At 39.6% G+C, this 115343-nt stretch carries 90 protein-coding genes, 4 pseudogenes, 1 CRISPR repeat array and 1 riboswitch (1 of these 96 running past the window's edge); of the genes and pseudogenes, 36 read left to right on the top strand and 58 right to left on the bottom strand.

What is annotated here, in order from left to right:
* Together VB733_RS13185 and ribD are read left to right on the top strand one after the other, a co-directional pair.
* On the top strand, positions 1-1491 hold the 3' portion of the coding sequence (locus tag VB733_RS13185) for a GTPase family protein (protein WP_323340516.1). It extends 435 nt beyond the left edge of the window; only the last 1491 of its 1926 coding nucleotides appear in the window; its start codon lies off the left edge, out of view; it ends in the stop codon at positions 1489-1491.
* Between the two features lie 200 nt (positions 1492-1691).
* Positions 1692-2840, top strand: a complete 1149-nt coding sequence (gene ribD / locus VB733_RS13180; RefSeq protein ID WP_323340543.1) for a bifunctional diaminohydroxyphosphoribosylaminopyrimidine deaminase/5-amino-6-(5-phosphoribosylamino)uracil reductase RibD — start codon at positions 1692-1694, stop codon at positions 2838-2840.
* Between the two features lie 133 nt (positions 2841-2973).
* Here ribD and VB733_RS13175 read toward each other — a convergent pair whose 3' ends face one another.
* Positions 2974-3111, bottom strand: coding sequence for a hypothetical protein (locus tag VB733_RS13175; protein WP_323340515.1), 138 nt, complete (start codon positions 3109-3111; stop codon positions 2974-2976).
* 14 nt (positions 3112-3125) lie between these two features.
* Positions 3126-3344 carry a hypothetical protein gene (locus VB733_RS13170; RefSeq protein ID WP_323340514.1) on the bottom strand — a complete coding sequence of 73 codons (219 nt, stop codon included), beginning with the start codon at positions 3342-3344 and terminating at the stop codon, positions 3126-3128.
* A 315-nt stretch (positions 3345-3659) separates the two neighbouring features.
* Between VB733_RS13170 and VB733_RS13165 the strand changes: the two genes are divergently transcribed.
* Together VB733_RS13165 and VB733_RS13160 are read left to right on the top strand one after the other, a co-directional pair.
* Positions 3660-4448 (top strand): hypothetical protein, encoded by a 789-nt coding sequence (locus VB733_RS13165; protein ID WP_323340513.1) that lies wholly within the window; start codon positions 3660-3662, stop codon positions 4446-4448.
* A 339-nt stretch (positions 4449-4787) separates the two neighbouring features.
* Positions 4788-6785, top strand: coding sequence for a S8 family serine peptidase (locus VB733_RS13160; RefSeq protein WP_323340512.1), 1998 nt, complete (start codon positions 4788-4790; stop codon positions 6783-6785).
* 15 nt (positions 6786-6800) lie between these two features.
* Here VB733_RS13160 and mrdA read toward each other — a convergent pair whose 3' ends face one another.
* The 3 genes from mrdA to VB733_RS13145 form a co-directional block, all read right to left on the bottom strand.
* Entirely contained in the window at positions 6801-8633 is a 1833-nt protein-coding gene (mrdA, locus tag VB733_RS13155) for a penicillin-binding protein 2 (protein WP_323340511.1), read from the bottom strand.
* 597 nt (positions 8634-9230) lie between these two features.
* Positions 9231-10913: a bifunctional pantoate--beta-alanine ligase/(d)CMP kinase gene (locus tag VB733_RS13150; RefSeq protein WP_323340510.1), complete on the bottom strand. Its 1683-nt coding sequence runs from the start codon at positions 10911-10913 to the stop codon at positions 9231-9233.
* Between the two features lie 286 nt (positions 10914-11199).
* Positions 11200-12336, bottom strand: coding sequence for a septal ring lytic transglycosylase RlpA family protein (locus tag VB733_RS13145; RefSeq protein ID WP_323340509.1), 1137 nt, complete (start codon positions 12334-12336; stop codon positions 11200-11202).
* 1081 nt (positions 12337-13417) lie between these two features.
* On the opposite strand from VB733_RS13145, the gene glsA reads away from it, so the two are divergent.
* On the top strand, positions 13418-14437 hold the full coding sequence (gene glsA, locus VB733_RS13140) for a glutaminase A (protein ID WP_323340508.1): 1020 nt from the start codon (positions 13418-13420) through the stop codon (positions 14435-14437).
* A gap of 57 nt (positions 14438-14494) precedes the next feature.
* Here glsA and VB733_RS13135 read toward each other — a convergent pair whose 3' ends face one another.
* The 6 genes from VB733_RS13135 to VB733_RS13110 form a co-directional block, all read right to left on the bottom strand.
* Positions 14495-15991 carry an aldehyde dehydrogenase family protein gene (locus VB733_RS13135; RefSeq protein WP_323340507.1) on the bottom strand — a complete coding sequence of 499 codons (1497 nt, stop codon included), beginning with the start codon at positions 15989-15991 and terminating at the stop codon, positions 14495-14497.
* 200 nt (positions 15992-16191) lie between these two features.
* Positions 16192-18006: a cyclase family protein gene (locus VB733_RS13130; protein WP_323340506.1), complete on the bottom strand. Its 1815-nt coding sequence runs from the start codon at positions 18004-18006 to the stop codon at positions 16192-16194.
* A gap of 550 nt (positions 18007-18556) precedes the next feature.
* Positions 18557-19186: a hypothetical protein gene (locus VB733_RS13125; protein ID WP_323340505.1), complete on the bottom strand. Its 630-nt coding sequence runs from the start codon at positions 19184-19186 to the stop codon at positions 18557-18559.
* Between the two features lie 12 nt (positions 19187-19198).
* Positions 19199-21655, bottom strand: a complete 2457-nt coding sequence (locus VB733_RS13120) for an HAD-IC family P-type ATPase (protein ID WP_323340504.1) — start codon at positions 21653-21655, stop codon at positions 19199-19201.
* Positions 21656-22110: 455 nt separating this feature from the next.
* The gene (locus VB733_RS13115) at positions 22111-22608 is read right to left on the bottom strand and encodes a DUF2085 domain-containing protein (protein WP_323340503.1); all 498 of its coding nucleotides are present in this window, start codon (positions 22606-22608) and stop codon (positions 22111-22113) included.
* A 164-nt stretch (positions 22609-22772) separates the two neighbouring features.
* On the bottom strand, positions 22773-24884 hold the full coding sequence (locus VB733_RS13110; protein WP_323340502.1) for a TIGR00300 family protein: 2112 nt from the start codon (positions 24882-24884) through the stop codon (positions 22773-22775).
* Positions 24885-25045: 161 nt separating this feature from the next.
* On the opposite strand from VB733_RS13110, the gene VB733_RS13105 reads away from it, so the two are divergent.
* The gene (locus tag VB733_RS13105) at positions 25046-26653 is read left to right on the top strand and encodes an Hsp70 family protein (protein WP_323340501.1); all 1608 of its coding nucleotides are present in this window, start codon (positions 25046-25048) and stop codon (positions 26651-26653) included.
* A 228-nt stretch (positions 26654-26881) separates the two neighbouring features.
* On the opposite strand, the gene VB733_RS13100 is transcribed toward VB733_RS13105, so the two are convergent.
* From VB733_RS13100 to VB733_RS13075, 6 genes are all read right to left on the bottom strand, one after another.
* Complete coding sequence (locus tag VB733_RS13100) at positions 26882-28204, bottom strand: ATP-binding protein (protein WP_323340500.1); 1323 nt, start codon at positions 28202-28204, stop codon at positions 26882-26884.
* Positions 28201-30051 (bottom strand): CheR family methyltransferase, encoded by a 1851-nt coding sequence (locus VB733_RS13095; protein ID WP_323340499.1) that lies wholly within the window; start codon positions 30049-30051, stop codon positions 28201-28203. The genes VB733_RS13100 and VB733_RS13095 overlap by 4 nt, the downstream gene beginning before the upstream one ends.
* Positions 30041-30679, bottom strand: a complete 639-nt coding sequence (locus tag VB733_RS13090) for a chemotaxis protein CheB (protein WP_323340498.1) — start codon at positions 30677-30679, stop codon at positions 30041-30043. The genes VB733_RS13095 and VB733_RS13090 overlap by 11 nt, the downstream gene beginning before the upstream one ends.
* A gap of 124 nt (positions 30680-30803) precedes the next feature.
* Positions 30804-31019 carry a hypothetical protein gene (locus tag VB733_RS13085; protein ID WP_323340497.1) on the bottom strand — a complete coding sequence of 72 codons (216 nt, stop codon included), beginning with the start codon at positions 31017-31019 and terminating at the stop codon, positions 30804-30806.
* Between the two features lie 257 nt (positions 31020-31276).
* Positions 31277-31681, bottom strand: coding sequence for a type II toxin-antitoxin system VapC family toxin (locus VB733_RS13080; RefSeq protein WP_323340496.1), 405 nt, complete (start codon positions 31679-31681; stop codon positions 31277-31279).
* Positions 31666-31896 carry a type II toxin-antitoxin system prevent-host-death family antitoxin gene (locus VB733_RS13075; RefSeq protein WP_323340495.1) on the bottom strand — a complete coding sequence of 77 codons (231 nt, stop codon included), beginning with the start codon at positions 31894-31896 and terminating at the stop codon, positions 31666-31668. Before VB733_RS13075 ends, VB733_RS13080 begins: the two co-directional genes overlap by 16 nt.
* A 199-nt stretch (positions 31897-32095) precedes the next feature.
* On the opposite strand from VB733_RS13075, the gene VB733_RS13070 reads away from it, so the two are divergent.
* Entirely contained in the window at positions 32096-32998 is a 903-nt protein-coding gene (locus VB733_RS13070; protein WP_323340494.1) for an ADP-ribosylglycohydrolase family protein, read from the top strand.
* Positions 32999-33015: 17 nt separating this feature from the next.
* On the opposite strand, the gene mutS is transcribed toward VB733_RS13070, so the two are convergent.
* Positions 33016-35586 carry a DNA mismatch repair protein MutS gene (gene mutS / locus VB733_RS13065; protein WP_323340493.1) on the bottom strand — a complete coding sequence of 857 codons (2571 nt, stop codon included), beginning with the start codon at positions 35584-35586 and terminating at the stop codon, positions 33016-33018.
* A gap of 321 nt (positions 35587-35907) precedes the next feature.
* On the opposite strand from mutS, the gene VB733_RS13060 reads away from it, so the two are divergent.
* Both VB733_RS13060 and VB733_RS13055 read left to right on the top strand, forming a co-directional pair.
* Positions 35908-37008 carry a HindVP family restriction endonuclease gene (locus VB733_RS13060; protein WP_323340492.1) on the top strand — a complete coding sequence of 367 codons (1101 nt, stop codon included), beginning with the start codon at positions 35908-35910 and terminating at the stop codon, positions 37006-37008.
* Positions 37009-37031: 23 nt separating this feature from the next.
* The gene (locus VB733_RS13055; RefSeq protein WP_416336315.1) at positions 37032-38024 is read left to right on the top strand and encodes a DNA cytosine methyltransferase; all 993 of its coding nucleotides are present in this window, start codon (positions 37032-37034) and stop codon (positions 38022-38024) included.
* 105 nt (positions 38025-38129) lie between these two features.
* On the opposite strand, the gene VB733_RS13050 is transcribed toward VB733_RS13055, so the two are convergent.
* From VB733_RS13050 to VB733_RS13020, 7 genes are all read right to left on the bottom strand, one after another.
* Complete coding sequence (locus tag VB733_RS13050) at positions 38130-38951, bottom strand: NAD-dependent epimerase/dehydratase family protein (RefSeq protein ID WP_323340491.1); 822 nt, start codon at positions 38949-38951, stop codon at positions 38130-38132.
* 44 nt (positions 38952-38995) lie between these two features.
* Positions 38996-39625: a Holliday junction branch migration protein RuvA gene (gene ruvA / locus VB733_RS13045; protein WP_323340490.1), complete on the bottom strand. Its 630-nt coding sequence runs from the start codon at positions 39623-39625 to the stop codon at positions 38996-38998.
* Positions 39622-40437, bottom strand: a complete 816-nt coding sequence (locus VB733_RS13040; protein ID WP_323340489.1) for a sucrose-phosphate phosphatase — start codon at positions 40435-40437, stop codon at positions 39622-39624. Before VB733_RS13040 ends, ruvA begins: the two co-directional genes overlap by 4 nt.
* A 238-nt stretch (positions 40438-40675) precedes the next feature.
* Complete coding sequence (locus VB733_RS13035) at positions 40676-41245, bottom strand: Uma2 family endonuclease (protein WP_323340488.1); 570 nt, start codon at positions 41243-41245, stop codon at positions 40676-40678.
* A 169-nt stretch (positions 41246-41414) separates the two neighbouring features.
* Complete coding sequence (gene xseB, locus VB733_RS13030) at positions 41415-41639, bottom strand: exodeoxyribonuclease VII small subunit (protein WP_323340487.1); 225 nt, start codon at positions 41637-41639, stop codon at positions 41415-41417.
* A 20-nt stretch (positions 41640-41659) separates the two neighbouring features.
* Positions 41660-42883: an exodeoxyribonuclease VII large subunit gene (xseA, locus tag VB733_RS13025; protein ID WP_323340486.1), complete on the bottom strand. Its 1224-nt coding sequence runs from the start codon at positions 42881-42883 to the stop codon at positions 41660-41662.
* 75 nt (positions 42884-42958) lie between these two features.
* Positions 42959-43822: a helix-turn-helix transcriptional regulator gene (locus VB733_RS13020; RefSeq protein WP_323340485.1), complete on the bottom strand. Its 864-nt coding sequence runs from the start codon at positions 43820-43822 to the stop codon at positions 42959-42961.
* Positions 43823-44020: 198 nt separating this feature from the next.
* Between VB733_RS13020 and VB733_RS13015 the strand changes: the two genes are divergently transcribed.
* From VB733_RS13015 to cas3, 7 genes and pseudogenes are all read left to right on the top strand, one after another.
* Positions 44021-44284: a DUF433 domain-containing protein gene (locus VB733_RS13015; RefSeq protein WP_323340484.1), complete on the top strand. Its 264-nt coding sequence runs from the start codon at positions 44021-44023 to the stop codon at positions 44282-44284.
* Positions 44281-44385: a DUF5615 family PIN-like protein gene (locus VB733_RS13010; RefSeq protein ID WP_323340483.1), complete on the top strand. Its 105-nt coding sequence runs from the start codon at positions 44281-44283 to the stop codon at positions 44383-44385. The genes VB733_RS13015 and VB733_RS13010 overlap by 4 nt, the downstream gene beginning before the upstream one ends.
* Positions 44386-44400: 15 nt before the next feature.
* Positions 44401-44658, top strand: a pseudogene (locus VB733_RS13005) (DUF5615 family PIN-like protein); the annotation flags it as partial.
* A gap of 4 nt (positions 44659-44662) precedes the next feature.
* Positions 44663-47131, top strand: a complete 2469-nt coding sequence (locus VB733_RS13000; RefSeq protein ID WP_323340482.1) for a hypothetical protein — start codon at positions 44663-44665, stop codon at positions 47129-47131.
* A gap of 2 nt (positions 47132-47133) precedes the next feature.
* Positions 47134-48033, top strand: a complete 900-nt coding sequence (locus tag VB733_RS12995) for a hypothetical protein (protein ID WP_323340481.1) — start codon at positions 47134-47136, stop codon at positions 48031-48033.
* A gap of 3 nt (positions 48034-48036) precedes the next feature.
* Positions 48037-48864: a hypothetical protein gene (locus VB733_RS12990; protein ID WP_323340480.1), complete on the top strand. Its 828-nt coding sequence runs from the start codon at positions 48037-48039 to the stop codon at positions 48862-48864.
* A complete protein-coding gene (cas3, locus tag VB733_RS12985; protein WP_323340479.1) occupies positions 48857-51526 on the top strand; it encodes a CRISPR-associated helicase Cas3' in 2670 nt (889 codons plus the stop codon). The genes VB733_RS12990 and cas3 overlap by 8 nt, the downstream gene beginning before the upstream one ends.
* A 47-nt stretch (positions 51527-51573) precedes the next feature.
* On the opposite strand, the gene VB733_RS12980 is transcribed toward cas3, so the two are convergent.
* Entirely contained in the window at positions 51574-51978 is a 405-nt protein-coding gene (locus VB733_RS12980) for a hypothetical protein (RefSeq protein ID WP_323340478.1), read from the bottom strand.
* A gap of 57 nt (positions 51979-52035) precedes the next feature.
* Here VB733_RS12980 and cas6 point away from each other — a divergent pair, with 57 nt between their 5' ends.
* The 4 genes from cas6 to cas2 all read left to right on the top strand — a co-directional run bounded on the left by cas6 (position 52036) and on the right by cas2 (position 55509).
* Positions 52036-52875 (top strand): CRISPR-associated endoribonuclease Cas6, encoded by an 840-nt coding sequence (cas6, locus tag VB733_RS12975; RefSeq protein ID WP_323340477.1) that lies wholly within the window; start codon positions 52036-52038, stop codon positions 52873-52875.
* 102 nt (positions 52876-52977) lie between these two features.
* Positions 52978-53565: a CRISPR-associated protein Cas4 gene (gene cas4 / locus VB733_RS12970; RefSeq protein ID WP_323340476.1), complete on the top strand. Its 588-nt coding sequence runs from the start codon at positions 52978-52980 to the stop codon at positions 53563-53565.
* 87 nt (positions 53566-53652) lie between these two features.
* Positions 53653-54657 carry a type I-D CRISPR-associated endonuclease Cas1d gene (gene cas1d / locus VB733_RS12965; protein WP_323340475.1) on the top strand — a complete coding sequence of 335 codons (1005 nt, stop codon included), beginning with the start codon at positions 53653-53655 and terminating at the stop codon, positions 54655-54657.
* Between the two features lie 579 nt (positions 54658-55236).
* Positions 55237-55509, top strand: coding sequence for a CRISPR-associated endonuclease Cas2 (gene cas2, locus VB733_RS12960; RefSeq protein ID WP_323340541.1), 273 nt, complete (start codon positions 55237-55239; stop codon positions 55507-55509).
* Positions 55510-55774: 265 nt separating this feature from the next.
* Positions 55775-57968: direct repeats of the CRISPR family, unit length 37 nt; unit sequence ATCGCAATCAAAAATAATCCCTATCAGGGATTGAAAC.
* A gap of 208 nt (positions 57969-58176) precedes the next feature.
* On the opposite strand, the gene VB733_RS12955 is transcribed toward cas2, so the two are convergent.
* From VB733_RS12955 to VB733_RS12925, 7 genes are all read right to left on the bottom strand, one after another.
* Complete coding sequence (locus tag VB733_RS12955; RefSeq protein WP_323340474.1) at positions 58177-61314, bottom strand: MFS transporter; 3138 nt, start codon at positions 61312-61314, stop codon at positions 58177-58179.
* A gap of 240 nt (positions 61315-61554) precedes the next feature.
* Complete coding sequence (locus VB733_RS12950) at positions 61555-62673, bottom strand: HAMP domain-containing sensor histidine kinase (protein WP_323340473.1); 1119 nt, start codon at positions 62671-62673, stop codon at positions 61555-61557.
* A gap of 55 nt (positions 62674-62728) precedes the next feature.
* On the bottom strand, positions 62729-63133 hold the full coding sequence (locus tag VB733_RS12945) for a hypothetical protein (RefSeq protein WP_323340472.1): 405 nt from the start codon (positions 63131-63133) through the stop codon (positions 62729-62731).
* Positions 63134-63631 (bottom strand): Rab family GTPase, encoded by a 498-nt coding sequence (locus VB733_RS12940; protein WP_323340471.1) that lies wholly within the window; start codon positions 63629-63631, stop codon positions 63134-63136.
* A 19-nt stretch (positions 63632-63650) separates the two neighbouring features.
* Positions 63651-65438, bottom strand: coding sequence for an OmpA family protein (locus VB733_RS12935; RefSeq protein WP_323340470.1), 1788 nt, complete (start codon positions 65436-65438; stop codon positions 63651-63653).
* Positions 65439-65578: 140 nt separating this feature from the next.
* Positions 65579-66181, bottom strand: a complete 603-nt coding sequence (locus VB733_RS12930; RefSeq protein ID WP_323340469.1) for a hypothetical protein — start codon at positions 66179-66181, stop codon at positions 65579-65581.
* 464 nt (positions 66182-66645) lie between these two features.
* Positions 66646-67983, bottom strand: coding sequence for an ArsB/NhaD family transporter (locus VB733_RS12925; protein ID WP_323340468.1), 1338 nt, complete (start codon positions 67981-67983; stop codon positions 66646-66648).
* A 491-nt stretch (positions 67984-68474) separates the two neighbouring features.
* On the opposite strand from VB733_RS12925, the gene VB733_RS12920 reads away from it, so the two are divergent.
* Complete coding sequence (locus tag VB733_RS12920; RefSeq protein ID WP_323340467.1) at positions 68475-68603, top strand: hypothetical protein; 129 nt, start codon at positions 68475-68477, stop codon at positions 68601-68603.
* Positions 68573-68763, bottom strand: a riboswitch (cyclic di-AMP (ydaO/yuaA leader). It overlaps the preceding gene by 31 nt.
* A gap of 210 nt (positions 68764-68973) precedes the next feature.
* Here VB733_RS12920 and rnc read toward each other — a convergent pair.
* The 3 genes and pseudogenes from rnc to VB733_RS12905 all read right to left on the bottom strand — a co-directional run bounded on the left by rnc (position 68974) and on the right by VB733_RS12905 (position 70825).
* Positions 68974-69651 carry a ribonuclease III gene (gene rnc / locus VB733_RS12915; protein ID WP_323340540.1) on the bottom strand — a complete coding sequence of 226 codons (678 nt, stop codon included), beginning with the start codon at positions 69649-69651 and terminating at the stop codon, positions 68974-68976.
* Positions 69652-69768: 117 nt separating this feature from the next.
* Positions 69769-70098: pseudogene (locus VB733_RS12910) on the bottom strand (Swt1 family HEPN domain-containing protein); the annotation flags it as partial.
* A 130-nt stretch (positions 70099-70228) separates the two neighbouring features.
* Positions 70229-70825 carry a Uma2 family endonuclease gene (locus VB733_RS12905; RefSeq protein ID WP_323340466.1) on the bottom strand — a complete coding sequence of 199 codons (597 nt, stop codon included), beginning with the start codon at positions 70823-70825 and terminating at the stop codon, positions 70229-70231.
* A gap of 182 nt (positions 70826-71007) precedes the next feature.
* Between VB733_RS12905 and bchD the strand changes: the two genes are divergently transcribed.
* Together bchD and VB733_RS12895 are read left to right on the top strand one after the other, a co-directional pair.
* Entirely contained in the window at positions 71008-73062 is a 2055-nt protein-coding gene (gene bchD / locus VB733_RS12900; protein WP_323340465.1) for a magnesium chelatase ATPase subunit D, read from the top strand.
* Between the two features lie 597 nt (positions 73063-73659).
* Positions 73660-75201: an iron uptake porin gene (locus VB733_RS12895; RefSeq protein WP_323340464.1), complete on the top strand. Its 1542-nt coding sequence runs from the start codon at positions 73660-73662 to the stop codon at positions 75199-75201.
* Between the two features lie 176 nt (positions 75202-75377).
* Here VB733_RS12895 and VB733_RS12890 read toward each other — a convergent pair whose 3' ends face one another.
* A complete protein-coding gene (locus VB733_RS12890; protein WP_323340463.1) occupies positions 75378-75587 on the bottom strand; it encodes a molybdopterin-binding protein in 210 nt (69 codons plus the stop codon).
* Positions 75588-75949: 362 nt separating this feature from the next.
* Here VB733_RS12890 and VB733_RS12885 point away from each other — a divergent pair, with 362 nt between their 5' ends.
* On the top strand, positions 75950-76363 hold the full coding sequence (locus tag VB733_RS12885; RefSeq protein WP_323340462.1) for an Hsp20/alpha crystallin family protein: 414 nt from the start codon (positions 75950-75952) through the stop codon (positions 76361-76363).
* Between the two features lie 107 nt (positions 76364-76470).
* Here the strand turns inward: VB733_RS12885 and VB733_RS12880 are convergent, their stop codons facing one another.
* The gene (locus VB733_RS12880; protein ID WP_323340461.1) at positions 76471-76641 is read right to left on the bottom strand and encodes a hypothetical protein; all 171 of its coding nucleotides are present in this window, start codon (positions 76639-76641) and stop codon (positions 76471-76473) included.
* A 175-nt stretch (positions 76642-76816) separates the two neighbouring features.
* Entirely contained in the window at positions 76817-79651 is a 2835-nt protein-coding gene (locus tag VB733_RS12875; protein ID WP_323340460.1) for a TIGR02921 family PEP-CTERM protein, read from the bottom strand.
* 223 nt (positions 79652-79874) lie between these two features.
* Between VB733_RS12875 and VB733_RS12870 the strand changes: the two genes are divergently transcribed.
* Positions 79875-80051: a hypothetical protein gene (locus VB733_RS12870; RefSeq protein ID WP_323340459.1), complete on the top strand. Its 177-nt coding sequence runs from the start codon at positions 79875-79877 to the stop codon at positions 80049-80051.
* 58 nt (positions 80052-80109) lie between these two features.
* Here VB733_RS12870 and xisF read toward each other — a convergent pair whose 3' ends face one another.
* Both xisF and VB733_RS12860 read right to left on the bottom strand, forming a co-directional pair.
* The gene (gene xisF / locus VB733_RS12865; RefSeq protein WP_323340458.1) at positions 80110-81648 is read right to left on the bottom strand and encodes a fdxN element excision recombinase XisF; all 1539 of its coding nucleotides are present in this window, start codon (positions 81646-81648) and stop codon (positions 80110-80112) included.
* Between the two features lie 127 nt (positions 81649-81775).
* The gene (locus tag VB733_RS12860; RefSeq protein WP_323340457.1) at positions 81776-83185 is read right to left on the bottom strand and encodes a sugar porter family MFS transporter; all 1410 of its coding nucleotides are present in this window, start codon (positions 83183-83185) and stop codon (positions 81776-81778) included.
* Positions 83186-83994: 809 nt separating this feature from the next.
* Here VB733_RS12860 and VB733_RS12855 point away from each other — a divergent pair.
* On the top strand, positions 83995-87012 hold the full coding sequence (locus VB733_RS12855) for a TIM-barrel domain-containing protein (protein ID WP_323340456.1): 3018 nt from the start codon (positions 83995-83997) through the stop codon (positions 87010-87012).
* A gap of 292 nt (positions 87013-87304) precedes the next feature.
* On the opposite strand, the pseudogene VB733_RS12850 reads toward VB733_RS12855, so the two are convergent.
* The 5 genes and pseudogenes from VB733_RS12850 to VB733_RS12830 all read right to left on the bottom strand — a co-directional run.
* A pseudogene (locus VB733_RS12850) lies at positions 87305-88006 on the bottom strand (acylphosphatase); the annotation flags it as partial.
* A gap of 152 nt (positions 88007-88158) precedes the next feature.
* The gene (locus VB733_RS12845; protein WP_323340455.1) at positions 88159-89376 is read right to left on the bottom strand and encodes a hypothetical protein; all 1218 of its coding nucleotides are present in this window, start codon (positions 89374-89376) and stop codon (positions 88159-88161) included.
* Between the two features lie 160 nt (positions 89377-89536).
* Complete coding sequence (locus VB733_RS12840) at positions 89537-90013, bottom strand: NifU family protein (protein WP_323340454.1); 477 nt, start codon at positions 90011-90013, stop codon at positions 89537-89539.
* A gap of 360 nt (positions 90014-90373) precedes the next feature.
* Entirely contained in the window at positions 90374-90598 is a 225-nt protein-coding gene (locus tag VB733_RS12835) for a hypothetical protein (protein WP_096618039.1), read from the bottom strand.
* Positions 90599-90609: 11 nt separating this feature from the next.
* Positions 90610-90846, bottom strand: a complete 237-nt coding sequence (locus tag VB733_RS12830; RefSeq protein WP_323340453.1) for a hypothetical protein — start codon at positions 90844-90846, stop codon at positions 90610-90612.
* Positions 90847-91569: 723 nt separating this feature from the next.
* Between VB733_RS12830 and VB733_RS12825 the strand changes: the two genes are divergently transcribed.
* Together VB733_RS12825 and VB733_RS12820 are read left to right on the top strand one after the other, a co-directional pair.
* Positions 91570-92532: a hydrogenase small subunit gene (locus VB733_RS12825; RefSeq protein ID WP_323340452.1), complete on the top strand. Its 963-nt coding sequence runs from the start codon at positions 91570-91572 to the stop codon at positions 92530-92532.
* Positions 92533-92674: 142 nt separating this feature from the next.
* Positions 92675-94270: a nickel-dependent hydrogenase large subunit gene (locus VB733_RS12820; protein WP_323340451.1), complete on the top strand. Its 1596-nt coding sequence runs from the start codon at positions 92675-92677 to the stop codon at positions 94268-94270.
* Between the two features lie 231 nt (positions 94271-94501).
* Here the strand turns inward: VB733_RS12820 and VB733_RS27505 are convergent, their stop codons facing one another.
* Positions 94502-94723, bottom strand: a complete 222-nt coding sequence (locus VB733_RS27505) for a hypothetical protein (RefSeq protein ID WP_416336314.1) — start codon at positions 94721-94723, stop codon at positions 94502-94504.
* 455 nt (positions 94724-95178) lie between these two features.
* On the opposite strand from VB733_RS27505, the gene VB733_RS12810 reads away from it, so the two are divergent.
* Positions 95179-95634, top strand: coding sequence for a peptidoglycan-binding protein (locus tag VB733_RS12810; protein WP_323340450.1), 456 nt, complete (start codon positions 95179-95181; stop codon positions 95632-95634).
* A 544-nt stretch (positions 95635-96178) separates the two neighbouring features.
* Here the strand turns inward: VB733_RS12810 and VB733_RS12805 are convergent.
* The 6 genes from VB733_RS12805 to VB733_RS12780 form a co-directional block, all read right to left on the bottom strand.
* On the bottom strand, positions 96179-96598 hold the full coding sequence (locus VB733_RS12805) for an SH3 domain-containing protein (protein ID WP_323340449.1): 420 nt from the start codon (positions 96596-96598) through the stop codon (positions 96179-96181).
* 624 nt (positions 96599-97222) lie between these two features.
* A complete protein-coding gene (locus VB733_RS12800) occupies positions 97223-98017 on the bottom strand; it encodes a CPBP family intramembrane glutamic endopeptidase (RefSeq protein WP_323340448.1) in 795 nt (264 codons plus the stop codon).
* A 90-nt stretch (positions 98018-98107) separates the two neighbouring features.
* Positions 98108-100078, bottom strand: a complete 1971-nt coding sequence (locus VB733_RS12795) for an alpha/beta fold hydrolase (RefSeq protein ID WP_323340447.1) — start codon at positions 100076-100078, stop codon at positions 98108-98110.
* Between the two features lie 11 nt (positions 100079-100089).
* Positions 100090-100224 carry a hypothetical protein gene (locus tag VB733_RS12790; protein ID WP_323340446.1) on the bottom strand — a complete coding sequence of 45 codons (135 nt, stop codon included), beginning with the start codon at positions 100222-100224 and terminating at the stop codon, positions 100090-100092.
* A gap of 496 nt (positions 100225-100720) precedes the next feature.
* A complete protein-coding gene (locus VB733_RS12785; protein ID WP_323340445.1) occupies positions 100721-104668 on the bottom strand; it encodes an AAA-like domain-containing protein in 3948 nt (1315 codons plus the stop codon).
* A gap of 393 nt (positions 104669-105061) precedes the next feature.
* The gene (locus VB733_RS12780; RefSeq protein ID WP_323340444.1) at positions 105062-106618 is read right to left on the bottom strand and encodes an AAA-like domain-containing protein; all 1557 of its coding nucleotides are present in this window, start codon (positions 106616-106618) and stop codon (positions 105062-105064) included.
* A gap of 373 nt (positions 106619-106991) precedes the next feature.
* Between VB733_RS12780 and VB733_RS12775 the strand changes: the two genes are divergently transcribed.
* The 5 genes from VB733_RS12775 (at position 106992) to VB733_RS12755 (ending at position 110522) form a co-directional block, all read left to right on the top strand.
* The gene (locus VB733_RS12775; RefSeq protein WP_323340443.1) at positions 106992-107570 is read left to right on the top strand and encodes a hypothetical protein; all 579 of its coding nucleotides are present in this window, start codon (positions 106992-106994) and stop codon (positions 107568-107570) included.
* A 156-nt stretch (positions 107571-107726) separates the two neighbouring features.
* A complete protein-coding gene (locus VB733_RS12770) occupies positions 107727-108188 on the top strand; it encodes a hypothetical protein (protein WP_323340442.1) in 462 nt (153 codons plus the stop codon).
* 195 nt (positions 108189-108383) lie between these two features.
* Positions 108384-109154 carry a hypothetical protein gene (locus VB733_RS12765; RefSeq protein WP_323340441.1) on the top strand — a complete coding sequence of 257 codons (771 nt, stop codon included), beginning with the start codon at positions 108384-108386 and terminating at the stop codon, positions 109152-109154.
* A 153-nt stretch (positions 109155-109307) separates the two neighbouring features.
* The gene (locus VB733_RS12760) at positions 109308-109664 is read left to right on the top strand and encodes a hypothetical protein (RefSeq protein ID WP_323340440.1); all 357 of its coding nucleotides are present in this window, start codon (positions 109308-109310) and stop codon (positions 109662-109664) included.
* Between the two features lie 279 nt (positions 109665-109943).
* Positions 109944-110522, top strand: a complete 579-nt coding sequence (locus VB733_RS12755) for a Uma2 family endonuclease (protein ID WP_323340439.1) — start codon at positions 109944-109946, stop codon at positions 110520-110522.
* Between the two features lie 133 nt (positions 110523-110655).
* Here VB733_RS12755 and VB733_RS12750 read toward each other — a convergent pair whose 3' ends face one another.
* The 3 genes from VB733_RS12750 to VB733_RS12740 form a co-directional block, all read right to left on the bottom strand.
* Positions 110656-110880 carry a hypothetical protein gene (locus tag VB733_RS12750; protein WP_323340438.1) on the bottom strand — a complete coding sequence of 75 codons (225 nt, stop codon included), beginning with the start codon at positions 110878-110880 and terminating at the stop codon, positions 110656-110658.
* 12 nt (positions 110881-110892) lie between these two features.
* Positions 110893-111156 carry a hypothetical protein gene (locus tag VB733_RS12745; RefSeq protein ID WP_323340437.1) on the bottom strand — a complete coding sequence of 88 codons (264 nt, stop codon included), beginning with the start codon at positions 111154-111156 and terminating at the stop codon, positions 110893-110895.
* Between the two features lie 84 nt (positions 111157-111240).
* Positions 111241-112206: a hypothetical protein gene (locus tag VB733_RS12740; RefSeq protein WP_323340436.1), complete on the bottom strand. Its 966-nt coding sequence runs from the start codon at positions 112204-112206 to the stop codon at positions 111241-111243.
* A gap of 738 nt (positions 112207-112944) precedes the next feature.
* Between VB733_RS12740 and VB733_RS12735 the strand changes: the two genes are divergently transcribed.
* Positions 112945-113877 carry a hydrogenase small subunit gene (locus tag VB733_RS12735; RefSeq protein WP_323340435.1) on the top strand — a complete coding sequence of 311 codons (933 nt, stop codon included), beginning with the start codon at positions 112945-112947 and terminating at the stop codon, positions 113875-113877.
* A 393-nt stretch (positions 113878-114270) separates the two neighbouring features.
* Here the strand turns inward: VB733_RS12735 and VB733_RS12730 are convergent, their stop codons facing one another.
* Together VB733_RS12730 and VB733_RS12725 are read right to left on the bottom strand one after the other, a co-directional pair.
* Positions 114271-114843, bottom strand: coding sequence for an ISAs1 family transposase (locus tag VB733_RS12730; RefSeq protein ID WP_323340434.1), 573 nt, complete (start codon positions 114841-114843; stop codon positions 114271-114273).
* Positions 114803-114979: a hypothetical protein gene (locus VB733_RS12725; RefSeq protein ID WP_323340433.1), complete on the bottom strand. Its 177-nt coding sequence runs from the start codon at positions 114977-114979 to the stop codon at positions 114803-114805. Before VB733_RS12725 ends, VB733_RS12730 begins: the two co-directional genes overlap by 41 nt.
* 170 nt (positions 114980-115149) lie before the next feature.
* On the opposite strand from VB733_RS12725, the pseudogene VB733_RS12720 reads away from it, so the two are divergent.
* Positions 115150-115343 (top strand): annotated as a pseudogene (locus VB733_RS12720) (ISKra4 family transposase); the annotation flags it as partial.

Raw genomic sequence — 115343 nt, 5'->3', positions numbered from 1 at the left:
CCACTGCTAAATATATACGTTCCCCAAGCATACGGATTAATTCGGGGAACAGTGGATGATATGGATAGCTGGATGCAGAAGTTATCACCAGCTTTGAATCAAGTTAGTATTGGGCAAGCCTACGAAGCATACGAAGTTTATCAAAAACTGGAACCATCGGCGCGGAAGTTCTTGAAGGCTTGGAATTTGGCGCAATGGTTATTGAATCCAGTCGCCGCAGTTGCCAAACGTGCGAGTCAGCGTTATACCAATCAAGCTAACCAGCAATTATTGGGCAATTTGAATCAATTGTTGCGGGAAGTGGCTTTGCGGAATTTATGTAAGCAAGCGGCAGCGCTCTATGGTAGCGATTTATTACCTATTTCTGTGAATGTCACCACCACAAAAATTGCACCCGAAAAAACTCAAACTCTCCGCGATATTTTATCACAAACCGAACCGGTTGAAGCGATCGCCCAAAAACCTGTGAGCATTTTGTTGATTGGGCGCACTGGGGCAGGTAAAAGTAGTCTAATTAATAGTTTATTTCCATCGGAGCAGGCGGAAGTTGATGTTTTACCCAGTACAGATAAAATCCAAAGTTATCACTGGCAAACAACGGATGGAGAAGCACTAACATTGTGGGATACTCCTGGTTACGAACAAGTTAATCAGGGTGGATTACGGGATACGGTTTTAGAATATACCAACGAAGCTGATTTACTATTATTAGTAACACCTGCACTTGATCCCTCCCTGCAAATGGATGCCGATTTTTTGCGGGATGTAAAAGCGGCAGTCCCTGATTTACCAATGATTACAATTGTGACGCAAGTCGATAAATTGCGTCCATTGCGGGAATGGCAACCCCCCTACGATTGGGAATGGGGAGAGAAGCCCAAAGAAGTGGCAATTCGCGAAGCTAGCAAATATCGGGCGGAATTACTGGGGGATTTTTGTGATTTGGTGTTACCCATCGTCACTGGCGATACCAAAACAGGACGTGTTGCTTGGGGCATTGATGCATTATCCTTGGCTTTAGTTGCCGCAATAAATCCAGCCAAGCAGCAACGACTAGCTCGATTTTTGCGTGATTTGGATGCTCGGACTGTGGCTGCTGCCAAAATTATCGACCATTACACCTTCCAAATGACGACAACCCAAGGACTAACAGCACTATTAAAAAGTCCGGTACTACAATTTATTTCCACCGTCTCCACAGGCTCCCCAGCCCTAGCATATTTACTTGCTGAGAAAATCCCCGCCGAACAGTTACCGTTAGTTATTGGTAAATTGCAAATGGCATATGAACTATTTGGGCTATTGAATCCCGATAGTAACAATCCTCTAAAGTTTGATTTGCGATCGCTTTGGTCATTGCTTCTAGACAATAGTAACTCACCAGAGCGTAATGCTTGGGCTTTTGGTCAGACTTTGCTGGAATACTGGACACAAAATTTAACTGTAGAACAAATGCGATCGCGATTTGAACATTATTTACAGCAGCCTTAATGTACAACAAGTAAATTATTGTTACGTCACCCAGCCGATAAGTTTTGCGTGCCAGTGGTAATCCCAATTCTCCCAAAGCAGGCAACAGATGATGACGCGGAGATACATATGTCGCCAGAGTTGAGAGAAACGGCAGATTCCAACTACATAAGGCTGGCTGTAATTTGCAAATTAATTAAAATTCTATGGAAAACTCCTCAATGCTTACCGAACCAAATTCTCATTCACCATCACTTGTCTCTTCAGCCATATCCCTCAAATCTGACTTTGACTCGCGGATGATGCAGAAATGTTTGCAACTAGCCCGTCGAGCATTGGGGAAAACCTCCCCTAATCCCCTAGTTGGGGCGGTAATAGTCAAAGATGGGGAAATTATTGGAGAGGGGTTTCATCCCCGCGCCGGAGAACCCCATGCGGAAGTTTTCGCGTTACGGGCTGCTGGGGACAATGCAGTTGGGGCTACCGCTTATGTCAGTCTCGAACCTTGCAATCACTATGGACGTACTCCACCATGTAGTGAAGCTTTAATTAGGGCTGGAGTTTCCAAAGTTGTTGTGGGTATGATTGATCCTAATCCCTTGGTTGCTGGTGGTGGTATTGCTCGTTTGCGAGATGCTGGGATTGAAGTTGTTGTCGGAGTCGAGGAAGCCGCTTGTCGGAAATTAAATGAAGGCTTTATCTATCGGATTCTTCACCAGCGTCCTTTGGGAATTTTTAAGTATGCCATGACTCTAGATGGAAAAATTGCTACAAATACAGGTCATAGCGCTTGGGTGACAAGTCAAGAGTCTCGACAGATGGTATACCAATTTCGCATGGCAACTGATGCCATTGTAGTCGGTGGAAATACGGTGAGAAAAGATAATCCCTATTTAACCAGTCACCAGGAAGGAGCCAACAATCCTTTACGGGTAGTGATGAGTCGTACCCTCGATTTACCAATGGCGGCTCGACTGTGGCAAACTGAAACAGCCCCAACCCTAGTTTTGACAGAAACAGGGGCAAATCCAGAGTTTCAAGTCATGTTGCAAAATCAAGGTGTGGAAGTAGTAGAGATGGATATGTTGACACCCGATCGCGTCATGGACTATTTTTATCAACGTGGCTTCTGTAACGTTTTGTGGGAATGTGGCGGTACATTAGCTGCAAGTGCGATCGCATCTGGTGCAATTCAAAAAGTTTTGGCGTTTATTGCTCCTAAAATCATCGGTGGTGATAATGCGCCTACACCTGTAGGAAGTTTGGGTTTTACCAGGATGACTGAAGCTTTATCTTTAGAAAATATCGAAATTAGTGTAGTTGGTACAGATTGCTTAATTACAGGATATCTACCTCAAAAAAGAGACTAGTACGAGAATGCTGCACTCAGAATATAAAATACTCAGCTTGGGAAGAAATATGCTTCTGCCAGTTTTTTGTCAAGATAAATAATCAGTTGTATAGCAGTTTGTCATTAAAACTGCTCTTTATATCAAGTCAGGCTCAATTATCATTAATTTTTCTCCGTGTCTCCCCATCTCCCCATCTCCGCGTCTCCCAATCTCCCCATCTCCCCATCTCCGCGTCGGTTTTATCGTCATTATTTAGGCGCAGCCAATATGACTTCTGCTGTATTTCCATGCCTTTGTACGAACTTAAAAATACAACCTGTCCTGGGCAACATTGCGAATCAAGGCTAACCGTGATTCGACATAATTCTTTAAGTAATTTGTCTCGTTACCATCCAAAGATACCTCCGTCTTCGTTTGTTTGACTAACAGTTGTACCAGACTCGCATCGTCCATGTTTAACAGAGTCTTAGAATGGGTATTTTCAACTACAGACCAAAGTTGACGCATAATACTCGGAGTCATTAGACCTCCATTTTCCTGTCATGAATTGAATTTTTTCAGGATACACAATTACAACTCAAATATCCGGTAACATTCGATCACTTGAAATAACTATTTGGGAAAATGTAATATATCAAATTATCTGTTTATACTGCTTAACTAAAAACTCAGGAACTTGTTCTAAATGTGAAAATATCTGAGAATCGCTTAACTTTTGTATCTTAAGTTTTGTGTATTAACTTTTGTTAATTAATTTACAATAGTTAAATCAAAAATAAGTGAATTACTTATCATGTTACAACTTCTCAATCATTAGAGAAAGAGAATATTAATTTCATGAAATTTAGCATTATCGAGCAAACACCAAAGTTATTGAAACTACAACTCAAACCACAAGCTTTCTTATACTGGCTATTTGGGGGATTATTTGTTGCCGGAGGCATTTTTTTAATGCTTGCATTGGGTAAAGTTACGACTTTTAGTTGTAGCAGAATTGCACCTGAGCCAAACAGTTGTCAACTAATGACTAAAAGTCTTTCAGGCACACAAATTCACAGATGGAATATCAAAGATATACAGAAAGCAAAAACAGATACTAGCACTCTGAATCAATGGTATTCCTATCCTCTGATAATTCAGACAAGTCGTGGTTATATTGCGATCGATTTGATAAATGCGGATTTTACTGAAAAAGAAGCTAGAGCCGCACAAATAAATACTTTTCTCAAGACACCACAAGAACCACAACTCATAGTTTATGAAGATAGTCGTCTCTGGAGTTACCCTTTGGGCTTATTCTTAATCGCGAGTGGTGCTGTTATTATTATTTACAGAATGAGGAATGGGATAATCATTTGTGTTATTGATAAAAGTTTTGGGAAAATCACTATCAACCGTAAATCCTGCTTTGGAAATGAAGCATTAGAAGTAAAACTTGCGGATGTAGTTGGAATTAAGCTTGATACATTTCAAGTCAAGAATTCAAAAAGCTATAATGTCTCCTTTAAATTAGCGTCCGATAAGTATATTTACATAGCAGTAGACCCAATGTTTACAGCTAAAAGTGCCAACAAAATCATTGAGAATATCGCTAGTTTTACTAATATTCAATTCCTGGAATCATAAATAGGTGACTCCCTACAGTGCTTAATTTTTTTCATCAATCAAAAGAAATTAATTAAATCAGTAATTCTGAGAAATCACCAGATTGCAAATATAACATAGGTGACATAGTGATTCTGCGATGATATCAAGTCTGCCAACATAACCAAAAATAAAATTTCTTCGCGTCTCCCAATGTTTGCCAGAAAGAAAATTTTCCCCGGCAAGTTGTCTCTGTGTCTCTACGCAAGCTTTATTCAGGTTAACGAGCAGACATAATTGACTTGCAAACATTTATACCATAACGAGGCACTTTGCTCTCACTACAGAGTACCCTCACCTTCCCATCAACAGCATAAAATTATGGCGAAAATTACCATCAATGGCGTATCTATAGATACAGATTCCCAGAGAACTTTGATTGCATCCGATCGCTCTGATTCTGAGTATATTCTCATTCACGTTAATCAACCACTCAATCGCGAACAAAAAAGTCAGTTGGCAAATTTAGGTATCGAAATTTTAGAATACGTACCAGAAAATACTTATATTTGCCACAACGAAAATGTAAATTCAGCCTCCATCATGAATCTACCCTTCATTGAGTGGACGAATACATATCTGGAAGGGTTTAAAATATCACCTCAATTGCTTGGCGCTCCAGATAAACAACAGAGTACAAACATCCAAAATTTGCCCGCCATCGATAAGTTATCACGCCAACCGCAACCAGTGACAGTTGTCTTTCACAATAGCGTTGTTGTTGATGACAACTTAAGAAATCGTCTGGCGACTGCGGCAAGACTCAATCCCCAAGAACTAGAATTTACAGCCAATTCAGTAAGATTAAATATACAACATCAGTATCTCGAAGATGTAACTGCCATTGCAGAGGTGCGACATATTGAAGAATATGTAGCCCCGCAGCTATTCAATAACCTCGCCTTAGGGGTAATTAATGCCGACAAAACCCACAGCATTGGCAATTTCCAAGGTGAAGGTGAAATAATTGCGATCGCAGATAGTGGGTTTGATAGGGGTTCGACAGAAGATGTCCATCCAGCCTTTACAGGGAGAGTTTTGAAGTTGTATCCTTTAGGACAAGCTCGTGCCGCAGACCCGGATGGGCATGGAACTCACGTTGCGGGTTCAGTTTTGGGGGATGGCTTTTCGGAAAAAATGGGGGGTGCGATTCGTGGTGCTGCTCCCAAAGCGAAACTGGTGTTGCAATCCGTTCTCGATGTTCGCGGTGGTTTAGGGGGAATTCCGAATGACCTGAACGACTTATTCAAAGTCCCCTACAATGATGATCATGCCCGTGTGCATACCAATTCCTGGGGTGCTTCCAAAGCAGGAAAATACGACCTCAATTGTCAGCAAGTAGACAAATTTGTGTGGGAAAACCGAGATATTGTCATTTGTTTTGCGGCTGGTAACGATGGGCGCGATCGCGATAATAATGGTATTGTTGATAATGGTTCCATTAGTTCCCCTGGTAGCGCCAAAAACTGTATTACGGTTGGGGCAACAGAAAATAATCGACCGGATTTAGCGAAACCCTACAAGAATTTATTTCGCTACCAAACTGAACCAATTGCTTCTGATGGCTGGTCTGATAATCCCGAAGGAATGGCAGCTTTTAGTAGTCGTGGACCAACTATGAATGAACGCATTAAGCCTGATGTTGTTGCCCCAGGCAGTGTAGTTCTCTCAACTTGTTCGCGGAATGCCCAAATCGATGCATTTTACGGCAAATCTGAAGACCAATTGTATGCTTTTCTATCGGGCACGAGTATGGCGACACCCTTAGTTGCAGGTTGTGCAGCTGTGGTTAGGGAGTATTTGCAAAAACAATATAACCACCAACCAAGTGCAGCCCTGGTTAAGGCAATGTTAATTAATGGAGCCAAGGATATTGTCGGTCAATATGTACCCTCTGAAGCTGGGGAAATCCCCAATTATGCTGAAGGCTTTGGCAGAGTTGATTTAGCCGCAACAGTCGCACCCAGAGGAGATACGGAACGGGTAACTTTCCAGGATGAAAAGACAACTTTAGAGACAGGGGAAGAGGAAAAAACCGAAGTCGAAATTGCTGAAACTGATTCTCTGTTGAAAGTAACCTTGGTGTGGACTGATTTTCCTGGTGAAGCACTTCAGAATGACTTAGATTTGATTTTGCGGACAGCAGACGGACAAGAACGTCATGGGAATATGCCAGCCACCTCAACGGAATTTGACCGGAAAAATAATATTGAGCAGGTTATTTGGACAGATGTACCCGCAGGGAAAGCGGAAGCTATTGTACGGGCTTTTCGCATTGTTCAAGAACAATCCTATGCTTTGGTAGTGCGGGTAACTTGAGTAAACTCTGGAAAATTAATTTTTTTTCTCTTCTTTAGATTCCACTTTCTTGTATTTATTCGGATACTTCTTATGGAAGTAATGTTCCATAACTTCTAACGCCATCGGTGCCGCAACACTACCGCCACCACCATCGGAGTGTTCAGCAAACGCAAGCACAAGAATTTCTGGTTTATTGGCGGGGGCATAACCACCAAACCAAGTATGGTTTCTTTTGATACCATTTTTCCATGCTTCTGCTGTCCCCGTTTTCCCCGCAATTGGCGGAACTGTGGGGGAATTAAGCTTTTTAGCCGTGCCTTCACTAATTACTTTCCGCAGTCCATCCTGTAAAATTTTGATAGTTTCTGGCTTCATACCAATTGGTTCACGCCAGCTTTTGGCATCTTCGTTATCTTTAATTAAATGGGGTTGGACACGATAACCACCATTAGCAGGGACAGCAAACATGACAGCCACCTGTAAAGGTGTAGTCAACAACGCCCCTTGCCCAATGGACATGTTTACCGAATCCCCTACCGTCCAATCCCGCTTCATAGTTTTTCTTTTGTAGTCGTTATCAGGTACAAATCCCGGTATTTCTTCCGTTTGGAAATCAAATCCTGTTTTCGCACCAAATCCGAATTTGCGTGTCCAGGAAATTAGAGTTTCACCCCCAACACGCGCCCCAACTTGATAGAAAAAGGTATCGCTACTATTTGCCATTGCTCCTGTCCATCCCAAGGGACCAAAACCAGCATGATTCCATTCACCAAAACGAGTACCACCAAAAGTGAGAGAACCGTAAGTTGGTAAAACCGTACTAGCAGAAAACTTTCCCGACTCCAGTCCAGCCGCAGTCGTTACAATTTTGAAGGTACTTGCAGGTGGATATTGGCGTAAAGCGCGGTTGAGTAGGGGGTGATTAACACCGAGAAGAATTTTTTCCAATTCCTTCGATGAAGGACGTTGTTTTGAGAAAACATTCGGGTCAAATGTGGGATGGGAAACCATCGTCAAAATCGCACCATTTTGGGGATTCATCGCAATAATTGTACCATCGCGATCGCCTAGGGCTTTTTCGGCAACTTTTTGCAATTCTAAATCAATCGTCAGGCGAATATCTTTACCTGCTTTGGCTTGCTTTTCACCAATAACTCGCAATGGACGACCTCTACCATTAACTTCCACCTCTCTGCCGCCCCATTCACCCCGTAAATCCTTTTCGTAGGCTCTTTCAATCCCCATCTGCCCAATGACATCACCCAGTCGATAGCCCTGTTCTTTTCTTTTCTTCAACTGTTCGGCGGTCAATTCGCGAGTATAACCTGTAACATGAGCGGTTGTGGCTCCATAAGGGTAGAAACGTACAGCCTCGGCGTGAATTTCCACATTTGGTAATTGATTTTCGTATTCCTTTAAAGCCGTAATTTGCGCTTCTGTGATATCACGGGCAATCCGCACTAGCGAGGATGAATTTGGACCTGCCTCTTCCAGTTGCGTTTGGAGTTCCTCCACAGACAAATCAAGTATTTTTGCCAAACGTGGAGCCACAGTTTCATGCCAGCCAGCTTTGGTATGTGCCATCGGCCAAAGATAGACTGAGTGAGGATAGCGGGTTGTGGCAATAATTTTACCATTACGATCAAAGACATTACCGCGTTCGGGTAGTTTGGGAATTATTCGCACCCGATTCGCTTGGGCTTTTTGACTATATTTTTTACCCTCTATCACTTGTAAGTGCGCTAATTTTGCACTCATCACACTAATCGCTGTTAATGTAAATAAGATGAGAAATATTGATTGAATCCCGTTGCCAACTGTGCGAGCATTCTTGTTTTGACCGATTTCAGACTTTAATAAGGTCATAACTATAAAGTTACTAGTAATACTATTTTAATTTGTATACAATGATATAAAGATATTGTCAGTATCAATAGGGCAAAAATATCAAGTTAAACATTAACTTCAACATTTCAGTTCAACGTTGCTAGGGTAAATGCCCCACATCTTAAAATAGTGTAATTTGTGGATATTTGACTACTTTGGCAACTACTATTAGAAGTATTTTATATTTCTGTTTCTAATGGTATCTATAAGTTTTTATCTATATATCTCGATATACTAATTCAGTCGGCGGCAATACATGTTTCCATGTACCCACCTCTAGTCAAGTCTTGGTATTTAGCTAGTAGAGTGCTTCAATATTTTATAGATGCGACTCTACCCTAGCACAAATACAAACAACCGCTAATTTTTCTGTTACTTACACCTGCGTGAAAAAGCGATGCAGCGCGTTGGGGAGACACTGCGTTTTACGAGTTCCCCGGATTATCGCGACTGCCGGGGCTTCTGGAGAATGATAAATCAGAAAAACCTTGATTTTGCGGGAGAAGCCCGTTGTGAAGGTTTTCTAAGAACCTGACAAATGTGCAGTTAACCGAATGGATGGTATGAAAATACCATTTACAACTGCGATAAACGCTGCTGATAATAGTCAACAATTTTCGCAGTCACATCAGTGATATGTAAACCATCAGTTGTAATTTCCACTGCATCGGCGGCTTTTTGTAGTGGAGAAACCTTGCGGGTGCTGTCTTTCCAATCGCGTTCAGCAATGTCTTTTTCCAGTTGTTCTAAATCAACTTCTGGTAAACCTTGGTTTTTAAAGTCCTGTAAACGACGACGTGCCCGTTCCGTCACCGATGCTGTTAAGTAAACTTTTACTTCGGCATCAGGGAAAACATGAGTCCCGATATCACGTCCCTCTGCAACTAAACCCCCTTTCTTGCCCCAGCTTTGCTGTTGCTTAACTAGGGCTTCGCGAACTGCACTTTGTGCTGCTATCGCCGATACTTTTGATGTCACCTCCGGGGTGCGAATCTGAGCCGTCACATCATGGCGATTAATACATACTTGAACAGGAAAGTCAAGACTTTGACTGGGTGCAAGTTCAATTACGCATCGAGCCGCGAGTTCTGCGATCGCGCATTCATCATCGAGGGCAATACCTTCATGCTGTACCAACCATGTCATGGCTCGATACATAGCACCAGTATCTAAATAGACTAGTCCGATATTTCCGGCGACGAGGCGGGCAACAGTTGATTTTCCAGCGCCAGCAGGACCGTCAATAGCGATAATGGGCTTGCGATCGCGAAGCAAGGTGTTATCAATAAGACGTGTAGAACCAAGGCGAGCGGCGATCGCGAGCATTCCTTCCTCCTGAATAGTTTTCAATGGCATTAGAGTAGTCGGTTCAACCAATTCAATATATTCCACTAAGACAGTACTAACCATCGCCACTTCTTGCTGCACAAGCTCAATAAGCTTGTCGGTGTTACGAACACCTGCTTTAAATGCTACCATCGCCCGTTGCAAACCTCGGTATAATACCGCAGCATCTTCCTTTTCGCTAGCGCTCAAATATTGGTTGCGCGAACTTAAAGCAAGACCAGACGCTTCTCGTACCGTTGGACAAGCAACAATTTCGATGGGCAGGTTCAGGTCACACACTAGCTTTTTAATCACAGCTAACTGCTGACCATCTTTTTGACCGAAATAAGCTCGATCAGGTTGTACCAAGTTGAAAAGTTTGGTAACAATCGTAGTCACACCCTGGAAGTGACCTAGCCGAGAACGACCACACAAGCCAGATATCATAGCAGATGGAGGGATAACCTGTGTTAGTTTTGACTCTTCTATATTCTTCGCAGTCATTCCCTTCAGTTCCGGAGTTTGTTGGGAAGAGCATCTCCCCAACAACTCCTCAGAAGTTTGCTGGGAAGAACATCCCCCCAACAATTCCTCAGGAGTTGGTGCAAAAATAGCATCCACTCCAGCCTGCTCACATATCTGGCGATCGCCGTCTAGTGTCCGAGGATAATGCTGAAAATCCTCATTTTGACCAAATTGTAGGGGGTTGACGAAAATGCTCACAATGACGGTGTCATTTTCAGTTCGCGCCCGTTGAATCAAGCTGAGATGCCCGTGATGTAAAGCTCCCATTGTTGGCACTAAACCAACTGCTGTTTGATGAGAAGCTGTTACTTCAAATTGTAGCGGCTCAAGGAAGTTTAAATCTCGCGTTTCTAAGGCGCGTTTGCCTAAAAAACAACGTAAAGCTGCAACTGTAGTTAGCAGGCGCACAAAATACCCCTATTATATCGATCCCTCCCCCGTTAGTTTATCGAAATTCAGCCAGGGAAAAATCGGCAAAGGGAAAGGGGTAAAAAAAACTGACAAAAACAAGCCCATAAATTAAAAAGTAGAGACGTTAGATCAAACGCCTCTACTAATCATGAAAATTGGGAAATTGGTTAAGTTCAAGAACAGACAGAGGAGGAAAGACTTTTCTATTTTTGATAGTCTCCGTCTCCCCGGAAATTGCCTGGAAGAATAAATTTCCCTACAACTTCTCCCTCTGTGGTTCTCTTTACCGCCCTAATACTTCGACTTTCACTGGTGCAAGACCTCTACCAATCATCCCGATAACGCGGGCTGCGCCGTAGGATAAATCGATAATGCGACCGCGAATAAATGGTCCTCGGTCGTTGATACGCACGATTACCGAACGACCATTACGGATGTTGGTGACACGAACTCTTGTACCAAAAGGTAAGTGGCGATGGGCAGCTGTCATTCCTTCGGGATTGAAGCGTTCGCCTGTCGCTGTTTTGTTTCCCGAACCGTCATAGCCATAGAAAGAGGCTATACCGTTAAGGGTTTGTTTCACAGGTGCGATCGCAATTTGATCGGGGGATCTGGGTATCGAGATTGCTGGTACATTCACAGGTAAATTGGCAATCTCGGTGAGCGGGGATGCATTCCCAATCAGCCTGCGGAGGCGATTGGTGGCTTGCAATGCGTCCTGCGCTTGATTGTTGGTTGAGTCGCTTAAGCTGGTATTGCTATCTATCGCTACGATTTCTTGACCATCAACTTTGATTACGTAGCGAGCTTCAGACTCTTGGTTGGATAAATTCTTGTTACCGGCTTGGTTAGCGGTTGCTACTTCACCACCGCGCCGCCAACTAACCGTAATTTTGTTGGCATCTACTTTTTGACGAACTAGGTCGTTGATGCGAGCTGCTACTATACTCGCTTTCTGAACTGGATCGTCGTTGCTTAAATTATCCTGATTAGCTAAACCCGCATTTTCCCCAACAGTTGCCACCTTCACAGAAGATGAATTGCTAGCATTAGGGGCGTACTGTTGCACGCCCCCATTTTCACCACCTACATTCCCAATTGCACCAACTTTGGTTTCGGTTTTGAAATCTGTGCTTGCTACCTGTTGTTTGCCCACAAAAGTGAGAACCGGAATATTACGGATGTAAAGTGTAGCTGCTTGACGACCTGCTTTGTTGTGCGTGTGGATTTGCGTGACTGCATTGTTTGCAGCAGGAGTATTTATTTTGGTTTGATACTCCCCTACCTTCACCACATCCCCGGATGGCGATGAAGGTAATGTCGAATTTGATTGCTCGGTTGTTTGACTCCGTGCGATCGATGGGCTGCCCACAAATGCACTTAGCAGGGCGAAAACAGTTAAGAAATATCTATGATTCATGTGTCCGAATTTAAAGTAACACGAGAACTAAAGCTCGGATTTGGTCTGCTATTACGCACTTAATTCAGCGCGATTATTTAGCAGAATCTCAAACTCGTTCCGCTTTCACTTTTTGTTTGTGACTGCAACAGACTAACACGAAGTTTCATGCTTGGGGATCGGGGATTTAGCGTAAACTTTGGTAAACTTCGCCATCTGAAAAATAAGTTACAAGGTTATAACCTAGACACAAGAAGCTTTTTAGCTATGTAACAATTTTTTGGGAAAAAGCAGAAAAAAATTTTTGAAACTTAATATTTTTTTGGAACTAAATCTATTGAGATATACGTCTCTATAATTTCACCTCATAAAGCCGCAAATCCTTTTCCGAACTCATCTTCGATACGTAATCTACTAGTGGCAATTTTAGCCAAATCTGCCAATTTTTACCCCAGTTTTCAGTGACCTCAGTAAGTAAGTATTAGACTACCTAAAAGCAAACAATTAGGAAATTCAAGATAAATAAACGTTATTATTCATACACTTAAATTTTAAGTATTTATGCTTACGCATCAGTAAAAATACGAACAATAATTGGAATAAATTTGATACTTCCGTTTAATTTATATAAATAATTATAATCATTGATTAGATGTTAGTTTGTCAATGGGAATTTTTGAGTCTGTGAATGTATAACCAAAACAGCTTTCAAGGATATTTCCAAATTTACTTTGAGTCTCCAAGCTCCGTTAAAGCAAGTTAAGTTTAACTAATGAATTGTCACAAAATATCTATACCTATGCGTGTTGCAAAACAAAGCGAATATTTGCCGTAGGTATTGTTAAAGTTTCTAATTCCCAAGTCCTAGATGATGGGAAAATCAAACAAGCAGGAACAATAGCAAGGTATTGTATTGGTGTGGATGAGGTCTAAATTTGGTGATTTAGACTTAGGGGCAAAGCTTTCTCATCCTTCTTAATCCTTTTTTCACAGCAGAGGAAGTGTTGCTATTTTCTCTTGAACAGGATTTAGATGAACTGATGCTCAACATTAAAAGACTTGAAATACTTGTAATTTTACCAAAGGTAAAGCTATTAGCTGTATGGTACACTCAGAAAATCGAGAATCAGAAAATATAGAATCAAAAAAAATAGAGAGTGTTGCACCATCATTGCAATTGTTTTTGGATGATTTGCATTGTAAATACAAATCCTTGGGGGATGGTGCAGTTGCCAATTACATCCCAGAGTTATCGAAAGTGAATCCCGATTTATTTAGTATTTGCGTTGCGACAGTGGATGGTGAAGTTTATCAAGTTGGCGATTTTAACCCTCTATTTACAATTCAATCAATATCGAAGGTGTTTGCCTACGGGCTAGCGTTAGAAGATTGTGGGCGAGATTATGTATTGACGCGGATAGGAGTTGAGCCAACAGGAGATGCATTTAACGCAATTATTTTGGATGAGCAATCGAAACGACCTTATAATCCAATGGTAAATGCAGGAGCGATCGCAACTACTAGTTTGATTAAAGGGAAAAATGCAACTGAACGTCTGAATCGGTTGCTGGATATGTATCGTCGCTATATTGGGCGTGATGTATTTGTGGATATATCTGTGTTTACATCCGAGCGTAGCACTGGACATCGCAACCGCGCCATGGCGCATCTAATGCTGAATTTTGGCATGATTGATGGACATATTGAGGAAGCCTTGGATTTATACTTTCAGCAATGTGCTGTGATGGTGAATTGTCGGGATTTAGCGGTAATGGCAGCAGCATTGGCAAATAAGGGAGTGAATCCAGTTACGGGTGAACAAGCTGTTGATAGTCGTTATATTAAAGATATCCTCAGCGTTATGTACACCTGTGGGATGTACAACTTTGCTGGTGAATGGGCATATAAAATTGGCATCCCGGCAAAAAGTGGTGTGAGTGGGGGAATTATTGCTGTGGTTCCTGGGAAAATGGGGATAGCTGTATTTTCGCCGTTATTAGATTCCCGTGGAAATAGTGTGCGTGGGGTGAAAGTTTGCGAGGAATTGTCGCAGAAATTTGGGTTACATATGTTTGATTGTGCGGGTGGTAGTTTAAATTTGACGAAAAATGGATTTAATTAGGATGGCTGAAATCAGAGGATGATTGAAACTGACTTGGAGACGGTGAAGAAAATAATACTAATCACGGTTATCAATTTGCGCCCTTTGTAAACTACCGGAAAAATCGACATAAACGGTTTTCCACTCGGTAAAAGTATCAATAGCCGCACTTCCAGCTTCCCGATGTCCATTACCTGTTTGTTTGACACCCCCAAAAGGTAGATGTACCTCTGCGCCAATTGTCGGACCATTTATGTAGGTGATACCTGCTTCAATATCGCGCATAGCGGCAAAAGCACGGTTAATATCACGAGTGTAAATAGAAGAAGACAGCCCATAGTTGGTATCGTTAAGAATTGCGATCGCATCTTCAAAACTACTTACTTCCATTAAGGCTACCACAGGACCGAAGATTTCTTCACGGGCAACGCGCATCTGGGGTGTGACATTATCTAAAATAGTCGGTTTGAAAAAATAACCTTCTTTTAACGCACCTTCCACAGCCACTTCCCCACCAATTAATATATTGGCTCCTTCCTCACGGGCAATATCCATATATTCAGAAACCCGTTGTAGTTGTCTTTCATTAATGATTGCAGCAATTTCTGTATCGGCATCGTAACCAGCGCCCAAACGTAATTTTTTTGTCCGTTCCCACAACATTGCTGTAAATTGAGCTTTAATATCACGATGTAAAATTAATCGACTGGTTGCGGTACATCTTTGCCCGGTTGTGCCAAATGCGCCCCAAATTGCCCCATCCAGGGCTAATTCTAAATCTGCATCTTCCATGACTATCTGGGCATTTTTACCACCCATTTCCAAACATACACGTTTGTGGGTGCGCCCGCAGATTTCCCCGACTTGGGAACCTGTTGCCGATGAACCAGTGAAGGATACCAAATTCACGTCGGCATGTTCGACTAAGGCTTTGCCAACTTCTTCGCCAACCCCATGTAGTAAATTAACTACACCTGGAGGAAAACCGGCGGCGGCAAATATTTCAATTAACTTTGTCGCACAAGCTGGGGTATCTTCGGCTGGTTTGAGGATGATTGTGTTGCCACATACCAGTGCTGGCATGGCTTTCCAGCAGGGAATAGCGATTGGAAAATTCCAGGGTGTAATTAAAGCACATACCCCAATTGGTGTTCTCACTGTCATTGCGAATTTGTTGGGCATTTCCGAAGGAGTTGTTTGTCCAAACAACCGTCTTCCTTCCCCAGCACTATAGAATGCACAATCAATTCCTTCTTGAATATCTCCGCGTGCTTCGGTGAGAGGTTTACCCATTTCCCGACTAATTAATTGCGCGAGTTCTTCTTTATGCTGGATTAATAACTCACCGACGAGAAAAACGTATTCAGCACGGGCAGGTGCGGGAACTTTTCGCCATGTTTTGTAAGCTTGGCGAGCAGATTCTACCGCTTGGTTAACATCTGCAATTGTTGAGCGGGGGAAAGTGGCGACAATTTCGCTTTTATATGCAGGATTGCGACTTTCAAGAGTGGTTTTTCCAGTGCTATCCCACCATTTACCATCGATAAAATTACGACAAGTGAAGCTATTAGTCATAATTTACTTACTCCTAGTAGTAATGCACTGGAATCTTTGTAATCAGTGTCGCTTGGTTTTGAGGTTTAGTCAAGCGTTGTGGTAGCGATAAGTAAGTATTTAGAGTAGTTCAAATATTTGCAATGTCAGAGTTATTTGTTTTCATTTTTCTCTGAAATATACTGGATAATTTTCAGATAAAAATTTGAGTTAAAACTAATTCAAAATAGTGCTAAAACTCCTACAGGAGAACCCGAACCATCGCGCAGTCTTAGAGGTGCGATCGCAATTATAATTCCTTTGGCTGGTAGTTTATGTAAGTTTGTTAAATTCTCTAGGACAATACGCGGTTTTTCTAAGACTAAACGGTTTACAGAAAATTCTGTATTTATCCCCGCATCAACACCATGTGTATCAATCCCTACACCTGCTATTTGACGTTCTTTTAATAAGAATTTGGTGACATCGCTACTAAAACCGGGAAAATGAACATTTCCGGCTGTATCTTCAGGGATAAATTTATCTGTATCACCCCATTTTTGTGCCCATCCTGTATTTAATAATACTAAATTTCCTGGTGGAATTTCACCATGTTGCTGTTCCCATCTCATCACATCGGCAATAGTCAAAGTATAGTCATAATTAGTTTTTGAATTAACCTCAACTTGCTTGCGGATATCAATTACCACCGCAGGTATCAATAACTTATCCGTAGTGTATTGGTCAATTCCTATACCGTTATCTTCAAAGCTAATTGGCGCATTCATGTGAGTGGCGCTATGCTCGCCCATTGTAAATTTTCGTAAGTAATAACCCTGCTTTCCCCTCTGCGAGACAGTAATAAATTCAACAGACGGGTCGCCTTGCCACTGAGGAATATTGGTGTCAATTACATGACTCAGATGAATTACATGGGAATAAGTAATGGTTTTTGAGGGGAAAGATGAGGAGATGCTGGCACTTTGAACCGTCAATTTCTCCAATGTTGCAGCCATAACATCGCGAGTTTGTCCAGTCACAGTATAAACTAAAACTTCGCGATAGATACGCTGGGCGTGATGATGTTTATAATTAGCAGCACCGCCGGAGACTACAATGGTAGCATGGGAAATACGGGTTGCAAGTGCGATCGCCCAGGCGCGTAAATGTAGTTTTTCTGGAAATCCAATATTGTTATGTTGTTGCGCTTCTCGAATTGCGCTGCGACAATGATTCAATTCTTGCTGTAGTAAAACGAAAGCATCATCAATAAATGATAAATTTTTGGTTCGTGAAACATCGTGAATAATATCTAAACCTGCCAAACCACAACCTGTTGCCAAAAAAGTTGATTTCAAAACATTCTTCTTATCTTGTTCGTGAATCCATCCTGGTTGTTTAATAAAAACTACGGAATTATCAGCCAAAAACCAATTATTGAAAGTTGCTGTGACTGTATTTGTTGATGGCATCGCCACTAAGTCTGCGACTTCGCTAAAACTAATCAATCCTTTGAAACTTTCTTTTTCGGCTTCTCTTCCTCTTGCCAACGGTGCTATTCCAAACACCGCACTACCATCAGGTAGGGTTGCTGCGACAATAAACTCGTGAAAAATACCCCACCCTGTCACCCAAGGCACTACACCATTTAATAAATACCCACCATCTACAGGTATTGCATTCGTTAGGGGTTCACCTTCCCGCCGCAGTTGCGAAAACCCCACGCCCAACAATACTTCGCCACTTCCCATTAAAGGTAGATATTTCTCTTGTAATGTGCTGTTGCTGCTGGCAGCTAACATTCCCGCCGCACTCTGATGTTGGGTTTGCAGAAATGCTAAAGCACCCGAATATCGAGCTAAAAGTTCTTGAAATTCACCAAAAAATGCCTCGCTAGTTTCCTTTCCACCCCATTTTTGGGGAACTCGCAAAGCTAGTAAGTTTAATTTGCCTAAACCCTGCAATGCACAAAATAATGCATTGGCATCACTATCAATCGTATTGCTCTTTGGTGCGACTTCTGCTTGTAAAAAAGATTGGATAGTATCTAGGTTCATGATATTGAGGAATGGGCATTGGGCATATCTAAAATATTAATTATTAATAAGCACTTGCTGATTACCTCTTACTTCATTTCACTTTTTGTTGCCCTTGCCCAAAAAATAATCCCCCTCGAAAACCCGTGAATTTCGGGAGTGAGGAGGTTCAAATGTTGCAGCAAAAAGTGAATTATTAATAAGTTAGCAGGTTTGAGGTTAAAATCCCAGTAAAGATAGGTTAAGATTTGGTAAAGCAGGTCGAAAAAGGATACTAGATTGCAGTTGGAGGTGAGCTTAGTATCCCAGGCTTACTGATATAACTTGGTTTTGTGTTTCTACCTGAAGATTTATCTCAATTGCCTGCGCTAGTTATTTTCAAATAGCAATTAATTCCTAGGTAGACTCATAATCTTACGTGCTGAATTCGACAAAGGGGAAGAGGGTAGATACCCCTCATGGGAATAGGGAATGATATCGGGTTTGCCTAACGCGGTGATGGGGAATGGGGGTTTTGCCGGGGAGAACTAATGATTCAGGCGAACCTGATATGACACACTAATTACGAAATTTAAGATTCAAATCTACATTCTAGGGAATGAAATACTTTTGCTGCTTTCTCTTGAGCGTTTTCCCCATTAGTAATTATATTTACCTTTCTTTCGACACCATTATCTGTGATTTTTGCCATATATCGAATTCCATCAATTGGTTGAGATGGCTCACCAAGTAGGTGTTTTCCCACTTGAATGGAAACGGGTACTGATTTACCGCATAATTCTTGGTTTTCTATCTTTGTAGAGGTAACGATAAAGCTACCTTGGTATACTTCTTGAAGTGTAATATCTAAGTTTAATGAGTCTTCTTCTTTGATTTGTTCAATTGGGGCTTTACTGACAAACAGAGTAATATCAGGTGGATTATTTTGACTACTAATAATCGCTATTTTCTTTGCACCAAAGTTTACGCCAACTACCCCTTGGGCACTACCAGGTATTTGATAATCAAACAGGCTTTGAGCAATTGCTTCTGCTCTGGCTGGGGTAAACATATTTTTGATAACTTTACTACCTAAGCCAATTACTGCACTACCTAATAATCCGAATGCTCCCATGATAATTAATATAATTTCCCAAAATCTTACAGGATATTCTGGGATGGAATTAGTCAAATTATCTTCTGGAATAGTATTTTTTTTCATACTCAATAATCATTAATTTAAATCGACTCCTAAGAAGCGATTAAAAAACCGAGTTCGCCAAACAACTCGCAAAATTAAACACCACTCTAATGCAACTAAAACTAAAAATAAACAATCCTGCCAAGTTAATGGTGCTAATTCAAAGAATTGACGTAATGGGGGAATCGCCAGAGTCAGCATAAATATAACGAATAATACTAACATTGCTATTGTATATCGCCAATCTTTACTTAGGGGTTCTGCTCCAACCCAAAATCTTGTTGGTGGTTTGAGAAAAGGGAGTAAAAATAGATGACATAAAACTAAAATTGTCACTAAAGCTGTGCGCGGAAGGGTGTAATCAAGTTCGGTAAATTCTCTACCTGGTGGCAAATCTAAAATTGCTCTGACTAAATAAAGTAAATACACCAACAGCGCCACTAATGTCATGGTTAATGTTGCTGGCACTGTAAAATGTAACAAAGAACGTACCATGTTTTTATGCTTTTGGACTTCTCCAGCTTTTGCCCAAATTGGAAAGATTGCGGTGGGTAATCCAACACCGAACATTGCTAGTAATGCACTATGTTTATTAATTAAGGGAAAGCTATCAGCAACCATTCCGGTAGAAAAAATTAATAAGGCGACACAAAATACTCTCACAATAAATAATGCCAGGGAATCTCTAATTCCATTCCGAATTCTTTGCCCTTCTAAAAATGCAAATGGGAGTGCGCCAAAAGAATCTTTTAATAAGATAATATCGGCAACACCTCTAGTTGCTTTACTACCACTTTCCATGGCAATTCCCAGACAGGCTTGTTTGAGAGAAAGAATATCATTTACCCCATCACCAATCATGGCAACATAATTACCTTGTTGGCGTAATATTTTGACTAATCTTGCTTTTTGTTCGGGTGTAATGCGTCCAAAAATATTACAAGCATCCGCAGCTTGGGCAAACTGCACATCATCCATAATTGCTAATTCTAAACCAGAAATTAATTGAATATCATCGCTTAAACCTGCTTGTTTAGCTAATGCTGCTACCGTATCTGGATTGTCTCCAGAAATAATTTTCAGGTTAATTCCAGCTTTGGCAAATGTGCGTAATGTATCAGTTACATTTGGGCGTAATTCGTCGCTGAAATAGATGATTCCTAAGGGAATGAGAAAATCTGGTAAAACCTCATTTTCCGATTGATAACTAATTGCATCAATATTTTCTGTATAAGCAAATAATAAAACCCGCAATCCTTGTTTAAAACCTTCGTCAATCAATACTTGTACTTCTGGCGCAAGCAATACAGACTTTGCTAATATTTCCGGTGCCCCCAATACAAAAACACCCGGATTGGGAAAATCAGAAAAACTGATAGCACTCCATTTACGGGCAGAGGAAAAGGGAATTTCAGCTTTGACAGTACGAGTTTTACCACTACATGCAGATGCGATCGCATCACTGGTACGATTAGGTGCAGTAGTATTAGCAACATAATCACCCAATTTTTGCCTGAGTTCAATTTCCGTCATCCCAATTGGATAAAGTCTCTCTAGAATCATGTGATTACTAGTTAATGTCCCTGTTTTATCCAAACAAAGAATATTCACATGGCTCAGTGATTCTACTGCATTTGCCTGCTGTATTAGTACATCTTTTCCCAGCATTCTCACTGCTGCGGTTCCATATGCCAAAGTAATCGCAATCAATAATCCACTGGGAACTAAACCCGCCACTACTGCGGCATGTTGCACCACATCTGCCAAGGTATAGGAACGACTAGTAAAGCTAATGCCCACTAAAATCCACAAAAAACAAGCCAGCAACAGTAAAATCCGAATTACCAAGTTAATTTCTTTTTGCAAGGGTGTATATACATGGCGAAAAGCCCTAGCATCAGAGGTTAACTTATAAGCAATGGTTTCTGTGCCCACCTTAGTCGCCTGAAAACAGGCACTTCCCGTCACGCAAACAGTCCCCGAATAGACAGTATCTTCTGCTACCTTGTGGATTAAATCAGATTCCCCAGTTAGCAAAGACTCATCAACATCAATTTGCCCATCACCAACGACAACACCATCAACTAAAATTTGATCACCAGCAGTCGCGACAAGAATATCTCCTTGGACAATTTCACTGGGGTCAATGTCAATCTTTTTACCTTCACGAATTACAGTAGCGTGGGGACGATTGAGTAAAGCGATTTCGTCGAGCTTGCGTTTGGCGGAAATTTCTTGGAGAACAGCAATGATGACACCGCTAAGAATAATCACTATGACTAGGAATGCATCGCCATAACGACGTAGCAGAATCATGACAGCGCTAATCGTGAAGAAAACTATATTAATAAAATTGAAGATATTTTCGTTGATAATTTGGCGATAGGAACGACTTGTTTGTAGACAGACATCATTGCCTAAACCTTCTGCACGCCGTCTTTGTACTTCTTCCTCGCTTAATCCTGGCTCGTTGAAAATATGGCACTCCATAGTCATTCAAGTGTAAATTGGAAGTCTCGACTTGCCTAATATACAGCCTACATTCCCTAAGTTAGTTATTATTGTTCCTCAATTCATGTTATTAGTGATTCCCAAAGTATAAATTCTATCGATTTTTTTCTGCTTCAATTCCTGAATTGGATTATTTCGTGTTGCTGAATAATGGAATTTTAGTAGAGAAGTGATGATTATTTTTGAGGACATTTAGCAGATAATTTATGTCTTCAATATTGGAGTATGTTCGCAACAACAAACAGGACATACAATGTTTATATATGTATGGAATATAAGTAATTAGAAAAACTGCGAAAAAGGGAAAAAGTTACTAATCTGATACCATTTTCATGTGCAACTTGCTTGTGGATGAGAAACCTGGTTTCTGGTTGCGTGACTATGGCTGAATATTCCTTGATAAATCCTCTCTCATACCTCCTCAGCAATAATTATCAATGTTTATTGTGGAATATTGGCATTGTCAATAAACCCCATGCGAAACCAGTCACTAAACCAAATGGCGTAACCAAATAATTATTAAAATCCCACCATCCCAACACCTGCGCCGCTAATTCCAACGGATAAGCCATCATCAATACTGCGGCAATGGCAACTCCACTCCATCCATACTGACTCAGCCAGTAAAACTCTTTGCCACTATTGACAGCGTACAATATACGTGTTATGAGCAATCCTGTAACTGTGCCGTAGCAACGCATACATACAGCCATAATAAAAGGTGGTGCTAACTCCAAACCCATACTTGGCTGTGGACATACATGATGCCCCATAAAATAAATGATATTGGCAATAATTGGTAGTATTGGTAAACCCGATGCAGCTAGAAAAGGAGCAATTAGGGGACCAATTACCATACCAGAAAGGAGAAAATCTGTAATTAGACTCAACCAGCGAATTTGAGATGGTATTTTAAAAATTACCCCTTGCATTTTCCTTTGCTTCCTTATCTGAGATATTTGATGGGAGTTTTTACATTTCTTAAACGTAGCTGAAAATGTGAAGGGCAGGCAAGATGCCCACCCCAGAATCTTTACTCCATTGGATTTCTTGAGTTATTTGCTGGTTATTGACTAGATATTAACTAGATATTAACCTAACCAACTTTCTCAACATAGGGACTTGTTAACTTATCAAGTTGCTGCACTAAGAGGCTGAGGAATAAACCCACATCTGTAACTACACCAACCGATTCTATCGAACCGCGATCGCTCAATTTTGTCACAACGGCGGGGTTGATATCAACGCAAACCATTCTCACACCCGCAGGTGTCATATTGCCCACGCCAATTGAGTGCAACATTGATGACAGCATCAAAATCATTTCTGCACCCTTAATTTGTTCAGCATATTTGACTTGTGCTTTAATCAAATCCATCTCGGTATCAGGCAAAGGTCCATCGTCACGAATCGAACCAGCCAGCACAAAAGGTACATTATTTTTGACGCATTCGTACATGATACCGCTTTTAATGACACCGGCTTCTACGGCTTGTTTAATACTACCATGGTGACGAATAGTGTTAATTACCTTGAGGTGATGTCTGTGTCCTCCCCGTACTGCCACACCTCGCTTCATATCCACACCCAAGGATGTACCCAGGATCGACTGTTCCATATCATGAACTGCGATCGCATTTCCTCCTAGTAGTGATTGTACATAGCCTTCACGAACTAAGCGTGATAAATGTTCGCCGCCACCTGTATGTATAACCACAGGACCAGCACTAACAACAACTTTACCACCAGCATCCCTGATTTTACGTAATTCCCAGGCAACCTGTTCCACAACTAATTCAACTCGGCGTTCGCTGGAAACACCAGCAGACATAAAGCTAAATTCTTCAGAATTCCGTTTTTCCCGTGATTCAGTTTTGCGGATGGTGCGAATACCCAATACATCAACAACAACACTTTCGCTAGTTTCCAAGTCACGCAATAACTTACATTTAGCTACCACACCTTCAGGAGTATGGGAAATTGCGATCGCGCCATCCATGCGTTGATTCTGCACTTTTATCCATTCACCGTTGATTCTGACTTCGGTGGGGTAAATAGTGCTGACATAAAAATCATCGGGAGCGACACCATTTTTGGGCACAGCTTCCAGTTTGGCATCACGTTCATCTTCGGGTAAGTCCACTGCCCCCAAATCGATGAGGTAGGAGATAATGCTTTCCATCACCTCGTGGGATGGTGCAGATACCTTCACTTCTGCGGCGGAGGTACTTTGACGTTGTTCTCCCAAGTTGAAATTGAGAACTTGGAAACTACCGCCATTATCAACAATTAAATCTAACGCTTGGTTAATTAAACCAGAATCTAGTAAGTGTCCTTGAATGCTAATAATGCGACTTTCGACGTGAACATTGGCGTGAACATCCGCAAGTACAGGTTCAGTAACACGCAATGTCAAACACTTAGCTGCACCACCAGCTTTGAGAAATTCCGTCAGGGGGGTTTCAATTACCTGGAAACCAACTGCGTTGAGTCGCGCTTTCAAGCCATCGGAGGCTTTATTCATGACGACAATCTGCTCTAAATTGACGGTATTGCAGGCAAAGTTGACTGCATCAGTTTCTTCAATGGCAATGCGTTTTTCGGGAGCAACCCGCATTTCAATCAAGCGATTGGAATAGGAATCAAATGCACCTGGGTAATAAAGTAAATAACCGTTAGCCAGAGGACAAAAACAGGTATCAAGATGGTAAAATCGCTCATCGATCAGTCGTAGCGATAGCACTTCAATATCCAGCCATTTTGCCAGGTATGGGTGGGAATCCAACTCGGAACGGAAACCATAACCAGCCCACAGCCAACGCCCTTCCCGATCTAAAAGTGCATCTCCTGCACCTTCAAATGGTAAATCCTTGGGCAGTTCATAAACTTTATAACCATTCTGTTCAAACCATTCTTTGAAAAACGGTTCTTCTCCCTGGCGTTCTTTGTGTAAAAAACGACTTAAGACTACATTTTCGCCCAGTACCAACCCAGCATTGGCGGTGAAAACCATATCTGGCACACCTTTTTGGGGTGTAACTAAATCAACCGTTGCATGTTGCTTTAAAATTTGATACAGCCCTTGCCACTGTTCCACCGCCCGATCGCGTGACGATTTGTGGATATTACCCTCCATCCAAGGGTTAATTACATAGTCTACATCGTAATGGTCGGGGGCACACATCAAGATTCTAATGTGAGAAGTCATAAAAAATCACCAGCGAGATGCTATTAACCTGTTTAGAATATAACAAGCGCGATTCTATCCAAATTTTTGCGCGATCGCCTGCTTTTTAACTTTAACTTTCACACAGTTGTGTAACATTACTATTGTAGTTCGCTACTTTACAAGAAATTTATTGATAACTAATGGCAATTGCAATTGATTTCGGTACTAGTAACACTGTAATTGCTCGCTGGAATCCTGTCACCCAGCAGCCTGAGACATTGAGTCTGTCGGGTTTATCGATTCAACAAAGTTTGAATCCACCGCTCATTCCCAGCTTGGTATATGTGGAAGATGCCCGCCAGGGAAAGATTTTAGCCGGACAACAGGTGCGGGATCGAGGTTTAGATTTAGTTAATGAACCGCGATTTTTTCGGAGTTTCAAGCGGGGAATTGGTGCTGATATTCAAGGGTTTTTGCCGGAAATTGACGGGAAGAACGTGACGTTTGAGGATGCGGGAAAGTGGTTTTTAACGCAAGTGATTTCTCAACTTAGTCTCTCTACCCCGGAGGTTGTCGATTCGTTGGTGTTGACAGTTCCCGTCGATAGCTTTGAAACCTATCGCTACTGGTTAGGTGGGGTTTGTGAAGATTTAGCTGTGCAAGAAGTACGAATGCTAGACGAACCTACTGCCGCTGCTTTAGGCTATGGAATGAGCGATCGCGAAATTCTCTTGGTGATCGATTTTGGTGGCGGTACCCTGGATTTGTCTTTGGTAAGGTTGGATCAAACTGTTCAGCAAGCAGCAAGTAGTAAACCTTTGGGGTTTTTGTTGAAATTTGGCAACAAGTCGCTAGCAGAAGACTCGAAGCAGAAAGTGAAAACAGCGCGGGTGTTGGCAAAAGCGGGTCAAAATTTGGGTGGAACTGACATCGATAATTGGATTGTTGATCATTTTGCCAAAACTCAAGGTTTGGTGACAACTCCCCTGACAACACGTTTAGCCGAAAAAGTCAAAATTCAACTTTCCACCCAAACTCAAGCTGGTGAGGTTTATTTCAACGAAGAGACTTTTGAAAGCTATGAAATCGACCTGAACCGCGATACATTTACAGAAATCCTCAAAAATAATGGGTTTTTTCAACGTCTTGACGATGCGATGACGAGTTTGTTGCAGCAAGCCAGACGACAAGGGATCGAAGTTGCAGATATTAATGCAGTTTTGTTGGTGGGGGGAACTTCCCAACTTCCCGCAGTTCAAGAATGGGTGAAAAATTACTTTGACGCAGGTATCATTAAGTGCGATCGCCCATTTGAAGCGATCGCTCAAGGTGCATTACAATTAACTCAGGGCTTGGAAATTAAGGATTTTCTTTATCACAGCTACGGCATTCGTTATTGGGATCGACGTAATAATCGTCACAGTTGGCATCCCATTGTCAAATCTGGACAACCCTACCCCATGAGTCAACCTGTGGAGTTGGTTTTGGGTGCATCGATGGAAAATCAACCCAGTATTGAGCTAATTATGGGTGAATTGGGGGCAGAAAGCGGGGGAACTGAGGTTTACTTTGATGGGGATAGGTTGATTACCCGTCGTCTTGATGGTGGTGTTACTAGTGTGAAACCCCTTAATGATAAAGATGGGGCGAGGAGTATTGCAAATTTAACCCCACCAGGTTTTCCCGGAAGCGATCGCGTGAAAATTATGTTTTTGGTTGATGGGCAAAGATTTTTAAGAATTACTGTTGAGGATTTATTGACAAATGAAACTCTGTTAGAAAATCAATTAGTTGCCCAGTTAAGTTGATAAGTTGATGTTTTTTATGTTAGCGATCGTCTTATGTTTTGAGCAGAGCTTGGGGAGCATTCTAGGGTGTGTAAATTGTTTTTTTGTAGTGCGGGCTTCTAGCCCGCTTCCTGGTAGGCTGTTGACTAATCAGTCAATTACAATTGCTGGTTTTGATGATATTTGTTTGGATTTGAGTCTAATTTTCCCTTAGTTTTGATTTTTTGATTTGACGATACTGTATTTTCTTCAATCTGGATTTGCAGTAGGTAAAGTTGCTACCAAAGGCAGAGTAATAGTTACAGTAGTACCAATACCAAGTTGACTATTAATCACGATCGCACCTTCTAATAAATCTACTATTTTTTTGACAATTGCTAAACCGAAACCAATTCCCGGCAAGAAATTAACCACATTCTTGGCTCGGTGGAATGGTTCGTAGAGTTTGGGTAAGTCTTCGGTGGGAATACCAATACCTTGGTCTTTGATTTCCAGAATCAGATACTGATCTTCTTGACGTAGATTCAATTCGATTTCACCACCTTGGGGTGAGTATTTGATGGCATTATTAAGCAAATTATCTAAAATTATTTGCAGCATTGTTGCATCTAAATAAACCCAAGGTTCGCGAAGATGACAATTACATTGGAAGCTGTGTAAATAGGCTGTCTGGGATTGATGGAGGGTGATACTCTCTTTGAGACTGGCTTTTGCCATCACAGTCTCACAAATTTGCTCTACATTAATTCGGCTGAGATTGGCTTTGAGTTCACTTAATTCGGCTTTGTACAGTGATACTTGTTCCAACAAACGCAACATTGATTGAATTGCTGTATTGATAATTTGGAAACACCTACTCTTTGTCTCTTGGCTAATTGCCTCGTTGTAACGTTGGAGCAGTTCGACTGAGGTTTGGACGACAGTCATTGGTGTGCGGAATTCGTGGGAAATTGTCTGAATGTAGCGCGATCGCAATTCTTGGAGTTCCTGCGGTGATTCTAAAGTATTGACAAATGTTCTTGATTGGGGAACTAAAGTGAGGTCACGCAATAGCCAGCGCCAACCGATAATTTGTCTTTGAATATCATAAACGGCAGTAACCGCGATCGCAGCTGGAAATGCTTCTCCACGACGGGGTGTAATTTCAACTTGCCAATGCCGATGTTGGAGTAATTCTGCTGTATGGTTAAGTTTGTCATGAAAGGCTTTGCGTTCGGCTTTGCTAATAAAGACAACCAATGGTTTACCCACCAAAAATTCTTTTCGTATTCCGAAAAAACCGGCAGTAAATTGGTTAGCTTGTTGAATTACACCTGCCGTATCAGTAACTATGTAGGCATCGGGAGCAAATTCAAACAATTCCCAATAGCGTTGGCGTTCTAATTCTAATTCCTGCCGGGTTTGTACTAGTTCTTCATATTGGACGTTAAGTTCTTCTAATATTACTGTCAATTCTTCTAAGGCAGATGAGAGTAATTCCGGCTCTAGGAGCAGTTCATTGCTATGCTGCGATAAAATACTTACTTTCAACTGGGCGTTTTGGAGCCTTTTTTCCACGAGACTCATAGTCATACTTCCACCTCCTCCATTACGAGGATAACCCCATCTCGCTTGCCTGCGATGCCAATTAGGGGGTTACAGGTGACTCGACAGCGAAAACTTCTACCCCGACGGTTTGTTGCATCTATAACTAATTCTATCTGATTTTCCCCGGCAATACAAGCGCGGATGGCTTCCCGTAGCTCGCTTACAGGTAAACCAATATCCAAATTAAAAAACGACTGCCCTTTGACTTCTTCGGTTCGCAATCCCCAGAGGTTTTCAGTTTCTTTATTCCAACTGAGAATATGAAATTGCAAGTCAATTACTACCACCCCAGCCTGAATGCTTGTGAGGATAGATTGGAGGAAAGCATTGAGTTGGTTGAGTTCGTGGGTACGTTGGCGCAACTCATCATTAATTGTTTGCAATTCTTCGTTGGTGGATTGCAATTCCTCGTTCATCGTCTCCAATTCTTCGTTAGTGGATTGTAATTCCTCGTTGGTGGTTTCCAATTCTTCATTGGTGGATTGTAATTCCTCGTTGGTGGTTTCCAGTTCTTCGTTACTCGATTGCAGTTCTTCGTTGGCGGTTTCTAGTTCTTGATTTGCCCGTTGCAGTTCTGTTTGCAGATTGTGGTGACTACTTACATCTGTGAAAGTAATCGCAATTCCCAGTAAGTCACTGCCATTTTCTTGGAGGGGCGTGAGTTGCACGTCCAAATATTGGATGTTGCCATCAGGGAGATTACGAACTACGTCGGAAATTACCAGGGGATGACGATCGTTGTATACTTGCTCAATTGGCGATCGCAATTCGACGGGACGGTAGGAAATTTCTAAATCTCGGAGGGGACAGCCAATATTTTGCAAACTAATGCCAAACATCGCCCTGGCAGACTGATTTGCCATCACCAAATTCCCCCCACAGTCTACTACCAATTGCGCTAGAGGTATGGCATTCAAAGCTGCTTCCCGCAACTGCACATGGACTGCTAGACGTTTGCTACTTTCCTCATCACCAGTTTGTGACAAAACTAAGAGGCGATCGCGTATATTTACCTTAGCGACTTTCGTAAATATGCGATGTTGTAAACTTAAGGGGGTAAATAGGTTGGTGTGGGTGAGCAACATCTCGGCTTTCCCCAGAAATAACACACCTGTGGGATTGAGGGCAAAATGTAACCGTGCCAAAATTCTCGCTTGGGCATCAGCATTAAAATACATGAGTGTATTCCGACAGACTAATATATCCAAGCGGGAAATGGGAGCATCCTGTAGCAAGTCATGACGACCAAAAATCACAGTTCGCCGCAAATCTGCCCGAAAGACTTGGCTATTTCCCACTGCTTCAAAATACTTCTCTCGTAGTTCCAGAGGAACCGAGTGAATTGCTTGCTGGGTATAACTAGCCTGACGAGCGTGGGTGAGAGCCTCTTCATCCACATCAGTCGCATATATTTTGACTCGTTGACGAAATTCCGTCGCTCCCAAAGTTTCCGCCAAAATCATGGCGAGGGTATAAGCTTCTTCTCCCGAAGCACAACCAGCACTCCACACCCGAATTGGCTCCTCTGCTGTTTTATGACTGAGGATTTGTGGCAAAACTTGCTGCTGTAAATAATCCCAAGCGGCAGCATCGCGAAAAAAGGCAGTAACATTAATTAAAATCGTATTCAGCAGTTCCACAAACTCATCGGGGTGAACTTCCAAATAGTCCAAATAGTCACCAAAAGACTCTATTTCCCGCGATTGCATGTGTTTGCGGATACGTCGCTGCAAACTGGAGTGTTTATAACCAGTAAAGTCAAAACCCCTTGTGCGTTTCAAATAATCCAGCAGAGTTGCAAATACCTTATCCTCTTCATTTTCATTGCTCATCAGCATTACCTGCCATTACCAAAGCAATTAAGGCTCTAGCAATTTCCGAGAGCGGTAAAATTTGATCAACTACCCCCGTTCTAATTGCCGCATTTGGCATCCCATCAAACTCACAGGTATTGTTATCTTCCACAATCACAGTTCCCCCATGTTGCTTAATTTCCCGCACACCAATTGCACCATCCACACCTGTCCCTGTAAGTACAACTGCGATCGCTTGTGATTTATAATTTTCTGCAACCGACTGAAACAGCACATCAGCAGAGGGACGGACAAAATGTATCACCTCCGATTGTGTCAATTCCACATAACCCTGACTCGTTACCAGTAAGTGATAATTGGGTGGGGCAATATAAACAATTCCCGCCTCCATCAACTCTCCCTGTTGTGCCTGCTTCACCTGTAACTTGGTGCGTCGGCTCAAAATATCTGCCATCAGCGAACGATGTTTCGGGTCAAGGTGCTGTACGATCGCAATGGGCACCGCAAAATTTGCAGGTAACGCCGATAGTAACTGACTCAGTGCTTTTAGCCCTCCCGCAGAAGCTGCGATCGCAACAATGCTGAAGTTAACATGAGCCGGATGAGTTGGGCAAATTTGTTCGGCATCTGAAGGTGATTTTTCCACAGTGTTTGAGTCTACTATGGTGCTGAGGTGACACCACTTTGTACCTGATATTTTACAAGGGGAAGGACTGAGAGTTGAACTTCATCGACAAATAGTACATTTGTTAAAGTCAATGTGGTTGATGTTACAGAAACCAATGATATATTTTTGTCCAAAAGTGATCGCCAAAAATTGCTGATAATACTCCAAACAGCAGCGAAAATAGAACCCAACCCCAAAATAACCCCAGCATCGTTTGGGCACCAAGTATAAAGTAACAACTAGTGGCAGCGAAAAGTCCAAATATGAAACCACAGCCAAATCTAGCTGTAAATTGGTAAAAGTCAGGCTTTTTCTTCATGGGATACTGTCTACTGAGTCAGGATTATTGCTGACATTAGAGTTCCCAATTGTGAACCAAAAGTATCAACCTGGGAAGGTATTAGTTTAGTTGCGATTGTACATCTGTAGAGTTTTTACATGTTTGCAACTGGTTCGTTTGGCGGTAACGGCTACGGCTTCTAGTTGAGTACGTGTTGTCGCATTGCAGTATTTTTTGCTACTTGTCGTTTTATTGTGCCCTAATTTTCGTTTTACCTTCCCATCTCACACCGAATATTACCAAATCACATTTGAGTAAAAACTTCTTATTTCCCTGTCTGCTGTGATGATTGAAGCTTGATTACTAATAGCTAAGGCAACAACGACTCGATCAACTGGGTCTCGATGACTCCATTCTAGCCTGACACTTCCTAACCACACATCTTCATCAATCGGGACAATGCGGACAACATTGGACTTTTTCAAAGAAGCGATATACTGGTTAATGTCAACTCCTAAATCTAGTTTTTTATTTTTGATTTTAATGGCAATTTCCCAGATAGCAGTGGATGGAACAAGACCATTTTTTTCCTTTTCCATTTGCTTGCAAACTTCTGTCGCAGATTGAGAAAGTTGATCTGGGTCTAGACTCCACCAAATCAGAGCGCAAGTATCGAGGACAATTTTCACACTTCTGTCCATTCTTCCGTTGTGGGAGTTGTTAAATCCTCAAAATACCTGACTTTACCGCGCATTTGCCCAAATAACTCTGCTGTTAGGGGTGAATCGCCATATTTAGAAATTTTCACCACTGGCTTTCCTCGATCTGTAACTACAATTTCTTCTCCTTCTGACTCTACAAGCCGCAAGAATTCCAGTAGTTTGCTTTTAAGTTTACTTTTTGAAATACTTTTCATTTTTTACTGAAACTGGTACTAGTCATGACTATGGTCATATTTTGAAATTATCACATTTTCTAGAATATTTATGCATATTTTTAAGTTAGTTTTCTGACCCGATTAATTGAACTTAATTATACCATCCATAACTACATGTTCTCCGCATACAAATTTCAGAGGTTAAGTCTAGAATTAGACTAAATAAAACGATAATTCTATGAATTCATTAGAGCGATTTCGAGGGTGTTTGTTAGGTCTGGCGACAGGGGATGCTGTAGGTACAACAGTCGAATTTCAGGGTCGTGGTTCATTCCCACCTGTAGTAGATATGCTGGGTGGAGGTCCATTTAACTTGAAGCCAGGGCAATGGACAGATGATACATCAATGGCATTGTGTTTAGCTACTAGCTTGGTGAAAGTTGGTGGGTTTGATGCCGTTGATCAAATGGATCGCTACTACAATTGGTATGAACACGGTTATCTAAGCAGTACAGGGGAATGTTTTGATATTGGGAATACAGTCAGTCAAGCCTTGTCTGAATACAAAATCTCTGGCAACCCATTCAGTGGCTCTACTAATCCCAGGACTGCCGGAAATGGTTGCTTGATGAGGCTGGCACCTGTTCCCATGTTTTATTTTCCAGACCTCGATCGCATTTTACACTTTTCTGGCGAGAGTTCTCGAACAACACATGGTGCGGCAGAATGTATAGATGCAAGTTGTCTTTTTGGAAAACTTCTCTTTCGCGCCCTATCGGGAGCCAGCAAAGACGAAATTCTCTTTGAGAATAATCCAGAGATAGTCGCATCACCATCAATTCAATCGATTGCGAGTGGAGAGTATCGAAATAAAACGATCAACGACATTCGTGGTACGGGATATGTAGTGGAGAGTTTAGAAGCAGCACTTTGGTGTTTCTGGACGACGGAAAATTATGAGCAAGCAATTCTTACGGCTACCAACCTGGGTGATGATGCAGACACAACAGCCGCGATTTGTGGTCAGATTGCTGGAGCATATTATGGTGAATTAGGCATACCGAATCATTGGCTGAGAAAACTGACATTCAAAGATGAGATTACTGAACTTGCTAATCAATTGTATGCGGCTGGTGTATGACAACCCTCTGCTACTACCTATTCCAAATTTTGCAAGCCCATGGAAATTTTACTGTGCTGTTCAATTTGTCCCATCACTTGCTTTGCCCGTTTAATGACTACAGGAGGTAAACCTGCTAATCTTCCTGCTTCAATCCCATAGGATTTCTGCGCTCCACCGGGTTGAACTTGGTGCAAAAAGATAATTTGGTCGGACATTTCCTTGACTGTCACCTGGTAATTCGCCACATTTTCCAAAATGCTTGACAATTCATTCAATTCATGATAGTGAGTCGCAAAAATAGTTCTCGCGGTAATATCCGTTGCTAAATATTCCGCCACAGCCCAAGCAATGGAAAGCCCGTCAAAAGTTGCCGTACCCCGTCCAATCTCATCTAATAATACCAGCGATCGCTTGGTGGCATGGTTGAGAATATTTGCGGTTTCGTTCATTTCCACCATAAAGGTAGATTGTCCTGTAGCCAAATCATCGACAGCACCAACACGGGTAAAAATGCGATCGCATATACCCAATTTTGCATACTTGGCAGGCACAAAGCTACCAATTTGCGCCATTAACTGAATTAAACCCACCTGCCTTAAATAACAACTTTTACCACTTGCATTTGGACCTGTCAAAATAACTAAGTCGGGGGAAGAATCTTGTTTTTGCTCGTTACCCAAATTAGTGGAATTGGGGACAAAGAAACCCGCAGGCAGCGACTGCTCTACCACCGGATGTCTGCCATCAACTATATATATTTCCCTACCCTCAACCATCTGCGGACGACAGTAACCCTGAATTACCGACAACTCAGCTAAACCACACAACACATCAGCAGCAGCAATCGCCCGCGAAAGGTTGCGAATCGTCTCTGCATGAAGGGCAACTTCTTCCCGCAATGCCACAAATATCTCATATTCCAACTTAAATAAATCATCTTGAGCATTGAGAATCCGTGTTTCCCGCTCCTTCAACTCTGCGGTAATATACCGTTCCTCATTTGTTAGGGTTTGTTTACGGATGTAATTCGTGGGCACTTGGTCGGCTTTGGCACGGGAAATGCTAATGTAATAGCCAAAGGTCTTATTAAAACCTACTTTCAAAGTTGGAACACCCGTTCTTGCCCGTTCCTCAACCTCCAAATTCGCAATCCATTTTTGATCTTCCTCAACCAAAGCTTTGCGTTCATCCAAGTGGGGATTGACACCACTACGAATTAAACCACCTTCCTTAATTTGAATTGGGGGAGACTCAACAACATGGGCACTAATTTTCCGTCCCAAAACTTCGAGTTCTGGAGGAACCTTCTGTAATGCTTTCAGGAAAGGTGAATTTGCTGTCGCTACCAAGTAAGCTAATTCTGGCAACTTCGATAAAGAATCCGCCAAAGCCTTCAAATCGCGAGCATTTGCCGTTCCCGAACCCGCCCTTCCCGTCAACCTTTCCAAGTCATATATTTGTTTCAATAACTGCCGAATATCGTGACGCAAAGCAGTATTTTCCACTAATTCTTGAATGGTATCCTGCCGCGCCCCAATCCCCTTAAGATCAAGTAGTGGTTGTAACAACCATCTCCTTAATGCCCTGCCTCCCATTGCTGTGGAAGTCCTATCCAGCGCCCAGAGCAAAGAACCATGATAAATCCCATCGCGTACCGTCTGGGTAATTTCCAGGTTGCGCCGAGTTTGACTATCGACAACTAAAAAATCCGTCAGCGTATAACTGCGAAGCGGTTGCAGATATATTTTACTTTCCTTCTGCGTTTCCTCCAAATATTCCAGCAAACCACCCGCCGCACGTACCGCCAGGGGAAGGTGTTCACAACCAATACCCTCCAAAGATCGTAACTTAAACTTTTGTAGTAGGCGACTGCGAGCTTCACCTTGAGAAAAAGGAATTTGCGATCGCATACAATAACAAAAACTCGGTGGTAAGCATTCCGGTAAACTTGCAGATTTTTCACCGGGACGCAATAATGCTCCTAAATCTGGTGCATTGGTGGGAATTAACACCTCCGCAGGTTGTAGCCGCATCATTTCCTGGGTAAGATGCTCCAAATTTGTACTTTGGGTGGTGACAAATTCCCCCGTAGAGATATCTGCATAAGCCAATCCCCAATTATCGCCAACAATGACCACAGCTGCGAGATAATTATTTTTGCTCGCCTTGAGCATCCCATCTTCTAGGAGTGTACCAGGGGTAATAATTCGCGTGACTTCTCGACGTACCAATCTACCTGTTGCTGCTGCCGCATCTTCAACTTGATCGCAAATAACAACAGCATAGCCCTTCGCCACCAAATCTGTCGCATGACGTTCCCAAGCATGATGGGGGACACCCGACATTGCCACCCGCCCTTGTTCTCCTGCTTGCTTGCTAGTCAGAACGAGTTCCAACTCCTGCGCTAGCGTTACTGCATCAGCAAAATAACACTCAAAAAAATCACCTACACGATAAAAGAGTACCGCATGGGGGTACTTTTCCTTGACTTCGACATAGTGCTGGTACATCTGACTCAGCTTGCTGACATCTACCTGGCGATGGTCTGTAATGTAAGCATTTGCTTTGTTAGCAGTCGATTGGGATGCGGAGTAAGATGCAGTCATGGGTATCAAGAGTGAAGAAGTCAACCTGACAATACCCGATCATAGCGTGTAGCGAGGGTTCCTTGGAAGTGGCTTTAAGGTTTATTTATTTTTCAGATTATTTTGCTGAAAGCAATGTCAAGGATTACGTATCATCTGCTGATAAGCTAATGAGCATTTCAGTTGCATAAAACCAGGATTGTTCGCGGAGCATTCCCGTAGAGTAGTCCATACTACCAGCGAATCAGTCTGAAAATAATGAATGGCGATTAGCTTACACAGCATCGGGCAACAGTAATAGTTGAGTTATAAAAAACACAAGAAAATACAAAAAACAAGTAAATGTCGCAAGAAACTTCTAAACCAGAATTATTCGGAATCAAAAATTCTAACAGAGATTTTTCACAACAAGAAAGTTGGGGTAAAAATCAATTTAATAATTCTTTTCCTGCATCACTAGCATGTTATATGGATTCAATTGGATTACAACCAGTTTATTTAACCTTAGATCAAGGACTTAAAGTTACACAGGAAAAAATAGAAGTAAGCGAAATTTTTGGCATTAAACCTCTCTCTCCTAATTTATTCTTCGCATTTGAGAGTGATTATGTACCATATCTTAAGATAGTTACAGGAAAGTTACCGAGACTTGATTTAGTTACACTCGATACTACATCTGATGCATCTTGCTTGCGAGGAATAGAAATTAAGTTAACAGCATTACCTGATAATTCTACTTACAAGTTGAGCGATGATAAATATGGTTGCGAGATAGTTACTAGACCGGACACGATAGTCTACCTAGCATTAACTATAGTTGATAAATTTCAAAATCATAGAGATATATTACTTAACTATCTTGATCCAGTATTGAGCAAAGTTCAAGATTGGGCAAGTATACGAAGTATATTACCTCATATAGTAGATATTGCTGATTGTCTAGATAATTTACTGATCAATTATATTAATATTCAGACACCTTTTGTGATGCAGCCTGTATGGAAAACAGTAGGAAAAACATCAAAGCTATATAAACAATGTTTGGATATATTTATCTGGAGTAATTTTGCGTTTACACGATTGTTTTTTGATGTGACCAAGAGGTGTATTCAAAAAGAAGAAACAATACAAAGACCTATGCGCTCCGTAATTTGGCTGGGAAGGATGCTATATGATTTTGCACAAACTGGAAAAATTCACCATAAGCTAATTATTGATACTCTGACATACAATACAAAAAACGATAAAGCTTTTGCTTTAAATGGTTTAAACACCTTTCATTATATGAAATGTCAAGAACTAATATCGCCAAGAGTTACAAAAGATGAAGTCAGAAGTATTATTCTAGGTGGAGGGCAAAACTTTTTAAGTCCCGAAAGGCGCTTTGATGCTATTATCTTGAGTAATCCAGAGATTTTTGACGAAAATCTAAAGCAAATTTGATTACAGCAATGATAGTGACAAATATCAGTAATAATTTAATAACTATTGACTTATTCGCTGGATGTGGAGGGTTTTCTCTAGGCTTCAAAAATGCAGGTTTTAATATAATTGCCGCCTTTGATAATTGGGAGCCGGCAATCAAAGTTTATAGGAAAAATTTTCATCATCCAATTTATAATTGTGACCTGGGGAATTTAGACAATTACTCAATTTTACAACAACTCAATCCAGAGATTATTATTGGTGGCGCACCATGTCAAGATTTTTCAAGTGCTGGTAAACGCAATGAAGATTTAGGCAGAGGTGATTTAAGTATATCTTTTGCTGAAATTATTGCCGCAACTAAGCCAAATTACTTTGTCATGGAAAATGTTGAACTATATACTAAATCTAAAAAATATACTCAAGTTCATAATATCTTAAAAATGAGTAATTATGGATTAACTGAAACTGTAATTAATGCAAGTTTATGCGGTGTACCTCAAAATAGAAAAAGGTACTTCTGTATTGGTGAATTATATGGAGAGGATAATAGTTTAACTACATATTTGAAGGAAAACTTTACAAAAAAGCCAATTACTGTTAGGGAATATTTAGGAAATAGTTTAGGAATACAATTTTATTATAGACATCCAAGAAGCTATAAAAGAAGAGCAATTTTTAGCATAGATGAGCCAAGTCCAACAATTAGAGGAGTAAATAGACCAATTCCCAAAACTTATCAACAGCATCATAAAGATGCAGCACCCATAACCCAAGAAATTCGTCCATTAACTACCATTGAGAGAAGTTATATACAAACTTTCCCTGATGATTTTATATTTGATGAATTGAATCATTCTAAAACCGACTTAGAACAAATGATTGGGAATGCAGTACCTGTAAAGCTGGCAGAGTATGTGGGAAAATGTTTGTTGAGTTATATTAACGATAAAAATACTTATAAAAATCAAACCACAAGTAACCCAGATAAAAATAAATTCCCACCAAAACAACTGTGCTTACCGTTCCCCTAATTTATTTTTAACCACTGGAAAAATGTTCAGTTTAGTGCGATCGCATTTTTTTACAAAAACCTAAAAGCAAAATTATTCTCACTCCTCACTTCTACAATCTTTTGATTAAAAAATCATCTCTGGATGAATCAACTTATAACCTGCATCTTTAATTTTTTGATTGGATATCTTAGCATTATAATTTCGATTACTTGGTTGCGAATTATCCCAAGTTACTTGAGGTAAATTATGAGTTTCGCAAACACGAGCAATCACCTCACGATTTAATAAATTTGCATCATCTACCAAATTATAAATCCCTTGCAAATGATAGTGTCGCGCAAATTCGATCGCGCCAACAATATCATCTAAATGTATCCAATTTGAAGGTTCACTACCATCCCCAGGACGAGTCTGTCCGGCAACTCGACTGTAAATTTTGGCGAGTTCACGATTTTCACCATAAATTCCCCCCAATCGCAAAATACAAACACGCAATTTATCTGTTAATTCTGTGAGTAAAACTTGTTCAGTTTTCTGGAGAATTTTTTGATTTTCATTGCGTGGTTCTGTTGCTGTTGCTTCGTCAACCAATGCACCATTTTTATCACCATATACAGAGCAGCTACTCGTATAGATAATTTGCTTCACCGATGATTTTTTTAAGATTTCGGCGACAGTTTCAGCAGTTTTTAAATAAGTATCTGTATAGGAAATACCACGGTTAGGTGAAATACTCAATAAAACGCAATCTTGACCATGCAAAACTGCTTCTAAAGCGGCGCGATCGCTTCCTTGTAAAACAACTACTTTTTCCGCAATATTTTCTAATTCTAAAACTCGTTCCGGTGTTGTAGTAGTTACTGTAATTACCAAAGTCATTTTTTGTTGCCAATATTTAGCAACCGCAGAACCGACATAACCACAACCAATAATTAAAACATTCATAAATAAATGCACTCTGGGTTAAAAATAATCCCAAATCCACAATCCTAGACTTCCGTACTGCTCAAATGAGCGATCGCTTGACGTATCCAATCCTCAACAAAGGCATCTTTAGGCAGCCCAATATCTTCGCTGACGTAGTGCAAAGCATGACTCACTTCGCTAGCTGTGTAACCAAGTGCTAACAGAGTGCTTTGTACCTCTTCCAAGATACTCGGTGCAGGTCCTTGAGTAGCAACGAAGAAACCTGCTGTTTTCCGCCATTCGATTAATTTACTCTTGAGTTCCAAACAGATGCGTTCTGCGGTTTTCTTACCCACACCCGGAGCCTGGATAATTAACTGGACATTGGTGGTGACAATCGCCTGCACTAACTCAGGTACTTCCAGTGTATCCAGTAATGCGATCGCTAATGCCGCACCAATTCCACTAACACTTAACAAATGTTTAAATAAGTCCCGTTCTGATGGTGAGCCAAAGCCATATAGCAACGGTACTTCTTCGCGGATTTGGTAATGGGTGAAAATTTGCACAGTATCACCCATACTCGGTAATTGTTTTGCCAACCTCCCCGGAATCAACAAATCATAGCCCATACCATTTACCTCTAGGGTAAGCGTATGACGACTACCACTACTTTGAACACCAGCAACAATTCCTTTGAGATAACTAATCATTCTAAGAAACCAAAATGTTTCAAACCTTCTAAAATTCCACCTGCACAAATATTCTTTGCCAGGTAGCGATTATCAGCAGGATTTTCGCTATGCCATTGAATTAACTCTGGACGAGCATTCCCTACTATAATTCCTCTTTCTTCCCCTGCGGCAAATAAAGCAATATCATTGCCGGAATCGCCACAAGCAACAGTTTGTTCGGCTACAAATCCCCACTTTTGACGCAGAAACCGCATTGCCTGACCTTTATCACTGTTCTTGGGCACAATGTCAAGGTCAATTCCGCTACTGTAGATTAACTTTATATTTAAACCACATTTTTGCAATTCTGTCTCAAGTTTTTGCAAAATTCTTTCGGAAGCTGATTCTTCAAGGAAAAAACTGACCTTATAAGGTCGCTGTTCAGTATCGGGTTGTGATTTTAGTTCATCAAACTTATCAGTAATTGATACCACAGTATTGCGGTTCCATCCGGTCGCAATTTGTGCTGACCAATCGCGATCGAAATTATCACCCTTCGGGTTTGTCAGTTTACCAGAAAGGATATCTTCCCCGGTAATTGACTCACTACTATTTATGTAAATTTCTGTACCAACTGCAACAACTAATGCATCTGGTTCAATCAGTTTTTTCTCTACTGCTAATTGACGATACAGCACAGATGAGCGCCCAGTCGCATAAACGATTTTCGAGCCATGCTCTTGGCGATGTTGACTTAATCTATAGTTGAGTTCTTGTAATGCTTTGTCGTCTTCAGTATCGTGATTAACAAGAGTATTGTCCAAATCGGTTACGAACATAAACTGAGACATAGGAACCTCGCATGATAGTTTTCACCATCACAAAGTTTAGGTTGTTTTGTGACTATTTGTTAACCGGGCTGAAAAATTAACATTCCCAACTTATTAAAAAAGCCGAGAATCGAAAGCTGCTTAATTTTTATATATAGCAGTGTACGTTTTCATTGAATACAGAGAGAGGCGTGACTGCATTTACATGAAACCATCTGTATAAATTTATGTATTTTCACAAATTCATAATCTTTAGATGCTAAACAAAACTCAACCAATTAAACACATCTTCCACTGTTAATTGCCAATTTTGTAAAACATCCAAAACAGGTAAAATATCTTGCTTATCCTTTACTTCTGGTAATTGATTCGGTTGAAAAACAGTAATTGATTCATCATCAGGGTCAAGAAAATAACCTAACTTTGTCCCATTTTGCAGGCAAAATAGAATTTTACGAATCACTTTGTTAGCAGATTGTTCAGGTGACAGAATTTCAATAACCCAATCTGGAGCAATTTCAAATTTATTCGCAATTCTGCCTTTCTCATCAAGAGGAATTTTTTGCCATTCAAATACAGCAATATCTGGCACTATCGATTTACCAGCAAAAGTACAGCGTAATTCTGTAAATGCATAAACTAACTTTTTTGCTTTTCCTACTTGATTTACAGTAGAAGCGAATTCAACTTGTAAAGTACTATGTTGTCCTTGTGGCATAGGTTTCTGGTAGATTCCCCCATCAAAATATTCGCTAGCAGGTTTTGTTTCCGGCAACTTTAAAAACTCATCTAAACTTAGTGTTGATGTTGGTTCAATAGATAAAGTCATAAATAATAATTCCTGATTCTCTCAAAATTTAGATGTTGTTAGTCAGCAATCATTAATAAAGAGCAAAATTAATTAAATAATAATTCAACTGTAATTGATTGTTCTCCAAGTCACCCTATCTCCCCATCTCCGCGTCAGTTTTATCCTAATTATTGAGACAGACTTGATATCATTCATCTTGGAGAGTTTCAATCAATAAATCCACTTGCTGTTGACGTTCCTGCAAAAAACGATCGCATTCTTTCAAACCCTCCACCGCAGTGGCAAATTGCTCAAATACGTCCGCCAAATCCAAATCACCACCCTCAATCTTGGCGATAATCTCCTCAATTTCCCTCACCTTGCCCTCATAACTCCAAGTTTCTTCTTTCTTCCCAGCCTTACCCTTAACCATCTCTTCCCTTTCCCCAACATTTACTCAATTACCTTTACCTTCACATTACCTTCCCCCAATAGCACAGACAACTCCTCCCCTATAGATAATTGTGACTGCGATCGCACAATTTCTCCATTTTCCTTTCTTACCACCGCATACCCCCGCAACAAAACCGCCTTAGGGTCGAGAGTTACTAACTTCTGTCGCAACATTTCCACATGTTGTCGAGACTGCTGCAACTTCCCTGCTGTCGCTTGCAATAACCTCTGACGCTTCCAAGCTAACTTCTGTACCTCCTGGGAAAGCTGTTTATTTAACCCCACCCTCTGCAAACGATTTCTTAAATCCTGTAATCTATCCTCGGCATCCCCCAACAAAAAACGTACCGTATCAAACAAACCATCAATCCGATTTAAATGCTGATTATACAAATCCGTCAGTGCTGGAATTACCCGCTCCGCAGCCGCAGTTGGTGTATGCACACATATATCAGCCGCTAAATCAGCCAAAGACTCATCCCGTTGATGTCCAATACCCGTAATCACCGGAATTTTACAACTCGCAACAGCCCGCACCACCCGTTCATCGTTAAAACAAGCCAATTCCTCAACTGCACCTCCACCACGCGATAAAATTAACACCTCCGCACGTCCATCTTTTTCCACCCTTTGAATTGCTTTGACAATAGAATTGGGTGCTTCCTCCCCCTGAACCACTGCCGGGGAAAACAACACATATAACCCTGGATACCTTCCCCGTAAAGTCCTTTGAATGTCGCCCCAAGCCGCCGCCGTCGGAGAAGTAACCACAGCAATTGTGTGGGGATGTAGGGGAATATTGCGCTTTCTCTCTTCAGCAAATAACCCTTCTGACTCCAAGCGACTTTTGAGTTGCTTATATTGCAGAGCTTGCAAACCTTCCCCCGCAGGTAAAACTTGCCACACCTGAAGTTGGTATTCTCCACGAGAAGGATACAACCTAATGCTGCCCAAAATAATTACCTGTTCCCCCTGATTAGGCATTTGCATCAATTTGGGAACTTGGCTTTTCCAAGTAACACATTTAATTGATGCACCACCACCTGGGTCTTGGAGTGTAAAAAATAACCCCACACGGTGATTATTTGCACTAGAAACTTCACCAATTACCCAGATGTGGCGGAGAATTTCATTTTCTTCCAGAAGCAACTGAATATATTCAGTTAAACCAGCAACGGAAACGGCAGTATCAGGGATAGATGTACTTAGAAAGTCAAGATTCATGGAGATAGTAGGTATTTTGCGGACATCAATATTATTGATTGTTGCAAATCTCCAGCATCTTGATTCAGTTACTTGCTAATCCCTGGTTTCAATATCGTACAAATCGCACAAAGTCAGGATTTTTTGCTTAATGAGCGATCGCACATTCTCTGGTGATACTACTACACAATCCTCACCATACCGCAACACTTCCCGAATCAACCAAAAGGGATTGGATACTTTCCTTTCAACTTGACGCACATCTCCAATGACTCGATTGTCAATATCTTCGCTGCGGGGTTCATAAGCTTTTGCTAGTCCCTTTGAAAAGTGCAAGTACACTTTAATAAAATCTAATCCTTCACCGCGCCATTGACCTTGCACTTCCTCCATATGAGTAATTCGATCCATTCGCAAACAGCGATTGTGGATGAGTTCGGGAAAATCGGGATTTTTGATATCTTCTGTCTCATTACACCAAATAGTAAGGTAAAATCGCTTTTCTTGGAAAGACACCTCTGCATAGCGGGCTGTAAATTCTAAAATCTCTCCTTGAGCATTACGATAGCCGATTTTAAAGGGTTGCTTACGTTGTTGAAAGTCATCGATTTGCGATCGCCAATTCACTCCTTGATGGCTAATTAGCTGGGTTAATGCTTGATATAGTGGTGTTTCCAGGTTTCCCTGTGCCAATAACAAGCTTAAAAGGGTTTGTGCTTCAATCACATAGCCAGTATCGACGAGAATTCGCGATGCTTGTTGTAGTGCTGCTACCTGCTCGGAAGTTAAGGTAAACAGCTTGTTAACCTCTGGCTTTTGTTGTGCGATCGCCACTAACAATCCAGAGATACTAGGAGTTGTTTTACCCCAGAAAATACCCAAACTACGGGCAATTTCTTCCAGTTGCTCCTTAGTACCATCTGGGATTGACAGTGTAATTGTAGTTTTTTTCCTTGGCATCGATTTTTTGTAATTACACTATTGACATATTTTGTTCTATAGAGTTATTGTAACTGTATACAAGATTAATAACCTTTCTGGAAAAATTTACCCAGAGGAAAACCCTCCTCGCAGCTTTTCGCTGTGGGAAGTAGAAACTCAAAAATAGAAACTCAAAAATCAAGATAGATTAGAGAAAACCATGACAGGCAAAAGGTTATGACTAGCGATAATTTACTTGCTCGAATTTCCATCAATCCCAACATTTGCTTTGGTAAACCTTGCATTAAGGGACATCGAATTTGGGTATCGATGATTTTGGATTATTTAGCGGGGGGGGTAAGTATTGAGGAGCTTTTGGAAGAATACCCAGGTATTGAGCGAGAAGATATTTTAGCTTGTATTGCCTATGGTGCAGAGATGAGTAAAGGCTATTTTGTTGAGATTCCCATAGGGACAAATAAGGAAACAACAAAAAAGTGAAAATCAAACTGGATGAGCATCTTGGTAGTGTGCGGGTTGTTACGTGGTTACGTTTTGCAGGACATGATGTAGCAACAGTTAAAGAACAGGGTTTAACTTAAACTCCTGACGAGGAATTAATCAATATTTGTACTTCTGAGCGTAGGTGTTTAGTAACTAACGATAGAGGTTTTGGCAATCGTCTTAAATATAATCCTGCTAACTATGCTGGAATTATCGTGATTCGTTTACCATCTCACCATAATTTTGATGATTTACGAGTAGCGATAGACACTTTAATTATGGGAGTAGAGGAAGCGGAAGTTATAGGCAAATTGTGGGTAATTCAAAGTGGCAGTATTCAGGAATATCAACCAATTGAGCCAGATATCTAATCAAATGACTACTAATAAACAACGTATTCAGATATTGACCAGTGCTTTAGTCGCTGATGTCATATCTGCAAACAGATTGCAACTAATCGCAATCTTAGCAATTCAACCGGAAGCGATCGCAGTTATCGAACAATTTGATTCTCCGAAATTAAAGCGGGAGTTCAGACTAACAAAGTGCGATCGCGATTCAGAAACTACCTTATTACTTGAATATCAGGGAAATAAAGTCATCTACCAGGGTAAAGAAATCGGTAAAATCCAGATTCTCTATAAATCTCCCTTGCCAGGTGAGTTACAAGCAAGGTTGTCTACTGAAAGTACAATTGACCGATTTTTAGAATATCTACAAAAAGAGTACAAAATTACCGTACTTGATGAAAGCGATCGCCATGTGAGAATTTTCATCCCAAATAAGCCAATAGCAAGCTTTACAGAACTTTGGGAAGAGTTTCTCAAAAAAGTTGCTTTTTCTGCTTATGGCTACCCTAAATATCAGCTATCGGGTTTAGTCCAGACATTTATTCAAATGTTAAACTCTGTAACTCTTTCTGGACGAGGTTTTAGCACCTTGGATGTACCAGTTTTAACTCAAGAACAATCAAATGTATTAGCAGCTTGCTACTTTGCAGTGATAAGAGATGTTGGAAAGCGTCAGGAAGTTAGACAAGTACAGATAGACAAGTTACAAGAGGAGTTGGGAAAAAATGACTTAGATGAAAAAACACAAAAATCTAAAACCAAAGAACTGCAAGATAAGCAAGCAATGCAGAATAAAGAAGCTCAAAAATATAATGAATATTTCCGAAAGTCATTTATTAAAAGCCTAGAAGAACAAAATACTGCTTGGCAAGAGTTGATTCAATTAGAAACTCAATTTGCACAGGGGAATTTATCTAAAGCTGAACAGCGTAAATTAGAAAAACAGCAAGAAAAGCTCAAAGAAAAACTGATTTTTTCTCAAGAATTCATTCGAGATAAGTTACAATTATTTCAACAATCTGGAGACAGCCCATTCGATTTTATTCAGATAGATGAGCAAAATCATCCAGAGAACTTTCAAGATATCCGCAAAATTTCCAAAAACTTTACCAAAACGGCAACAGACCAAATAAATTCGACTCGTGGCGATATTTTTACCCAATGTATCTCAGAAATGTATCGCCTAGTCGAAAATAAACCTAACGACCCATTACCACCACCATTATTGACCGAACAGGTAGTTTTTGGAGAAGCGCGATCGCCTGGAGATGAGAGTAAGGAATTTTGTTATTCTTGTGGTGTTAAACTCGACCCTAAAACTGCACGTTGGCAAGTTCTCAGATTTATGTTTGAGCGTCCTTCTCAACGTCGTCAATCATCATCAAGTGAAGGTAGACCACATATTTGTGCTTCTTGTTCTGCATTAGCTTTTGCATCACCATTAAAGGTTACAGATGAAAGTATTATTTTGCAGCTTCAATCTGCGGATAATAGTAACACTTCTGAACTAAAAATTAAAGACTATCTGCGAATGCTAACAAATAAAGAAATGCATTTAAGCGCTGGTCGTTATTTAATTCTGGCTTCTGATAAAACAAATACAGGAGATTTAGCATCCCAAAAAATGGGTCAAATTCAGTATGCACTAGTAAAAGCTGCTTCAATTTTTCCTGTGGAGGTATTGACTGATTTCAAATTTTCACTAATTACTCAAGGTTCTCAAAATATTGTTATTGAAAGTAGGCATCTAATATTTATTAAAGGTTTGATGGAAAGTTATGGTCAACAAATTATTAATGCTGGCAAAGAAGTTAATCTGACTTTAGGTGATGCAATTCGCTATATACAGAAAGATTTACCTTATTTAGCAGACTATACACTTACTAAAGTTGCTAGCATCTCTAATAAATACCAGCTAGAAGCAATTCGTGAAATGTATTGGCAGACAATACAAAATGATTTAAAAGTAAAAGGAGTAAATATGGATTCAGATAATCAATTAGCCAAAAAAGCCAAATTATATAATGATGTTGCTGCATTAACTGGTATTACGTATGCATTTGCTTATTCATTAGAAAAAACGGCAGAAAAAGCTAATAAGGGGAATGATTATGTAAAAAGGGAGGTAAGTAAACTAATCGAAAAGGTTGATGATGCTATTGCTTTTTGTTATTACGCTACGTTAGGAGATGAAAATAAAAAAACTGTTCAAGGAATTTTATATAAAGATGGAGATAAATATTTCATTTACGAAAAAGCTAAGAAATTACTACAAGATTTAGAAATATTGGATAGAGAAAAACAAAGTGACAAAGGTCAATATTATCTAAATATATATGCTGATGATATTTTAATGATTTATCAGCATTTTGCATCTACCAGTGAATATTCTCAAGAAAAAGGCTGGAAGGATTTGACCTATAATCTTAAACTTTCTCTTTACACACGCTTTCCCGAACTAGTTCGCGAGCAAAAATCTACCAAGGAACAATAATCATGGCAACTGGATTACCTAAAACTGACGCTAAAAACCCTCGCTTACACTTTGATATTTACGCAATTCTTGAAGGTTCTCAAGAACTTTATTTTGGTCATGAAGTACAGGTAAATGTCAACTTAGTCGAGACAGTAAAACTCAAAATCAAAGATGAAATATCAACAGAACCTCGTTCAATTGAAAAATGCTATCTTTCCCCTACTAAAAGACGAGGAGTTGAGCGACGCTGTTTGATTTGGGCACCAGTGACAACAGGTCAATTATTAGGTGATAAACAGGACTGTGGTATTCCTAATACCTGTGCTAAACCTGATTGTCCTATCTGTGCTGTATATGGTGGTTTAATAGCAGGAAAGAAAACATTAATTGGTCGTGTAACACATGGTGGTGGTGTTGCAGTACAGGAAATATATCCAGTAGAAAAACAACGTGCAATGCATCCTGCAATTATTTCTAATGACTTATCTAAAAAGGAAGAGAAACCAATTCCTTTTAAGCGAGAATATAACCAACCAGGAATTCTTTACCCCGTGTCAAATCATGCTTTGAGCATAACCGATAAAGAGTTTGCTGCTGTTGCTTATGCTTTTCTAGATGCTTTACCCCGGATTGGTTCTGGGAATCCCAAAGGAATTGCGATCGCTGAATCTACCAACCATCAACCATTATTAATTGTAGATAGATATCTTGTACCCAAACGCAAACGTCCTGTAATATCCCCTACAATTACAAATCCAGAATTAGCAGTTGAAGAATTTATGCGACTTGCAAAAAAACCTGAAGACACAAACACTTATATTCAAGAATCCCACTTTGAGCGCTGGATTGGTGATACTGCTTTAGAAAAATTGCAGGAATATTCCAGTCAGTTTGTTGATGAAATTTTGCAGCACGAATAACTTATGTACTGCCTCCAATTTACTATTCAACCTACGGCAGCGATGACATTTCGTATCCTGCCGGGGTCAATTCTTAACATTTCAACCTATCCCTTTGTGCCTCCAACAACTCTATCAGGGTTTTTACGACGACTTGTAATGATGAGTGTTGGTTTAGATATTCCTGAAACTCGTGTTAATAACGAAAATCCACCAACTTATGCTTTACCACCTAATTATTTAGCATTAGGTGCATATCCAGTTAAAGGAAAACTTAGTGGAGTTCATCGTACTTTTCGTAAAGGGATGCGAGAATTCAACCATGACATATTTTCACGGTTGTATATAGATGAAGAGAAAGCTAATTTTCAATTACATACCTGGGAATATTTCATTGCCGAAGAATTAGTTGGTTATGTAGTTGCTGATTCATCCAATGGATTAGAGCATTTTCAGCGACTACAAGGTTATGGTTGCAAACTAGGTAAAGAAGGTTTTGCAATCGTCACAGAGGTGTCGGAAATAATTGAATTACACCAAGAAACATCTCCAAAGTTTCCTTCAACAATTGTGCCAATGGAAAACTTCTTACAAAGTAACCAATTTGTTGGTGGATGTGATATCTACAACCTTTATCGTCACAAATGGTCAGGTGATGTAAATACTCAATCAGAACCAGAAGGATTTCTAGATAATCAACCTACAAAAGTCGATGATTTTATTCCATTTGTTACAGCATATTTTGCATCAGAAAGTAATTATATTCCGATTCTTGATTTCTATACAGATGGCAATGAAATAAACATTCCTGTGTCTCTGATTAATTTGCTCAAAGGAGAAGTTTATGCTTAAAAATCAACGTCAATATTCTTTTAATTTTGGTAGAGTTTTCTTTCCTAATGATGAAAAAAATCAAATTCCAGAAAAGATATTATTTCAACCTCTAGGCAATCATGTTGGTAATACTGTAAGATTAGCCAAAAAGTGGAAAAAAGAAGGTTTTTCAGATAAGTCTGAGAAAAGAGTTGTAGAAGCAGCGAAAATTCATGATATGGGTAAACCTCAAAAGTTTGAAATTAGAGGAGAAACGAAAGCAGGAAAATTTCAAAAATATATTTACTCTTTTAGAGGACATCGTTTTCTAGCTCAAAGTAATGATAAATGGGCAGAAAAATTAGCTATTGGACATCATGATTTTTCAGTTCATGATATTTGTACTGCTACTTATGAACTGAAGAAAGATGAGAAATATAAAGATATTCTCACTAATGAACCACTAGCTTATGCTCGTGAATTATATATCTTAGAAATGTGCGACCAAATAGAAGCTGAGTTGGCTTGTCGAATTTTTGAAGATGAAAAGCAAGCAGAGTCTCGTACTTTCATGGATTTTACAATAGAGAAGTCTAGCGAAACAACATACTTTATTGACCCTTGGGTATTTGAGAGTATAGAACCAATTGAACTGACTTTTAAATCTTGGGTAATGCAACCCAGTGAAGATGATAAATCTCAACTAGATAAATGCATTAAAGATAATCGAGAAGAAGCACTGGGGAAAACATGCGATCGCATTGTCAAAACATGGTGGCAAGATAAGGAAGGTAAACCGGAAGAATCTATTATTAAAACTATCGAACTCAAACCATATCCTTCCAGAATGGAAAATAAAAATTGGAATGCTCAAGATTTCTATTGTGAACTAGGAGGTTTTACTCCCAATCCAATGCAGGTTGAAATGTTTGATGCTATTTACAGCCAAGATTTAGATAAACATCCAGCTATTTTACTTAAATCTTCTACTGGTTCGGGGAAATTTGAGTCTGTAGTATTTCCAGCATTAGCATCAAATTATCGTCTTATTTTACCTTTACCAGCACGTAGTTTATTAGAAGACCAAAAGCAAAGGATAGAAAAGTATTTAAAGGAATTCTCCAGGCTTTATAGAGATAGAGAAGTCTCTCTTGTGGAAGATACGGGTTCAAAAATGTATCGTTGGGTTTATAAAAAGGGGGAAGAAATTAAACCCCGGACAAAAAATGTAAGACGACACTTGTATAAAGGAGATATTATACTCACAACAATTGATAAATTTCTCTACCGATACTTTGCATTTGGTGATAAACAAAAATCATTTACCTTCCCATTGAGAATTAATCAAGAAAAAACACTTATTTGCTTCGATGAAGCTCATAGTTATGATGAAATCTCATTTACTAATTTTCACAGTCTGGTAAAGTCACTTTACGAAGCAGGACGTTCCATCGTTTTAATGACTGCGACAATGCCTGAAGAATATTTACAGAGATTAGATTATCTAGAAATAATAGATTATATAGATAATCCTGAAAAATATCAATCTCTTAATCAATTCCAGCAAGCTACCTTAAAGCAAGAATATCCTAATCAAAAGAGTTTTGAATGGATAAATAATATTGAACGCGATTCAGAAAATCCAGAATCATTTCAAAATTATTTTTCTCAACTAGTTTTAGCAAAATGGAAAAAAAAGCCAAATTGTAAATTAATTGTAGTAGTCGAAAGAGTCGGTGATGCAGTAGAAATTTATCGACAAGTTAAAAGTTATTTAGGTGCGAATACTGATGAATTAGGGCGTTTTTTATTCCTTTATCATGGTCGTATTGCTGACCAAATTAGACCAAGAATATATCAAGAACTACAAAAACGCGATACCGATAACTTACCTTATATTCTCATCACAACTAGAGCCATAGAAGTTGGTTGTGATTTGAATAGTGAAATTCTAATTACGGAAATTTGCCCTCCAGAAAACTTAATCCAACGTGCAGGACGTTGTAATCGCAAAGGTAATATTGATAATGCGGAGGTAATTGTTATAGGAAACTCTATTCCTGAATTTGCTAACAGTTTAGATGAACTTGGATGGCAGAATTATCAAGAAACTCTTCAATCCTTGAAAGAGTTTGATACTCAGAAAATTGCTGAATGTATTTCTGTTTCACAACAAGTTGATGATTATCGCGTAGTTGAGCTTTTCTCAATGCTACATGATTATGTTTATAATGCCGACTTAACCTGTAAACATGCACACGAAAAAGGTTTAATAATTACTCGAAGTTGGACACCTTCAGCTTCCCTAATTTACAAAGAAGGTAGTAAAGAATCTCATACAATTACAGTACCATTAGACCGATTAATCAAACATGAGGAAAATGACTTTTCAAATACTTACATCTATGAAATCTGCTACAACCCAGAAACTACACGTTGGGATTTACAGCGAGATTTAGGCTGGGGTTGTGCATACTCTAAAGATATCGTAGTGGAAATTCACAAAAATATTGATGGTGCTTGTATATATGATGGAAAACAGGAGTACGATTATGATGAAGAATTGGGTTTTGTTAAGCTTCCTGGTATATTTATCAAGTTAAAATCCCATGATTTTGATGAGAAATTACTATGTAAGCAAAGTGATAAAAAATCAGCAATTATCACTTATACTAAATCGGTGAAAAATGAGACTGATTAATCTGTTTCATCTATGTACTCAGCAAACAATACCATTTTCGTAATTAACTACTTTCCAAAACCAGAACTACGTTTTTTAGATTTCACAGATTGATTTGCTAGAAATTCCTTTGCGAAACCACCTTTATCTTGTAAAAATAACTTGCGAGTACGCTGCTTTTGATATTCTTTTAATTCTGCTGCCAGGGGATGATTAGAATCGATTTCTAAGTGAGTTATGGAAACAACATAAGCTGTAGTATCTGTTGCATCGGATTTTAAAGCACAGGAAATTCCACCATCATCACCACTATAAAGAACAGAGTTAACTTCATATTCTTTGTCAGGATTGGCAATTTCTCCTTTTTCTTTTAACATTCGCAAAAATTGCTTTCCGGGACGTACTTTCATTGGTAAGCTGGCTTTTAATTTCTCGGTTAGTGCGATCGCAACACTACGATCATCAATTTTCATCAGTTTTTCTCCTAATTTTTAGCTTTTTCCAGGTTTTTATCTAATTTTTTAAAATTTATGCCCCACAGTCTCATCCTCAACCTCATTCCCCAATCACCCATCTACCCCAACTATCTTACAGGGAGACATTACCACGCCTTATTCCTCAATCTTATCAGTTCAGTCGATCGCACTCTCGGTGATAAGTTACATGATTCTACAGCAGATAAGCCTTTTACTCTGTCTCCTTTGCAAGTCAAGATGGATGAGGGAATGCGACAACGCAGAGAAGCTGGAAAAAGTCATGTTTTACAATATCAGCAGCAAAAACCTATTCCCCCTGGTACTCCTTGTTGGTGGAGAATATCATTACTCGATGACACCTTATTTAGCAAACTAACGCAACTATGGTTGAATATGAACCCCGAACAACCTTGGCATCTTGGTTCTGCGGATTTATTTATTACTAGCATTCTTGGTACTCCACAGTCTACGCAACCTTGGGCAAATGCTTGTTCCTATGCTCAATTATACGATCGCGCCAGTGAAAGCGAAAAAACGATTAATTTTACTTTGGCGACACCTACTGCTTTTCGTCAAGGGAGTTACGATACTGCTTTACCTAGTAGGGATTCGGTGTTTAAGAGTTTGTTGCAACGCTGGAATAAATATAGTGGGATGGAGTTTAAGTCTGATTGGATTGAGTCAATTTTTCCGAGTTTTTTTAACATCAATACTGAAATTGCTAGCGATTCTCGCAGTAAATTTATTGGCTGTGTTGGTGAGATTAGTTATCGGATTATGGGTGATGTGGAAGTTGAATTAATTAAACAAGTTAATGCTCTTGCTGATTTCGCTTTGTATGCAGGAGTGGGGCGAAAAACACCGATGGGGATGGGAATGTTGAGGAGGATTTAGAAGAAATATTCAGTCAAATGCGGAAGATTTAACTAATAGTCAATCAGCAATAACCAATAAATAATTCACTAATAAATAATCACAACTAGCAATAATTAACCCATGACAGAATATATTTCCATTGCGGCATTAAATCAATATGCCTATTGTTCCCATCGCTGTTGGCGGATGTTTTGTATCGGTGAGTTTACTGATAATCAATATACGATTGAAGGAACAAGTTTACATGACAGGGTACATACAACAGGTGAAGGAAACAGAGAGGAAACTTGGCAAGTGACAGCGATTTGGTTGAAGTCGGAGAAATATCAATTAATTGGAAAATCGGATTTGATTGAGTTAGAAAATGGCGAATGGATACCAGTTGAATATAAGCGAGGAAATAAAGGTGAATGGGATAATGATGAATTACAAGTTTGCGCTCAAGCTTTGTGCTTGGAGGAAATGACGGGAAAAGTCATCAAAAATGGGTATGTTTATTATGCTCAGACTCATCAACGAAAATTGGTAGAAATTTCTGATGAGTTGCGACGGGAAACTATTAACACGATTGCGGATGTGACAAGATTAATTGAGACTGGAGCAATGCCAAAAGCGGTTTATAGTCCAAGGTGTCGTGGTTGTAGTTTGTATGAGCAATGCTTGCCCAAGTTGGCAGAAAAGGTTAGCAAATATTGTGAGGTTGGTTGAGATAATTTTTAACGCAATTTTTTGCTAATTTTTAACTTGATTTTTACTACGTTTTACTTACTTTTTCATAAAATTTGGAGATGATTTATGGGTACTGTTTACATTACTCAAGAAGATGCTTTTATTGCCAAGGTTGATGAAAGATTGAATGTAAAATTTGATAAAAAGACGATTTTAGATATCCCTTTGTTGAAAATTGATGGTGTGGTTGTGATGGGACGTGCAAGTATTTCACCAGCCGCGATCGCAGAACTTATTCAAAACAAAATTTCTCTAACTTTTCTCACTGTTAATGGTAAATATATAGCCCGTTTGGAACCAGAAATGAGTAAGAATATCTTCCTTCGTTCGGCTCAGTGGAAAGCTGCTGGTGAGTCAATTCAAGCTATTCATGTAGCGAAAGGTTTTGTTAGGGGTAAGTTGAAAAATTATCGTAATTCACTGTTAAAAACTCAACGTAATTATCCCGATATTGATACTAGTAAAGGGATTAATCAAATTGAAAGTTCTTTAGTTTCTTTAGAAAAATCAACTACAATTGATTCAATCCGGGGCTGTGAAGGCGCTGGTAGTGCAGCATATTTCGGCTATTTTAATGATTTCATTCGCGTTGATTATTTTAGTTTCAATAATCGCAATCGCCGTCCACCAATAGACCCCGTAAATTCTCTTTTGAGTTTAGGATATTCATTGCTGCGTCACGATATTCAAGGTGCATTAAATATTGTTGGTTTCGACCCATATTTGGGATATTTACATACCGAACGTTACGGTAGACCATCTTTAGCTTTAGATTTGATGGAAGAATTTCGTCCTTTGATTGTTGATTCTTTAGTGCTTGGGGCAATTAATCGGAAAGTTTTTAAGCCATCTGATTTTGTTACAGAACCTGTTAGCAATGCTGTTTCTTTGACGAAGGAAAAATTACATGAATTTCTGAAGTTGTATCAAGAAAAAAAGTTATCAAAGTTTAAGCATCCTGTCTTGGGAATTCAAAAAAATTACCAAGAGACTTTTGAGATACAAGCACGTTTGCTAGGTAAATATCTCATGGGAGAAACTGATAAATATCCACCTTTGGTTATGAAGTAATAGTCAGTTTTTTTCATAAGCTTTACTAACCTTTAGGTTTGGGACTGTGCAAAGCCGCCGCCATTAAATCCACGTCAGTTTTTTTCATAAGCTTTACTAACCTTTAGGTGATTTGAGAAAATTACCCATCTTGTTGTTGGTGTAGCGGGCAAGATGCCTGCACTACAAGAATTTTCGGGAAATCGCCGCTTTTTCTGTAAATTCAACCGTTTGTAGCGGGCAAGATGCCCGCACTACAAGAATTTTATCTTAAAGCTGGAAAATTAATCCAATTCTTTGCGTTTGTAGCGGGCAAGATGCCCGCACTACAAGAATTTTATCTTAAAGCTGGAAAATTAATCCAATTCTTTGCGTTTGTAGCGGGCAAGATGCCCGCACTACAAGAATTTTCGGTACATTATTTCCTGGAAATATCCTTAGAGGTTATGTATAAAGTAAACCTTAAGACTAAAGAAACCCGGTTTCTTGGATTTAAGTATCGAACATCATCTAACTTTTTGATGAGAAACCGGGTTTCTCCCTGCGCGACTATTTCTCATAAGCTTTACTACCCTTTATCCCTCATATCCTTCATTTATGATGTTTGTTGTTGTTTCCTACGATATTCCTGAAGATAAACGTCGTACTAAAATTCATAAGATTCTTAAGTCCTATGGGCAGTGGATGCAGTATTCTGTTTTTGAGTGTGATTTGACCGATACTCAGTATGCTAAACTACGATCGCGCCTTTCTAAAGTGATAAAACCCAAGGAAGATAGCATTCGTTTTTATTCCCTCTGTGCTTGCTGCCAACCAAAGGTTGAGCGTATTGGCGGTGAAATGCCACGGGATAATACAATATTTTTTGCTTGATATTTGCTAGCTGTTTGCGCTAACCTGTGGGTGTTGGAAATTGTCTGCCAAATTTAGTACCTGAATTGTTGATTCTGTCTTGGTTTGAGCTATTTCTCCCTATTTTGAGGTTGGCGCAATTCTTGAAAGCTTTTCTATAATATGGGTTTCAGTTTTTTGTTCTTGGGGTTGCTCTTGACAAGCGATCGCTTGAAACAGTATTTTGAATAGAGTTAGCGCAACTGCACCTTGAAAACTAAATACAGTAAATGTTCTGTGGCGAGCCATCGCAATCAAAAATAATCCCTATCAGGGATTGAAACCAATTTTTGGACAGGTGTCTATATCTACAGAAGTATCGCAATCAAAAATAATCCCTATCAGGGATTGAAACACCACAACTGACATGCCCAGTAAAGATGGAATTGTATATCGCAATCAAAAATAATCCCTATCAGGGATTGAAACATAATATGGTCTAACAATGTACTCTTACCAGTAAATCGCAATCAAAAATAATCCCTATCAGGGATTGAAACAACACCTTCTACATCAAATTGTGATAATTGACGGACTGCATCGCAATCAAAAATAATCCCTATCAGGGATTGAAACAAATTTGAATTTTAGATCAGAAAAAATTAATGCATCGCAATCAAAAATAATCCCTATCAGGGATTGAAACCTGCGGGGAAAGTGCCGTTGCTAGCTATGGTTTTGAATCGCAATCAAAAATAATCCCTATCAGGGATTGAAACCCGCTCCAAATCCTTTTAATGGTGTATCTTTAGTTGCATCGCAATCAAAAATAATCCCTATCAGGGATTGAAACCCCAGTCTTTTTCTATGTAATTAGCAGCCCATTCTATCGCAATCAAAAATAATCCCTATCAGGGATTGAAACGAATACTTCTTGTAATTTTTCAACTCCCCATTTATAAATCGCAATCAAAAATAATCCCTATCAGGGATTGAAACTGAGTATTTATACTTAGTGAGGACTTGACTCGCATCGCAATCAAAAATAATCCCTATCAGGGATTGAAACCTAAAATTTCTTCACTTTCATCCAAAGGTAAAGAGTAATCGCAATCAAAAATAATCCCTATCAGGGATTGAAACCCATTCCATAGAAGTCATAGTATGCAAATTGTCACCAGGTTATCGCAATCAAAAATAATCCCTATCAGGGATTGAAACAGGGTACTCATTAATACCAAATAGATGTTTGAATCGCAATCAAAAATAATCCCTATCAGGGATTGAAACGCGGTAGGTTTGCCCCGATACTGCGGGCTTTTTCTATCGCAATCAAAAATAATCCCTATCAGGGATTGAAACGCGATCATCCCATACACCCAACGCCACGCGGGATGATCGCAATCAAAAATAATCCCTATCAGGGATTGAAACGAAACAAGGTTCGCCAGCGCATGAGAAGCCACAATCGCAATCAAAAATAATCCCTATCAGGGATTGAAACAAAGATGGATTCAGAGCAAACAAGCAGCATCAAATCGCAATCAAAAATAATCCCTATCAGGGATTGAAACGGAAAAGCTTGCGGCTGAAATTAAAGCTGATGCTAGGATCGCAATCAAAAATAATCCCTATCAGGGATTGAAACGTGCTGATAACTTAGCTAACTGTGCATCTAACTCTGATCGCAATCAAAAATAATCCCTATCAGGGATTGAAACCCAATTACTGCGTAGATGCTCTGCTTTTTCACAAATCGCAATCAAAAATAATCCCTATCAGGGATTGAAACCTTCCTCTTTAAGAGAAGTTGGAGTTTTGGTTTCATCGCAATCAAAAATAATCCCTATCAGGGATTGAAACAGGCAAGAAATTAAAGATGCGATCGCGGCATTTGAATCGCAATCAAAAATAATCCCTATCAGGGATTGAAACGCAATGTAGGCAACATGGTCGCCCCCGTATTTCTATCGCAATCAAAAATAATCCCTATCAGGGATTGAAACAAAAAGACATCATTGCAATCAAGTCGGGACTAGGATCGCAATCAAAAATAATCCCTATCAGGGATTGAAACAAACCCCGAAAAATCCCTGAAGACATTGATATAGCATCGCAATCAAAAATAATCCCTATCAGGGATTGAAACCCCAAAAAAGTAACCAACCGCATAATACTTTTTACATCGCAATCAAAAATAATCCCTATCAGGGATTGAAACAATATAAGCAAACGGTTGCCGAGTTTAGTTGTTATCGCAATCAAAAATAATCCCTATCAGGGATTGAAACCTCTATTTTTTTGTCAATAGTTTGTAACAATTATCGCAATCAAAAATAATCCCTATCAGGGATTGAAACAAGTTTATAACTATGATCTATTGGCTCAAAATAATCGCAATCAAAAATAATCCCTATCAGGGATTGAAACCCGCTAGACAAACTATAATGAGTGCTGCTGGTGCATCGCAATCAAAAATAATCCCTATCAGGGATTGAAACGCCTTTTGTATAATCTGATATTATATCTTCTGATATCGCAATCAAAAATAATCCCTAGACAAATCAATTACCCAAAACAAAACAGATCAACTTTTTTGGAGGGGGCTTGGGGGACGCAACCGTCCCCCAATCGGGGGTTTGGGGGAGAATCCCCCAAGTCTTGGTTCTCGACAAATCAATTCATGAACACTTTACGAGAAACCGCTAGCTATACAAACATAACCGCAACAGCACCACCGATCGCCGAAAATATCGCCGAAACCACAGCCGTCACAAATAACCACCAAGCAGCACTAGCTACAGCTTTGCGCGTTTCTTCAGCTTGACGCTGTGCCTGATGTTTTACTTCTTCTAAACGTCGCTGCGCTTCATTTTGAATCCGTTCGGCTCTTTGCAACACATTGTTACGTGCCCGTTCAATCTGATCAATAATTTGGTTGGCATCATCGGGAGAAATATCCTCACGAGAACTCATAATCGCCACCAGGGTATCGCGATTAAAAGAGTGCAATCTGTCCCGTAAAGCGTCAAAACCTGCTTGGGGATCATCTAATAACTGCCGCACATCCCGGCGAATGCTATCGTAGTTCAATTCAGGACGATCTAAAGAATTTAAGTAATTGCGGATGCGGGCAAAAATACCATCAATCACATCTTGCATCCGTCGCTGAATGTTGCGAACTTGCTCAACAAACTGCTCCCGTACCGAGATAATATTATCAGCGATTTGCTCAGCTTCAGTATCAGTAATATCTTCGCGAATCTTGAGTAAGGCAATAATTGTACCGCGATCGAAATGGGAAAGTCGTTCGGAAAAACTTTCGATTCCCACTCTAGGATCATGCAACAACAAATTAATGTCGCGTTTAATACTTTCTGGATTTAACTCTTCCTTCCCAGTTCCCCGTAAATATTCTTCCAAATATGCTTGGAATGTTTGCGCTCGTTCCTGTGTTCGAGCGGCTAATCTCCGAGGGGCGCGGATAATATCTTGAATCGAGGTTTGTATCGAATTAATAATTTGGTTAACTTGTTCCTCACTTAAATCCTGACGCTGACTCAGTAATTGTACTAATGTATCTCTATCAAATTGTGATAAACGATAGCGCAGAGAAATTAAACCTTGCTGAGGATTTTGCAGCAGTCGATTTAAATCTCTTTGAATGCCTTCGGGATTCAATTCATCCTTGCCAGTATTGCGTAAATAATCAGCAATTGTGGTGCTAACTGTATCATATTGTTCCTTAGCTCGATCAATTACAGCTTTAGGTGCATGTTGAACGTCGTGCCAGGTATGCTCCACATTATCAATAATTTGATTTGCTTCAGCTTCACTTAAATCTTGGCGTTGGCTAAGTAACTTCACTAAAGTATCGCGGTCAAAACGAGAGAGTCTGGCACGAATTGCAGCCATTCCCGCCTGTGGGTCATCAACTAAGCGTCTGATATCAGCACGAATCCCATCGGGGTTGAGTTCGGCTTTCCCCGTATTCCGCAGGTAAGACTCTAAATTCAGCCACAGCGTCTCTGCTTCATATTGAGCTTGTTCCGCCAGCCCTTTCGACTCAATTAAAACGCGATCGCGTTGTTTTTCTAACTGGTCGAGAATTGGTTCTACTTCCGGGAACTGAATGTCGTTGCGTTGGAGTAAAATCTCGCGCATTTGTTGACGTTCAACTAAACTTAACCTGCGTGAGAGGGTTTCGTAATCGGCATCTGCGTCTGTCAACAACGGCTTAAAGTTTTGCTCGATTTCTTCGGGAGTCAAACTTGATGGGGGAGTGACTAACAAATAGCTTTCGACTCGACGCTGTAAAGCATAGCTAATTTCCCGTTCTTCAGCAGCGATCGCACTAAGTAAAACTTCCTGGCGAATGGCTTCGAGGTGGTCGCTAACACGCTGAATTTCGCTCTGAGTCAACAATCCTCGTTGGTGTAAAATATTGGCAAAATCGTTGCGAGACAGAAGTTGTAGCTCTTGGCGCACCTGGGCGGGGTCAGCTGCGGGGTCATAAATAATATCACGAAATTCCCGATCAATTTTTTCGCGACTTAACTGCCAAGCGTAAGTATTGAGCAGATAATTTTCGACATCAGCCCGAATTAAGCTATAGGGTTGTTTTGGAGTAGGAATACCTAACTTATCGGCTTGTTCTGTAACTTTATTTTTCGCCTGATTTAAAGTTTCCAGAATTTTTTCGACATCAAAGTCTGATAAATCCGTTCTTCCCAACACAATCCCCGTCAGTGCCGAGATTCCCTGTTGCAACGTGCTTTGAATTGGACTTTTTTCTGCTGCTTTGTGGTCAGTTTTTTGTTGCGATCGCATTTCCGCAATCAAACTATCCAATTTGGCATTGAGTTCGTCAGTTTTACTCTGTCCCGGTTTGAGATTTTTGAGATAATCAACCAACTCACCCATCCGGTCTTGTCCCCCTTGATTGCGAGATTGTTGACTGACAACCTGCTGCCACACAGTATATAAAGTATCAGCAATCCGGTTCACATCCCGTTTCGATAAATCGGTGCGATCGCTCACCAAACTCACCAGGCGATCGCGACTGACGTGGCTACTGAGATCAGCAGTGCTGGTGACAGCTTTCAGTTCCGGGTCACTGAGTATATTCTCAAACTCACTCCTAATTTTGTTGACATCTAATTCTTGTGGGCGAACCTTTTCCAAGTAATCCTCAATATTCTCCCGGATACTCATCGGGTCAAGGGCGCTACCAAATTCTTTACGTAATGCCGCCGCCGCCGCCTCCGCAGTTGCAACAACTTGATTATTTACAGCCTTTGCACCCATTGCGGCAGTAGCTGTTCCCATAATTGCCTGGAAACCAGAAGTCGCAGTATTGATCACATTTCCAATTAAGGAACCGACTGTAGTCGAACTTACCCACACTAACAACAAGAAATAAGCACCCCAGATGACTAAACCCAGAATTGCCCCCAAACTAGGGCTAAGTATGAGCAAGCTGAGTTTGACAGCCAAAAAAGAAGCGATCGCCAGGGCAATAGTGACGGTGATTACAGTCCACAAGCCCACAGCAGTACCGATTTTACGGATTGTACCGCCAAAACTGCCAGTTTCCCCATGACCCGAATCAGCATCGGCAGTATGTCCTAAATAGGAAATCCCCGCCGCAACTGAGAGATTAGTTAAAACGAACTGAATTGCAAAAGCGAGAATAACACCAGCGATTAAAGCCACAAAAAAACGAGGTCCCGAAGTAAATATTGAAGTTTGTGCTGGTGAAATTTGTGTAGTGTCTACCGAAGTTTGCAAAAACCACATTATTGGTGGCTTTACTAATCCCCATGTGATTGTGATACTTTGAAACATCGTATTTTTTTCCTCTATTCCTTAAACTTGGTGGGATAAAATTACACGAAGCTATAATTTTTTATCTATAGGAATACAAAACTCCTAAGTCTTAAGAATCTTGTAAATTGCCTATCTTCGGCATCCCTCCTTGGGTTTAAGCCTCTCTCCAACGACAGGTAGAAGTTTTTTTAATTTGAGGTATCTGAAGAGTGCGATCGCTCTATCGATAGATATTTACATGTAAAGATTTATTAAAAATTAACCAATTTTCACCTTTGGCAAACGGAACCAGAAGCGAGAACCGCCATCAGGTAAAGGAGAGTAACCAATTTCACCTCCCCAACGTTCAATAGTAATCCGACAAAAATATAGTCCAAGACCAATACGACCTGTTTTTTCTTTTCCTTGAGAGAACTTTTGAAATAAACTTGCGATCATTTCTGGTGGTACTCCACTACCTTGATCATTAATATGCACAAGAATAAAATCATCATCCTGATGCAAGTCAATCACCACAGCAGACTCGCTGGGACTATAGCGAAAAGCATTTTCAGCTAAATTGGAAATCACTCTTTCTAAACGTGATTTATCAGCAATTACTCTCCAATCTGCATTGACATCAACATTATCAGCTAGTTGCAGTTGCATGTGATTCAGCGCAAAAGTTGGTGTTAATATTGCGATTACCTCTTGAATAACGTTCAAAATATTCGGTGCATTTTTAATATCGACATCAAAAGATTCAAACGATCGCACTTCCGCAGAAAATGCATCCAATACTTCTCTAATTAGCATTTCTTGCTTAATTGATTGTTTACGACCTATTTCTAATCTCTCCTTGCCTTTGGGGGTTAAATTTTCTAATTCTAATAGGGCTAAACAGCAATTTATGCCACTGAGTTGACCGGCAATATCATGAATAATACAATGAATGAGAATTTCTTTTTTTTGATTTTCTTTCAATATTTGATAATAATTTAAATTGTTGACACGAGCTTGTTGAATTATTGAAAACTTTTCGATATAATCTTCATCTAATAATTTAATAACTAATATTTTCTGATTATTAACACAAATGGCTGATGCTTCAAAATAACATTCTTTACCCCCTAAGTTCTGTTCTACCCATATTCCCGACTTCATCGGAAAATTCTCATTTCGCTGCCAAAATTCCTCTGCATCAACCAAGAAATTTTCTAAGAACGGAAATTGCTCCTGGGGAATTAAGACTTCCATCCCTAATGTGATTTTACTCTTACAAATATCTTTTACCCAAGCAGGGATACTAGCACTTACACGGAAACGACCTATATTAATATATTCTAAAACCAAAACATTTAAAGCTGCAAATAGGTCTGCGGTAATATAGTTGTTCATAATGTCAACATGCCGCTAATAATTTTACTGAAATTAGAAGATTGATTAAAATTGATTAAGATTGATTGAGTATTCGAGTTATTTTTTCATCTCTGAGAACAGATTCATTTGCATATTGTTGAATTAATGATAATTGTATTTCATCAATTGTGGCATCCAGCAGTAATACCCAATCACCTTCTTCGGAGGGGAAAATATGAATATCTGCACAAATACCTTCTTCTGTTTTCAAGCAGGGTAGAAATAAAGGAAAATCATCTAAGGGTAGGAGTCCTTCTAAAAAGAAAATTTGCTGTTCAATCCTCTCTCCTTTGTGTAAGTTCCTAACTCCGTAATCTGCCAATTTACCTCCCCAAGATGATAGGCATCCATCTTTTGTGACGAGAAGATAAGCTAGCGAACGACTTTCGAGCATGAGATTCATAAGATAAGTAATTACAGATATGGGGACATCTAACATTTACCCCTCCAAGATTTTTTGAGCAATAGTTTCAAAAACTTCTTCCACTCCTTTACCTGTTTTTGCGCTAGTTTGAATAATAATCCAGCCTTTTTGTGCTAATTTCTCTATTTCTGCTTTATCAATTTCCCATTCATCCATTAAATCAGATTTGTTAATAACGAGAATAAAGGGAACCTTACCAATAGTCTCTTCGACTCGCGCTTGTAAGCTGAAGGCTTTTTCCAGGGTATTGTAACGAGTAACATCCACTACTAGTAAATAAGCAGATGAACCTCGTAGATAGGACATACGTACTTTTTGAAATTCATCTTCACCATATAAATCCCAAAGAATGAGATTGAGTTCTTTGCCATGATAATTAATAGTTTTTTTATCTATTTTGACACCTACCGTTGTTTGATAATTCTCCGAAAATATACTATGAACATATCTCGCCACTAAACTGGTTTTCCCAGTTGCAAAAGCACCCACCATACAAACTTTTTTCTGAAGCATATAATATATTAGTAATAAATTATTTATTTATGTTTGTGATACTAAGCTTAAAACTAACTCGACGATTGATATCTATATCTTGATTTTCTCTTGTTGTGGATGAACTCAGCGATTGATTTGCGCCTAATCCCTCTGTGGTAATTTTGTTTTGCTCCAATCCTCGCGCTATTAAGTAATATTTTATTTGCTCTGCACGCGCTTGACTTAACTGCAAGTTGTATTGTTCACTTCCCGTAATACTTGTATGTCCGATAATATGAATATTGATGTTTTTCTGCAAATATTTTGCTATTAAGATACTTTTCTGTAAGTTAGCAGCAATTGTTTCCAATTTAGGTTTCTCGCTGGCAATTAACTCTGTTTTACCTTCCTGAAATAAAAGTTTCTCGCGTTCTATTTCTGTTTGATACTTTTCCAATTGACTAATATCTAGATTAGTCAGTTGACTCTCTTGAAATTGATTGATTCCGGGAATAAAACGCCACATATTGCGCGCTTCTAATATCCATTTTTGAGGCGCTGAACCAGTAGCATAGAGAATACCAGTATTTTCTACTTTGAGGGAGACTGTTGGAGGTGGTTGCAGTAATGCTTCGGCACGTTTAGTAATAAATTCAGGTTGTAATGAGAGATAAGGTTCCAATTGAGGATTAACTATTTCTGGATTTATATTATGTTGTTTGAGGATTTTGCTGACATCTACAGCCAAAGGGTCACGCATTCCAGTAATGATGTATTTGCCACTTTCTTTATGAACTTTAGTAATTGTTATTCCTGATTCGGAATTGAGTTGTTTCACAAAAGTATTCCACTGCTGCTGTTCGCGAATTGTTAAAGCAGTCCAAACACAGAAGCCAAAGGTAATTAATCCAATTAATGTATATGCATATGTATAGTTTCTTTTTGGGGGAATTTTATAGCGAACTTCCAGGCAATTTTCCAAGTAGGATTGGCTGAGGTTAAATGGTTCTGTTTCGCCTTGAAAATTGTAAAGTTCGTTGTCGAATCGGAGATGAATTTTTTCTATAGCATCTTGAAATACTAATCTTAGTTCTTGAGGCGCATTACCGCGAATAATGCCCGCAATTACTGCTGCTGGTCCTTCTTCTATCCAAATTGTGAGTTCGCCAAAATTTAGGGTTTGTAATCGATCGCCATTTTTGACATTAAACGAGTCGCGCACAAAGTCTTGAATAGCTGTTAGCATTGCTGAGACTAAATCGGGGTCTTGTGCAGCTACTTGAGGTGCGACAATATGCTGAAGTAATAGTCCTGTATTTTTGTGGATGAGAAATACTTGTTCGACTCGGTAAACAAGGGTGCGAAGCATGACAACTTCTGCGAAGCTTTTTCCTGTTTGTCGGGCTTCGAGTCGCCATTTAAAGCTTTGAATTGATAAACTATGCTCTAGAGTTTGATTCAATGATTGAATCATTTCTTCTAATGCAGTAGCGATCGCTCTTCTTGTGGATGGTCCCATTATGGGGAAAATCGCGTCGGAAAGCACGTTTAAGTCTTTTTTGACGGATGCTTCTACGGCTTGCTCAATAGTGGGCACCATTGCTTCAACTAACTGCTGATCTTGGAGCGATCGCAATATTACTGCTTCTGGAAGGACGCGACTAATATCTTCTGGTTTAATTTGCTGATTTTCAAGATATTCGTATATTTGATGGAGCTTATTTGGTTCTACCCCCAATAACAAAGCGCGAAGTTCGTCAAGTTCGTCTTTGATTTGTTCTTTTGATTCTCGATAATCTGCTTTTGGGGATTCTGTGGAAAATCCATTTGTGGAAAATTTAGTCATTTACGAAATCCCCCAGTCTGCGAGTGAGAATTAAAGCCCATTTGATTTGATACAAAGTGTGAAACAACGACTAGTTACTCACAGCATTGTCGCACAAGGAATCTGTATAGAACACTACTTCTTGCTAGTTATTATAAAAATTACTGGGAATTTAAACGAATTGCTAACTCGCTTAATAAGTTTGCGAGAGTCGAACGGTCTGTTTTTGTAGTCCGTAGTTCTGTGGCTTCACGGCGTAATATTTCTAATATTTCCTCATATTTCTGTAATACATCATCCTGTAAACTCTTCGATTGATTGAGAATTTGCTCGCGAATTTCACGCTGGCTATTACTTACCTGTTCATCAAATTGAGTCAGTCTCTTTTCTAAAGCTGTAGTAATTTTTTTATTTTCTTCTGCTAGATTTTGCAAACTCTCATCGCGATTACTTTGTTCTTGTTTCATGCGTTCGGATAGCAATTCTAATTCTTGCTTAATATAGCTTTCGATATTATCCAAACGTTTTTTATTATCTTCACGTAGGTTAACTAATTCCTTTGACAAGCGTTCTTCTAAACGGGCAAACTTCTTTTCCACATCCCGTAATTGATTGCCAAAGAGAATGTCTCTAACCTTGTCTAAATTATTGATTCCACCTACTTCATAACCGTTGTTTGCTAATTTACCACTGTGAACTGAACTTATCTGTGTAGAATCCATAACATTGCGATCGTTGTTCTGTTCCATTTCAGGCGACTGCATAATCTAATCCTAATATTTGCGAGATAGGCTTTATTTCCCAAGCAAATTTTAGCACTTGACAAAAGCGGAGTATTTTTCTACACAAAATTTTTACACATCAATACAAATCAGGACTTCTACCAGGGCTATAAATTTACATGATGAGTACGTAAGTCAGACAATTATTCAGTTTTAGTATTTGCATAAAAATAAATTGAACAAGTAGTGTGGAGAGGAGTTTCCGGGGAGACGTTCTTCACGAAAAACTCCGGGGACGGAAAGCCTACCTTTGGAAAATAGCAAGCGAGAAGCTGGCACTACTTATTCTTACATGACTTCTTAGTAGAAGAATACAGTTGTTTAGAATCCCAATGAAAATTCCAGGATTTTCGTCAAAAGAAGTAATTACTTTATTTATCTCCTGCTATTTATCTGCCACTGACTTATCATTAATATTAATAATAATCATCTTACTAAAGTAATAATTAAAGCAGAAATCGGAACAATATGTACAAAGCAGATGTAGTGAGTTGTAGCAACATTAGGGGGATGCCGTAATGTAAGAAGGTTTTGAATGATATCCGTCGTCCATGCTGTTCCGAGACACCGGCAGCAACAATATTTGAGGATGCCCCCACTAATGTGCCATTACCTCCTAATGTTGCACCAAACATCATTGCATAAAATAAAGGTAAAACCTGAATAGGTAACTGCCCATCAAAATTCGGTTGAAGAATATCTGCTGAGACAAATCCAACATTAACAAGATACTGTTTGAGCAGGGGTACCATTGCGACTACCAAAGGAATATTGGGAATGACACTTGATAATATTCCAATAAAAAATACTAAAAATATCGAACCGAAGACAATATTTTTGCCTAAAAATACCGATAGAATCCCAGATAAACTATTAATAACGCCCGTTTTTTCTAATCCTCCAATTAAGACAAAGATACTCATGAAAAAGATGAGGGTACTCCAGTCAACATCGCGAAGAATATTATTCACGGAATCGATACGGCTGTGATGTGCAAGCAGCATTGCTAAACCCGCACCTAAAAGAGCAACAGCAGCAGGTGAAACCTTTACTGGTAATTGTTCACCAATCACAAAAAATAACAAAACTAAACCAACAATGACAGCACCTAATGTTAAAACTCGCGGATGATTAATTTGGGGATGGGGTAATTCTTCCAGGTTTGCAAGTTTTGTCTGCCAAATTTTCCGAAATAAAATCGGTAAGATAGCAACAACTACAATTACTGAAATTACACCACCTAAACTCAAGCGGACTAGATAATCGGTAAAACTTAAATTAATGGCATCTCCAACAATAAAAGTTGCAGGATCGCCAACAATTGTCAATAACCCTGAACTATTGGCAACAAAGACTAACAAGATTAATAACGGGACAAAATTTACCCCTAATTCTTCCGCCATTGGAGGGATAAGAGGAGCGATTAACATTACTGTTGTAGCATTTGGTAAAACAGCACAAATCGGAGTTGTAATTGCCACAATCCCTAATAACAAACGCTTGCCTTCACCTTTAGCGATAATTACTAATTGTGTGGCTAAATAATCAAAAATTTTAGTCGGTTCAAATGCTCTTACCAGAACCATGACTCCAAAAAATAATGCCAAAGTACCATGGCTTTTGCCAATATAACCCACAGCATCCTGCAAAGTCATGACATTAGTAAATACAAGCAACAATGCACCTAATAAAGCGGTAATTGTTAGGTGTATCCATTCAGTCATGATTAGAAATATGACGCAAGTAAACGTAATAATGCTAACTAGTGCTTGCCAATTTTCCACTGAAAACCCCTAATAAAAAATCTGAAATTTGTACTTAATGAAATGATAAATTTAGAACAGAATATAGAAAGACCAGAATACAGAATATATAGCAATTATCAGGGTAATTACGATAACCGCAAAAACTCAGATAATTCTTGAATTAAGTAAGCATGAAGATGACTGCTATATAATTACATCTACAGGACTGCCAGTTATGTAAAAGCTCTACAATTCAATGCATCCAAATAAATTTTCGGCAAATTATTAAAGTACAAGTAACTCTTACACTTTGCATCATTCAACCTAATATTTCATTGCAAAATTCATCAGCAATAATTAAACTCGCCATTGCGAAATACTTGCTAAAAATAATAATTTTTGCAGCATAATTTGCTGTTTAAAACTGAATTTCCTACCTGTGATTTGCGATCGCAATTAGCCCTAGCGCTAAATATCTTCACCAGCGACTGTTATTACATACAGCCGCCAAATTCCATTGAAATATCATTATGCAACCTCAGCAGTGTTTAATTGCAGGTAAAAAAATTGGAGCAGTACCAGCCAAGGATACCGACAAGATTGCAACATCAAAAATGCTATCTTTTCAGTTTCCTCTCAATGCCGACGAAGTTAGCTGACGGGCTAGGGCTGAGAGATGCCCCTCTCTAGAAAGTTATGAGTCCTGGTAATTGAGTGCTGAGTGCATCAGTCCAACAATATTCACAACTCCTAACTGTTCAAGAGATACGCCCCAAAAATTGGTTCCTCCGTTCCAGTAACTTAAAACTTATTTCACGCTGATTAAAGGATGAAAAGCTACTGAATTAGGCTGACTTACTCTGACCTGAACCATCACTCTACCATTACTTGATGATTAATTTCATCTAATCGTCTATAAGTATTTCCTATAATTATTCTTTTTAGTAATTAATAATTTTTTTGAAAATCTATTACTTTAGATAGATGAAATGTATTTTTGCTGAAAATTAAAGGTTGCAGGAATTACATTTACTCATCACAATTTACTCTTTTAAGTGCATCTTCTGCGGCTGCTTTCTCAGCCTCTTTCTTATTCTTTCCTTTCCCAGTTCCGTATGATTTTTCACCAACATATACTGTCGCTAAAAATTCTGGTGCGTGTAAAGAACCTCCAGTTTGAACTGTTACATATTTAGGGGGATTTGGAGTGATGTTACGTTGCACCCATTCTTGAAAGCGATTTTTGGAATCGACGGTAGAACGTGATACAACTACACTTTCGGGGACTGAATCAAACAATGGCTCAATAATTTTTCTGACTGCTTCTATATCTGAATTATGATCCAGGTAGTAAGCAGCGACTACTGCTTCAAATGTACTACTAAGAAGGTTTTCATTTTGAAAACCACCTTCACGAATTGCACCTTTACCAAGGCGCATTCTAAAATCTAAGCCAACTTCTATAGCGAATTTGGCAAGTTGTTTCTCATCAACTAATGCCGAACGTCTGCGGGTTAATTCATCTTCACTTTTTTCTGGATAGCGGTGAAACAAATAATGTCCACTCAAGTAATTTAATAGTGCATCACCAAGAAATTCTAAACGTTCGTTATGTTCACCTGCACTTGGATTTTCATGGACGTAGGAACGATGGGTGCAGGCTTGGCGTAAATATTGTTCATTTTTGAAATGTAAAAGCTGATGCATTTTATTATAATCAGTCTTAGATGTAAGTTCTTCAGATTGCAGTGGTGCTAACATTTGTAAAACTTCTTGTTTATGCTTTTCAATAATCTCAACTTCAGATGCAGCAATAGCTTTGAGTAGTCTAGAAACACTATCTAAAGAACGATAAGTATCATCTGTTGAAAAACGAGTTTGATGTGCCCATTTATTACGCACTTCGAGCAGTTCACTAGCTAATGCACGTACACCAAGAGTGAATCTCTTTTTAAATACAGGCTCCCATTGCTTTATGATTAGCTTTAATAAAGCAGAGATATCTTCTTGTAAAATTTCTTGTGAGTGCCGTTTTAAGGTCTGATCATCTAATAGATTTGACATCGTACATTTTAACCAATTTCCTCCATAAACCTTTTTCATTTCCTTTTCTACATAAGGATACAACGCTTGTAATAGAATAAGCAGAGCCATCCTGACTCTTTCATGATTACTAATCGACATATTAGTATCTTAGTTGTGTAGTAATATACATATCACTTATTATCTGATAATAATATTTTAGTCGCCATAGTTTCGGCGAAAATCATTGAATTTGCCGACATCAAGCATCATATATATTTGTTTGGGGTGGAAATATTGTGCTTAAATCCAGGGATAAATCAGGGAAGCAAGGTAAATTTACAGTTTGATTATATAAAATAATTTGTTTTTTCAAGTAACCATATCTATCTTGATTATGTTGATAAGGTTCACTATATTCCTCAAGATGACTCTCAACTAAATTAAATATCCAATAATTAGAAATTCCAGCTTCAGCATAAAGCGCTAATTTGACATTTTTGTCATAGTCGAAAGCAGAATCTGACACCTCTATGACTAATAAAATATCCGTCGCTAAAGGATGTGTCGCCAGATAATCATCATCTCGATTATTAACAATCGCAAAGTCTGGTTCTGGTTCGCTATTTGACAATAGAGTAATTGGCGCTTGTGATTGTAAAGTCGCTTTATCTCCTACTAATTTGGGTAATTCTTTCCATAATCTTCTTAAACATGTTTCGTGTGCTTTTCCTTTCGCAGCCATCTGGATAATTTCCCCGCGAATTAATTCAATATGGTCATCTTCGTGGAAAAATCCCATGTCAGTTAATTTGTGGTACTCAGCAAGTGTAAAACGTTTAGTTTGTACGGTAGCCATAATTTTCTCAATTAGTGCCTAAAAAGTTGCTGCGGCAGAGGTTGCCTTAACTGCTATTCTAAAGATGAAGTTCTCAAGATTAAAGCCCGATCGCGTTTACTAAACCCCTGGGTACAGTATCGCCCTGCTGACAATCAATAAAATAACCGTTTAATTTTGTTTGATTAAAATTTCCCTACAAAATGCCCGCATCCCCTACTAACCCTACAATTACAGCCTTCCCCCTGACAGCCGTTGTCGGTCAGGAAGCGATTAAATTAGCTTTATTATTAGCAGCAGTTGACCCCGGTTTAGGTGGAGTTGCGATCGCAGGTCGTCGGGGTACGGCAAAATCTGTCATGGCTCGTGCTATCCATGCTCTGTTGCCACCTATCGAAGTTGTTAAAGGTGGTGTTAGTAATTGTGATCCCAACCACCCGGAAGATTGGGATGATATTCTCCTGGCGGACTCCACCCTCAGTCTTTCCCCTAGCGAGGAGGAGGGAAAGACAGAAATTATTCCTGCGCCGTTTATCCAAATTCCCCTTGGTGTCACTGAAGACAGACTTTTAGGTTCCGTTGATGTGGAAGAATCGGTCAAACAAGGCGATACTATCTTTCAACCCGGATTACTAGCTGCTGCTAATCGAGGTGTGTTGTATGTCGATGAAATCAACCTTCTCGACGACCAAATTAGTAACCAGCTATTAACTGTACTCTCGGAAGGACGCAACCAAATTGAGCGGGAGGGAATTAGCTTCCAACATCCCTGTAAAGCCCTATTTATTGCCACATACAACCCCGAAGAAGGGGGATTAAGGGAACATTTATTAGATCGGATTGCGATCGCCCTCTCGGCTGATGGCACACTGGGATTAGACCAGCGCGTTGAAGCCGTAGAACAAGCAATATCATACTCGCGATCGCCCCAAGAATTTCTCCAACAATATAGCGAAGATATTGACTCCCTCAAAACCCAAATTATCCTCGCACGGGAATGGCTCAAGGAAGTTACTATTACCCCCGAACAAATAGCTTATCTTGTCAATGAAGCTATCCGTGGACAGGTTCAGGGACACCGTGCCGAATTATTTGCCGTCCGAGTCGCAAAAGCCGCCGCCGCTTTGGAGGGACGCAATCAAGTTACGGCTGAAGACTTGAAGCGGGCAGTGGAATTAGTAATTGTACCGAGAGCAACTGTAATTCAAACACCACCAGAAGAAACACCGCCTCCACCTCCGCCACCGCCACCACCACAAAATCAAGAAGAACCAGAAGATAATAGTGAACAGGAGCAGGAAGAAGAGGAAGAGCAGGAAAACGAAGACCAGGAACAGCCGGAACAAGAACCACCTGGTATTCCCGAAGAATTTATTTTTGACCCCGAAGGTGTAATTCTCGACCCCAGCGTCTTGTATTTTGCCCAAATGGCACAGCGTCAAGGAAAATCGGGAAGTCGCAGTTTGATTTTATCGGAAGATCGGGGACGCTACATCAAGCCGATGATACCCAAGGGTAAGGTGAAACGTATTGCCGTGGATGCCACCTTACGGGCTGCTGCACCATATCAAAAATCACGCCGAGCCAGACAACCAAATAAGAAAGTGATTGTCGAACAGGGTGATATGCGTTCCAAGCGCTTAGTTCGCAAAGCCGGAGCATTAGTGATTTTCGTCGTTGATGCCTCCGGTTCCATGGCACTCAACCGAATGCAATCGGCAAAAGGTGCAGTCATGCAATTACTGACGGAAGCATATCAAAGTCGCGACCAAGTCGCATTAATTCCCTTCCGTGGCGAACAGGCTGAGGTGTTGTTACCTCCGACTCGTTCCATCGCCTTAGCCAAAAATCGCTTAGAAAGATTACCTTGCGGTGGTGGTTCCCCCCTGGCACATGGTTTAACCCAAGCCGTGCGGGTTGGTGTCAATGCCCAAATGAGTGGCGATGTCGGGCAGGTGGTAATTGTGGCAATTACTGATGGTCGTGGTAATATTCCCCTCTCACGTTCCCTAGGTGAACCCCAAGACCCTGAGCAAAAACCAGATATCAAAGCCGAATTATTGGAGATTGCCGGGAGAATTAGGGCAATGGGAATGCAGCTTTTGGTGATTGATACCGAAAGTAAGTTTGTTTCCACGGGTTTTGCAAAAGAACTCGCGAAAACATCAGCAGGTAAATATTATCACCTACCCAAAGCCACCGACCAAGCGATCGCCGCCATGACTAGAGGTGCGATCGCAGATATGAAAGGAAGATAGAATGGGAGATGCTACAGGCATGTTAGCGAAGTTGCTGTTCAATGCGATCGCTAAAATTATGACTAAGTGTGCAATGTTACCACAATAGACATCTCCAGAAATTAATTATTCTTTGTCTGAAACCCTTGTAGAGAGGTAGCACTGCTACCTCTCTACATCCATTTTCGGAGATGTCTAATAATATTTCTCCGCGTCAATTTTATCGCAACTTTTTAGGCTAACCTGATATCACCTCAAGTTCCCCAGCTTATATGAAAAATTTCTCATGTTTTCCTCATGTTTTTTCATAAAACTTTTGGTTAGATTTAAGTAGAACGGTGCAAAGAACCGTAGATGCAGTAGTATGTAACAGAAAGTAAAGTTGTTCAAAACTCTCTTTCCTTCTACCCTCTACCTCCTGCCTTACCATAACGATAATTTTTTATAAACGATAAATTCCGCGCTGCAATTACAGCTTGTATGACCCTAACATTAGTACGACATATTCATATCAGCATTCAATTTCCAGAACGCCATTCTTTTACCTAAGTATTATTAAATTTATGTGAATATCGCTTGCAATCATAATTTCTAATTTCTCACTTTCAGGAGATAAGAATGCCTACAGTTTGTTGGCGAAAAATTCGCTTGATGATTTTCATTAGTTCATTAATACTAAGCAGCATCCATAAAGCCGATGCAACAACTAATCCAGTAGTAATAGATGATCACAAATTAAATCAAATTCCGTCTGTTTCTCAATTGTCAGATGTGGATGCTGATAGTTGGGCATTGCAAACACTACAAGCATTGAATGAGAAATATAACTGTGTGAGTGAGGATATTGAACTCGGTAATCAAACGCTAAATCGATATGATTTTGCCGCCAAACTCAATGCTTGCCTTATACACATTAATAAGATAATTGATAATAGTAATAACCAGATTGAGCCAGAAATATTAACTGCGCTTCAGAAATTACAAACAGAATTTTCGTCAGAATTATTCAATTTTAAAAAACGTGCTGATTTATTAGAAATGAAGGTTGCTACATTAGAAACACAACAGTTTTCACCGCACGTGCAATTGAAGGGAAAAGTTATTTTTGCGATGACAGGATTGGCTGGAGGAAATAAAATTGGCACTCGGAATAAGTTAAGAAAGGAAAATTTAGTATTAAGTAATCGCGTCCGCCTCAGCTTCGAGAGCAGCTTCACAGGAAAAGATAAATTGCAAGTGCGTTTGCAAGGAAATAACACACCAGAATTGGAAGACGTTACCGGAACTCGAATGGCAAATTTGGGATTTGATGGTGACGATGATAATGAGGTGGAAATAGATGAGGTAGGGTATAGAATTCGTCTAGGTAAGCAAACCCGTATCACTTTCCAAGGAGTCGGAGGCGGGTTAGGCGACATGGTTCCTAGTGTCAATCCTCTGTTTAGCGGTAGTGAAGACGGTTCAATTTCTACATTTGGCAAAGAAAATCCGATTCGACGACAAGGTGGTGGAGTGGGTATTGGTATTTCTCATAATTTTAATGAGGGTGTGAATTTGTCATTGGGATATGTCGCCAGCAATGCCAGTAATCCTAAAAAAGGGCTTTTTGCTAGTCCTAATGGTGCGATCGCTCAACTTACCCTCGAACCGACTAAAACAACAGCACTCAGCTTTACATACATATACTCTCAGAATAATTTTAATACGGGAACCGGCAGCGAATTAAGCAGTAATCCGTTTAATGATCAAGCAGATGCGATCGCTGCTAATTCCTTTGGTGCAGAAGCGGCTTGGCAACTTAACCCAAGTATCACCCTTGGAGGGCGAGTTGGTATTATTAATGCCAAAGCTGCAGATTTACCAGCAACCCCAAATGCTGTAATCTCTACATGGGCAATAATGCTAGCTCTCCGAAATATTGGCAAAGAAGGTAGTTTTGCCGGATTTGTGGTAGGTCAACCGCCTAAAGTGACTCATAATAGTTTTGGTGATGCCTTTGAAGATAAGGATACGTCTTTACATCTAGAAGCTTTTTACCACCTTCAAATCACGGATAATCTGGCAATAACTCCGGGGGTATTTGTGATTACGAATCCAGAACATAATAATAGTAATGACAAAATTTATATTGGCACGGTTCGTACAACATTTACCTTTTAAATAAAACGGCGTACATAATTGGGGTGCAGAAAGACAAAGAATAGTGTTCAGCAAGCCCTATTTAAAAAAAGTACCTCAGCAGATTCATTGGTATAAGCAAATATACTGAGGCTTTGTATAGCAGTTTAGTTTGTGTAAAACAGTATTTTCACGGAAAAGTGTTGATAAAAAACAGATTAATCAACTCCAACCATGACATCACTTGATTTAATCACTGCGTAGGCTTGTTTTCCTAACGATAATCCCAATGATTGCGCGGAATCTTTGGTAATAATTGCCGTTATTTCAACTCCTGGTGTGAGTTCGAGTACAACTTCTGTATTCACAACTCCAGGTATAATTTTTTTGACAGTTGCTTTAATAGTGTTACGGGCACTAATCTTCATTCTTATCACCCTATTTCAGTACGAGAGTAAATTTTACTACGACATAATAACAGCTAAATCTAAATATTCCGACTCTGCTTCACACTTAATTAAGTATTTGTAGGTAGTTTAGAAGGCACACTCTACAAATATGATTTGCTTAAGATTTTGATTGGGCACTTTCAAAAATATTGATTAGGGGAAACCGTACTAATAATATTACTGTTTACCGCACCTTTAATTAACCGTATTTTCTTAGTCGGCATTCATCACTAATTAAGTGATAAAAACCGAATTTATACTCCTTGTAATCATCATTAATATAGGAATTAAGCAACAGATTAAATCATCAATTAACTAAACAAAAACTAGGAGTTAAATATATGGCAGTTGTACGTTACAATCCTTGGGCTGAATTTAACACCATTCAACGTCAAATCGACCACCTATTTGAAGATTTGCAAACACCCACATTTAAAACTCCCGCAGCCGAATTAACTGAAACCGAAGACGCACTGCACCTCAAACTCGAACTACCGGGAATGGAAGCAAAAGATGTAGATATTGAAGTTACTGCTAATGCAGTGAAAGTAGTAGCAGAACGTAAAACCCAACATAAAGAAGGTACTCGTTCTGAGTTTTACTACGGTAAATTCCAGCGTGTAATTCCCCTCAACTCTAAAGTAGAAAATACCAAAGTTACTGCTGAATATAAAAACGGTATTTTGAATCTAACACTACCAAAAGCAGAAGCAGAAAAGAACAAGGTAGTTAAAGTAAACTTGGAGCAAAATTAAGGTTTACAAGGCTGGTAATTGATTGTTTTTAGTGTGGCATAGTGATGTGTGAGCCTAGTTGTAAATTCAACTACGGCTCTTTTGTTTTTTGTTGTAGTCAATGCCAACTACGGCTCTATTCCCTCATCAATCCAAACATCAATTGCTGTTTTTACCTCTAATTCAGTTGTAGCAGACCATTCTTTTTCATTAATAGTTGTTTTAAATACGGCTCTTTTTCCGTGACCAACTCTTTCTATTGGGTGTCCGCGATATACATTATTTTTAGGTTTAAGCATTTATTGTTTGTCTCAATTTTTATCTAAATATTATTGACTATTCTAACCAAAATATAACGAACCTGATAGGCTATTCTATATTTAATCATTTAATTTGTAGTTAGAGTTGCGGGCTTGCTAGCCCGCACTACAGCAACTCTACACCTTTATGAAAATCAATCTGCAATTAAAATCTTTAATTTACATGGGTTCGTCGCCTTTTTGTGAAGATAAAAAATATCATTCCGGTAATTACCAGCGCAATACCACCTGAAGGTTCGGGAATTGTCGTTGTTTTTAAAGGATTGGAGGGTTTTGTGAGATTTTCCTTACCTGATTCTACTGTGCGATCGAAACGGTCTTTATCAGCTTCAGCTTCTTTTAATTGTCTACGTTGTTCATCATTGACTAAGACAATCATTGATGAATAGGGAGTAACCACTTTAAACCTTTTTGCTAATGCGTGAATTGCATCAAGTTCGGCTAATTGGTCTAAATTTTTCTCCCGACTTAAACCTAAAATTAATTGTCGGGCTGCTAGGGGAGCGAAGGAGTGAGAATCTGTGGGAGAGGGGATAGTTAGGTTTTGATTTAGGTTCTGAGTTCGCTTTTCCATCAGCCAAGCGTAACCATCAACAACACTGACGGCAGACTTACCCAATGCTGATTTCGTTGCTTGTCTTTTGAAAACTTCAGAAATATCTGTAGATACTCCACCACCACTATTTTCAATTGTTTTAATGATGGTATCATCATAAGCTTTGGGAAGTGAGCCTAAATGCACTAACCACAAAGGTGAATTAATTTTGGGGAGATTTTTCTGATTATTTGATAGTTCGTAACTACCTTCATCTGTAACTAACAACACACCATCATAAACCGTTTCTCCCCGCAATTTGTCAAACTGCTGCAACATTTCTTTAAGTTGTGCAGTGCCGTAAAAAGTCATTTTTTCTGGTTGAAATTGATTAATATCATCAATTCGTTTGGGTTCTGTACCAGGAATCGATGTAATGTACAAATCGGCATCATTGTCAACCAAATTATTGTTAGCAAAACCCTCTTTTTTCAACCAATTAAATGTTTTTTCTAATTCCTGAATATGGGCATTCATACTGCGAGAAGTATCCAGCACAATCGCAAAGCGTTGATTTTTAGGTAATTGATAATCTTGTTGATTGAGAGGCTGGGCAGTAATTTTATATTCATCTGTCGAGAGACTGAAATTTACCTGTTTAATTTGTGCTTGAGGTGTTTGAGATGCAGGTAAATATGCCTCTAACCAACTATCTAATTTTTCAGCAAAAATTCCATTCTTCACTTCCCCATTACGAATACGTTTTGTGGGATTAATCAAACCATTTGTCCAAAAGATATTTCGCTTTTCACCTAATTGTGGTAGTGCCCAACCTTGCTCTTGGCGCATAACTTTGTAAGTTAACCATAGATGCATTTCTGTTGGACTATTGGCTTGAAATCGCGTTTCTACTGGTGTGCGTTTAACTGGTATGGGAAATGCCCGCAAACGATAATGTCTGGAACCTACTTGTTCCAACAATGCTGGATCAATTGGTCTTTCTCGTTGTACTTGTCTGTTGTATACTTTTTGTGCCGCACCACGGGGAGAAAGCACATATTCAAAGCGTTTTGATAAATCTGCGGTATCACCTAACCAAATACCTGTAATGACTGCGCTTTCTGGGAGTGAGAAGGAATAAAATACTTCCTGTACATCTCTGGTTTTGTTTTCGTAAACCTCATACAGTTGCACATCTGCCCAATCTCCATGTTCCTTGACTGTAACTTCTTGTTGTCGCAGCCATACTTTTTTCTGGTTGATATTGAGCAAACCTGCTTTAGCTTCATCTAAATTAGATGTCGATTGTAAAGCATGATTGATCGCATTTTGTTCCTCTTTTTGAATGGGTGTATCAAAGAATTGGGAGTAAAGTTTTTCGGCTTTTTCAATATCAGATTCTGCCCCATTATATAAAAATGGTGACATTAATTGATTGTAGATATGTTGAATTCCTTGACTAACATCACTCGATAAACCAAATATCTTTCCATACATGTGTTCAATATGATTATTATCTTTCACGCTACTGAGATAGCGGTAATTTGATAAATAAGCATTGACTAATCCGGTACGAATGATTTCCGACTTCGCTAATAATGCTTGACGTACATTATCAGTTTGTGGAGGATTTTGGAGGAGAGAAAAAGCTTGAACTTGCGGCTGTTGTTGAAAGGAAACAAAAAGAGTTATAGTTGCGATCGCAACTCCTAAGATTCCCGATATTGCTTTTTTTTGTCCATACTGGGCAGCAAAGTTATTTAATATCTTGATTCCCGATCTAGTATATAGATATGCTAGTAATGATGGCATTGCTACAAATAAGGAACAGGACATTCCCCAAAACAGAAAATACAAAGGTATGCCAAAGAAAATTGTAATTGCTGGGTCATTTATAAACGTCTGCCAAAGGAAAATAGCCCATTCAAATTTAAATATTTCTTTTATTAACCAAGCAGCTACAGGTAAAGCATAAAATAGCAGAATACTACCAGCATAGACACCAAAAAATAACATTAAACTATGTGCTAGCATTTGCAGCCATGCTAGGCTACGTTTTCTATTTGCATAACCATATAGCATTTCTAGGGCAAAAGCAGCAATACAAATCCCCACACTCAGCAAAATTTGAATGCTAGCAGGGGTAAGTTCTCGAAATATAAATAGTCGTAATCCACAAAGTAAAACTAAAGGTGCTTCCACACCATAAAATAATCGCAACAGTTCTACTGGTTGGTTAATAAATTTTCTTGTTCCCAGAATAGTACAAACTACAGGTACTGCGATTAATGTTGTCAGGGAAATTAAAAAATCGACGGGAAGCAATCCCTCAAAAGTTGCCAGGATGAGGAATATCCCGATAAATGGCAAAATTCCCAAATACACGACTGACAAGAAAATAAGATTCCAACCCCAAAAAATAGCGGCATATATACCGTTTAAAAATTTTTTCATATACGGGTTTTTGCAAATGTATTTGTGATTGTAATTATTGGAGGAATGATTATACTCATTGTTCCCAAATTCATCATTGAATTAACAAATACACCAGATACTTAGCTCATTCCTGAAAAAAACTCTTCACATTTTCTTTAATTTTCTAGTATGTACACCGTTTGCCACTAACAGAAAAATTTTCCTTTTCCATTAACCTAAAATCAGCGCTTCAAAAAAAACCATGCAGAAACGAGAAACCCTCGCCCAACTTATTCGCCGCACGGTGTTGGAATTTGAACAATGGCAAGCTGAACAACAAATCCAAGCATCAATCGAGTCATCACAGCCACAGACAAAACCCAAACGCCGTCGGCACAAAGCTAATTATACTAATTCTCCAAAAGAAAATAATAGATGATGATGCGGAGACGGAAGACAGGGAGATTTTTGTATTGCCAGATTTGCGAGAAACAGTATTAAGAATAGCGAAACTTAACATCGAGAATCTGTCCTTTGGCAACCTGGACATATTTTAAACAACCCTGTAATAATTCTCGCTTATCTTCAATATCCAGCCTTTCCCAGTATAGGGGGTTAGCAAAAGCTGCAACAATTCGATTTTTGTGAACTAAATAACTTAGCTGCTTATTTTTTGTATCGGAAATAATATTAGCTATCTGTTGATTAATTAAATCGATCGCTTGGTGAATTGCTGGGTTATTACCGGGAATTAAACTTAATTGTCTGAGTTGTTGTTTGAGGGCAACTACTTCTTCTGGTTCATTAATAATATTACTCTCAAATGATAAATCTGCGATCACAGCTACTGAATCGGCTTTTTGACATAGTAAAGGGATTAATTGTTGCTCAATTTGCACATCATTAATCATCTTTTTGTTGTCACAGAGACGATTTTTATTATAGTTATTACACTGATAGTAACTAATTTTTCTATCTGCTTTTTTACGGTATTGAGAAGTTTGAATAAACATCGAACTCCCACAACAACCACAATAGATTAAACCAGTAAAAATATTATTTATTTGGTTTGGTTGACTACACCAAGCATTATTTCTATTTTTATGGGTAATTGTGAAAATTTCTTCCCTTTCATCCATTGTGATTAATGTTTGTTCGGGATGGGTATGCCAAACTATATTTTCTTCTTGATAAACCGAACTCCATTTGTTACGCTTTCTTTGATCATAGGCAGTACCACCAGCTAAAACGGGATTTTTGAACCATAGTTGCAATCCTTTTGCAGTCCATCCCAAACCAGTATTTTTGCTTTTTGGCTTCGTCAACGCTTTACTAATATCATCACCAATATCAATTAAATTACTACTTTCTTTGTCCTTAAAAGCAGTAATATTACGAGTTACACCAAAGTAAGCATTTAACTGCACCGCAGTCTGTCGAAATGACTTAGCCCGGAAATAGGTGTCAACAACCAACCTCGCCACCTGCGAACATGTGTATTCTTTTCTATCTTCCAGGGTGCAAACAATGGGAGTATGGTCTAACTCATAGCGATCGCCTTCCCTAACAAACCCAAAAGGTACAATATAATGGGGCTTTTTATTTCTGCGTCGCACTTCCAAATCCTTAGTCACCCGCAGCGATAACATTTCTGTTTCAAACTCAGCCGCAATCACCCGGATGTTGGTTGCTAACTTTCCTCCCACTGTCTCCAAATCAAAACTATCGTCCAAAGCCTCCATTTTTACATGATGCTGCTGCAAAACATTCACGAGTTGACTAAATAAAACAATTGAACTAGTCAAGCGATCAATTCGCGTAAATATCAATTTTTGAATTGTACCTACTGGGCAAGACTTGACATAATCAATTAACCGTAATAAGCCATCCCGCCGATTATTTGTGCGCTGGGCAATGTCATAAAATATTTTTGTCGCCCCAGCATCTCGTAATCTACGAATTTGTTTTGTCAACGCATTCCCATCTAATTCCTGCTTTTCCGATGATTCCCTGGCATATCCGATAACTTCGCCCATATCCTATACCAAAATTGGAATTCTGAAATTATATCTGATACTAAAATCAATGCGGAAAATGGAAAATAGGCTAATACGGAGAAGTTGACATCATCAGTGTAAATTTTAGCTTTGGACAGGATATTAATTACATTTCTTCTAATTCCTTACCCTTAGTTTCCTTAATTAAGAGAATGACAAAGAAAATAGAAATCGCTGAAGCAATAGTATACAAACCGTAAGCTGAACCTAAGCCAAAGTTTTTCAATAAAGGGGGGAAGGTAGTAGAAATCAGAAAATTGGCAAGCCACTGTACCGCAGCCGCTAAAGATAAAGCAGCTGCCCGAATTTTATTATTAAATATTTCTCCCAACATTACCCAAACAATTGGTCCCCAGGAGAAACCAAAGAAGACAACGTATAAATTAGCGGCAATTAAAGCAATGATTCCCGATGCACCAGGCAGAGTGGGATTTCCCGTAACAGCATCGACAGCAGCATTACCAAAAATCACAGTCAAAGTACCCAAAGTCACCGTCATGCCAATAGAACCCAGAGCCAGCAACGGTTTGCGACCAAATTTATCTACATATGCGATCGCAATCAAGGTGGTTAAAATATTTACAACCCCAGTAATCACGGTAATTAATAAAGAATTTTGTTCGGAGAATCCCACTGCCTGCCACAAGACGCTGCTGTAGTAGAAAATAACGTTAATCCCCACAAATTGTTGCAGAATCGATAAGCCAATCCCCACCCAAACAATCGGCAATAATCCGCCACTACGACTGAGCAAGTCAGAAAATTTGGGTTTGCGTTCCGTCAACACAGTTTGGCGAATTTCATCGATTTTAGCTTCAACATCACCACCAATCACCTTTTTGAGAACTATCCCTGCTTCTTCGTAGCGCTTCTGAGCAATTAAATACCGTGGCGACTCTGGAATCATCAACGCCGCTACCCCATACAGTACCGCTGGAGGAACTTCTGTCCAAAACATCCATCTCCATGCCGTCACCCCAAACAAAAATGGTGCTTCTGCTGAACCGGCTCCCGATGCAATAAAGTAATTACAAAGTAATGCTAAAAATATCCCCACAACTATTGCTAATTGTTGCAAGGAACCGAGTCTTCCCCGTAAATGGGCTGGTGCAACCTCTGCAATATAGGCTGGAGCAATCACACTTGCCATCCCCACAGCAACTCCACCTAAAGAACGCCAAAACATAAAATCCCAAATGCCAAAGGGCATTCCTGAACCAATGGCGCTCATAGTAAACATAATTGCCGCCACAACCATGGTTTTAATTCGACCTTGCCTATCGGCAATTGGTCCCGCAATCCAAGCTCCCAAGGCTGAAGCTAACAATGCTGAGGAGACAGCAAAACCTGTCATGAGGCTATCAATATTAAATGTTTTGCTCAAGGCTCCTACTGCACCATTAATGACAGCAGTATCAAAACCAAATAAAAAACCACCTAATGCTGCGGCTACTGCAATTAAAATTACATAGGTTGTATTTTGTTCTTTAGTTGCGATCGGACTTTTAAATACCATTTGCTATGTCCTACTTTCCCTGATTATCGTAATTTGTTGGATTGATTTGGTTGAATTTTGCTAGATTGATATGCAAATTATTTGTAAATTATCTAGCGTCAATTTCCAACTAGCAAAACCCATTTTCTGTGAGAAGCTGGGTGATGTTAATTATGTTCATTTAAGTTCATTTAAGTTCATTAAATTTTATCAACCTGATAAAATTTAGATGCCAATACCGAATGAAGTTCTCTACTAATATGCAGATAAATTTGCAAATGTCAACTGAACTTCACCCCTCAATTATAGATAGTCATGTGTTCAAAGACTATCAATGTTGATTTTCTTTAATTATTTCTGGAATTATTAAGAAAATTTTAAATTTTTTGATTTATGTTCAGAAACTAATGTAATATCCCAACTTACATCGTATTTAATCAGACTAGTGGTGCATCAACATAAATATTATGACTAAATTATGCCTAAATTATCCCCAATCATAGATACGGCTTGCAGCATTAAGTTGACTAAGTTGAAAATGACTCTTCCAGTCAGCTTTTAAAGCGTATCTTACTTATTTAGAAGAGAAAAAGAAGAATTTTGTAACTCTATCAGATTATAAAGAGACTCAAGCACTTCATCGCTGGAATGGTGTGTAAATAGTTGTATTTCCTCAGCGCTTGATACTGATACGCTCTTTTGAGGGAAGTTTAGTTTTAATCGAAAAAAAGCCAAATTATGAGGATGCAAATATTGCATTTATCGATTTTTTTGCCTGGAAATAAGTAAGTATATTGATAACATTTTTTATGAAAGTAATGAGAATTATAATGAAAAATATTTCTTATTTTCTAATTTTACCTCTATCATTTTTGAGTTTGATTAATTCTGTATCCGCAGAAATCAAACGAGTTAAATTTAGTCAGAATAATCAAGATTTAATCATTGAAGTATTGGATGATGACCTAATTCATTTTGAACTATCGGCACAGGAAAAGAGTTCCCCAATTGACTTTCCATTACAGACTTCACCAATGATTGCTCGGAAAAATTATTCCGGTGCATCTACTTATTCCCGGAATCAAAATGTAATTGCAACGAAAGAAATATATATTCAAGTAAATCCAACTAATTTATGTATTTCCCTCACCGATAAAGTCAAAAAAGCTGCACTAACTACAATTTGCCCGCAAGATTTGCAGCAAGATTGGAAAAGTTTAACTCTGACACCAGAAAAAATCGAAAATATCTATGGTTTAGGACAGCAATTCAAGCAATTAGGTTCAGCAGATGGTGACTGGTTGAGTCATGGAGTACGAGCAGAACAACCCCAAGGACAAGAACAAGCACATGGAAATGGTTTTATGCCATTTGGTTCTGCCGGGATGGTGGGAAATGTCCAATTTCCGATTATGTATGCTGTCGGCAAGAATAATCTCAACTATGCTCTATTCCTTGATAACCCTTACAAACAACGCTGGGACTTTAGCAGCACACCCTGGAAAGTGCAAATGTGGGGGGATCAAATTCGCTTTTATGTAATGACAGGTAAAGATTTACCCAATCTCCGCCAAGATTATCTGGAATTAGTGGGTAAACCACCAGTGCCACCAAAAAAAGCCTTTGGTTTGTGGGTTTCCGAATTTGGTTATAAAAATTGGAACCAGGTAAAAACCATACGAGATGGTTTACGTAAAGATAAGTTTCCTGTCGATGGCTTTGTTTTAGACTTGCAGTGGTTTGGAGGAATTATTCCCAATAGTCCAGATAGTCGGATGGGAGCATTAGATTGGGACGAAAAGAGTAACGATGGTAACGACTTTGAATTTCCCAACCCCGGCAAAGAAATTTCCGATTTTTTAGCAGACGGTATCGGTTTAGTTGCGATCGAGGAATCTTATATCAACAAGAATACTAGCACCTATGCAGCGATGAAAGCCGCAAATATGCTGGCATACAGTAAAACTAACAACCAGTGCGATGCAACCAAGCAATCCAACCCAGTGATTCTCAAAAACTGGTTTGGTGAAGGTGGGATGGTAGATTGGTCCGATCGCGCAGCTGGTGAATGGGTGCATAATAATCGCAGATTTCCCAATCTAGTTCAGAAGGGAATTCTGGGGCATTGGACAGATTTGGGAGAGCCGGAAAAATACGATGGCAATGCTTGTTATGAAGGAATAGAAGTTACCGCAGGTAAACGCAAAAACCAGCATGGAGATATCCACAACCTCTACAACCTGTTTTGGAACCAGTCCATATATGAAGGTTATTTTCGCGATCGCCAGAAAATCAACCGCAGACCTTTTATTGTCACACGTTCCGGCGCACCGGGGATTCAAAGGTATGGTGCTGCGATGTGGTCTGGGGATATTGGTTCCAATCTGGAATTGCTGGTGACTCATTTAAATTCGCAAATGCACATGTCTTTCTCTGGAATCGATTATTACGGGTCAGACATTGGTGGTTTTCGACGCGAAGGTGTTCCTTATAACGAAAACCATTCTGGAAATTTACAGTATGAAGCGGAAATGTATACCCAATGGTTTGCGAATGGTGCTTGGTTTGATGTACCGATTCGTCCCCATACAGATAATAGCTTCCAAACAGACAAGCGTTATGAAACATCACCAAATTTGGTAGGTGACAAACAAATAAATTTAGCAAATCTCCGCCAACGTTACGAATTAACTCCTTACTATTACTCTCTTGCTTACCGTGCCTTTTTACAAGCAGAACCTGTAATTGCTCCTCTCGTTTTCTACTTCCAGAATGACCCCCAAGTGAGAAATATTGGACATCAAAAACTAATTGGTAAAGATATTTTGGTGGGAGTTGTTGCCAAACATGGCGAAAGCGATCGCGATATTTATTTACCTCAAGGTAAATGGATAAATTACCATACAAATCAATGGTTAAATAGCTCTGGCGATTGGCTCAAATCTTTTCCAACCTATATCAATGGTATTCTCCGTTTGCCAACTTTTGTCCGTTCTGGGGCAATTATTCCTTTAATGTACGTCGATGCAGACACCAAAAATGTCTTCGGGGATAGGCTAAATAAAACTCAGAGAAATGAGTTAATTTTGAAAGTTTATCCCGATGAAAAGCAGAATCAATTTACACTTTACGAAGATGATGGTGAGACTATTAGCTATAGTAAAAATAAAGAGGCTCGCTATCAAACTAGAATTACCAAAATTAAGAATCAAAAACTAGAAAATATTGCCACAGTAAAAATTGAGAAATCGATAGGTACATACAAAAATGCCATTCAACAACGAAATAATTTCATCCAGCTAATTGTTGAGAATGCCAAAGCGACAACTGTAACCATGAATGGAACAAAATTAACTCAATTCAATAGTCAAGCTGAATTTGAAGCTGCTGCAAGTGGTTGGTATAATGCCGGGGAAAATTTGATTCTGGCAAAATCAGGGGTTCAAAATACCCAGCAAGAGAAAAAATTTGAATTTAATTTAGCTAGCATTCCTGTGACGACATCTATAAATTTTGTCTGCGATAATGCTTGGACAAATGCTGGAGAAAGCATACATGTAGTTGGAAATCAACCCCAATTAGGAAACTGGGATATCAACAAAGCCCAAACTCTATCTGCAAATATTAACTACGCATATATCCACAATCCACCACCAAATCATAACGGACCCGGAACAAAAACACCAAAATGGACGGGCTTAATTTCAGGTTTGTCAACCAATACATCGATTGAGTGGAAATGTGTGAAAAAACTTGCTTCCGGTAAATGGCAATGGCAAACAGGAGATAATAACCGCATCCAAAGTAAAAATATTACTTATTCAGGTTCCAGCCAGGGGAAATTATAGAGAATTTATCAAATGCTCAAATTCAGCGTTTGAGCATTTTATATCATGTTCGCCTAATCACTTAAGTAAGTAGGCGTGAATATTTATCATTGGGATTAGGCAAGAGGCAGGAGGAGGGAAGAGGGTTTTAGCCTTGTTTATCTTTCTTAAGATAGTTGTGTTTTTTCCCACCGACCTACTTACAATTAAAATTTCTTCGCGTCCCCGCGTCTCTAAGTCTCCGTGTCACTCTTAATAATAAGTATTCAACCGGACATAGTATTATTATATGTTTGCCACATATCGGATAAAAAGCATCATACGCCAGATTAATTCCACCGATACTTTTGATAGCAACAATTTCTCCCTTTTGTAATAGAGTACAAACAGCATCTATTTCATCCAGCATCGAAAACATGGGAACTGTAAAAGGCTTGCCATCAGCCCGTTCTAGCCATGCCTTAGGACCACAAACATGACAAGCTGTTGGCTGGGCATGGAAACGGCGGTTTGTGACATCTTTATAATCGCGATCGCATGTTGGGCACATCGCAAATTCTGCCATGCTAGTATTGGTGCGATCGTAGGGTATGGAACGAATAATGCTTAGGCGCGGACCACAGTGAGTACAATTAGTAAAAGGATAGCGAAACCAACGACTGTAGGGGTCAAAAATTTCGGCTTGACATTGTGGACAAGTGGCAGCATCAGCAGCAATTTGAGTATTTATTGCATTATGAATACTGTGAGAAATTACAAAGTCATCGAAATTAAGTTCGCCTATATATTGAGTTCGAGTTATGTTGTTTATTTTTGCTAATGGCGGACATTCTTGTTGTACTTGACGAACAAATTCAGTTATCTTATCCTCAGTTCCCAAGATTTTAATTAATACTCCTTCACCATCATTATAAACCTCACCCTTCAAGCCTAATGCTTTAGCAATCCGATAAACATTCGGTCTAAATCCGACACCTTGAACAATTCCATCAACTCGAATTTCTTCAGCTATCATGTCTAGTGCTAATACAGATTATTTAATAATAAAAATTGTTTGAATAATAATTCTCTACAATAATGTGCTGGAGAAAAGAATGTACTGAAGAAAAGTTAATACTTTTCTCCCAATATATTGCGACACATCAATCTTTTCATCTTGTCATTATTTTAGGAAATTTCTGTAATCTTCCATAGTAAAATTCGATTATTCCCAGAATCCGCAATCACTGCAATATCGCCACATATCTGCATCCCATAACACCAATTAACAGTATTACGTTTAGGTAGTCCAAAGTTACTATTTTCACTCTTACTGTGAAAATTATTTTGTCCTAATAAACCATCTGCATCTTTACCCATTAAAGAGCGGATATCATCAGGCTTTTTCCATCCCAGCAACCGTGAATTTGCAGTATCAGCCACTATTAGCCAATCATCTACAGCATCGACTCCATATGGCATACTTAAACTACTAGGATTAGGAAAATAAACACCTTGATTTAACTCCACACAATCAAAACTTTTTTGACCAACAACTACTGCACAAGGCATATTATTTTCACTAGGGATTCTGTCCCAAATCATGACTCGATTATTTCCGGCATCTGTAACAACAAGATTTTCTCTCCAAATAGTAATATCATGACACCAGCGCATACTTGATGCTGATGCAGTCGCACCACCATTTTCATTACGAGAAAGCATATCTGGCTGCCCTAAAACTAAGTCCGCAGGTTGACCATTTTCTGTAGGTAATTGATGCCAAATTAAGACGCGACGATTTCCAGTATCAGCAACAAATAGTTTTCCTTGATGATAGAAAACTCCGTAACACCAGTTCAAAGTATTCGCCGCAGCTATATATTTACCTCGATTCGGTTTATTTTCCGTAAAATCTACTTGCCCTAATACCAAATCGGCAGGAACATGACTATCTTGCGGTACTTTTTTCCAGATTAAAACGCGATGGTTCCAAGCATCTGCGACTGCTAAACCTTCACCACATGCACAAATACCTGTTGGGACATTAAATGTTGCTCTTCCTGGTACAGTTTTCGCATTTTGTCCTTCATGAAAAAAATCAGGCTGTCCAATTACCCAATCTGCGGGTTGACTATCGTGAGTAGGTAAATTTTTCCACCCTAATAACCGATGATGTCCTGTATCTGACACCCATAAAGAACCTTTTTCTGATACTAAACAAGCTCCTCTTGGGGCAAACATTTCCATCGCATTTGGAGCCAAAGGTACTGCTAATTGTTCCGATGTAATTGGTTTACCTAAAATTACTTCTGCACCTGATTTTGAAAGTGGGAACTGTAACAAACTGAGGTCTGCTTCTGGACTTATTTTTGATGTGGAAGTAATCTTCGTTTTGAAATACATCAGTTTATGAATGTTTATGAATATTTAACTTACTTTTAATTACTATCTACTGATTAATTATGTAGCTACAATCAAAACCAATAACAATAGTGTAGTGTCATCTCCCTGGAAGAAAGCTACTTTAGGTTTTGCCTGTAATTAAACCTACCAACCTACCTAATTATTTAACTACCACAACATTTTTGATTTCTGGGCAATATGTTTGAATTGCCTGTTCAATTCCTTGAGATAAAGTTAAATGCGAAGTTGGACAATTTCGACATGTTCCCATTAATCTAATCTCTACAGTATCCGGCAGCTTAATTGATACTAATTCAACATCTCCATGATGATTTTTTAAATTAGGACGTACTTCTTCAATCGCAGCTTTTAGTCTTTGCTCTAAAGATGGTTGAGGTGGTTTGACAAGTTCGTGGTAAAGTAATACGCCATATACAACTTTGTCTGCAACTGCATTCCTTAATGCTGGCATTGATTCTTGCTTAACACTTTTAATTAAACGTGTTAATGCTTCTTTATGTAGAGTTTCAATGGCTCTTTTTAAGCCAACAGCCACACCTCTTTGGGTTTCATCCCAATCAGCTATAATTGCTTCAAAGCGACTGATTTCCTTAACTAATTCTTCTAAATCATCCATATAGCTCTTTATTGATTCTGATTACTTTATAGGATTACTCTTTAATTTTTGAACATATACATGGGAGAGCATGAGGTGTAGATTATCCTCCCACAAACTACCATTATGTTAGCGATATTAACGCACAATGCTAAAGGTTTTAGTGCGTTATGAACTCTGTTCTTCGACATCCTAATTATGCAACATAATAATACATAATATTGTCAGCGCAAGGTTAGCCATGCCAACAACATTTAACCCGGATTGCTATATATCGGGTTTCTAGAAAATTTATAAAAATATATGTAGGACAGATAGTGCCCACAATATCAGAGTTTCGGCGGACACTATCCAGACTATTATTTACAAATACCGAAAATTTTATTGTGTTTTAAAATCTTTCAATAAAAATGGTACTGCCACACCAGTTAATATGCTAGAAATTGCCACTGGTAATAATAATGGTAGCTGCGTGAATGCTAACAAGATTAATAACAATGAACTAATTGCAGTAGCAATTAATATTTGTTTGGTAAAATATAAAGGGTCACGAATGAGTTTGCCTTTAAAAAATAATTTTGCAGAAAACCAACCAATTTTTAACATAACTTCTCCTATCAATTTGCCAAAATGTAAATCAGAACTAATCCAATTATGACTCCTGGAATTACACCAGCAGGAGCAAGTAAACTTCCCATCATAGCGGAGAAATTATATCCAAAATCTTTTCCAGCTAATAATATTCCCCCAATAGCACCACCAAGCATCGATAATGGAATTGCTATTAGTAGCAACACAAATTCTGTTATCAGATCAATGTCACCGATCGCTAAGTTTGTAAGTATGTTATTCATGATTATTTTGTTGCGATTATGTTAGCGGATTCCAGAGAGATATCACCAGGATTACGCATTCTTAACCCTTCATCGTGAACCGCGATCGCACACCAGCATATTTATAACATGAAACTAACTTGGTAAGTTTTATCAATTATTACCCAGCCATTTGATGTCTACTAGCTTTTGCTTGATTTTATTCAACCAGTCAATATCTGAAAGCATCAGATAATACTATCTGCATTGCTCACAATTATTCTGTGTTCAGAATAGCGCAAATTTAGATTAATTTGTCATTTATTCACATTTTTTTTTATTTTTTTTATTTTTTCAGTCTCACTTCATTGAGCAAGTTTACTCATCTACTGAAACTATCATGTTCATTTTTTGCAAATTCCGACATCAAGACTTAGTTAATTTCCAGAATTGATGACCTAATTATGTATATTCAGAATACTGAGAATCAGAAAAATTACTAATATCACCACAATGAAATAGATAAATTCAAATAATGTCTAACTATATACAATGAGATTTTGTTTCTAGAAAAGGTGTTTTTTGAATACACTATAATTAAACAAAAACATCAAACTTTATTAAATAAAAAATAATTTTTATTAAGCTCAAGATAATTAAATTTGCAAACATTGAATAATGAAAAAAGAATTCAGTCTTAACAGCAGAGGCAATAAAGCATCTACCTCAGCCAAATATTGATCAAAAATTACCCATACATAACAGATGGCAAACGTACTATGGTTGCAAGGTGGAGCCTGTAGTGGTAACACCATCTCATTTTTAAATGCTGAGGAGCCAACAGTCTGCGATTTAATCGCTGATTTTGGAATTAATATACTTTGGCATCCTTCACTAGGATTAGAATTAGGTGAAAATTTGCAAGCTCTTTTGCGGGATTGCATTTCCGGTAAAACACCTTTAGATATCCTCGTATTTGAAGGCACAGTAGTTAATGCTCCCAACGGTACTGGACATTGGAATCGCTTTGCAGACAGACCAATGAAAGATTGGTTAAGCGACCTTTCCAAAGTAGCTAAATTTGTAGTCGCAGTGGGAGATTGCGCGACTTGGGGGGGAATTCCCGCAGTTGCACCAAACCCCAGTCAATCCCAAGGTTTGCAATTCTTAAAACGGGAAGCAGGCGGGTTTCTAGGAACAGATTATCGGGCACAATCCGGATTACCCGTAATAAATATTCCTGGATGTCCCGCACACCCAGACTGGATAACGCAGATATTAGTTGCGATCGCGACTGGACGTATCGATGACATTACTCTTGATGAATTCCATCGTCCAGAAACCTTTTTCAAGAGTTTTACTCAAACAGGTTGTACTCGCAACATACACTTTGCTTACAAAGCATCCACAGCTGAGTTTGGTCAACGCACAGGTTGTCTATTTTACGACTTGGGTTGTCGCGGACCAATGACCCATTCTTCCTGTAATCGCATTCTCTGGAACCGTGTATCTTCAAAAACCCGTGCTGGGATGCCTTGTCTGGGTTGTACTGAACCAGAATTTCCTTTCTTTGATTTAGAACCAGGAACTGTGTTTAAAACCAAAACCTTAATGGGAGTTCCCAAAGATTTGCCACCAGGAGTAACGCGCAAAGACTACGCTTTACTGACTATGGTTGCCAAAAATATGACACCAGCTTGGGCTGATGAAGATATGTTTATTGTTTAGTGACTAAGTCCTGTTTAAAAATAATTCAGGACTCTAAATAAATAACTCGTAATCACCCCTAGAAATAAACTTAGGGGCTTGATTGCAATTTTGACATGTATATTCTGACTACTGACTACTGAGTTTTTATAAGGAGAGGAGAATGGCAGTTAGAACATTAGATATTTCACCTGTTGGTAGAGTTGAAGGTGATTTAGATGTGCGTGTGGAGATTGAAAATGGACAAGTAGTTAATGCCTGGACACACGCAGAACTATTTCGTGGTTTTGAAGTTATTTTGCGTGGGAAAGACCCACAAGCTGGGTTGATTATGACACCCCGAATCTGCGGAATTTGTGGTGCTTCTCACTTATCTTGTGCTTCTTGGGCATTAGATACAGCTTGGGGAACCGAAGTCCCTCGCAATGCGATATTAGCAAGAAATATTGGTCAACTAGTCGAAACAATTCAAAGTATACCTCGTTATTTTTATGGTCTATTTGCAATTGATTTGACCCATAAAAAATATCAGAATAGCCCTTTTTATGAAGAAGCCTGTAGACGGTTTACGGCTTTCACTGGTAAATCCTATGAACTAGGTGTGACAATTTCCGGTAGACCTGTAGAAATTTACGCACTTTTTGGTGGACAGTGGCCACATTCGAGTTACATGACCCCTGGAGGTGTCATGTGTGCCCCAACCTTAACAGATATCACTCGTGCTTGGTCAATCCTGGAATATTTTCGCACTAACTGGTTAGAACCAGCATGGCTGGGTTGTTCATTGGAACGCTACGAGCAAATTCAAACCTATGATGACTTTATGGCGTGGCTAGATGAAAATCCCAATCACGCCAATTCCGATTTAGGTTTTTATTGGCGTATGGGTTTAGATATCGGTTTAGATAAATATGGTGTCGGTACAGGAAAGTATGTAACCTGGGGCTATTTACCTCACGAAGATAGATATCAGAAACCAACAATTGAAGGGCGAAATGCCGCCGTAATCATGAAAAGTGGAGTATATGATAGCTTCAGTGATACTCATACTTTAATGAATCATACCTTTGCCCGTGAAAATACTAGTCACTCTTGGTATAACGAAGGGAATGAAGATATTCATCCATTTGACCGTTTAACTCAACCCATAGACAACAATGATAAGGACTTTAATAATGCTTATTCATGGGCAACTGCGGTAAGTCATGTTGATTATGGACGTTTAGAAGCAGGAGCTTTAGCACGACAGTTAGTTGCTGGTGGTAGACATGGTGAATCTTGGCAACATTACGATGGGTTTATTTTGAGTGCGTTTAAAGCAATGGGTGGTGCTAGCATCCATCTACGACAACTAGCACGAGTCCATGAAATCGTGAAACTATATCGCGAAACCGAACGGTGCTTGCGCGAATTTAAACTAAATGATCCTTGGTATATTAAGCCCAAGGAAAAAGATGGACGTGGTTGGGGGGCAACGGAAGCAGCACGGGGTTCTTTATGTCACTGGGTAGAGTTGGAAGGTGGGAAAATTAAAAATTATCAAGTTATTGCTCCCACAACTTGGAATGTTGGACCTCGTGATGCCAAGGGAATACATGGACCTATTGAACAAGCGTTAATTGGTACGCCAATTCAAGACCCCACCGATCCCATAGAAGTCGGGCATGTGGCACGTTCTTTTGATTCCTGTTTAGTTTGTACAGTTCATGCACATGATGCAAAAACAGGTGAAGAATTAGCACGTTTTCGCACAGCTTGATCAGCTTTTTCTAGTACACAAATAATCAATTATAGAGATGCAATAGAGCCTGCCTCCATTTGGAGTGATGCGATCGCATCTCTACATTAAACTGCAACGTATCTAATTTGTATATAAGACGCGGGCAAGATGCCCCGGAGTTTTACGTGAAGAATATCTCCCCGGAAACTTCTCTCCATACTACAATTATTTTGCGTTTTTGACTTATATAAAATTTAGCTGCATATCAGCTTACAAGATTTTCTTCCCAAACAGTAATATCATGACACCAGCGCTTGATGCTGATGCAGTCGCACCACCATTTTCATGTCGATCAAGCATATCGGTCTGTCCAATTACCCAATCTGCGGGTTGACTTTTGTGAGTAGGTAAATTTTTCCACTCTAATAACTGATGATGTCCTGTATCTGACACCCATAAAAAATAAGCACCTCGTGGAGGAAAGATTTCCATAGTGCTTGGAGCCAAAGGAACAAAAGAATGCTAATTGTTCCGGTGTAATTGGTTTACCTAAAATTACTTCTGCGCCTGATTTTGAAAGTAGTAACTGTAATAAACTGAGGTCTGCTTCGAGAATTATTTTTTCTGTCAAATTACTTAATTGACTTAAATGATGCCCAAAATATCCCATTAAATGATTTATCTGGGATTGATTCATAAAAATCTTCAGTGGTAATCTATACACGAACTTCAAAACATCATTCTTGCTGTCTGTTATATTTTTTCTGAAATCTATACTCAGACAAAAAGACTTGTTATCTATACTATTGCGTATAGATTGTGACTGGACTTAGCGATCGCATAACTAACTCCCTGGTTCAAATTGAACAAGAAAACTCAGTAAAGTAGAAATAAAATTTTTCTTTTCTGGGTAAAACCAGATAAATATAACTAACAGGAGGACATAAATGTCAGCAGTAACAGAACCAACTCTAAAGCAGGGTTCCTCTGGTGAACCAGTGAAAGAACTACAAAGACTATTAGCTCGACTCAGTTATGCCCCAGGTCAGGCTGATGGTATCTTTGGTTCCCACACCACAGAAGCAGTAAAAAAGTTTCAACAGGCTGAATCTCTTGTAGCAGATGGTATTGTGGGACCCAAAACTTGGGAAGTCCTGTACAATCGAACTTCCCAGGGTTCTACCTCCAGCCGTCCAATGCTAAGTATAGGTAGTACAGGTGATGCTGTCAGAAATCTACAGTCTGCACTTAAGGCTTCTGGAGATTATACTGGTCAGGTTGATGGTAGTTTTGGTTCTAATACTGAAACTGCTGTTAAGAAATTTCAGAGCAGAGTAGATTTAGTAGCTGATGGAATTGTAGGTGAACGTACCTGGAATAAAGTTGATCAAATCGCTGCTTAATAATTAACTCTAGTCACGGAAGAATAATAGTGTATGGGCTGTTAAAGTTTCATTGTTGACATTCCTATTGATGACTTCCCTTCTAGTTCTGAGAACAATGTTAATTTCATCTCTGGAATTCATCTCTGGAATTGGTTGATAAGGGAAGTCATATAAGCTTTAACAAAGTAAATTTATAATCCGAATAGATTCTTAAATTAGGTTTTTATATAATAGCAGTTTTGTTTTGGAATCAAAAATTTTTACTTCAAGCAGTGCAAATAATTATAAATCAATCTAGATAATTAAGAACAAGTATTAAGACGAAATAACAAACGCGATCACTTTAATTGATAAAGTTATTAGCACTAGTATTAATTAGTAACAATAGCATTAATTTTTATGATAAATTTGTTATTTTTCATGGGAGCATCCAGCTTGGGGATAGAATTTATTTTTATCAATCATGTACCAATTTTTTTAGAGTGTGAGAATTCTTTTTCTCCCAAAAGTGGACGCTCCCGTTGTGATTATCTATTACACTGAAAAAATCAGGAAATCGAGTTTATTCGCCACCATCGCTGAAAATAATATTGTCACTACGAATCCAACCAATTGCTCCCGATCTTGGGAACTTCACTTTGCACCAGTTACGTCCTCTACCCCCTCGATCATTATCTTGAACGCATTGCAAATTTTGGACGCGATCGCCACCTAAGCCGTAGCCCTGAATGCGCGAGTTGATAGTTGGTCTTGCACGTAGGTTAATTCGCCTTGTCCGACCTCCAGCTAGTCTCGCCCAATTAGTTCTAGCAATTAGATTAGGTTGCTTTGACTGATTGAAAAAGGAAGGATTTGAAGATGCAAACACATCATTATTAATTGCTGGCACTTGTGTATTAACCATGTTTGCTTTTACTGGAAAAGCTGTAGCAATTGATGCTAAAGATAAAACAGTGGCAACAAGTGATGTTTTAAGTTTCATGCTTTTTGTGTCCTAAGTATTTACAAATTAAACTCTAGCTAGCCTTGGTTAAGCCCTAAAACTTTTTGCTTCAGGGATATCTGCATCTGAAAGAAATTAAACTCTTTCAGGAAATTAAAAATTCAATTTTAATCTCCATTTATGCACCAATCTGAACTCAATATTTTCTAGGGATAGACCTTTTAAAGTCAAAAAATTCAGTAGATACAAAAAACTTTGCATTCTTCTGAATCTTTCTACTTATTGAGAATCTTAAAATTCTTAGATACAATCAAATTTCCCATGTTTTCTTATTTACTTCAAGTGCAGATAAATCAGTTAAGCTACTTATAGGCAAAGTCTTGCTGTACAAGATATTTTATACTCAATTCGCGTGTAAAATAATACTTTTAAACAGAGTTGAAGTTTGTTTGAATATTTTTTGAATATAGTTACATGGTTTTACATTCAGCCTGATTTAGCTCTCCCAAAATTTATTCAATCTCACCTATAACATTTCTGTTAGGAGAACTTGACTATTGTAAAATGGCGTAAGTGGTTAAAAGAGAGCATAAATATTGAGAATTACTGATCAACTGAAGTTATACCAACAATCAACAACTGTTCTTCCCACACAGCGATTTGCTAAAACGTGATTCCTATCTTGTCCAAAATCGCATCTTGCTTTTTCCGCAGATTGAGCCACAACAGCACACCAACAACGATTTCAATTGGGTAAATCGCAGCACTGATCCGTGAAACTGTGGTGGCAACCTGTGGGCTAACAATAGGAGCAGTGAACAAGGCAAAATCCCAAAACCAGTGAAACAGGATCAGGGGCAAGATGTGGTTAAGTTTAAGCATCATTAGTCCAAATACCAAACCAAACAGAAAGGTGCTAAACAGTTGGAACGCGATCGCTACGGGTGGCGCACCAGCAAACACATTTACGGAATGCAGTAGCGAAAAACCAATCCCATTGAACAGCACTGCTTTGAATACCTGGTTTGGCTTGAGAAACCCGTGTAAAAGCATACCTCGATAGATAACTTCCTCGTTGATACCGACAAAAAGCGTGGTGAAGCCAGCTATAGCGAATAGTTGCCACTGTGCGGCACTGAGTGATGTTGTCGCCAAGCCCCTTAGTAACAAAGTCCACATCACTGTTAGTAACGCCAGGTAGGGTGTAAACCAGAGGAGTTTACGGCTATCCAGCTTGCGAAAACCGACGACAGACCAACCAAAGTAGCGAGTGACAACAAACGCTGTCATTACAAAACCAACCAGCACGAAAAACCAAAAGATGTTCATCATTTCTGGGCTACCGTAAGTAATACCCCGAAAAGCTTTTGTATAGAACATACCAAACCCTGTGAAAGCCGTATACAAAAAGGCGACTAAAATCGCAATTTTGGGTTTTGCCAAAGATGTTAAATCCATAAATTTTTGCCTCTATTTTTTGTATGGGTTGGCTTAGCTGAACCTTAGTGGACGAGAAGCGTTTGATTGATCGCCCACTCAAGGATTGGTTTACTTCACAGGTGGCAGTACAAACTTAGGTTTCAAAGTTTCCCTACATTCTGCATTGGGAGGACGAGAGGGATTATTCACAAAAGCAGCTCCAACATCCTTCGCACACTGGGAAAAAAGCAGCACACCATGTCCTGCCTTGGGAAATTCTAAATAGGTGCCATTGGTTAATCCCGCCATCGCCTGTTTGCCAACAGTAGAATTAGTTTGGATATCATAACGCCCCTGAAGCACTAGGGTCGGAATCGTGCTTTTTAACACTTCGCTGTTCTTGGCTGGGGCAGGCTCAACTTGCCAAGACTTACAGAGGGCATAGGCTTGCCTAGCAGCTTTTAAATTCGATCGCCCTAACTCTGGCATTTCCATTTGCTTGGCGTTGGCTTCAGTCTGAGCCGGGTTGCTAGAGGGAACCAAATCTTGGCAGTCAAAACTCCGAAATGTGCCACCAGGAGTGGAAGCATCCAGCAGTTCGGCATTACGAAAAATGGTGCCGATCACCTCATAAATATGACGGATTTCCGTATCCGTCTTGGTTTGTAGGGGCTTGGTTAGAGCCTCAACCTGCGATTTAGGGAAGATTTCCGCAATTGTGGCAATCAACGTTTTGCGATCGCGTGGCATTCCGCTTTGGTAGCCCACACCGTAGAAATTACCGCGAGTGATGGTGCGTTCCTTTTCCGGCAAGGTTTCAATGACATTCAGCACTTGTTGCACCCATTGTTGGGAAGGTCGTCTCGATTCCAAAAATTTAGCCCTCTCGGACAATAGCTTGCGGGCTTGCTGTCTCAATTCATCACCTTTAGCCATTAGTTCTTGAGGCGCACCAATGGGGATTGTCTTCGGTGCGGGTGTAGTGAAAATTTTGCCAGAGGCAGCACCTACATAGGTAGTGGTCACGCCCTTCTCCAATTCCGATATCATCAGGGGTAGGTACTCAGATATTCTATAGTCCTGATTCATCTTGCGAATTAAAGCCTCAAATGCCTTTACCGTGACACTTTCTGGTGGCTTGTTTTTGTCATTAGATGGTATGGGAATTGGTTTTTTGTCTAGTGCCTTCAATAAAGCGATCGTGCGTGCCTTGAGATTGGGATAAGCTCCATTGCAAGCTTTATCCTGCTGGCAATCCTCAATCAAATTCAACGTTGAGACTTCCAAATCTCTAACAACGGCTTCGTACTTTTTAACCTGGGGTGGGATGGTCGAATCTAGGACAACACTACGGATACGCTGTGGATGGTCACGCATGACTCGCATCCCCAGGTACGTGCCATAGGAAATACCGTAGAGATTAATTTTGTCATAGCCCAGGGCAGAAGCCAAATTTACCACATCTCTGGCATTATTCGTGGTGTTGTACTGGTTGAGGTCAGCCCCATAACCCTTGAGAATGCTATGACACAACGCAAAAACAGCGAGAGCTTGACCATCGGGATCAACAATTGGATCTTTGAATTTTTGAGCAAAGGCTGCATATTTTTTCGCCAATTCATTACCAGGCGCATTAATCACTTTTTCCAGGATAAAAGCCGTAGGCGAACAAGCCAAATCCCCAGAATATTGGGAGCCACGTTGGTCAAACAGAATTACATCACGGCTCTGGCGCTGTTGCGTGTATAGGGGAATCATGAATGATAGTGCTGATATGTCGCCGCTACCGGGACCACCATGTAAAACGACAACAGGATCGGGCTGCGGTGAAAGGCTTTTACTCCGCAGTAGCGTGTAAGTTAACTCGACTTGTCTCCCCGTTGGCTTGCTGTAATCTTCGGGAACAGCAACGACACCGCAAATAATGGTTTTACCTTCGACTTCTTCAGGGTCTGGCGGTACTGGGCAAGGAATTTTAGTGGAGCGGGAGACAGAGGACTTCAAGGATGAATCCTGGGCTATTACTGAAGAATCTTTTGCTGGAAAAGCGATCGCTAATCCCAACAACAAACTCACAAATCGGAAAGTTTTTTGATTCATTTTTAGTTAATTTAAATGATAGGAGCATCGGTTGATGCTTTGCCTCCCTTTTGGAAGTGCCAGAGGCGGGCAATATCCCTGACAATAAAAACGTTGAGAACTACCAAAGCGATCGCTTGCAGTAACCCAATTTTAGGAATCGGCAAAAGTGCAATGAACGCCGCACCCAGAGGATAGTCTAAAATCAGGTTTCGGACTTTGAAGTTGACTTTGCCAAGATGATCTATTGCAATCGGTGTTGATAGAAAGTCTTTTTTTACTCCCCTCGCTAGAACACTCTCTTAGCATAAATGTGATAGATATTTTGTTATCTGGAAGTCCCTAAAATATCCTTCTAATTGAGTTCCATGTCAAGTCCCACACAGCAACTAAATCGCTCTGATTTCCTCACAAATGTAAAGTAATTCAAGATTAATTGATATAAATGATGCTCAGTTCATATATTAAATGATTTATCTGATGTTGCACTACAAAAATATAGTTGGTGGGGTACATTAACATTTAATAAAATTATTTCATACAACTATTCTCACTAACCTATACTTTCTGCTTTATTTTTTCCAGAGCTAGGTTTAATTGTTTCGCATTCTCGCTGTATAAATACACAAAATGTATACACAAAATTGCTCAAGTTATGATTTCCTACTTGCCATCACATAAGGAGCGATCACCGTGAGGCGTATACTTCCGAGCATCGCTCATATTTGAAGATGTCTGCAAGTAATCGCGTATCCAAGCACAACTAGAGTGCATGATCTGCTTTATATCCAATACTTGATCAAGTTGCCAGAGAATCACCACATCATCTAATCCCGCAGATGCCAGCAGTGCGCCTCTAGTTTTCGTAGCCGGATAAAATGCTACATCCAACGCTCGTTCTTCATGTCCTTCCAAAGTGGTGAGCAGGGTGCCATCCATTTTCCAGAGTTTGATGGTTTTGTCCCAACTGGCAGAAGCAATTACAGTACCCCAGGCTGCTGGGAGTCCAGAATTGGCGGGAACAAAGGTGATAGCATTGACGCGATCGCTGTGTCCTGTAAGTGTGCGAATGAGTTTGCCATCTAGTGACCAAAGTTTGATCGTGGTGTCCTCACTGGCAGTTGCTAGCATTTGACCATCTGGACTAAAAGCAACATCCCACATATTACTATTATGTCCTGGCAGTTGGAACTGAGGTTTGGTCGGAAAGCGCCCTGATTTCTGCCGTTGCCACAGGTGGATAATTTTATCCCGACCCACAACTGCTAGCCATTGGTTATTGGGACTAAATGCCGCAGTATGAAGGACGACTGGACTTTTTTGCAGAGCTTGGATTAACCTACCGTCGCGGTGCCACAGTTTCACCGAGCCATCCCAACTGACGGAGGCTATTTCTGTCCCCTGGGGATTGAAGGTGACATCAAATACGACATCCCCATGGGCTTTGATAGTCTGTAATTGTTTGCCATTGATGTCCCACAGGTTCAGGAAGCCATTATTACTACCAATAGCGATCGCCTGACCATCAGGACTAACATCCACTGCCCAAGCCTCTCCTTGATCCAGATTTATGGTATGCAGAAGTTTACCATCCGGTTTCCATAAGTTCACTGTACCATCGGCACTGGATGAAACCAATGTTTGACCATTGGGAGCGATCGCCACATTCCACACCGAAGCGCGATGTCTGCGTAACACGGTGACGAGGTCGGGGTGCAGTTCCCAGATACGAACTAATTTATCTTCTCCGCCAGAGATCAGCCTGTAACCATCAGTGCTAAATGCTACTTCCCAAGTGCCGCTAGGATGAGCATTCAGGCTTCTGGTGACGGCTTTGTCAGTATTCCAGAACTTGATAGTGTCATCCCAACTACCAGAAACCAAGGTTTGCCCGTCTGGACTGAAAGCAAGGCTGACAACTGCACTATGGTGTTCGGAGGCGGTGTGCAATAGGGTGCCATCGATATGCCACCACAATATATTCCCATACCAATCACCTGTTGCCAGGGTTTGCCCATCACGACTGAAAGCTACACTCACCAGGCGGTTTTTGCCTTTTTCGGAAGGGATGGAGTTTTTCAGGGTGCGAATTTTCGTTCCATCCAAATTCCACAGGATGACTGTATTATCCCAACTAGCAGAAGCAAGCGATCGCCCATTCGGGCTAAATGCCACATCCCAGACGAAATCATTATGTCCGGCGAAAGTTCGCTTTAAGTTGCCATCCACGCTCCAAATTTTTACAGTTTTGTCTTGACTAGCAGAAGCAATCCACTTGCCATCTGGACTGACAGCAACCGATAACACCTTCTCTTGATGACCCCGGAAAATTTTCAGGGGTGAACCATCCCGCCGCCATAACCGCACTGTAGCATCTTGCCCTGCGGAAACTAGGATTTGCCCATCCGGACTAAATTCTACATCGTTGACCTCTCTTTCATGACCCTTGAGGGTGTGCAGCAATTTGCCATTCGCTGCCCACAGGAAAATCTCAGACTGTTGATGTGCCGAGGCGATCACTTGTCCGTCACGACTGACGGCAATACCCAGCACTCGTCCCTTGTCACCACGTAACCGATTCCTTTCAACAGCTTGAAAGGTAGCACGGCGTAACCCTCCTTCGACTTGGACAGCTAACTCCGTGGGCACACCAGGCAATTTACTCAACTTATTCTGGGCTTTGATGGCAGTCACCAGCGCATCTAACCGATTTCCAGAGGCAAACTGCGCTTCCGAGGTATGGGTGATGGCTTCAATTTCTCGCAGGGTAGCTTGCCGTCTTTGAGCAAAGGCGTATAATCCCAAACCACTGGCGATGACAAAGGCTGCACTCACAGTTAGCAACAACCATTTTTGTAACCGACTAGCACGTTGTTGTTGTTGAAGTCGTTGCTCAACTTCTCGCAATCGCTGGATTTCTTCCTCCCGTTTCAGGTTATCCATATCGGTGCTGGTGCCAAACCACTTAACCACCTGTCCGCTTCCATCGCGGATAGGAATTGCCCGATTCAGAAACCAGCGATAGTTTCCCTCCCCATCTTGTATTCTCAGTTGTACTTCGTAGGGTGAGTTTGTTTCCAGGGAATATGCCCAGGCTGCAAGACTACGAGGTTGATCGTCGGGATGAACCACATCTAAACGTTGCCAGTCCTTTATTTCCGAGAGCGATCGCCCCGAAAAGCTAGTTCCCTGCTGGTTGCTATAAGACAATTTACCATCTGGCTCCAAAATCCAAACTATTTGGGGTATAGCTTCTGCCAGTTGCCGAAAGAACCGTTCGCTTTCCTGTTGTGCCTCAAGTTGCTGTTGGATTAACTGCCGTTCTGCATCCTGACTGGCAGTAAGAAACTGGTAATCTAAATCGCTGAGGCTTTTGTCCTGTGCCCACTGTTGCGCTGCCACTAGACATTTTCCCCGTAGTAGTGTGGAGGTATCTCTGCGTTGGGACGCAACCCAAGCGTTAATCGCAGCAGCATAGGGACGCAGACGGTTCAATTGCTGGTTTACCCATGCTAGGTTAAAAACATGTTGATAAATCGGATTTTTGATTGCTAAGTGATTACCTTGGCGCACCACCAATCCTGAGAGCAATAATTCCAGCTGCTCACGGCTCTCATCCAGGGGTACGAATTCTCCCTGTAACAGTTGTTGATAAATGCCCAGCAATCGTCCAGTACGGTTTTCATTCCAGAATAAGCGATCGCGGATAGTGCGTAAATGTACAGGTTCATCGTGAGTTTCCCAATTGTCCAGGCAATAAGCTTTAACTACCTCATCTACCCACAACGTTTCCCTATCAGGGGAAATCTGTAATCGTGATTTTTCCCCTTGCTCCCTCACATAAATCACCATCTGACAGAGTTTTTGGGTAAGAAAGGGTTGTCCTCCCGTCCAATACAGAATTGCCTGGAGGGTGGCGAGGGGGTTTTCTACCGCAGGGTTCAGTCCTGCTGCCAGGGGTGTGGCTTCTGTAATTGTAAACCCATCTAACTGGATGGCGTGACCAATGTTGAAGGGTGTCCGCTGCTTATCAGCAATTAAATCGGAGGGTGTTGTCACACCAAATAGGACAATATTCAGGCGTTGATAACGGATATCATGCGATCGCTGGTGATAACAAGAGCGAATCCAGGCAAAAAAATCGTCCGTGGGGAATTCTAGACTTAATAAACTATCAATTTCGTCAATAAAAATATAAATTGGTGTTTGGGAAAATTGTCCCCATAAAATTTCTTCTACAAATAACGTCAAGCACTGGATCCAAGGGATATCTGCATGGCTGGCGAACCAATCCCGATAATTCACAATTCCCAGTAGCTGAAAACTCTGGAGTAGACTGACTATAATGCCGCGATACCATTGCTGGGGTGTGAGGCGATCGCTTCCCAAGCGAGTCATATCCAAATAGCCGCAATGTGCCCCATCCTGCTGGAGTTGTTGCTTTACCCGCACCAACAGCGATGATTTACCCATCTGCCGCGCATTGAATACATAGCAAAATTCCCCTGCCCGTAGTGCCTGGTAAAGCTGGCGGTCTGCCTGCCGCACTACATAGTTGGGCGCATCCGCCTGAAGACATCCACCAACTTTGTATCGAAAGGAATTCCCCATAAGAGTTAAGAAGCTAACTCGAAACTAGGCAGCAAGCAATTATAACCATATGACATAGTTGGGGGCATTAGCATTTAGGGAGGCATTAACTTTACAAATGTTTGGAATCATCATGGCAACATTTTTCCTGAGAGGACAATATTGCAGAATACTGAACTTATACTAAAAACGGTCAGAAAATGAACTTCTCAAAATTCTATTAGCGTTTATTTATAGGTTTTGTAGCTAATCGCTATAGGCGTAGCCTTCTCCTAGAGTACAGCTAATAGCTAACCGCTCGTACTATCACTATAAAGTTGTGAAGAATTTACTGAGTGGTTGCGGATGTGTATAACATCTAAAAACATCTAAAAAATCATTATTTTTAATTATTTTCTGCTAGTTTGACCCAATTTATGATACCAGATATTGACCAAAGAAGTCTTGATACAATTTACAACTAATCACCCAGCTTTGTTGCTGCGATCGGATTAAACCCATATTTTCTAATTTGTAAGCATTTAATGTATCTAGAGGATTACTATGTTCTTGTCTTAAGATTCTTTGGAAATTATCTAATAATTGTGAATTTTGTTGTAATTTATTGAATAAACTTTGCAAATGTTGACGATAAATGCCAGTATGTGTGCTTGCGGTTGTGCAAATCTCTTCTAATGTTAATTCTTGGCAACGGATGTAATAAAGAGCCAAATTAATCAGTGCTGGATGTCCTCCGACCAATTGCATGAGTTGCTTGGCTTCATTATTTGCTCTCCAATCAATGTCATATTTTTTTGCTAATTCAATTACTTGTTCATGATTAAATTCCGATAATTTTAACGGCAATCCAATGTTAAAAGGAGATTGATTAATGTCAAGAGGAATATAAACCTCAGTAGAATAAATAATCAACATTCGGAGTTTTTGCCATACTTGTTCCTGTTGTGCTTCCTCTTGCCATGAACGTAACAAAGGTAGAAATTCTCTGGCTAAATTTGGATATTCAAAAATATGATGGACATCATCTAATACCAACAATAAAGGTTGTTCTAAAGGTGCGATTAAACATTCTTTCATGTAAAGGGTACAACTCAGTTTATTGCCAATTTCTTCATCCCAGTATTGTTCTGGGTGGGATTCTACTCCCAGTTTCCGAGAAATACTTGCAGTTAACCATTGCATGAATAATCGTGGCTTGTGCAAAACATCAATATCAACTTGATTGAGGTTAAGTGTTACAGTTTTATAACCTAACTTCATAGCATGAGCCAAAATCCGCAACATTAAAGAAGTTTTGCCCATCTCTCGACAACCTTGAATCCGAATCACGCATCCTGGTTGTGTGATTTCTTGATATGCTATTTCTTCCAGTGGGCGACGGGGAATATACAATTGGGAATCTACAGCTATTGGACCACTAGGATATTTACAATAGTGTTCAAGATTATATTCATAGTGATTATTAGGCAATAATTCAAGGGTTGTATCTGGGATAGTTGTAGAGGTTTGCTCAACCCGTTCTTTGAATGTAACGACATGAGAAGATTTTTCCTCACCAACAACTATGGAAACAATTTGAGATATTACATTATTAGCTGAAAATAAATCTATATCCCCTGCATTTTCAAAGGCATCTCCACCTATAACCTCTTCATTTTCTTCCCAGCTTTCATCTATTCCATTGATATAATCAGCATCAAAAAGGGTGTAATCTCCCTCATCCAGTCGCAAATCAAAAGCACTAAAGCATATTCGTAGAGTGCGCGGATCTATTCTAGAATTTAAAGACCATAAACGACTCAGGGTAGCGGTGGAAACTCCAATGCGATCGCTTAGTTCCGCTTGTGTAAAACGCTTTCCTCCCCTTTCTGTTCTCTCTACATCTAAAATCGCTGCTTGAAATCTCTTCAATCCAGCAACAGTCAAAACTACTCCCCGTTTTCGCTTTGATGTGTTATCGTATTGTTTCATATCTAAACTAAAGATTTAATTTTTGTATTAATTATTATTATCAAGTTATATTTTTATCTTAACTGATGTAAGTGATATTTTTTCAGGAAGACAACATAAATTTTATTGAAGAAAACCTGAAAACTAGATGACTAATAAAAGTATTTTGTCAATCTCACTATCAGCAGAAATTTTTGTACTATCAGGATAGCTAAGGGTTTCACTCTTTCTGAAGAAATGTACCAATTATATCCTGGTCATCAATTTGGTAGTATTTCTGAGTAATTTGCTGGAAGAGTCCTTAACTGATTTATCTGCGCTTGAGGTGAATAGGGAAACATGGGAAGTTTAGGGCTAATAGAATTTTAATTATGTTATTAGCTCAATGATAACCATGAGAACAAGTATATTTTTGTCAGTTGTACTGATTACAGGTGCATTAATCACACCAGAAGCAAAAGCTGCTAGTGTTTGTGGAGAAAAAACACCAGAAGCCAAATTTAGAACTACAGGACACTTAGTAACTATTTGTCCAGGTGAAGCCAGTTTTCAAATGGTCATTACCTATCACGATGGTTCAGGATACATCAGAGTCCCAGCCAATCGTGAAGGTGGAAAGTTTTCTGGTTCTGATGGAAAACACAACTACATCATTGATTCCAGAAAATTTATCATTGGCACCGATGGGGAACAGCCAAAAACGGAAAATGTCACCAATTCTCAGGCTCAAACAGATCAGCCAACGCAAAGTTCTTCAATCCGCAATGAAACTTTAACTTATAGCACTTCGGCATTTTTTCAACGGGATCAAAGTATCAAAATTCGCCTGACACAAGGACAAAAACTCAAAGTTAATTGCGATCGCAAAACCAATATTCCTGGTAGTAGCTTTGAGTATGTAGAGGCAACTGATAATAATGGCAATAAAGTTTGGGTAGCAAAAGCAGCTTTGGCTTCCAAGTGCCAACCTTAAGCTATGAAGCTGTAATTTTTACTATTCTCAAGATTACCCTCTAAACAATTTTTTACTTGCTTTACATACACAGATGTTCTCAATCATCAATCATTAAATAACAACATTACTAAACTTCATGAGCAGGATTCTGAAAACTATCGGAGAAAATCATTGATGAAATTGAGCATTTTGGTTGTGGTGGGATTAATCACAATGGGTGTGATCGCCCAATCCGAGTTAACAACTGCTCAACAAAGTGAGCAAGTTCCCAATACCTCGCAACAACAAAATGACAGGCGATCGCCTATTGCTGCCAAAATTAATCCCAACAAGCCGATCCAAATTCGTGTTGTGAATCAGTCAAACGTTAACATCCTGGCTGTACTTGCAGAGCCAACATCGCGTGAACGCAACGTTATACCACAGAAGTCAGTTACTTTTGGTACACTCCATACCAGCTATCTACCGCCACCAATCGATTTGACGGTATATACGGATGTTAAAGACACAAATTTACGCGCTCAAGTTAAAGTCGTACGTAACGAGCTAATTGTCACCATCACAGGTCAGCCAGCCACCTTTGGAATCACGCGATCTATTTATGTGGATGAAAAGGGTTCTATCTATGTCTACTAGTTCGTCACCCTAAATCAAAGACTCAAAACTTAGCAGCAATTGTGTCAGTTTAAATCCATCTTTGTTTAGTTGGAAATTCGCCCTATGGCAACTTGTGTGCAAACCATTTCATCTTGCTCAAGGTAATGGTTAGAGAAAGGTGTACTCCATTTAAATAAAAAACGCTGTAATATTTAAAACCAGTAGAGTAATTCTATGTTGAATTTCACCAAAACAACTCGATTGTCTCGATTCGTTAATTTCGCAGTTTGTGGCATTCTCTTGAGTTCAGTTTCCATCAAGACGGAAGATGATTCAGTTTTAGCGCAAGAAATTAAAACTGGTAGGACTCCTTTGCTAGTCTCACAACGATTTCCTACACGTGAACTCAGAGCCGAGTCGGGACCAGATGACAAGGGTCGTTGGCGATTCTATAAGCCTAATGATGTCTCACTAGATGAAATGCGATCGCAAGGTTGCACTTTTGTTGGTACTGGTTCTACGCCTTGGCGCTGTTCTAGTCGAAAGATTAGGGTGCAAGTAAATAATAATAACAATAATAATCAACCAAATTATGGCTATGGAGACTCTACACGTGAACTCAGAGCCGAGTCGGGACCAGATGACAAAAATCGTTGGCGATTCTACAAGCCTAATGATGTCTCACTAGATGAAATGCGATCGCAAGGTTGTGTTTTTGTTGGCGGTGGAACTCCTTGGCGCTGCTCTAACCGGAAAATCAGGGTGCGAGTAAATAATAACAATAATAATCAACCAAATTATGGCTACGGAGGCTCTACACGTGAACTCAGAGCCGAGTCGGGACCAGATGACAAAAATCGTTGGCGATTCTACAAGCCTAATGATGTCTCATGGGATTCAATGCAAGCCCAAGGTTGCACTCACGTTGGAACAAGTGCTGGTCATCCTGCGCCTTGGCGTTGTCCTCGCCAAAAGATTAAGGTACAAGTGGATAATAGACCCTAATAACTGAATTTGTAAAAGTCAAGTTCTTGCTCTACAAAGATTTCAAGAGTTGAGGCTTAGATACAAATAATTCACTGAAATATATATGTAGCAAGAGCTTCTTCTTTCTGGAAATTTATTTCAAATTACTATTAACTTAGCTGCGGAAAAATCATGAAATTTCAGATAGCATTGATTGCCACATTTTTCTCTTTAGCCTCAATTTGTAATGTTTTGCCAGCGAAAGCAGATACTGTCAAGGCTCGCTGTGATGTCTACCCGAAAGGACAAGATCGGGCATCTTCTTCTGGACTTTGTAACTTCTCTCAGCGTCAAGGTTTTGTCAGTATCCAACTAAGAAAAAATGGCAAGCGCTATGAGCTTAAACCTGTGGGAAACAAGCCTGGGAACTATGTGGATCGGAATGGTAAAGCAGCCTATAGACAATCAGGCTTAGGCAAAAAAGGTCAAATTTATCGACTCGCAAACGAGTCCATTTTTGTTTATTGGGATACTGCTCCTTATAAATAATACTTACCTCAGGTAATAACAGCCCCCGATTAAAATCCGGCTTTAAAACGGCTTCTGATCTGCTTCTATCTACGATTTACCCCTCTTTGCATGTAGTTCGCTCTCCCCCTTATATGAGGGTTTGCAGCATAAGTGAAAGTAGGGGTGATTATCGTGAGTAGGTAAATTTTCCACCCTAATAACCGATGATGTCCTGTATCTGACACCCATAAAAAATCTTTAATTGAAAAAATTAGCTCATAATATATCTATGTAGGCATTTTTAATGTTTAATTGTCTATGAGCAACTTACTTCTCAATATTCCCCCCAACCTAAAAGTTACCCAAGAGCAATTCGCCCTCCTTGCAGCTGCGAATCGAGAGATACAGCTAGAACTTACTCCCACAGGAGAATTAATTATTATGCCCCCTACGGGAGGAAATACTGGTAAGCGAAACATAGACATAGAAGGACAACTTTGGTTTTGGAATCGACAAGCAAAACTAGGTGTGGCTTTTAACTCCTCAACCGCTTTCCTGCTCCCCAATGGTGCAGAACGTTCCCCGGATGCAGCTTGGATAAGTCAAGCCAGATGGGAGAACTTACAACCAGAAGAACAAGACTCTTTTCCACCACTTTGTCCAGATTTTGTAATTGAATTGCGTTCCCAAAGTGACAATATGGAACCATTACGTAGAAAAATGCAGGAGTATATCAATAATGGATTGCTCTTGGGATGGTTAATTGATACAAAGAATAAAAAAGTTGAAATTTATCGCCCCAATCAGCCTGTAGAAGTCTTGGATAATCCGACAAGTTTATCTGGAGAAGAGGTTTTACCTGGATTTGTTTTAGATTTGCAAGTTGTGTTTAGTTAGAAATTTTGCAGGCATTTATTTCCATTTATCCAAGGCGCAAATAATCAATGATAGAGATGCGATCGCACCTCTATATTTTAAGTCTATATTTTGAGATTTAAACCCAATTGTGAATAAATCAAATCGCTACAAGCTATTTCATTTTGAAATCTCGAAATAGATAAGGCATGACTATTCCAGTGATTAGACTGGATGTAATTATAGCTATTCCTAATGGTATTTCGGTTTGTGCTAGCGAAAGAAATAGCGTCAGCCCAATTACCGTACCAAAAACAATTTTCTTGATAAAGTCAACGGGGTCACGGAGCAGTTGACCTTTAAAAAATAGGCGAGTTGCAAACCACGCTATTTCTAACATGATTCCTCCTGATTATTGTGCAAGTATATTTAAAATAGCCAGTCCGAGTAATATTGTGGGAATTACACCTGCTGGTCCAAAAAAACCACCTAAAATAGCAGATAATTCATAGCCTAAATCTTTTCTGGCAATCAGTAATCCTCCAATTGCACCACCTGCCATTGAGATAAAAGTGGCTACTATCAGCCAAATAAACCCTGTGAAAAAATTAACTTCATCTGCTGTTAAACTGACGATTAATTTATGAATTAGTGGGTCATTAATAATTTCTTCCATTATTTTCCTCTTTTGATTGTTGTTTAATTAATGTTTGCCAATATTTATTGTCAAGAGTTACATAAAGTGTTACGTAATTTTTCTTTATGCTAATTCTTTTTGGATGTCTTTTAGTGCTTGTTCCACTAATTCGGCTTGCTCAATTTGTTCATGTTCCTTAAAGATTTCTAATGCTTCTTGATAGTAATTACTCGCTTGTCGCAAATTTTTTGAATTCCCAGATTCCCAATCTTCTAAATTATCAGGAAGATTAGATAGAGCATTTGCTTTATTTGCAATAGTATTAGCGTATTCTAAGGGAGTATCACGGGGGTTACGAACTTTTAAAGCTTCATCGTAAGCAGATATCGCCCGTAAATTATTTTCAACAGGATGTGAACTGGGTAAATATTGCAGCGCGTTACCCAAATTATTCTGTAACATTGCATATTCTCTAGGGTGTTCTATCAGCTGAATATGCTTGAGTGCGACTTCAAATGACTGTACAGCTAATCCATGTCGCAAATATTCTTTTTCCGATGATAGTGGCATTGAGAGGTAGGCGATCGCAATATTATTGTGCAAAATCGCATACTCCTGGGGAAACTCTTCCCAGGTAAACCCTTGCAATGCTTCCTGATAGGCTTTGATACTATCGCTAATTCGCGCTAAGTTATGGTTTGCTAAGGACTGTAACACTAACCCCAAATTCATTTGCACTTCGGCAACTTCCTGCGGTGTCGCCAAGGAAAGCATAATTGGTAATGCTTCCTCATAACCTGCTTTTGCTTGCAAAAGTAAATCCGTTCCTCCTGCGGGAATAGCCTGTAGCGCATTAGCCATTCCAGCCTTTGTCCTGGCTTTTAGCAAAGGGTAATCATCTTTGCATAATTCATATGCTTGGTAGTATAGCGATACCGCATTACGCAAGTCCTTTGGTGCTTTCGGCTGTTTTTGACAACCTTGCGCCAATTCAATCAACATCTGAATTTTTTCTTCAGTTGTTGCAGACTCGGATGCGATCGCTTCCATTGCGGCTTTGACTGTTGAATCTGTAATACTAGAGGACATGTCTGTTCTCTTGAGAGATTGGGGAGGATTGAGTGTTTTGTTGTTTTGGCAACTTCATGAGATTTTTTGGTTAATTAATTTCACTCCATTAACAATTAATTTATACAGATATAGATTGTGATTTCACCACACTAAATTCACAATTTTCTTTAATTAACCTCAGTTAACTCAGATAAAGTATATATATGCAATTAATCGCAAGTAGTTACTAGTTAACAATTTACAATTAACCATTTAATTAATAATTAATTGTTATTAGTTAACATTCTCTATGAATTTAGTTGTATTACTATTTAAGTTTGGTGTTTTAAATTTTATAATTTGAGTATGTGTCACAGATAAATCAGATAATTAGCGACATTCAGCAATTATTGCTTATGGTTTTTCTGTATAATCAGACTCACAAAACAAAATATGTTGGTAAATAGACAAAAATAAAAAACATGGTGTCAGATACAATATAATTACCCCAAGTTTGATATGAAAAAAGAGGTAGTGTCAATCAGACTTAGATAATTTTGGATTGGGATAAACATGATTTTAGACGTTCAAGAAGATAAATATGAATACTTTTGAGTTTTCTCAACAAAATTTATCTCTTGGGTGTAAGTATAATCTTTTCTCAGGTTAGCCAATAACTTGTAGCAAAATATCATCTAAAACTCAAACCCTAAAATCCCAAACCTATAACTCTACACCCATAATTGGCAGGGTAAACAATCAGAACACAATTAGCAAATGACAAACTTACTATGGCTACAAGGTGGAGCCTGTAGTGGCAACACCATGTCATTTCTCAATGCCCAAGAACCCACAGCTTGTGATTTGATTGCGGACTTTGGTTTTAATCTACTTTGGCATCCCTCACTCGGATTAGAACTGGGTGAAAGCCTACAATCAATGCTGTGGAATTGCGTGTTGGGTAGGATTCCCGTAGATATTCTCGTATTTGAAGGTTCGGTGGTAAACGCACCTAACGGTACGGGGGAATGGAACAGATTTGCCGATCGCCCCATGAAAGACTGGTTAGCTGACTTATCTAAAGTTGCTAATTATGTTGTTGCCGTGGGTGATTGTGCAACTTGGGGAGGAATACCAGCGATGTCACCAAATCCCAGCGAATCTAAAGGTTTACAATTCCTCAAACGTGAGGAAGGTGGATTTTTAGGGAAAGACTTTCGTGCCAAATCCGGTTTACCAGTAATCAATATACCTGGATGTCCCGCACACCCAGACTGGATCACACAGATATTAGTGGCGATCGCCACCGGACGTATCGGTGATATTGCCTTAGATGAACTCCACCGTCCGCAAACTTTCTTCAATACCTTTACCCAAACAGGATGTACTCGCAACATCCACTTTGCTTACAAAGCATCAACAGGTGAATTTGGTCAACGCAGAGGTTGTTTATTCTACGATTTAGGCTGTCGGGGACCTATGACCCATTCTTCCTGTAATCGTATTCTCTGGAACCAAGTTTCCTCAAAAACTCGCGCAGGAATGCCTTGTATTGGTTGTACAGAACCCGAATTTCCCTTCTATGACCTCAAGCCGGGAACTGTATTTAAAACTCAGATGTACAGTACAAGTAGGTACCCTGTTATTCTTTCCCAAAAAGAACTGGAACACCTGGTGCTGCATGAATTCCTAGCAACTACCCAAATTTAAGGTTTTTCTGTCACTCGAATTATCGAAATATTTTATCTATACACTAATTGGAGGAAAATTCTATTTTTTAATTTTTATTCTTTGTTTATAAAAAATCAGTAGAATCTCAGATAACTTCCAGTACAAGAGTGCTATTTTTTTTTAGGAAAATAATTTTTCATATTTACTTTATACTAGTTTGCAAAGTATTTACACGTAGATTTTATTATTTTTTTAATAAAAGAATTCTTGTGTAGCCTTTATTCCAGCGATTTGAGTAGATGAGATTACTAGAAAAAGTTTTTTTATATTGGTATAAATCCTGAGTGGAAAAACTAAGAGTTGTACATATAGTTAACGATATAGCAAATGCTATAGCGAATAAATTACTTAGAAATATTAATGGAACCAGGGCTATTTCATTCTAAAAAGTTCAATAAGTGTGTTCAGTCCAAAACCAGCCATACGTTGAGCTTGAGCCATGTTTTGAAAGCCGATGTCTCGATATAAGTTAAGTGCCAAATTACGCGCAATTGCCCAGGATTGAATTAAGGGTGTTGTTCGTATTCGTGATACATCTTCAGCTTGGGTGACATCTCTAACATAATGTACTTTATTTTCAACACCCCAGTATCCTCGAATCCTTTCAGCAAAAGCCTTGGCAGTATCAATAAAAGAAGCAATATAGTAGCGAGTTTCGGTCGAGACTTCGACAATATTTGCCCGATAAATATGTCGTTCTGATTCGACACGAATAAGGGTTTTTAGCCCTGGGAAATCAGGAATCCCATCTAAATTTTGGCAAATACTAACAGTGCGTTTCTCAATGCGACCATGCCCTTTATTGATTTGGAAGTCACTTTGAACCGGGATAAAATTGTCTTCTACCGCTTTGAGTAAACCTGATTGATTGCCCTTTAAAGCCCCTAGATAGTCATTTTTAGTATCAATAATCACCTGTGCTGTTTTTTTGGGTGCTGATGGCATCAAAAGCAAACACTACACCCTCGATTGCCATTTGCTCGATAAAAGCAGGAATAGCGGTAATTTCATTCGTTTTAGATGCAACTTGATAGGGTTCAAGAATTAACCCTCGCTCAACAATGTAAGCGCTAACCAACATAATCGCGGGATGATACTCTACATTTGGATCGTCGCTAATGGCTTCGTATGAACCTCGCAGCACTTTACCATCTATTGCGATTGTTTCTCCTGGAAACGGTTGAATACCAAAAAACCTGGATAGACAACCCGAATAAGCCTGATAATCAGTGCGTAAAAGGATGCGGCGAATTGTGCTGTAATGCTAGTGCAATCGCAGAAATACTCTACAAAAATACTCCAGTTGAGGAACTAACAAGCTTAGGCAAGATAGAAGAAGTAGTACGTAGTCAAATGCAGGAACATGTAATGCCTACTGTTGGGGTTTTTTTATCAGAAATGTCACAGGAGAAAGCACAGGACACAAACGAGAAATAAAAAGTATC

The organism is Calothrix sp. UHCC 0171 (assembly GCF_034931845.1).
Taxonomy (GTDB): domain Bacteria; phylum Cyanobacteriota; class Cyanobacteriia; order Cyanobacteriales; family Nostocaceae; genus Brunnivagina.
Note: the sequence above shows the minus strand (reverse complement) of the source record. Positions and strands in the feature narration are given on the sequence as shown.

Bases quoted from the DNA above. Each gene is read 5' to 3' on its own strand.
- ribD (WP_323340543.1), top strand. From the start codon at position 1,692: ATGCTTACCGAACCAAATTCTCATTCACCATCACTTGTCTCTTCAGCC.
- VB733_RS13175 (WP_323340515.1), bottom strand. From the start codon at position 3,111: ATGGAAATACAGCAGAAGTCATATTGGCTGCGCCTAAATAATGACGAT.
- VB733_RS13170 (WP_323340514.1), bottom strand. From the start codon at position 3,344: ATGACTCCGAGTATTATGCGTCAACTTTGGTCTGTAGTTGAAAATACC.
- VB733_RS13165 (WP_323340513.1), top strand. From the start codon at position 3,660: ATGAAATTTAGCATTATCGAGCAAACACCAAAGTTATTGAAACTACAA.
- VB733_RS13160 (WP_323340512.1), top strand. From the start codon at position 4,788: ATGGCGAAAATTACCATCAATGGCGTATCTATAGATACAGATTCCCAG.
- mrdA (WP_323340511.1), bottom strand. From the start codon at position 8,633: ATGACCTTATTAAAGTCTGAAATCGGTCAAAACAAGAATGCTCGCACA.
- VB733_RS13145 (WP_323340509.1), bottom strand. From the start codon at position 12,336: ATGAATCATAGATATTTCTTAACTGTTTTCGCCCTGCTAAGTGCATTT.
- glsA (WP_323340508.1), top strand. From the start codon at position 13,418: ATGGTACACTCAGAAAATCGAGAATCAGAAAATATAGAATCAAAAAAA.
- VB733_RS13135 (WP_323340507.1), bottom strand. From the start codon at position 15,991: ATGACTAATAGCTTCACTTGTCGTAATTTTATCGATGGTAAATGGTGG.
- VB733_RS13130 (WP_323340506.1), bottom strand. From the start codon at position 18,006: ATGAACCTAGATACTATCCAATCTTTTTTACAAGCAGAAGTCGCACCA.
- VB733_RS13125 (WP_323340505.1), bottom strand. From the start codon at position 19,186: ATGAAAAAAAATACTATTCCAGAAGATAATTTGACTAATTCCATCCCA.
- VB733_RS13120 (WP_323340504.1), bottom strand. From the start codon at position 21,655: ATGGAGTGCCATATTTTCAACGAGCCAGGATTAAGCGAGGAAGAAGTA.
- VB733_RS13115 (WP_323340503.1), bottom strand. From the start codon at position 22,608: ATGCAAGGGGTAATTTTTAAAATACCATCTCAAATTCGCTGGTTGAGT.
- VB733_RS13110 (WP_323340502.1), bottom strand. From the start codon at position 24,884: ATGACTTCTCACATTAGAATCTTGATGTGTGCCCCCGACCATTACGAT.
- VB733_RS13105 (WP_323340501.1), top strand. From the start codon at position 25,046: ATGGCAATTGCAATTGATTTCGGTACTAGTAACACTGTAATTGCTCGC.
- VB733_RS13100 (WP_323340500.1), bottom strand. From the start codon at position 28,204: ATGACTATGAGTCTCGTGGAAAAAAGGCTCCAAAACGCCCAGTTGAAA.
- VB733_RS13095 (WP_323340499.1), bottom strand. From the start codon at position 30,051: ATGAGCAATGAAAATGAAGAGGATAAGGTATTTGCAACTCTGCTGGAT.
- VB733_RS13085 (WP_323340497.1), bottom strand. From the start codon at position 31,019: ATGAAGAAAAAGCCTGACTTTTACCAATTTACAGCTAGATTTGGCTGT.
- VB733_RS13080 (WP_323340496.1), bottom strand. From the start codon at position 31,681: ATGGACAGAAGTGTGAAAATTGTCCTCGATACTTGCGCTCTGATTTGG.
- VB733_RS13075 (WP_323340495.1), bottom strand. From the start codon at position 31,896: ATGAAAAGTATTTCAAAAAGTAAACTTAAAAGCAAACTACTGGAATTC.
- VB733_RS13070 (WP_323340494.1), top strand. From the start codon at position 32,096: ATGAATTCATTAGAGCGATTTCGAGGGTGTTTGTTAGGTCTGGCGACA.
- mutS (WP_323340493.1), bottom strand. From the start codon at position 35,586: ATGACTGCATCTTACTCCGCATCCCAATCGACTGCTAACAAAGCAAAT.
- VB733_RS13060 (WP_323340492.1), top strand. From the start codon at position 35,908: ATGTCGCAAGAAACTTCTAAACCAGAATTATTCGGAATCAAAAATTCT.
- VB733_RS13050 (WP_323340491.1), bottom strand. From the start codon at position 38,951: ATGAATGTTTTAATTATTGGTTGTGGTTATGTCGGTTCTGCGGTTGCT.
- ruvA (WP_323340490.1), bottom strand. From the start codon at position 39,625: ATGATTAGTTATCTCAAAGGAATTGTTGCTGGTGTTCAAAGTAGTGGT.
- VB733_RS13040 (WP_323340489.1), bottom strand. From the start codon at position 40,437: ATGTCTCAGTTTATGTTCGTAACCGATTTGGACAATACTCTTGTTAAT.
- VB733_RS13035 (WP_323340488.1), bottom strand. From the start codon at position 41,245: ATGACTTTATCTATTGAACCAACATCAACACTAAGTTTAGATGAGTTT.
- xseB (WP_323340487.1), bottom strand. From the start codon at position 41,639: ATGGTTAAGGGTAAGGCTGGGAAGAAAGAAGAAACTTGGAGTTATGAG.
- xseA (WP_323340486.1), bottom strand. From the start codon at position 42,883: ATGAATCTTGACTTTCTAAGTACATCTATCCCTGATACTGCCGTTTCC.
- VB733_RS13020 (WP_323340485.1), bottom strand. From the start codon at position 43,822: ATGCCAAGGAAAAAAACTACAATTACACTGTCAATCCCAGATGGTACT.
- VB733_RS13015 (WP_323340484.1), top strand. From the start codon at position 44,021: ATGACTAGCGATAATTTACTTGCTCGAATTTCCATCAATCCCAACATT.
- VB733_RS13000 (WP_323340482.1), top strand. From the start codon at position 44,663: ATGACTACTAATAAACAACGTATTCAGATATTGACCAGTGCTTTAGTC.
- VB733_RS12995 (WP_323340481.1), top strand. From the start codon at position 47,134: ATGGCAACTGGATTACCTAAAACTGACGCTAAAAACCCTCGCTTACAC.
- VB733_RS12990 (WP_323340480.1), top strand. From the start codon at position 48,037: ATGTACTGCCTCCAATTTACTATTCAACCTACGGCAGCGATGACATTT.
- cas3 (WP_323340479.1), top strand. From the start codon at position 48,857: ATGCTTAAAAATCAACGTCAATATTCTTTTAATTTTGGTAGAGTTTTC.
- VB733_RS12980 (WP_323340478.1), bottom strand. From the start codon at position 51,978: ATGAAAATTGATGATCGTAGTGTTGCGATCGCACTAACCGAGAAATTA.
- cas6 (WP_323340477.1), top strand. From the start codon at position 52,036: ATGCCCCACAGTCTCATCCTCAACCTCATTCCCCAATCACCCATCTAC.
- cas4 (WP_323340476.1), top strand. From the start codon at position 52,978: ATGACAGAATATATTTCCATTGCGGCATTAAATCAATATGCCTATTGT.
- cas1d (WP_323340475.1), top strand. From the start codon at position 53,653: ATGGGTACTGTTTACATTACTCAAGAAGATGCTTTTATTGCCAAGGTT.
- cas2 (WP_323340541.1), top strand. From the start codon at position 55,237: ATGTTTGTTGTTGTTTCCTACGATATTCCTGAAGATAAACGTCGTACT.
- VB733_RS12955 (WP_323340474.1), bottom strand. From the start codon at position 61,314: ATGTTTCAAAGTATCACAATCACATGGGGATTAGTAAAGCCACCAATA.
- VB733_RS12950 (WP_323340473.1), bottom strand. From the start codon at position 62,673: ATGAACAACTATATTACCGCAGACCTATTTGCAGCTTTAAATGTTTTG.
- VB733_RS12945 (WP_323340472.1), bottom strand. From the start codon at position 63,133: ATGTTAGATGTCCCCATATCTGTAATTACTTATCTTATGAATCTCATG.
- VB733_RS12940 (WP_323340471.1), bottom strand. From the start codon at position 63,631: ATGCTTCAGAAAAAAGTTTGTATGGTGGGTGCTTTTGCAACTGGGAAA.
- VB733_RS12935 (WP_323340470.1), bottom strand. From the start codon at position 65,438: ATGACTAAATTTTCCACAAATGGATTTTCCACAGAATCCCCAAAAGCA.
- VB733_RS12930 (WP_323340469.1), bottom strand. From the start codon at position 66,181: ATGCAGTCGCCTGAAATGGAACAGAACAACGATCGCAATGTTATGGAT.
- VB733_RS12920 (WP_323340467.1), top strand. From the start codon at position 68,475: ATGCAACCTCAGCAGTGTTTAATTGCAGGTAAAAAAATTGGAGCAGTA.
- rnc (WP_323340540.1), bottom strand. From the start codon at position 69,651: ATGCATCAGCTTTTACATTTCAAAAATGAACAATATTTACGCCAAGCC.
- VB733_RS12905 (WP_323340466.1), bottom strand. From the start codon at position 70,825: ATGGCTACCGTACAAACTAAACGTTTTACACTTGCTGAGTACCACAAA.
- bchD (WP_323340465.1), top strand. From the start codon at position 71,008: ATGCCCGCATCCCCTACTAACCCTACAATTACAGCCTTCCCCCTGACA.
- VB733_RS12895 (WP_323340464.1), top strand. From the start codon at position 73,660: ATGCCTACAGTTTGTTGGCGAAAAATTCGCTTGATGATTTTCATTAGT.
- VB733_RS12890 (WP_323340463.1), bottom strand. From the start codon at position 75,587: ATGAAGATTAGTGCCCGTAACACTATTAAAGCAACTGTCAAAAAAATT.
- VB733_RS12885 (WP_323340462.1), top strand. From the start codon at position 75,950: ATGGCAGTTGTACGTTACAATCCTTGGGCTGAATTTAACACCATTCAA.
- VB733_RS12880 (WP_323340461.1), bottom strand. From the start codon at position 76,641: ATGCTTAAACCTAAAAATAATGTATATCGCGGACACCCAATAGAAAGA.
- VB733_RS12875 (WP_323340460.1), bottom strand. From the start codon at position 79,651: ATGAAAAAATTTTTAAACGGTATATATGCCGCTATTTTTTGGGGTTGG.
- VB733_RS12870 (WP_323340459.1), top strand. From the start codon at position 79,875: ATGCAGAAACGAGAAACCCTCGCCCAACTTATTCGCCGCACGGTGTTG.
- xisF (WP_323340458.1), bottom strand. From the start codon at position 81,648: ATGGGCGAAGTTATCGGATATGCCAGGGAATCATCGGAAAAGCAGGAA.
- VB733_RS12860 (WP_323340457.1), bottom strand. From the start codon at position 83,185: ATGGTATTTAAAAGTCCGATCGCAACTAAAGAACAAAATACAACCTAT.
- VB733_RS12855 (WP_323340456.1), top strand. From the start codon at position 83,995: ATGAAAAATATTTCTTATTTTCTAATTTTACCTCTATCATTTTTGAGT.
- VB733_RS12845 (WP_323340455.1), bottom strand. From the start codon at position 89,376: ATGTATTTCAAAACGAAGATTACTTCCACATCAAAAATAAGTCCAGAA.
- VB733_RS12840 (WP_323340454.1), bottom strand. From the start codon at position 90,013: ATGGATGATTTAGAAGAATTAGTTAAGGAAATCAGTCGCTTTGAAGCA.
- VB733_RS12835 (WP_096618039.1), bottom strand. From the start codon at position 90,598: ATGTTAAAAATTGGTTGGTTTTCTGCAAAATTATTTTTTAAAGGCAAA.
- VB733_RS12830 (WP_323340453.1), bottom strand. From the start codon at position 90,846: ATGAATAACATACTTACAAACTTAGCGATCGGTGACATTGATCTGATA.
- VB733_RS12825 (WP_323340452.1), top strand. From the start codon at position 91,570: ATGGCAAACGTACTATGGTTGCAAGGTGGAGCCTGTAGTGGTAACACC.
- VB733_RS12820 (WP_323340451.1), top strand. From the start codon at position 92,675: ATGGCAGTTAGAACATTAGATATTTCACCTGTTGGTAGAGTTGAAGGT.
- VB733_RS27505 (WP_416336314.1), bottom strand. From the start codon at position 94,723: ATGGAAATCTTTCCTCCACGAGGTGCTTATTTTTTATGGGTGTCAGAT.
- VB733_RS12810 (WP_323340450.1), top strand. From the start codon at position 95,179: ATGTCAGCAGTAACAGAACCAACTCTAAAGCAGGGTTCCTCTGGTGAA.
- VB733_RS12805 (WP_323340449.1), bottom strand. From the start codon at position 96,598: ATGAAACTTAAAACATCACTTGTTGCCACTGTTTTATCTTTAGCATCA.
- VB733_RS12800 (WP_323340448.1), bottom strand. From the start codon at position 98,017: ATGGATTTAACATCTTTGGCAAAACCCAAAATTGCGATTTTAGTCGCC.
- VB733_RS12795 (WP_323340447.1), bottom strand. From the start codon at position 100,078: ATGAATCAAAAAACTTTCCGATTTGTGAGTTTGTTGTTGGGATTAGCG.
- VB733_RS12785 (WP_323340445.1), bottom strand. From the start codon at position 104,668: ATGGGGAATTCCTTTCGATACAAAGTTGGTGGATGTCTTCAGGCGGAT.
- VB733_RS12780 (WP_323340444.1), bottom strand. From the start codon at position 106,618: ATGAAACAATACGATAACACATCAAAGCGAAAACGGGGAGTAGTTTTG.
- VB733_RS12775 (WP_323340443.1), top strand. From the start codon at position 106,992: ATGAGAACAAGTATATTTTTGTCAGTTGTACTGATTACAGGTGCATTA.
- VB733_RS12770 (WP_323340442.1), top strand. From the start codon at position 107,727: ATGAAATTGAGCATTTTGGTTGTGGTGGGATTAATCACAATGGGTGTG.
- VB733_RS12765 (WP_323340441.1), top strand. From the start codon at position 108,384: ATGTTGAATTTCACCAAAACAACTCGATTGTCTCGATTCGTTAATTTC.
- VB733_RS12760 (WP_323340440.1), top strand. From the start codon at position 109,308: ATGAAATTTCAGATAGCATTGATTGCCACATTTTTCTCTTTAGCCTCA.
- VB733_RS12755 (WP_323340439.1), top strand. From the start codon at position 109,944: ATGAGCAACTTACTTCTCAATATTCCCCCCAACCTAAAAGTTACCCAA.
- VB733_RS12750 (WP_323340438.1), bottom strand. From the start codon at position 110,880: ATGTTAGAAATAGCGTGGTTTGCAACTCGCCTATTTTTTAAAGGTCAA.
- VB733_RS12745 (WP_323340437.1), bottom strand. From the start codon at position 111,156: ATGGAAGAAATTATTAATGACCCACTAATTCATAAATTAATCGTCAGT.
- VB733_RS12740 (WP_323340436.1), bottom strand. From the start codon at position 112,206: ATGTCCTCTAGTATTACAGATTCAACAGTCAAAGCCGCAATGGAAGCG.
- VB733_RS12735 (WP_323340435.1), top strand. From the start codon at position 112,945: ATGACAAACTTACTATGGCTACAAGGTGGAGCCTGTAGTGGCAACACC.
- VB733_RS12730 (WP_323340434.1), bottom strand. From the start codon at position 114,843: ATGCCATCAGCACCCAAAAAAACAGCACAGGTGATTATTGATACTAAA.
- VB733_RS12725 (WP_323340433.1), bottom strand. From the start codon at position 114,979: ATGTTGGTTAGCGCTTACATTGTTGAGCGAGGGTTAATTCTTGAACCC.